This window comes from Mesorhizobium sp. W016, assembly GCF_054719485.1.
This window is the reverse complement of the sequence record NZ_JBTTIF010000002.1, coordinates 4,326,900-4,440,538: the sequence shown is the minus strand read 5'-3', so window position 1 is coordinate 4,440,538 and position 113,639 is coordinate 4,326,900. Positions and strand designations below refer to the sequence as shown.

General features: G+C 61.9%; 105 protein-coding genes, 2 tRNA genes and 1 riboswitch (1 of these 108 only partly in view). Of the genes, 59 read left to right on the top strand and 48 right to left on the bottom strand.

The genetic code is table 11. The features are described from left to right. From ACYG9V_RS22135 to ACYG9V_RS22125, 3 genes are all read right to left on the bottom strand, one after another. Positions 1-619: the 5' portion of a PIN domain-containing protein gene (locus tag ACYG9V_RS22135; RefSeq protein WP_352763681.1), read on the bottom strand. 65 nt of this gene lie to the left of the window's left edge; only the first 619 of its 684 coding nucleotides appear in the window; its start codon is at positions 617-619; the stop codon falls past the left edge of the window. A gap of 5 nt (positions 620-624) precedes the next feature. After that, positions 625-1,281, bottom strand: coding sequence for a hypothetical protein (locus tag ACYG9V_RS22130; RefSeq protein WP_352763684.1), 657 nt, complete (start codon positions 1,279-1,281; stop codon positions 625-627). 164 nt (positions 1,282-1,445) lie between these two features. Then, the gene (locus ACYG9V_RS22125) at positions 1,446-1,697 is read right to left on the bottom strand and encodes a helix-turn-helix domain-containing protein (protein WP_352763687.1); all 252 of its coding nucleotides are present in this window, start codon (positions 1,695-1,697) and stop codon (positions 1,446-1,448) included. A gap of 249 nt (positions 1,698-1,946) precedes the next feature. On the opposite strand from ACYG9V_RS22125, the gene ACYG9V_RS22120 reads away from it, so the two are divergent. After that, positions 1,947-2,381 (top strand): hypothetical protein, encoded by a 435-nt coding sequence (locus tag ACYG9V_RS22120; protein WP_352763689.1) that lies wholly within the window; start codon positions 1,947-1,949, stop codon positions 2,379-2,381. 70 nt (positions 2,382-2,451) lie between these two features. Here the strand turns inward: ACYG9V_RS22120 and ACYG9V_RS22115 are convergent. The 4 genes from ACYG9V_RS22115 to map form a co-directional block, all read right to left on the bottom strand. Then, positions 2,452-2,521 (bottom strand) — tRNA-Ser (locus ACYG9V_RS22115). Positions 2,522-2,560: 39 nt separating this feature from the next. Beyond that, positions 2,561-3,814 (bottom strand): tyrosine-type recombinase/integrase, encoded by a 1,254-nt coding sequence (locus ACYG9V_RS22110; protein ID WP_352763691.1) that lies wholly within the window; start codon positions 3,812-3,814, stop codon positions 2,561-2,563. A gap of 147 nt (positions 3,815-3,961) precedes the next feature. After that, positions 3,962-4,627 (bottom strand): JAB domain-containing protein, encoded by a 666-nt coding sequence (locus tag ACYG9V_RS22105; RefSeq protein ID WP_352763693.1) that lies wholly within the window; start codon positions 4,625-4,627, stop codon positions 3,962-3,964. Between the two features lie 113 nt (positions 4,628-4,740). Then, positions 4,741-5,574, bottom strand: a complete 834-nt coding sequence (gene map / locus ACYG9V_RS22100; protein WP_023681623.1) for a type I methionyl aminopeptidase — start codon at positions 5,572-5,574, stop codon at positions 4,741-4,743. Positions 5,575-5,853: 279 nt separating this feature from the next. On the opposite strand from map, the gene ACYG9V_RS22095 reads away from it, so the two are divergent. Both ACYG9V_RS22095 and ACYG9V_RS22090 read left to right on the top strand, forming a co-directional pair. After that, the gene (locus ACYG9V_RS22095; protein ID WP_023688240.1) at positions 5,854-6,150 is read left to right on the top strand and encodes a DUF982 domain-containing protein; all 297 of its coding nucleotides are present in this window, start codon (positions 5,854-5,856) and stop codon (positions 6,148-6,150) included. Between the two features lie 146 nt (positions 6,151-6,296). Then, positions 6,297-6,572 carry a DUF6074 family protein gene (locus ACYG9V_RS22090; RefSeq protein WP_023691124.1) on the top strand — a complete coding sequence of 92 codons (276 nt, stop codon included), beginning with the start codon at positions 6,297-6,299 and terminating at the stop codon, positions 6,570-6,572. 34 nt (positions 6,573-6,606) lie between these two features. Here the strand turns inward: ACYG9V_RS22090 and ACYG9V_RS22085 are convergent, their stop codons facing one another. Further along, complete coding sequence (locus ACYG9V_RS22085; protein WP_352763696.1) at positions 6,607-6,747, bottom strand: hypothetical protein; 141 nt, start codon at positions 6,745-6,747, stop codon at positions 6,607-6,609. A gap of 159 nt (positions 6,748-6,906) precedes the next feature. Between ACYG9V_RS22085 and ACYG9V_RS22080 the strand changes: the two genes are divergently transcribed. From ACYG9V_RS22080 to ACYG9V_RS22035, 10 genes are all read left to right on the top strand, one after another. Then, a complete protein-coding gene (locus tag ACYG9V_RS22080; RefSeq protein ID WP_023688243.1) occupies positions 6,907-7,575 on the top strand; it encodes a DUF2161 domain-containing phosphodiesterase in 669 nt (222 codons plus the stop codon). Between the two features lie 338 nt (positions 7,576-7,913). Next, positions 7,914-9,293: an integrase gene (locus tag ACYG9V_RS22075; RefSeq protein ID WP_352497786.1), complete on the top strand. Its 1,380-nt coding sequence runs from the start codon at positions 7,914-7,916 to the stop codon at positions 9,291-9,293. Between the two features lie 224 nt (positions 9,294-9,517). Next, positions 9,518-9,784: a hypothetical protein gene (locus tag ACYG9V_RS22070; RefSeq protein WP_352497785.1), complete on the top strand. Its 267-nt coding sequence runs from the start codon at positions 9,518-9,520 to the stop codon at positions 9,782-9,784. After that, complete coding sequence (locus ACYG9V_RS22065; RefSeq protein WP_352497784.1) at positions 9,785-9,985, top strand: hypothetical protein; 201 nt, start codon at positions 9,785-9,787, stop codon at positions 9,983-9,985. Then, the gene (locus ACYG9V_RS22060) at positions 9,969-11,144 is read left to right on the top strand and encodes a bifunctional DNA primase/polymerase (protein WP_352763699.1); all 1,176 of its coding nucleotides are present in this window, start codon (positions 9,969-9,971) and stop codon (positions 11,142-11,144) included. Before ACYG9V_RS22065 ends, ACYG9V_RS22060 begins: the two co-directional genes overlap by 17 nt. After that, entirely contained in the window at positions 11,141-11,341 is a 201-nt protein-coding gene (locus ACYG9V_RS22055; RefSeq protein WP_352763701.1) for a hypothetical protein, read from the top strand. Before ACYG9V_RS22060 ends, ACYG9V_RS22055 begins: the two co-directional genes overlap by 4 nt. A 65-nt stretch (positions 11,342-11,406) precedes the next feature. Continuing rightward, entirely contained in the window at positions 11,407-12,117 is a 711-nt protein-coding gene (locus ACYG9V_RS22050; protein WP_352497781.1) for a hypothetical protein, read from the top strand. Next, positions 12,114-12,320 carry a hypothetical protein gene (locus ACYG9V_RS22045; protein WP_352497780.1) on the top strand — a complete coding sequence of 69 codons (207 nt, stop codon included), beginning with the start codon at positions 12,114-12,116 and terminating at the stop codon, positions 12,318-12,320. The genes ACYG9V_RS22050 and ACYG9V_RS22045 overlap by 4 nt, the downstream gene beginning before the upstream one ends. 204 nt (positions 12,321-12,524) lie before the next feature. After that, positions 12,525-12,836, top strand: coding sequence for a hypothetical protein (locus ACYG9V_RS22040; RefSeq protein ID WP_352497779.1), 312 nt, complete (start codon positions 12,525-12,527; stop codon positions 12,834-12,836). 102 nt (positions 12,837-12,938) lie between these two features. Beyond that, positions 12,939-13,259: a hypothetical protein gene (locus ACYG9V_RS22035; RefSeq protein WP_352497778.1), complete on the top strand. Its 321-nt coding sequence runs from the start codon at positions 12,939-12,941 to the stop codon at positions 13,257-13,259. 1,011 nt (positions 13,260-14,270) lie between these two features. Here ACYG9V_RS22035 and ACYG9V_RS22030 read toward each other — a convergent pair. Together ACYG9V_RS22030 and ACYG9V_RS22025 are read right to left on the bottom strand one after the other, a co-directional pair. Continuing rightward, positions 14,271-14,510, bottom strand: coding sequence for a sunset domain-containing protein (locus ACYG9V_RS22030; RefSeq protein WP_460222013.1), 240 nt, complete (start codon positions 14,508-14,510; stop codon positions 14,271-14,273). Positions 14,511-14,814: 304 nt separating this feature from the next. Beyond that, positions 14,815-15,060: a hypothetical protein gene (locus tag ACYG9V_RS22025; RefSeq protein WP_352763705.1), complete on the bottom strand. Its 246-nt coding sequence runs from the start codon at positions 15,058-15,060 to the stop codon at positions 14,815-14,817. A gap of 529 nt (positions 15,061-15,589) precedes the next feature. On the opposite strand from ACYG9V_RS22025, the gene ACYG9V_RS22020 reads away from it, so the two are divergent. Both ACYG9V_RS22020 and ACYG9V_RS22015 read left to right on the top strand, forming a co-directional pair. Then, a complete protein-coding gene (locus ACYG9V_RS22020) occupies positions 15,590-16,171 on the top strand; it encodes a hypothetical protein (RefSeq protein WP_352497776.1) in 582 nt (193 codons plus the stop codon). A gap of 1,843 nt (positions 16,172-18,014) precedes the next feature. After that, entirely contained in the window at positions 18,015-18,626 is a 612-nt protein-coding gene (locus ACYG9V_RS22015) for a class I SAM-dependent methyltransferase (protein WP_352497775.1), read from the top strand. Between the two features lie 54 nt (positions 18,627-18,680). Here ACYG9V_RS22015 and ACYG9V_RS22010 read toward each other — a convergent pair whose 3' ends face one another. Then, a complete protein-coding gene (locus ACYG9V_RS22010) occupies positions 18,681-18,965 on the bottom strand; it encodes a hypothetical protein (RefSeq protein ID WP_352497774.1) in 285 nt (94 codons plus the stop codon). A gap of 313 nt (positions 18,966-19,278) precedes the next feature. Between ACYG9V_RS22010 and ACYG9V_RS22005 the strand changes: the two genes are divergently transcribed. Further along, positions 19,279-19,503: a hypothetical protein gene (locus ACYG9V_RS22005; protein ID WP_352497773.1), complete on the top strand. Its 225-nt coding sequence runs from the start codon at positions 19,279-19,281 to the stop codon at positions 19,501-19,503. Between the two features lie 452 nt (positions 19,504-19,955). Here ACYG9V_RS22005 and ACYG9V_RS22000 read toward each other — a convergent pair whose 3' ends face one another. Beyond that, complete coding sequence (locus ACYG9V_RS22000; RefSeq protein WP_352497772.1) at positions 19,956-21,695, bottom strand: DNA methyltransferase; 1,740 nt, start codon at positions 21,693-21,695, stop codon at positions 19,956-19,958. 518 nt (positions 21,696-22,213) lie between these two features. Here ACYG9V_RS22000 and ACYG9V_RS21995 point away from each other — a divergent pair. The 4 genes from ACYG9V_RS21995 to ACYG9V_RS21980 all read left to right on the top strand — a co-directional run bounded on the left by ACYG9V_RS21995 (position 22,214) and on the right by ACYG9V_RS21980 (position 24,944). Continuing rightward, positions 22,214-22,471, top strand: a complete 258-nt coding sequence (locus ACYG9V_RS21995; protein ID WP_023816223.1) for a hypothetical protein — start codon at positions 22,214-22,216, stop codon at positions 22,469-22,471. Positions 22,472-22,660: 189 nt separating this feature from the next. Continuing rightward, positions 22,661-23,488, top strand: a complete 828-nt coding sequence (locus ACYG9V_RS21990; protein WP_155929728.1) for a DUF7946 domain-containing protein — start codon at positions 22,661-22,663, stop codon at positions 23,486-23,488. A gap of 254 nt (positions 23,489-23,742) precedes the next feature. Next, the gene (locus ACYG9V_RS21985; protein ID WP_352497771.1) at positions 23,743-24,708 is read left to right on the top strand and encodes a DUF2971 domain-containing protein; all 966 of its coding nucleotides are present in this window, start codon (positions 23,743-23,745) and stop codon (positions 24,706-24,708) included. A gap of 53 nt (positions 24,709-24,761) precedes the next feature. Continuing rightward, positions 24,762-24,944 carry a hypothetical protein gene (locus ACYG9V_RS21980; protein WP_352497770.1) on the top strand — a complete coding sequence of 61 codons (183 nt, stop codon included), beginning with the start codon at positions 24,762-24,764 and terminating at the stop codon, positions 24,942-24,944. A 20-nt stretch (positions 24,945-24,964) separates the two neighbouring features. On the opposite strand, the gene ACYG9V_RS21975 is transcribed toward ACYG9V_RS21980, so the two are convergent. The 4 genes from ACYG9V_RS21975 to phaC form a co-directional block, all read right to left on the bottom strand. After that, the gene (locus ACYG9V_RS21975; protein WP_352497769.1) at positions 24,965-25,429 is read right to left on the bottom strand and encodes a hypothetical protein; all 465 of its coding nucleotides are present in this window, start codon (positions 25,427-25,429) and stop codon (positions 24,965-24,967) included. A 140-nt stretch (positions 25,430-25,569) separates the two neighbouring features. Further along, positions 25,570-25,644, bottom strand: a tRNA-Glu gene (locus tag ACYG9V_RS21970). A gap of 323 nt (positions 25,645-25,967) precedes the next feature. Continuing rightward, positions 25,968-27,089: a D-Ala-D-Ala carboxypeptidase family metallohydrolase gene (locus ACYG9V_RS21965; protein ID WP_245261858.1), complete on the bottom strand. Its 1,122-nt coding sequence runs from the start codon at positions 27,087-27,089 to the stop codon at positions 25,968-25,970. Between the two features lie 360 nt (positions 27,090-27,449). Next, complete coding sequence (phaC, locus tag ACYG9V_RS21960; RefSeq protein ID WP_352765285.1) at positions 27,450-29,285, bottom strand: class I poly(R)-hydroxyalkanoic acid synthase; 1,836 nt, start codon at positions 29,283-29,285, stop codon at positions 27,450-27,452. 97 nt (positions 29,286-29,382) lie between these two features. Here phaC and ACYG9V_RS21955 point away from each other — a divergent pair, with 97 nt between their 5' ends. The 4 genes from ACYG9V_RS21955 to recJ all read left to right on the top strand — a co-directional run bounded on the left by ACYG9V_RS21955 (position 29,383) and on the right by recJ (position 34,497). Continuing rightward, entirely contained in the window at positions 29,383-29,793 is a 411-nt protein-coding gene (locus tag ACYG9V_RS21955; RefSeq protein WP_352765286.1) for a hypothetical protein, read from the top strand. A gap of 90 nt (positions 29,794-29,883) precedes the next feature. Then, the gene (locus tag ACYG9V_RS21950) at positions 29,884-31,101 is read left to right on the top strand and encodes an LL-diaminopimelate aminotransferase (RefSeq protein WP_023681615.1); all 1,218 of its coding nucleotides are present in this window, start codon (positions 29,884-29,886) and stop codon (positions 31,099-31,101) included. Between the two features lie 50 nt (positions 31,102-31,151). Continuing rightward, positions 31,152-32,465: a homoserine dehydrogenase gene (locus ACYG9V_RS21945; protein WP_352765287.1), complete on the top strand. Its 1,314-nt coding sequence runs from the start codon at positions 31,152-31,154 to the stop codon at positions 32,463-32,465. A gap of 247 nt (positions 32,466-32,712) precedes the next feature. Continuing rightward, entirely contained in the window at positions 32,713-34,497 is a 1,785-nt protein-coding gene (gene recJ / locus ACYG9V_RS21940) for a single-stranded-DNA-specific exonuclease RecJ (protein ID WP_352765288.1), read from the top strand. 15 nt (positions 34,498-34,512) lie between these two features. On the opposite strand, the gene ACYG9V_RS21935 is transcribed toward recJ, so the two are convergent. The 3 genes from ACYG9V_RS21935 to folE all read right to left on the bottom strand — a co-directional run bounded on the left by ACYG9V_RS21935 (position 34,513) and on the right by folE (position 36,698). After that, entirely contained in the window at positions 34,513-35,484 is a 972-nt protein-coding gene (locus tag ACYG9V_RS21935; RefSeq protein WP_023667624.1) for a patatin family protein, read from the bottom strand. A gap of 84 nt (positions 35,485-35,568) precedes the next feature. Next, positions 35,569-36,027, bottom strand: coding sequence for a phosphoribosyl-AMP cyclohydrolase (gene hisI, locus ACYG9V_RS21930; RefSeq protein ID WP_023695458.1), 459 nt, complete (start codon positions 36,025-36,027; stop codon positions 35,569-35,571). Positions 36,028-36,062: 35 nt separating this feature from the next. Further along, positions 36,063-36,698, bottom strand: coding sequence for a GTP cyclohydrolase I FolE (gene folE / locus ACYG9V_RS21925; protein WP_023710658.1), 636 nt, complete (start codon positions 36,696-36,698; stop codon positions 36,063-36,065). Positions 36,699-36,939: 241 nt separating this feature from the next. Between folE and ACYG9V_RS21920 the strand changes: the two genes are divergently transcribed. Continuing rightward, a complete protein-coding gene (locus ACYG9V_RS21920) occupies positions 36,940-37,386 on the top strand; it encodes an iron-sulfur cluster assembly scaffold protein (protein WP_352765289.1) in 447 nt (148 codons plus the stop codon). 87 nt (positions 37,387-37,473) lie between these two features. On the opposite strand, the gene ACYG9V_RS21915 is transcribed toward ACYG9V_RS21920, so the two are convergent. Beyond that, positions 37,474-38,391: a LysR substrate-binding domain-containing protein gene (locus ACYG9V_RS21915; RefSeq protein ID WP_352765290.1), complete on the bottom strand. Its 918-nt coding sequence runs from the start codon at positions 38,389-38,391 to the stop codon at positions 37,474-37,476. Positions 38,392-38,483: 92 nt separating this feature from the next. Between ACYG9V_RS21915 and ACYG9V_RS21910 the strand changes: the two genes are divergently transcribed. The 3 genes from ACYG9V_RS21910 to blaOXA all read left to right on the top strand — a co-directional run bounded on the left by ACYG9V_RS21910 (position 38,484) and on the right by blaOXA (position 40,106). Further along, positions 38,484-38,642 carry a hypothetical protein gene (locus ACYG9V_RS21910; protein WP_352765291.1) on the top strand — a complete coding sequence of 53 codons (159 nt, stop codon included), beginning with the start codon at positions 38,484-38,486 and terminating at the stop codon, positions 38,640-38,642. Positions 38,643-38,764: 122 nt separating this feature from the next. Continuing rightward, positions 38,765-39,133, top strand: coding sequence for a membrane protein insertion efficiency factor YidD (yidD, locus tag ACYG9V_RS21905; RefSeq protein ID WP_023667617.1), 369 nt, complete (start codon positions 38,765-38,767; stop codon positions 39,131-39,133). A gap of 157 nt (positions 39,134-39,290) precedes the next feature. Then, complete coding sequence (gene blaOXA, locus ACYG9V_RS21900) at positions 39,291-40,106, top strand: class D beta-lactamase (protein WP_352765292.1); 816 nt, start codon at positions 39,291-39,293, stop codon at positions 40,104-40,106. Between the two features lie 13 nt (positions 40,107-40,119). On the opposite strand, the gene ACYG9V_RS21895 is transcribed toward blaOXA, so the two are convergent. Beyond that, on the bottom strand, positions 40,120-40,956 hold the full coding sequence (locus ACYG9V_RS21895) for an SAM-dependent methyltransferase (RefSeq protein WP_023729878.1): 837 nt from the start codon (positions 40,954-40,956) through the stop codon (positions 40,120-40,122). Between the two features lie 207 nt (positions 40,957-41,163). Here ACYG9V_RS21895 and thrS point away from each other — a divergent pair, with 207 nt between their 5' ends. Next, positions 41,164-43,137 (top strand): threonine--tRNA ligase, encoded by a 1,974-nt coding sequence (gene thrS / locus ACYG9V_RS21890; RefSeq protein WP_352765293.1) that lies wholly within the window; start codon positions 41,164-41,166, stop codon positions 43,135-43,137. 85 nt (positions 43,138-43,222) lie between these two features. Next, positions 43,223-44,161 (top strand): lysophospholipid acyltransferase family protein, encoded by a 939-nt coding sequence (locus ACYG9V_RS21885; RefSeq protein WP_352765294.1) that lies wholly within the window; start codon positions 43,223-43,225, stop codon positions 44,159-44,161. Between the two features lie 59 nt (positions 44,162-44,220). Here the strand turns inward: ACYG9V_RS21885 and ACYG9V_RS21880 are convergent, their stop codons facing one another. Next, positions 44,221-45,183 (bottom strand): hypothetical protein, encoded by a 963-nt coding sequence (locus ACYG9V_RS21880; RefSeq protein WP_023822991.1) that lies wholly within the window; start codon positions 45,181-45,183, stop codon positions 44,221-44,223. 165 nt (positions 45,184-45,348) lie between these two features. On the opposite strand from ACYG9V_RS21880, the gene ACYG9V_RS21875 reads away from it, so the two are divergent. Together ACYG9V_RS21875 and ACYG9V_RS21870 are read left to right on the top strand one after the other, a co-directional pair. Continuing rightward, entirely contained in the window at positions 45,349-45,933 is a 585-nt protein-coding gene (locus tag ACYG9V_RS21875; RefSeq protein ID WP_023735303.1) for a nitroreductase family protein, read from the top strand. A 106-nt stretch (positions 45,934-46,039) separates the two neighbouring features. Next, on the top strand, positions 46,040-47,941 hold the full coding sequence (locus ACYG9V_RS21870; protein WP_460222012.1) for a CASTOR/POLLUX-related putative ion channel: 1,902 nt from the start codon (positions 46,040-46,042) through the stop codon (positions 47,939-47,941). On the opposite strand, the gene ACYG9V_RS21865 is transcribed toward ACYG9V_RS21870, so the two are convergent. Continuing rightward, positions 47,938-48,813, bottom strand: coding sequence for an HpcH/HpaI aldolase/citrate lyase family protein (locus ACYG9V_RS21865; protein WP_023805319.1), 876 nt, complete (start codon positions 48,811-48,813; stop codon positions 47,938-47,940). The two genes, ACYG9V_RS21870 and ACYG9V_RS21865, sit on opposite strands and share 4 nt — an antisense overlap. Then, a complete protein-coding gene (locus tag ACYG9V_RS21860) occupies positions 48,813-49,325 on the bottom strand; it encodes a MaoC family dehydratase (RefSeq protein ID WP_460221791.1) in 513 nt (170 codons plus the stop codon). The genes ACYG9V_RS21865 and ACYG9V_RS21860 overlap by 1 nt, the downstream gene beginning before the upstream one ends. A 91-nt stretch (positions 49,326-49,416) precedes the next feature. On the opposite strand from ACYG9V_RS21860, the gene ACYG9V_RS21855 reads away from it, so the two are divergent. Beyond that, a complete protein-coding gene (locus ACYG9V_RS21855; RefSeq protein ID WP_023681604.1) occupies positions 49,417-50,538 on the top strand; it encodes a DUF2336 domain-containing protein in 1,122 nt (373 codons plus the stop codon). Between the two features lie 4 nt (positions 50,539-50,542). Here the strand turns inward: ACYG9V_RS21855 and ACYG9V_RS21850 are convergent, their stop codons facing one another. Beyond that, entirely contained in the window at positions 50,543-52,612 is a 2,070-nt protein-coding gene (locus tag ACYG9V_RS21850) for an FUSC family protein (protein WP_352765295.1), read from the bottom strand. Between the two features lie 101 nt (positions 52,613-52,713). Continuing rightward, complete coding sequence (parE, locus tag ACYG9V_RS21845) at positions 52,714-54,768, bottom strand: DNA topoisomerase IV subunit B (RefSeq protein WP_023688288.1); 2,055 nt, start codon at positions 54,766-54,768, stop codon at positions 52,714-52,716. Positions 54,769-55,023: 255 nt separating this feature from the next. Here parE and cpaB point away from each other — a divergent pair, with 255 nt between their 5' ends. The 10 genes from cpaB to ACYG9V_RS21795 all read left to right on the top strand — a co-directional run bounded on the left by cpaB (position 55,024) and on the right by ACYG9V_RS21795 (position 65,205). Next, positions 55,024-55,929: a Flp pilus assembly protein CpaB gene (gene cpaB / locus ACYG9V_RS21840; RefSeq protein ID WP_023688289.1), complete on the top strand. Its 906-nt coding sequence runs from the start codon at positions 55,024-55,026 to the stop codon at positions 55,927-55,929. Between the two features lie 78 nt (positions 55,930-56,007). Further along, on the top strand, positions 56,008-57,408 hold the full coding sequence (locus ACYG9V_RS21835) for a type II and III secretion system protein family protein (protein WP_031199029.1): 1,401 nt from the start codon (positions 56,008-56,010) through the stop codon (positions 57,406-57,408). A 4-nt stretch (positions 57,409-57,412) separates the two neighbouring features. Then, entirely contained in the window at positions 57,413-57,679 is a 267-nt protein-coding gene (locus ACYG9V_RS21830) for a hypothetical protein (RefSeq protein ID WP_023667602.1), read from the top strand. 44 nt (positions 57,680-57,723) lie between these two features. Continuing rightward, positions 57,724-58,938, top strand: coding sequence for an AAA family ATPase (locus ACYG9V_RS21825; RefSeq protein ID WP_023667601.1), 1,215 nt, complete (start codon positions 57,724-57,726; stop codon positions 58,936-58,938). Next, positions 58,935-60,356 carry a CpaF family protein gene (locus ACYG9V_RS21820; protein ID WP_023667600.1) on the top strand — a complete coding sequence of 474 codons (1,422 nt, stop codon included), beginning with the start codon at positions 58,935-58,937 and terminating at the stop codon, positions 60,354-60,356. Before ACYG9V_RS21825 ends, ACYG9V_RS21820 begins: the two co-directional genes overlap by 4 nt. 4 nt (positions 60,357-60,360) lie before the next feature. Then, entirely contained in the window at positions 60,361-61,326 is a 966-nt protein-coding gene (locus ACYG9V_RS21815; protein WP_023688292.1) for a type II secretion system F family protein, read from the top strand. 1 nt (position 61,327) lies between these two features. After that, positions 61,328-62,293, top strand: coding sequence for a type II secretion system F family protein (locus ACYG9V_RS21810; protein ID WP_023725707.1), 966 nt, complete (start codon positions 61,328-61,330; stop codon positions 62,291-62,293). Next, the gene (locus ACYG9V_RS21805; protein WP_352497758.1) at positions 62,224-63,276 is read left to right on the top strand and encodes a PA3715 family protein; all 1,053 of its coding nucleotides are present in this window, start codon (positions 62,224-62,226) and stop codon (positions 63,274-63,276) included. The genes ACYG9V_RS21810 and ACYG9V_RS21805 overlap by 70 nt, the downstream gene beginning before the upstream one ends. Positions 63,277-63,409: 133 nt before the next feature. Beyond that, the gene (locus ACYG9V_RS21800; protein WP_023667596.1) at positions 63,410-63,880 is read left to right on the top strand and encodes a hypothetical protein; all 471 of its coding nucleotides are present in this window, start codon (positions 63,410-63,412) and stop codon (positions 63,878-63,880) included. Between the two features lie 161 nt (positions 63,881-64,041). Continuing rightward, complete coding sequence (locus ACYG9V_RS21795) at positions 64,042-65,205, top strand: GGDEF domain-containing protein (RefSeq protein ID WP_352765296.1); 1,164 nt, start codon at positions 64,042-64,044, stop codon at positions 65,203-65,205. 12 nt (positions 65,206-65,217) lie between these two features. Here ACYG9V_RS21795 and gcvP read toward each other — a convergent pair whose 3' ends face one another. Genes gcvP through gcvT form a run of 3 tightly spaced genes read right to left on the bottom strand, consistent with a single transcriptional unit; the run spans position 65,218 to position 69,520 of the window. Next, positions 65,218-68,028 (bottom strand): aminomethyl-transferring glycine dehydrogenase, encoded by a 2,811-nt coding sequence (gene gcvP / locus ACYG9V_RS21790; protein WP_352765297.1) that lies wholly within the window; start codon positions 68,026-68,028, stop codon positions 65,218-65,220. Between the two features lie 17 nt (positions 68,029-68,045). Then, positions 68,046-68,414 carry a glycine cleavage system protein GcvH gene (gcvH, locus tag ACYG9V_RS21785; RefSeq protein ID WP_023688297.1) on the bottom strand — a complete coding sequence of 123 codons (369 nt, stop codon included), beginning with the start codon at positions 68,412-68,414 and terminating at the stop codon, positions 68,046-68,048. Positions 68,415-68,419: 5 nt separating this feature from the next. Next, positions 68,420-69,520: a glycine cleavage system aminomethyltransferase GcvT gene (gene gcvT, locus ACYG9V_RS21780; protein WP_023695441.1), complete on the bottom strand. Its 1,101-nt coding sequence runs from the start codon at positions 69,518-69,520 to the stop codon at positions 68,420-68,422. Positions 69,521-69,669: 149 nt separating this feature from the next. After that, positions 69,670-69,756: riboswitch (glycine riboswitch) on the bottom strand. 199 nt (positions 69,757-69,955) lie between these two features. Between gcvT and ACYG9V_RS21775 the strand changes: the two genes are divergently transcribed. Beyond that, positions 69,956-70,957: a hypothetical protein gene (locus ACYG9V_RS21775; RefSeq protein ID WP_023735311.1), complete on the top strand. Its 1,002-nt coding sequence runs from the start codon at positions 69,956-69,958 to the stop codon at positions 70,955-70,957. 151 nt (positions 70,958-71,108) lie between these two features. On the opposite strand, the gene ACYG9V_RS21770 is transcribed toward ACYG9V_RS21775, so the two are convergent. From ACYG9V_RS21770 to ACYG9V_RS21745, 6 genes are all read right to left on the bottom strand, one after another. Continuing rightward, entirely contained in the window at positions 71,109-71,900 is a 792-nt protein-coding gene (locus ACYG9V_RS21770) for a molybdopterin-binding protein (RefSeq protein ID WP_023822981.1), read from the bottom strand. A gap of 1 nt (position 71,901) precedes the next feature. Further along, positions 71,902-72,777 (bottom strand): cytochrome b/b6 domain-containing protein, encoded by an 876-nt coding sequence (locus ACYG9V_RS21765; protein WP_023822980.1) that lies wholly within the window; start codon positions 72,775-72,777, stop codon positions 71,902-71,904. Positions 72,778-72,913: 136 nt separating this feature from the next. Next, the gene (locus tag ACYG9V_RS21760) at positions 72,914-73,606 is read right to left on the bottom strand and encodes a DUF1345 domain-containing protein (RefSeq protein WP_023688301.1); all 693 of its coding nucleotides are present in this window, start codon (positions 73,604-73,606) and stop codon (positions 72,914-72,916) included. A 21-nt stretch (positions 73,607-73,627) separates the two neighbouring features. Beyond that, a complete protein-coding gene (locus tag ACYG9V_RS21755; protein ID WP_023691149.1) occupies positions 73,628-74,101 on the bottom strand; it encodes a YaiI/YqxD family protein in 474 nt (157 codons plus the stop codon). A gap of 64 nt (positions 74,102-74,165) precedes the next feature. Continuing rightward, positions 74,166-74,735 carry an S-(hydroxymethyl)glutathione synthase gene (gene gfa / locus ACYG9V_RS21750; RefSeq protein ID WP_023691150.1) on the bottom strand — a complete coding sequence of 190 codons (570 nt, stop codon included), beginning with the start codon at positions 74,733-74,735 and terminating at the stop codon, positions 74,166-74,168. Positions 74,736-74,802: 67 nt separating this feature from the next. Further along, positions 74,803-75,930, bottom strand: coding sequence for an S-(hydroxymethyl)glutathione dehydrogenase/class III alcohol dehydrogenase (locus ACYG9V_RS21745; protein WP_023695437.1), 1,128 nt, complete (start codon positions 75,928-75,930; stop codon positions 74,803-74,805). A 237-nt stretch (positions 75,931-76,167) separates the two neighbouring features. On the opposite strand from ACYG9V_RS21745, the gene ACYG9V_RS21740 reads away from it, so the two are divergent. From ACYG9V_RS21740 to ACYG9V_RS21725, 4 genes are all read left to right on the top strand, one after another. After that, positions 76,168-78,180 carry an acetyl/propionyl/methylcrotonyl-CoA carboxylase subunit alpha gene (locus tag ACYG9V_RS21740; protein WP_352765298.1) on the top strand — a complete coding sequence of 671 codons (2,013 nt, stop codon included), beginning with the start codon at positions 76,168-76,170 and terminating at the stop codon, positions 78,178-78,180. 260 nt (positions 78,181-78,440) lie between these two features. Continuing rightward, entirely contained in the window at positions 78,441-81,968 is a 3,528-nt protein-coding gene (dnaE, locus tag ACYG9V_RS21735; RefSeq protein WP_352765299.1) for a DNA polymerase III subunit alpha, read from the top strand. A 169-nt stretch (positions 81,969-82,137) separates the two neighbouring features. Beyond that, positions 82,138-82,536: a nuclear transport factor 2 family protein gene (locus ACYG9V_RS21730; protein WP_023667583.1), complete on the top strand. Its 399-nt coding sequence runs from the start codon at positions 82,138-82,140 to the stop codon at positions 82,534-82,536. Between the two features lie 149 nt (positions 82,537-82,685). Then, positions 82,686-83,489, top strand: a complete 804-nt coding sequence (locus ACYG9V_RS21725) for a potassium channel family protein (protein WP_023714244.1) — start codon at positions 82,686-82,688, stop codon at positions 83,487-83,489. A gap of 7 nt (positions 83,490-83,496) precedes the next feature. Here ACYG9V_RS21725 and ACYG9V_RS21720 read toward each other — a convergent pair whose 3' ends face one another. Further along, positions 83,497-84,378, bottom strand: coding sequence for a DMT family transporter (locus tag ACYG9V_RS21720; protein ID WP_023681579.1), 882 nt, complete (start codon positions 84,376-84,378; stop codon positions 83,497-83,499). A gap of 183 nt (positions 84,379-84,561) precedes the next feature. On the opposite strand from ACYG9V_RS21720, the gene ACYG9V_RS21715 reads away from it, so the two are divergent. Further along, complete coding sequence (locus ACYG9V_RS21715) at positions 84,562-85,068, top strand: hypothetical protein (protein WP_023681578.1); 507 nt, start codon at positions 84,562-84,564, stop codon at positions 85,066-85,068. Between the two features lie 6 nt (positions 85,069-85,074). Here ACYG9V_RS21715 and ACYG9V_RS21710 read toward each other — a convergent pair whose 3' ends face one another. After that, the gene (locus tag ACYG9V_RS21710) at positions 85,075-86,403 is read right to left on the bottom strand and encodes a DNA polymerase IV (protein ID WP_023681577.1); all 1,329 of its coding nucleotides are present in this window, start codon (positions 86,401-86,403) and stop codon (positions 85,075-85,077) included. Between the two features lie 67 nt (positions 86,404-86,470). Here ACYG9V_RS21710 and ACYG9V_RS21705 point away from each other — a divergent pair, with 67 nt between their 5' ends. Further along, entirely contained in the window at positions 86,471-87,046 is a 576-nt protein-coding gene (locus ACYG9V_RS21705; RefSeq protein WP_023681576.1) for a GNAT family N-acetyltransferase, read from the top strand. Positions 87,047-87,145: 99 nt separating this feature from the next. Then, complete coding sequence (locus ACYG9V_RS21700; RefSeq protein ID WP_023681575.1) at positions 87,146-88,633, top strand: hypothetical protein; 1,488 nt, start codon at positions 87,146-87,148, stop codon at positions 88,631-88,633. A gap of 24 nt (positions 88,634-88,657) precedes the next feature. Here the strand turns inward: ACYG9V_RS21700 and ACYG9V_RS21695 are convergent, their stop codons facing one another. Next, on the bottom strand, positions 88,658-89,311 hold the full coding sequence (locus ACYG9V_RS21695) for a hypothetical protein (protein ID WP_023681574.1): 654 nt from the start codon (positions 89,309-89,311) through the stop codon (positions 88,658-88,660). Next, positions 89,308-89,607 (bottom strand): DUF3572 domain-containing protein, encoded by a 300-nt coding sequence (locus ACYG9V_RS21690; RefSeq protein ID WP_023681573.1) that lies wholly within the window; start codon positions 89,605-89,607, stop codon positions 89,308-89,310. Before ACYG9V_RS21690 ends, ACYG9V_RS21695 begins: the two co-directional genes overlap by 4 nt. Positions 89,608-89,846: 239 nt before the next feature. On the opposite strand from ACYG9V_RS21690, the gene ACYG9V_RS21685 reads away from it, so the two are divergent. Together ACYG9V_RS21685 and ACYG9V_RS21680 are read left to right on the top strand one after the other, a co-directional pair. After that, positions 89,847-90,218 (top strand): response regulator, encoded by a 372-nt coding sequence (locus tag ACYG9V_RS21685; RefSeq protein WP_023667574.1) that lies wholly within the window; start codon positions 89,847-89,849, stop codon positions 90,216-90,218. A 24-nt stretch (positions 90,219-90,242) separates the two neighbouring features. Further along, entirely contained in the window at positions 90,243-91,616 is a 1,374-nt protein-coding gene (locus ACYG9V_RS21680) for a PleD family two-component system response regulator (protein WP_023681572.1), read from the top strand. A gap of 409 nt (positions 91,617-92,025) precedes the next feature. Here ACYG9V_RS21680 and rpmG read toward each other — a convergent pair whose 3' ends face one another. The 8 genes from rpmG to ACYG9V_RS21640 form a co-directional block, all read right to left on the bottom strand. Continuing rightward, positions 92,026-92,193, bottom strand: a complete 168-nt coding sequence (gene rpmG / locus ACYG9V_RS21675) for a 50S ribosomal protein L33 (protein ID WP_006201775.1) — start codon at positions 92,191-92,193, stop codon at positions 92,026-92,028. Between the two features lie 417 nt (positions 92,194-92,610). Beyond that, the gene (locus tag ACYG9V_RS21670) at positions 92,611-93,066 is read right to left on the bottom strand and encodes a YqfO family protein (RefSeq protein ID WP_023695428.1); all 456 of its coding nucleotides are present in this window, start codon (positions 93,064-93,066) and stop codon (positions 92,611-92,613) included. 116 nt (positions 93,067-93,182) lie between these two features. After that, a complete protein-coding gene (locus ACYG9V_RS21665) occupies positions 93,183-94,358 on the bottom strand; it encodes an MFS transporter (protein WP_352761565.1) in 1,176 nt (391 codons plus the stop codon). Between the two features lie 79 nt (positions 94,359-94,437). Next, entirely contained in the window at positions 94,438-95,178 is a 741-nt protein-coding gene (locus ACYG9V_RS21660) for an NUDIX hydrolase (RefSeq protein WP_352765300.1), read from the bottom strand. A gap of 87 nt (positions 95,179-95,265) precedes the next feature. After that, the gene (locus tag ACYG9V_RS21655) at positions 95,266-95,718 is read right to left on the bottom strand and encodes a DUF983 domain-containing protein (protein ID WP_027050375.1); all 453 of its coding nucleotides are present in this window, start codon (positions 95,716-95,718) and stop codon (positions 95,266-95,268) included. After that, entirely contained in the window at positions 95,718-98,024 is a 2,307-nt protein-coding gene (gene rnr / locus ACYG9V_RS21650; RefSeq protein WP_352765301.1) for a ribonuclease R, read from the bottom strand. The genes ACYG9V_RS21655 and rnr overlap by 1 nt, the downstream gene beginning before the upstream one ends. Positions 98,025-98,028: 4 nt before the next feature. Continuing rightward, positions 98,029-100,692: a type I DNA topoisomerase gene (gene topA, locus ACYG9V_RS21645; RefSeq protein WP_352765303.1), complete on the bottom strand. Its 2,664-nt coding sequence runs from the start codon at positions 100,690-100,692 to the stop codon at positions 98,029-98,031. Between the two features lie 316 nt (positions 100,693-101,008). Beyond that, positions 101,009-101,386 carry a COG4315 family predicted lipoprotein gene (locus ACYG9V_RS21640; RefSeq protein WP_023691167.1) on the bottom strand — a complete coding sequence of 126 codons (378 nt, stop codon included), beginning with the start codon at positions 101,384-101,386 and terminating at the stop codon, positions 101,009-101,011. 218 nt (positions 101,387-101,604) lie between these two features. On the opposite strand from ACYG9V_RS21640, the gene ACYG9V_RS21635 reads away from it, so the two are divergent. The 4 genes from ACYG9V_RS21635 (at position 101,605) to ACYG9V_RS21620 (ending at position 107,388) form a co-directional block, all read left to right on the top strand. Next, positions 101,605-102,354, top strand: a complete 750-nt coding sequence (locus tag ACYG9V_RS21635; protein ID WP_023688319.1) for a cytochrome c biogenesis CcdA family protein — start codon at positions 101,605-101,607, stop codon at positions 102,352-102,354. A gap of 791 nt (positions 102,355-103,145) precedes the next feature. Beyond that, positions 103,146-104,519: a bifunctional UDP-N-acetylglucosamine diphosphorylase/glucosamine-1-phosphate N-acetyltransferase GlmU gene (gene glmU / locus ACYG9V_RS21630; RefSeq protein ID WP_352765304.1), complete on the top strand. Its 1,374-nt coding sequence runs from the start codon at positions 103,146-103,148 to the stop codon at positions 104,517-104,519. A gap of 194 nt (positions 104,520-104,713) precedes the next feature. Then, positions 104,714-106,537, top strand: coding sequence for a glutamine--fructose-6-phosphate transaminase (isomerizing) (gene glmS, locus ACYG9V_RS21625; protein ID WP_023818156.1), 1,824 nt, complete (start codon positions 104,714-104,716; stop codon positions 106,535-106,537). A 92-nt stretch (positions 106,538-106,629) separates the two neighbouring features. Continuing rightward, complete coding sequence (locus ACYG9V_RS21620; protein WP_027050381.1) at positions 106,630-107,388, top strand: DUF502 domain-containing protein; 759 nt, start codon at positions 106,630-106,632, stop codon at positions 107,386-107,388. Here the strand turns inward: ACYG9V_RS21620 and recG are convergent. Further along, the gene (gene recG, locus ACYG9V_RS21615) at positions 107,340-109,448 is read right to left on the bottom strand and encodes an ATP-dependent DNA helicase RecG (RefSeq protein ID WP_027050382.1); all 2,109 of its coding nucleotides are present in this window, start codon (positions 109,446-109,448) and stop codon (positions 107,340-107,342) included. The two genes, ACYG9V_RS21620 and recG, sit on opposite strands and share 49 nt — an antisense overlap. Positions 109,449-109,762: 314 nt before the next feature. On the opposite strand from recG, the gene ACYG9V_RS21610 reads away from it, so the two are divergent. Beyond that, positions 109,763-110,050, top strand: a complete 288-nt coding sequence (locus tag ACYG9V_RS21610; RefSeq protein WP_023681561.1) for an FAD assembly factor SdhE — start codon at positions 109,763-109,765, stop codon at positions 110,048-110,050. Positions 110,051-110,060: 10 nt separating this feature from the next. Further along, complete coding sequence (gene mfd / locus ACYG9V_RS21605; RefSeq protein ID WP_027050383.1) at positions 110,061-113,558, top strand: transcription-repair coupling factor; 3,498 nt, start codon at positions 110,061-110,063, stop codon at positions 113,556-113,558. Positions 113,559-113,639: the final 81 nt, after the last annotated feature.

Sequence of the window (113,639 nt, the reverse complement as noted above, 5' to 3'; positions counted from 1 at the left end):
ACTCCGCCGCGATGTCAGGCTTCAAAACCCTGGCCTCGGTCAAATACTCATTGGTGTTCGATGATAGGAACACGATCGGCGTCGTCACCCCGGCGCCGCGCAAAGCCGACACGGCCTCAACATAGGTTTCATAGACCAGGCAATCTTTGGAAGACTCCTTGCCGCGTCTCGCAGGAGCGATACCAGCGTTGACCCGCGCAAATGCTTTGGCGGGGATTATAGGGCTGGGAGTGACCTTGCCGAGCCTGGCGAGCCAACGTCCGACGACCGTCCTTGCACGCCCGACATGATCGTCAAAATGCGCAAGGTTGACGTTGCCTGGTGCGCCAAAGACGGCAGAAAGCTTGTTGATGCGATCGACCTGCTCCCGAACCCTCTTGAGATTGCGTACGGCCTCATCCTGAACAGGCTGGTCATGATCGGAAAACTCGATCGCTACCTGTTCCGCCATAAGGCATATGAGACGCCCCGATTCCGCCGCCGCTACGAGATCAATGGCTGCCTGGCTATCGTGCGGTTTTGCCGTCTCGCGTGTAGGATCACGCATGATGTCCAGAATAGAGCATGTATCGATGCACAGCACCGGAACGCTCGCTAATGCAATCGCCTGTGCGTCCATCCGGCTCAGTGCTCTTCGTAGTAGGCAAGAAGAGCAATCGCGGTCTCAAAATCGCCTGCAAGATTGTGGGCGGAGTCCTCGTCCCAACCGTCCACTTCATGCAGCCAGCGAGCCAACCTGTCGGTGCCGGGTTTGTCGCCGCTGCGATGTACGGCGACGAGAAATTCGAACCATCGACGTTGATCCGATGGGTGGCTCGCTCCCGTTGACTTGTTGGCGGCGCCGGAAAAGCGTTTGAGCTTCAGCGCAGCGTCGGGAGACAACCAGTCGTCGAGTGTTTGCCGAGGTTCCGTCGTCGAGATCGTGAAACCGTGTCGGGCTGTGACTGGCGCAGCGATGCGCGCGATAAAATCCGTGAGCACGGCATTGTATTGGGCAAAGGTGAGGCTTCCCGTCTCCAAGGGAACGATGTTTGGGACATAATAACCGTCCTCGGTTCCCCATAAAGTCAGTCCGGCCGCCGGATGGTCTTGGCTGGCATCCCGACGAAAAAGGACGACATCCTCCGAGGCCGCTGCGCTACGCGCAACCTCCGCCGACCTTTCCAGATCCACGCGCCAAGGTTCAATAGCCGCCGCTATGAGCGCTTCGCGCAACTCGGGCCGTTTCGCTACAGGACCACGGATGGCCATGTCTTGGAAAACTTCGAGCTTGGCTGTCATATCGTTTCTTTCAACACTCACCTAACCGCTTTCGCGCTAACGGCAATGACAGCTTATAGGGTATTTTATAAGAACGGGGGATGTGAGGCGCAAAGCCGCCGCTCGCTCGCTACGGCGCTATCGAGTGTCGCGCTCGCGAGCGGCTCGGGCGGTCTTCGCTAGAGTCAGTTTGGTTCTGTTGCCAATCTCTTGATGGCTGCAGAAGGGTCGAACCCCAGGATTTCCGCCAGATCGATGAATTCGACTACGTCGACGCGGCGTTGGCCGCTTTCGAGTCGAGCGACAAACGACTGATATTCGCCTAGCTTTTCCGCGAGCTCGGTCTGTGTCAGCCCGCTAGCCTCACGCTTTTGAATCAGCATCGTGATCAATGACTTGTGGCGCAGCGTTCCGAGCGTTTTCACCACCGGCCTCATCCAGTTCCAGATGAGGGCTTCAATTATATCTGATTTCCAGTTATCTTAAATTCAGATACGACCTAGCCATGTCGAATTGGAGGAATCCAAGATGACGCCATCAGCAGCAATGAAACATGACCCAGCTCTCGCCCTTGGGCCGCATGGCATCGTGCCCAACATACGTCTCTGGTGCTTTGCAGGGTCCAGCAGCGGTTGGAGACGAGAATTATCAGCAATACCGGAATTCAGGCATTGACCAGAGGCGAAATGAAAGAGCAGCCCATGCCGGTGATCGCGCCGGACGCCGTTCAGTACGCTGTTGCTCGGGAGGCCGAAGTCTTAGCCGTGACCGAAGCGCTCAAACTTCAGGATGCGCTTCCAGAGGTTTCAGCTTTGTCCTTAGATGGCATCTTGGCCAAGTTGGAGGTGATCGTCGGAGCGGACCGCGATATAGGCGATCCGACCGATTTCCCTTGGCCACACATCGCTTCCGTATTGCGCGATCTGAAAGCTATCGCGGGCGATTTGCAGCCATGCCAGTTGGACCGCTTCACCACCCGCGCTGATATAAAGAGGCATCTGCAGCAAGCAGCCCAACTCGTAGACTCTGTGGAGGCGGAAGAGGCTGCGGAACATGTACGCCAAACTGCGAAATCGTTCGCGGAAACATCCGTTTTTCCAAAACGGCTGAAAACCAGCTGAATTTTAGAAATCAAGCCGGCACCGTCCGTCTCAAATGCTAAAAGGCTGAGAGAAATCGATTGGGATGAAATGGCGCACCCGAAGAGATTCGAACTCCTGCGCCCCAGATTCGTAGCCTGGTTCCTGCAGTGAAGCTTTGCCTCCGCCGCTGATGGCGGTGAGGAGAAGCAATCGCTAGCTCAGGCAGCTGCCTTGAGCCCGGCTTTACGCTTCTTCCTCGTCAGGAACTCGCTGACAAACTTGTCCCACCGGGCCATGGCAGCACGCTTTTCCGGCATGTAATTCCAGCGATCGTAGCTCTTGGAACTGACGTCCTGCAGAGTGTGGTTTTGCAATCGGTCTCGGATCTCTTTCGAGAGACCTGCCTTGCCGGCAAGCGTCTTCCAGGTTCGCCGGAGATCGCGGTTTGTCACGACGGGGATGACCTCGCGATCGCGCTGGCGCCACATGAACGAATAGAGTGTTCCATGACTGACAGGCTTGGACGGGTCAGTTGCCGATGGGAAAAACCAACCAAATTCATTCGGCTTGATCGACCCAATAAGCTCGGCCGCAATCTTGGGTACGGGGATGGCGTGAGGCTTTCCATTCTTGGTCTTGGACCAGTCGATGATGCGCTCGGCCGCATCCCATTGATCGACGTGCAGCCGAGCGATCTCCTCGACGCGCTGTCCGGTCAACATAAGAATTCTTACGGCACGCGTGTAAGGGGGATGGACCGGCGCATCAGGAGATTCGAGCCAGCGATAGAGACGGATGAATTCCTCCTCGTCCAACCAGCGCGTTCCAACTTTTTTCGGTTCGGTTGGAATGCCCGCAGCTGGATTGTAGACGAGACGAAAGCGACGGACCGAGGTTGTTCGGTAGTCATGCTCGGATTTCAGCCCCCAACTGTATGCCGATCGAATATAGCTGCGAACATGATCGGCCATTGACCGTTTGCCTCGCTGATAGATCGGGCGAATGAGGTCCCTGATCTCGTCAGGCTCGATGTCGCGGGCAGGGCGGTTGCGACCCAGCGAATCGGCGATCTTGTTCAAGCCCTTTTCGGCCTCCTTCCAAGACGGTTTTCCATCGGCCTTAAGTGACGCGACGTAAGCCTCGAACAGATCGGCGACCGTGCCGGGGCGCGTATCGCCGGCTATCTTGATGCTGCGTCCCTTTTGGATCATGTCGGCGAAGTCGCGTCTGAAAATCTCGCGAGCCTGGCTGAGGCTCATTGACGGATACGACCCGAGCTTTTTCTTGAGACGCTTTTGGTCTCGCCACTGCTGGGCCATCCAGTCCGCCGTTATGCGGGTCGGCATTGGCTTTATCACTAGAACGAGGCGGCCTGTTCCATGACCCTCGCCATCGACAAGGTTCTGCTGCTTACTGGTCTCCTCGACCTGCTTCAAAGCGTGGCGAATCTCTCCATCGGTAAGGCTTGGCACTGGGGTCTCCCGTAGGCTTTCGAGTGGGATCGGCTGACGGGTAGTAGGGGTCTGTGGTTGGGTTCAAAACGGGCTTCGATCCCCCTAAAACCGACCCCAATATGCCACAATGTCCGACTCTACGACAAGTCGAAAAAGATATATGTATCAACGTGCTAAAGCGTGATCGTGCGTGATTGAAAAGGGACGAGTGGGATGATTATGCACCAGGATGACGGCGCTGGCCGATAGTTCCAGCGCGCGCTTGACCACTTCGCGCGGATAGACCGGCGTGTGGTCCACGGTGCCGACCTGCTGTACCTCGTCGGCGATCAGCACGTTCTTCTTGTCGAGAAACAGGATGCGGAACTGTTCGCGGTTCTCGAACGCCATCGCCGAGCGGCAGTACGCGAGAAGCTGCGTCCAGTTGGACAGCACCTCGCGGTCGCGAACCTCGGTCCGCGCCATGCGCTGCGCGGCAGCGGCAATCACCTTCAGGTCGACCGCCACGGCGGGGCCGATGCCCTTCACCTCCTGCAGCAGCGCCACCGGTGCGCCAAGCACTTCGCCAAAAGTGCCGAAGCGCGCCAAGAGCGCCTTGGCGATCGGCTTGGTGTCGACGCGCGGGATCAGGCGAAACAGCAGCAGTTCGAGAAGTTCGTAGTCGGGCAGGGCGTCCGCGCCGCCGGCAACGAAGCGCTCGCGCAAACGGTCGCGATGGCCGTGATAGTGTGGCTTCTCCGCCGATTTGTCTCTTGGTGCCTTGTCCTTCGCCGGTGGTTCAAGCCACCGCTCGGAGAAGAACCCCCGTTCGTCGTCACCGCTGTTCCCCATCCATCCCCCACACTCCCCGAAGGCTTCGACGGCAGATTAGAGCGGTAAGCAGCGCGCGGTCGAGTTTTTTCGGCGACGGCGCCTCAAAGCTGCGGCTTGAGGCGATCTTGTTTTCAGCTGACCGGCGGCAGGCCGGGGCGGTCGAGCTTGTTTGGCGACAGGGTGAAAATCTCGCAGCCGGTTTCGGTGACGCCGATCGTGTGTTCGTACTGCGCCGACAGCGAGCGGTCGCGCGTCACCGCCGTCCAGCCGTCCGACAGCACTTTCACATGCGGCCGGCCAAGATTGATCATGGGCTCGATGGTGAAGATCATGCCCGGCCGCATCTCGACGCCTTCCGAGGCGGTGCCATAGTGCAGGATGTTGGGTGCGTCGTGGAACAGCTGGCCAACGCCGTGGCCGCAGAAATCGCGCACCACCGAGCAGCGCTCTGCCTCGGCATAGGTCTGGATGGCGGCGCCGATGGCGCCGGTGCGGGCGCCGGGCCGGACCGCCGCGATTCCGCGCATCAGGCACTCATGAGTGACTTCAAGCAGGCGTTCGGCGGCGCGCTTGATGGTGCCGACGGGATACATGCGCGAGGAATCGCCGTGCCAGCCGTCGAGGATGTAGGTGACGTCGATGTTGACGATGTCGCCATCCTTCAACGGCTTGTTGTCTGGAATGCCGTGGCAGACGACGTGGTTGATCGAGGTGCAGGACGATTTGGTGTAGCCGCGGTAGTTGAGCGTCGCCGGTAGCGCGCCTTGGTCCATGCCGAATTCGAAGACGAAACGGTCGATGGTCTCGGTGGTGACACCCGGCTGGACCATCGGCACCAGTTCATCAAGGCAGCGCGCGGTGAGATCGCAGGCCTTGCGCATGCCGGCAAATCCTTCTTCGCCGTAGAGGCGGATCTGGCCGGTGTTCCTGAGGGGTGCCGTGGCGGCGTCGAGATAGGTGACCATAGTGTCCGTTTGCCTGTAAGCGGGCGGCGCATATCAGCCCGTTAGAAAATTTCCCCAGATTTGGCACTGCAAGCCGCAAGGTTCAAGGAAGAACTGCCGGCAATGGACTGATACTGGCGATATTCCTGGCTTGCGCGGCCGCTCAGATGACATCCAGGTGCGCGATCTCCTCCGGATGCCGAGATCGCACTGACGACACATTTTCGCGCAAAAGCAGCCAAAGCAACTTTTGACGACGAACGGCGTTGCTGTGGTCGATGCCAGTTCGGGAGATATAGAATGGACAGATTGCAATTCGAGGTGCCGGTGCGCATCGCGCCCGCGCCCGGGCTGCCGGTAGAGGAAATATACAGCGTCGAACAGGCGCTGGATATCCTGCATGACTGGCCAAAGAAGCGACAGGGCAAGGTCTATGAAGCGGCGTTCAACGCCTGTTTCGGGGCCACGGTGGATGTGGTCAGGACTGAGGACGCATGGCGCGCCTTCATGGCGTTTTGCCGGGTCAGTGGCCTGCTGGCCAGGGACATGATGGTTACGGCCAAGCGCGCCGGCGAGGCGAGGGGCCTGAGGGTCTAGAGTTCTGCTTGGCCTGGAGGCCGGCCAACCGACTCGTTCCAATCGGCGCGGACTCCTCGGCGTTAAGGTTCCGTTTCCGACTTCACAGCTAGGCATGAGCCATAGAGCAGCGTCTGATTCGTTGCGTCGGTTTCATGGTGCAGAACATGTCTTCAGCCAATGTGCGTACCTTCCCGCTAGATCGGCAGACCGTGCTGGTGCGCGAGGTCGCCGCAAGGCTGGGCAGACTGCACGGCGACACGGCCACGTCGTTCTGGAAGGCCACGGCGCGCGAACTCCTCGACAAGGCGGTCGCGGCCGGCTGCGATGCGGCTTCGGCGGCCAACGATGTCCGCCGGTTTTTTGCCGCGGTCCAGGACGAGATGCATTTCAAGGCGGACGATGCCGCACCAGGGCAGCGCCGGACGCGCACCCGCCTCTAGCTTCGTACAGAGCACCGACACGCGCTCACTGTGGCTAACCGTGGACCGGTCTTGGCGTCGACGATCTCGGGCCTTGCGCTGTCGATCGTGCCGTCCCAGCCACGGCGAGCGCCTTGTTGAACGCGAGACAGGCGATGAAATACTGGTCGCGCTCGGCCCTGGCGACGTCGGTCATCGCCAAGGAATCGTCGAGCGCTATGGCGGGACCATCACGCCGGAGAACCTGCCTGACGGATGGCTTTTGCAGATGGTGGGATCGACGCGGTTTAGCGCAAGGCGTCGGCCTCTCGGCGATCCCTGTGCCGACCCGATCCGAATCGGCTATGCCTGCGCGATGCAGGAAACGTCTCTCTACATCCCGGTGAAGCGGTTTCTCGAGAGCCTGGAGTTCACGGTGAAGGGCGAAGTCGGCCACTGCGATATCGTGGCGGTGCGCGACGGCGAGCCGCCTGTGCTGGTCATCTGCGAACTGAAATTGCAGTTCAACCTCGAACTGGTGCTGCAAGGTGTCGATCGCGCGGCGGCATGCGACGAAGTGTGGCTGGCCGCGCGCATGTCGGCGCGTGGCAAAGGCCGCGAGCACGACCGCCGTTTTCGCGCGCTGTGCCGGCGGCTCGGCTTCGGGCTTCTGGCTGTCAGCGGCAAGGGGGAGGTCGAATTGCTGCTCAGCCCGGCCGCTCTGCCGCCGCGTCGCGATCCAAAGCGGCGCTCGCGGCTGATGGAGGAACACCGGCGCCGGCGCGGCGATCCGGTGGTCGGCGGTGGCTCGCGAGCCCCGATCATGACGGCCTACCGGCAGGATGCGCTGGCCTGCGCCGCAGCCATGACCGACGGGCCGAAACGCCCGCGCGATCTGAAAGCGATTTCGCCGCGCGCGGCCAGCATCCTATTGGACAATGTCTATGGCTGGTTCGCCAGGGCCGAGCGCGGCGTCTACGCGCTGACCGAGGGTGGCCACGCGGCGTTACAGCGCTGGCCGCAGGTAGCGCACGACCAAGGGTGAGTGGCCGGAGATTGCCGCGAGCAGGCGCCGAGGGAAACCTCGGCACGGCAGCCGCTGTTCGCCGTTTCAACCGATGCGCCGCGCCACCCTTCCAGCCGCTGCTGGTTCGGCGGCTGCCGCGAGGCTTCCTGTTTTCCTGAAAGATCTGGTACGCCCAAGGGGAATCGAACCCCTGTTACCGCCGTGAAAGGGACGATATAATACACGAAAGTTGTTCGCCCCTGTTCGCTGGTGTCCATAAATATCAATATCTTGCTGGATTTCTGTTCGCGCTTGTTCGTTGGCATTCGCCCATGTATATTTGACGTATATTTGACGGTTTGGCAAGCGGGGGCGACATGTCGAAGACGGTGGCGAGTTCTCTGTTCACTACGAGGGAGGCGAGAAAAATCCTCGAGCTGGGTGTTCACTGGCGCGCCATCGATCCGGACACGCACCTTGGATATCGCAAGGGAAAACGGGCTGGGAAACGGGCAGGTGTGTGGCTTGTCCGGTGGCGAGTCGGCAAAGGATATAAACAGGCGCCCCTTGGAGCGGCTGATGACATCATCACTAAGGGAACACTGGATTATAAGGCGGCCGATAGTGCTGCACGCACACTGGTAGAAAAGGAACGGACCAGAGAAAAGGTCATAGCGGCGGGCCCCGTACTGACCGTTGGGGACATTGTAGAGCAATATGTCTCCGGCCGAGACCAAAGGCTTTTGAACCGGGTCGGTCGACAGATGCGCTCTGATGCCGGCCAACGCCTTCGACGGTATCTTCTCGGCCAAGATGGACGTGGCAAACAAGATGCCATCCCGGCTGCCGCGATATCGAAGATTGAATTCCACGAACTGAGTGAGGACGATCTTTTTGGATGGCGCGACGGCTTGCCGCGCAGTCTGAAAGGAACAACCGTGCGGCGGCTCGTCAATGACCTCAAGGCGGGTTTGAATCGCGGTTACACCTTGAACAAGAAGCGGTTGCCCGCAACAGTCCCGGCAGTCATCAAAGGCGGCCTTGCGACGCCCAACGCCGATGACGACCAAGCCGAACCGGTGGCACGCGAAAATCAGATCCTCAGTGATGCTGAAGTTGATCGACTGATCATAGCTGCGAAGCAGATAGATGCAGAGGATGGGTGGGATGGGGACCTGTTCAGGCTGATCGTGGTGTTGGCTAGAACCGGTGCAAGATTTTCGCAGGTTGTCCGCATAAGGGTAAGGGACTGCCAGGCTCTCCCAAAGCCGCGCATACTGATACCCGCAAGCCGTAAGGGGCGCGGGGGACACGCCGGCGCAACTCTGTTCCCTGTGGACGCCGATATCATCAGCATGCTTCTGCCCGCGACCACCGCACGAGATCCAGACGCCATACTATTGGAGCGCTGGCGGAGCCGGCAGGTTCCCGGTGCGATACGCTGGGAGAAGTCCGAGCGTGGCCCTTGGACGGCCTCAGCCGAATTCGCGCGGCCTTGGAAATTGATTGTGGAAAGGGCAGGGCTGCCGGGAACCATTCCCTACGGCTTGAGGCATAGCAGCATCGTAAAATGCATAAGGGAAAACCTGCCTATTCGTCTTGTCGCCGCCAATCACAACACGAGCATTGTGATGATCGAAAAACACTACAGCGCCTGGATTTCGGACGGCCTTGAAGACATGACCAGAGCGGCGATTGTGCGGCCGCTTCCTCAGGAAGGAGACTCGAATGTGGTGCGGCTTCCCGCCGCGCGGTGACGCGTCGAAGCCGCCGTCGAGTTGTTCGCTGGTGTACGCGCATCGTTGACAGTAAATCCATCAACCCATATTGGAAACTGACACAGGCGAGCCTTCGGAGTTCGCTGCCGGGTCGAAACAGGAGCACCCGGTGAATCGCCTTCAGGGCATAGCCCGCAACCAAAAACAGTTTGTTTTAGGGGTTGCGGGTGTTCGTTTTCCGCCACCTCTTTTGGAGGTTGGTGGTGAAGACGAGAAATCAAATCCCGAATGTCAAGATTGATCTTGAACAGGTCGCTCCCGTTTTTCGGAAGCCGGCCTATTCGGTTCTGGAATTCCTGAAAATCCATCCAATAAAGAGGACCGCGTTTTATCACGAGGTTGCCGCCGGCCGCTTGGTAGTCCGCAAGCAAGGCTCCAGGACAATCGTGACGGACAGCGATTACCAAGCGTTCCTTGACGCGCTTCCGAGGGTCGATCCGAAAGACGTCGATCTAGAGGAGGGCGAGTAAATGCCCCGCGTCGATTTCGAATTGGTCGAGCGCGTTGCCGATCTTGTGGCCAAGAACTTTCATTCCTTCGACCGACCGCTGGTGCCAAGCATCTGTCGCCGGCTTGGCGTCGAGAATGTCGTCGCCATCTACGCCATCCGCCGCGCCGCAGAGATCCGCGCCGAGCAGGCCAAGGGGGCGGGGCATGGCGGCAGCAAATAACCGCCGACCAGGGGCGCAATCCCGGTCGGCGAAGTCATTTCAGGAAAATGCTGGATCGCAGGAATCTTATTCAGAAGGCGATCTCGATGCAATCCCCGCGGAGACTCTGGCCGAAATGGTCCGGCTTTATCGAGCCGGATTTTCCCTTTTGCCGCTCGGCGGTGAAGACGGGAAAGCGGCGACCTTTACCTTCAAGGATCGCGCACGGGCGCCCTTGCTCAGTGTCCAAAACAGAATGCTTGCAAGCAAATCCAAAGCCTTCGGTATTAGGCTTGATGGCATGCTGGTTGTCGATGTCGACACCGACACTCCCGAGTCAACCGATTATGTGCGCAAGCACTTCGGCCTCTCTCCGGTCCAGACCAAAACCAGGCGGGGCCGGCACTACTTTTTCCAATATACAGGCAAGCCGCTTCCTTCGGTTGAACTCCCCGGTATCAGGATCGATTTCAAAGCGGGTGGAAACGAATATGTCGTCGGTCCGGAATCGATACGCGTCGATGGGGTCAAATACGCCCCGGTCAAACGGCTTATATCTATCGCCGCACTGCCGTCATTTGTGGATCAACGCGGCGCCGAGCGTCACGAGGCCGGGACTGGGACCGGGACCGGTAAAATTCCTGTTGGGAAGCGCAACAAGACGCTGTTCAACAAGGCGCTGGAATACGCTCGCTATATCGAAACCTATGATGATCTGCTGGCCGACCTTCTGGCATTGCGCACAATCATTTTGGAAATGCCCTCCGATTTTCCAGATTCCGAAGTCAAGAAAATCGCGAGGTCGGTCTGGAAATACAAGATCACCGGAAACCTTTGGGAAGGGCGGAATTCGGTCATGTTAATCCGTCGTAAAATTATGGAGCGACTTCACCGGTGGGATCATGGCTGTGAAGCCTTTTCCCTCTTTTCCGTGTTGCAAAGCAATCATGGCCACATCCCTGGGAAGCTATTCGGCATTGTCCCCGATGCCATGGCCAGGGCTAGGCTGATCCCGCTGGGCCGGAACAGTGTGATCAGGGCGAGGGACATCCTGATCGAGGAAGGCTTGCTGGCACGGGCGGGCAAGAAAGGGATGATGATCCTGTACCGGCTAACTGAGGAGGGAGAGTGTAATGATTATATTGAATCCCTATCCGGGACGATAGGAGATGCGGCATGAAATCCCGTCAACTCGACCTCTTCGCCTGGGCGGAAAATAGGCCGACCGCGAAAATCATTTCCATATTTCCGAGGCTTGCCGCGAAAATTCGGGGCGAGCTTTACAGCGGCAAATTCGAAAATCCCATAATTAAATCGCCGGCCGGCGGAAATGTTGAAAGCCTGCGCCGCCATGGCAATGGAGGCGCCAACCGATAAGCCAAGACCGAAAAATCAAAAACCCAAAAATCAACAAAACAAAAGGAGCGGAACGGAAATGAAAAATGAGCACGAAAAAGACTGGGAAAAATACGAAATCGGCGGCGCCGGATAAATCCAAGGTCTCCACCGCCAAGACCGCGAAGCAGCGGAAAGAGGAATGGAAAGCGCGACAGGAAAGAGGCGAGGCCGTATTCCCCCTGACCCTCAAAGTCGGAGAGGCCCGAGATGCATTCCTGACTGCTGGCGTATTGCCTGAATGGGACTCCGAGGATCCGAAGGAAATTGGCGAGATCGCATCTCGCATCGTGAAAGCTGTAATCAGGTTCGTGAGCGGCCATGGTAAATTGCCCTTAGATCTAGACACAGTCGGTATCAGGACACTTGTGGGGTTGCCATCCGACCTGTTCGCCAACTGTCACCGCGAGCGGTCGCGGAACGCGTTCCAGGTCACCGATCTACGGTCTGCTACGTTCAAGCCTCGTCCTACCGGAGGCTTAATCGTGAACGCATTGACGAGTCATCTCAATCGCCAAGACCTTGATGCCGTCCTCAGACTGGCAAGAGCTTTGACCAAGGCTGAGAACAACGTTGGTTCTGCTCACATCGATGATCCCGAATTCTTGCAAGACGTCGCCGATGTGATCAAGGCAACCGTCGAAAAAGAGACCAAGTCACTGGCAAACCGCGTTCGTTTGCTCGAACTTGCGACCGGCCCGCAAAACGATGCCAAGCGGGGCGTTGCGAAGGCCCGCGCCACCAAGGTGAAGTTATGACCCCGTCGCAGGCAGTTGCATTCGCCACTGAGGCGCTTGGCAAGGTTCGCGATAAAGTTCTTGTCGACTACGAAGCCACCCTCAAGAAGCAGGACATCAACGAACGCGAAATCAGCGTACGTCTCGCCACCTATCGACGGCAGATGGAGACCTGGTTCCAGCGTTCGATTGAAGGGATCAAGAAGCGTTACCCAATTCATTGAAAACTGTCGTTGGCCTGGGCGTTTCCCCTTCCTCTCAGGCCCACTGCCGCCGCGCTGTGGCGCCAGCGTGGCGGCGCCCGGGGGCGATAAAATGTCAGAAGCCGAAGACGAATGTAGACCGGACGAAGAGTCATACATAGGTTTTATTTCCTAGACCATTTATTTTCCGATCCCGGGCCCCGATCCACAATTTCGATGGACGCCATGACCGACAAAACCCCTGATTTTCCACCACCTCGCTGGCTGACCCGCGCCGAAAAGGCCGAATTCGCGAAGCTTATCGCGGTCCGAAAAGCCGTCTCAAATCAAGTTACGGCAACAGATGCGATGCTGGTCTGTGATCTGGTGACGGCGAGGTCGCGCCTCATCGCCATGCGAGCCCTATTCAAGCGCGCTGTCGCCGATTGCGGCGACTCCGATTTTCTTTCGCCGCAGCGGCATCTCCTGTCGATCGCCAGCGGCATTGACCGGACGACGGCGGCCACACAAAAGATGGCCGTGCAATTGGGCGTCTAAGCCGTTCCTCGCCTTCTCTTCGGGGAGTTCTTTCCGGCTGTAAACTTGCGCGGCGCCATGGTTGCGGCATCTATGGGTGAGACGTCAGGGGGATTGGCGAAAATGATCGCCATGGCGAAAATTGGAATACTCTCAGTTGCTATCTGTGCGATCTGCTTGGTTGTCGGGATTTTTGCCTCGAGGCAGGTTGCTGCACCAACTATCTTTCCTCCACTTTGGGCTCTGGGGCTGTCGAGTATCCTGTCTGGAGCTGTGCTGTATTGCGTCGGTGAGATAGCCGACAAGCTCAACGTGGCCGTTGATCATCTAGCGTTCCTGCGTAGAAATGCGGAGGCTGCGGCTCCCAAATCGAACGTTTCGCCATCCAGGCAACAAACGCTTGCTGATCTCGAAGGCGTAAAAGGTGTCTTTCAAGATCGTTGAAATGGTGTTCTCGGCGAAGGCTAGGAAGCTTCGCCCACAAAAACATGTGCCGACGGAGTAGGATGAAGAATCAGCTGCCGCTCGAACTGCGGTGGCCCTGATTTGCCGTCCGGCCGCCGCTGATCAGGAAACCTCCCACCGCAACGCCGGCCCATTTTGTATTCGCAGAAATCGTAAAGCGCCTCTTGCAGGGGTGTGGCTTTTGCCGTTCAGTGCCCATCCGGGGAATAATGTTATGCGCAAGCGCTATATAATCGTGATCCTTGCTGTTGCGGGGTGCCAGACGGCGCCGGCTTACATCGTCTACAAACCGGGCGTTGATCTAAACGCAACTCAGACTGCTAAGGACCAGTGTCAGATTGCGTCGCTCAGAGAAATACCGCAGTCGATGGCAACCGATTACCATCCTGGCTACAACAACCCCGGGACAGTGCAATGCAATACGATCGGAACAGTCGTCTCCTGCAACACCATCGGGGCGGTAAACATTCCGGGGTCAACGACGACCTACGATGTGAACCAAGACCTTAGAGACCGATATATGGTTCGCTGCCTGGAGGGCCAAGGATTCGGCGTCAAGCTTGCAAGGGCCTGCGCGTCCGAAGCCGAGAACTCGAAAGCTCTGGCAGATCGGGAGGCAGGTCGGTTTCCGACATGCGCTGTGAAGCTGTAGCCTCAGAATGGTAACAGCCGATTGGGCGTTCGTACTAGCTTTTCGGTGACGCTGGCACCCGCTTTTGTATGGAAAGTATGGTCGAAGTTCATGTTCCCAAAACGGGGCGCGATCGCTCTTTGCGTGGCATCCTTCATGGGCTGCGCTCATGCCCAAGAAGCCTGCGACCCAAACTACTCAGGGGCCTGTGTTCCGATTGCGAGTGATGTCGATTGTTCCTCTGGAAAGGGCAACGGCCCCGCATATGTGCGCGGGCCGGTCACTGTCATAGGCACGGATATCTATGATCTCGACCGAGACGGCGACGGGATAGGCTGCGAGAACGGCTAGAGCCGACGCTAGCGCATAGCCTTCCGCCACCCAGCGGCGCGCGCTGCATCTTCCGAACAGAACCACCGCTCGCCCTTCGAAAGGCTGATGCGGGTTTCGGAATAATGTTCCTGCCCGGGAACGTGATAGATGCGCTCGCCAGTGTTGTAGCTGATATTGCCCTTGATGCCGCAGCCAACAGCAGGGGGACCGATTTCAAAGGCAGCAGGCCAGCCACAACCGCACCGAAGGCCCCGATCTTTAGCCATAACGGCGCGTCGCGCGAACGATCGCGCCTGCCATACCTTCGGCGGTTGTATTCATTGTCCGCGTAGTAGCGACGTTTGCCCACGCCCCTCACTCCCCGATGGGAGAATGCGACGCCTAGGGCTTGGAGTCCAGATGGGCGGCTTTTGGTGGCTCTGTCCCGTTCCACTGGATGAACGTTACTTCCTCCCCGGTGACGTCCCGCACCCCTGCAACAGCACGTCATGCAGGACGCGCGTCTGCCGGCAGTGGTCGCAGTGCGGGGATATAGACGGCTTGATGATACTCAAGTGCAGCGGCCATCGCCTATCCCCGGAAACGTTCGGTATGCCAGACGATCTTGCCGTCGACCTTCATGGGCTTGTGGATCATCAGCCGCTTAGGCAGGTGTTCGGGATGCACCTCCAGCAAGGTGATTTTGATCTGCGGCTTACACCGGTTGCAGTCGAACTTGAGCTTCAAGGGATCGACGCCGCCGCCATAGACCATCATCAGGTCTACGGACCGGCAGTAGCGGACATTGCCGCAGTTGCACTCTGCCTTCACAAGCATGTTGTGCCGGGTCGCCTTGCCCGGGCCGAGCTCAGGCTAAATCGCGAGCTCCGCGACAAAAGCCGTCCCGACTGGGGTACAACTAGTAGACAGTAGTGGTGGCAGGTGGTGCGAGTGAACGCCCACCGAAAGATATCGTTCTCAGAAAAGCCGGAGCGTGATAGGATCACTGGTGGAGGAGGATGAGTTGTGGGGACCGCACGTAGCAGCTTTTGCTCGACCGCGTTGCTTTTTGCAGCTGTGACCTCAGCTTCGTCATCGTTCGCGCAAAATATCCAGTTTCTCTACAACGATCCCCTGCAAGGGCCAATATGTGCAGGTGATTTTGGCCCCGCCCCTTGCCGGGTCATTACCCAATATCAATACCCAAATCCGCCGCAACAGTCTCAACAATATCAACTTGCACCATCGCCTCAACTACCGATCTTCGGCGGTAACAACTCTTTTCATGATGTTCCGAGCTACAATCGGCCGTTAATAGAAGAGCGCCCTTGGGGATTTTGCCCGCCGCCGTGCAGAGTGAATTAGAGTGCCGATATCTGTCGACACACTTACAGAAATATACAACCTCCTTTGCCGAAGTGCGCTGAATAAAGAGTACTACGGACGATCGTTAGCAACAACTCAACGATTCAATGATGTGCTGGAAATTTTAATTGCGCTAGGTACAACAGGCAGCGGCATTTCTGCCTTAACCATCTGGTCATTGAAGCCATTTGGGCCGTGGATTTGGGGCGCATTAGCGACCATTTCGGCCTTGCTCGCCGTGGCAAAACCTATAATTCAATTAAACAAGCGAGTGGAAAGACTTACTCGGTTGTATGTCGGCCACTCTGACAATTACGCCAATATGATCATCTTAGTGAGCAGAATTCGTCGCCACGGAGACATCGACAAGGAGTCAAATAGCGACTTTGAAGCTGCAGAGGCACGGTTCCGTGAGCTTTCCAAAGAAGACGATCCTCGGCCGAATGTGAAGCTGCTAAAAAGATGCGAGGCAATGGTTCGAATGCGTCATCCGCCCGAGGCTGCGTGGTATCCCATCGGAAATTCAACGAACCCCACAGTCGGCACTTTAGCCACCAAGACAGATAATAGCCCTTCACGGTGAAAGCGGTTGCTCGGACGGGCTCCGCGCTTAATCCGCCTCTTGAAATCTTGCAGCGAGGCATGTCGCAAATCCTCCTCCCCGCGAAGATGCTTCACACGGCCGATGATGCCCGGGCTGAACCCATTGCGTCGCCGCCCGCTTCATGCCCTTCGGCGCCGGCCCGGCGCGCGTCCGCGACGCTATTGTCGTGGCGATGACGTTGACCGAAGGCGCTTCAGCAGTTCGCGTGAGGCTTGGATCGCCCTGCGCGATTGATCCATGTTCTGGCGAAACGTGCCGGGTTCCGCCATGGACTTCTGCCACCTCAGCAAGGTGGCCGTCGTAGTCGCAGCGGCCGCGCGAGCGATATCTATGGGCGTTGTAACCATCACATCCTCCCAAAAAGGCAATGGTAAACGCCACATTAATAAGCCGGCCGAAGCCCTCGCTGCAATAAAGAATGTTATACGAGTTTTACTCAATGGCGAGGCACATTGCCATGCGACAGCCTCATCGCCGCCCCCTTCCACACCTCAAACAAAAAACTCGCTGATCGAAGTCAGCTAAAGCCGCACAACCGTGTCGAGATGCAGGCGTATCCGCTGGCCTTTCGCGAAGGACAGGGCGAACGATTCCAGCCAAATGATCGTGTAATTTCCTGGTCAGTTTCAATGATGCGAACGACCCATTCGCCACTGGCTCGGACAACTTCCACGCGAGGCAACGCCTTTCGGATTGGCACCACGTTGTCCACCGCATCCTCCCTACAAACAGCAATGGCAAGCCGATTTAAGACCTTGGTAGTTGGGATTTCAATAAACAGATGCTTTCGGATCGGACGAACCATCTTGGATGGGCAGTACGAAGGCTGGCGAATGGCTATCTTGTCATGCCACCTCAGTCAGGCGAGCCCTCCGGGGGAACCTCCCGATAGCCTCTGCTACAGGTCGTTGGCATTCAGGATGGCCGCCAGCTCTTCGGCATACTCCATGTCGGGAAGGTCGACAGATGGGTGGCCCGCTAAAATAGCCGGCAGCCCGGTGAACACGTCGAACACCGTCCATGTCCCATCCGGTTCCCGCCTTACGCCGTACCGCAGAGTTGCCATGAGGGATGCTAATGGAAGTCGGGAATAGATGGTACGAAAATGCGAGCGGGCGATCGGACAACAGGCACGCCTTTCCGGAAACTCTTTGCCGCTGCGGCGGGTTCGGTCGGGCATGACCAGAATGGCCGACCTCGGACCGCCCATTTCCGGCAAGCCACATGACCCTGACTGGGAGAAGGAGCATTTCTATGCGCGCCACACTGCGCGCAACGGGGAGACCGTCCCGAGCACCAGCCGCTGGAATTCGACGCCTAAGAGCGCAGCACAACCCAACTGGGCATCGGCTATCGAACCAGCGTTTGCGCGCGGCCGCTTCTAGGCGCATGGTGCCTGGATGACTCCAATCGAACGGAAGCTGGCCGAATTGAACGACATTCGGGACACCTTGACTGAGCAGGCTACAATCCTGCGCTATCGCTGCGAGAGTTCGCGCCAAGACGCGAGAGAGCTATGCGAAGAGCTCCGCCAAATGGTAGGTGTGGCCCGCAGCAGCAACAAATTCGCGTCCATCATCACCGGCTCGCGCAAAGGCTAGGCGACGCGGCCCGCACCCCAGGAAGGAAAGCACGGGCCGACCGTTGCTGTCTTCAGCCTTCGAAAGGCGGAACCGATAGGCGTCATCGGGAGAATTGGCGCCAATCCAAGCACGACTTGATAAGCTCGGGATTCTCGTCGGATAATGAGGTGCAATACAGGCGGCTGATCCGGTCTGCGCGAGTTGCCACCGACGAGCGCCTTATGAACAGGTGGGATCGGATGGCGCCACGGTTTATAGCGAAACAACTGTCCTGGCCGACCGGAATCGGCGGCTGGCTGGTCCGGGCTGGCATGAACCGGGGGAATGCTCGGCTCAATGGCTACGCTCTCAATGAATTGCGACTGGTCCCGGAAGATCGTGCCGTGGAGGTCGGTTTCGGCGGCGCAGTTTTACTGCCGCAACTTCTCCGTGGGGCAGCATTCGTTTGCGGTGTGGATCGCTCGCAGGATGTCGTGAACGCTGCCTGCCGCCGGTTCGCCGATGCAGTGCGCGCCGGACGAGCCGAGTTCCGAGTCGGGCTAGTCGAGGACTTGCCCTTGCCGGATAGCACATTCGACAAGGCTCTCAGCGTCCACACAGTGTACTTCTGGCAAAGCCTTAGAGCTGGATCCGCAGAGCTCGCTCGCGTCCTCAAACCAGGCGGTCGCGTCGTGCTGGGCTTCCTCCCGAAGGCGCATATGGATCGGATGAACATGCCGGCCGATATTTTTACACCTCGCGAGCCGGATGAGGTCATTGCTGCCTTGCGAGATGCAGGGTTCAGCGACCCTGAAGTGCGGAGACCGAGCACGGAAACCGCATGGCTCGTTGTGACAGGCATGCGAAGATAAGTTTCGGCGCCAGATGCAAAAAACCCGCCGACCAAGGCCAGCGGGCTCACTGGCCTATTTTCCCATCATCATCGCAGCTTTGCAGAAATTTTCATGGGCCTTCGCAATATCTGCGTCAGCGCAGTCCTTCATCACCGCGTCCTTGTCCTCCTGAGACATAGCCGACCAAGCGGTTTTCGCTTCGGCCTCAGACTTCATGGTCTTCATGCTGCTGTCCGTGAAGAAAGGAGACATTTTTGCAGGATCGTCGAGCGCAGACGTGCCAGTGGAACTGCCGGCAAAGGCCGATCCGGTCATAAGGGCAAATGTCGCGCCGAGAATGATCATTTTGGAATTCATCGAAATTCCTCCTAGGACAAACTGCTTGAATGCAGCCGTGCTAATTCAACGCTGGCGGGTAGAAAGGGTTTCCAGCCAAATTGAAAATTGTAAAAATTGCTACCGATAGTCCGTCGTCAACCTAGGAGGAATTGGCCCGCAAGTTCGGTCAGGGCGGCCGGCGGCCACCATCGATGCTGCAATTGCCCTGGCCGGTTGCCATTGCCTGCTAACGAGCGCACACTGTTGCGGTCGCCTCGAAAAACCAAAAACAAACAGGCACGAGGCGCTTGGGAGCGATCATCAGGCTTTCGCCCGACCAGGGAGAAGGCCCATGCCGACACCGGCAGAAATCCGGCTCATTTATTTGATGGGCCAACTCGCTCACAACCAGAGCATCGTTTCCAAGCAAGATATAGTCGTTGGTTTGCTGAATCACGAAGGCAGTCCAACGATCGACGCCATTAGCCTTTTGGCGAGCATGCACCACACTCTGCAACGGACCCGCCAGAGCTTACACGAGGCGGAAGCGGCATATCGAGTCAGAAATGCGGAGTAGTGAAAAAGCCCAACGCGCGTACACAGCCGCAGAGTTCGCCGAGAAACACGGTTTGACCGTGAAGGCAGCCGAAATCATCCTGTCCGTGAACGGCTCCTCACGTGTCGCTTGCGATGCAGCAGCACGCGCATTCAAAGAAGCGGTAGCGCACCGACAACACAGCAGTGACGTGGAACGATGAAAAGCCCGCCGACGGGGGTTAGCGGGCTTGTGCAGGAATGGCCCGCGCCTGCTTCCGAGGCTGCGCGGGCCGACCATGACGAGTGGAGAGGACATCTTGGTCACCGGCAGGAATCGCTGAAGAACGAGCCGGGTGCGACCGAACAGCCTCGGAGCGGGAATGTTCCCGGCTCACGCAAAAAGCCCGCCAGCATCGCCGGCGGGCAATTGGTCTGGAGTGCGCCGGGATCGCCCCGGCATAGGTCAACGAGTGGCGGAGGTCTTGGGGGCAGTTAGGCCTTCGCCTTTCTGTTGTCCGAGCGGGTCACCTCGACCTCAACAGCTCTGATCGGGCGGTTCTTTGATAATCGGCTAGATGGCTCGCTAGCTTGCTTGCCATCAATCGGGAACAACATTTCTGTCTGCCCTTCAGCCCTTTTGCGCGATTTCTTCGGCGCTGCAGATACTGATTGGCGTCCAGCCTCAGGCATGTCGATCATGCCGGGCAAATCAACAGGATTGGTTCGAAAGAGCATGTCAACGGTAAGAATTTGCAACTTTGCAACCCGTTTAGAAGCGGGACCGACATCTCGTTCCGAAGCGGCTTCCTTCACCATCGCCGGAGTTGGAGGATCAAGACATACCAGAACGCCAATCTCTGCGCCTTCGCGCTGCACGACAGACTTAAGCTTATGAATTGCATCGACGCCGACATGCAACCCACCCTTCACGGAGACAACAGCTCGATTTGGCTGCTCAATCCCGACACGGTGATACCGGATGATTCCGTCAATCCCACCGTCTGCACCGGGGCGATCCTTAGGAATGCCGCCGAGTGAGAAAACGGCCCACTTCTGAAACTCCAACCAATCTCGACCGGCCAGCGCTCTCGCGTCATTTGCATCCCTTGGTCGTCCAAAGATTTTGTACCTGTCTTTGATCCTAGCGCCGAATGATTTAACGAGCCGACCTTCGATGACGTGAATTGCTAAATAGGTAACATCTATTCCAATCCATTTTCTTCCTAACGTCTCTGAGGCCTCGATCGCGGTCCCACACCCACAAAACGGATCCAAAACAACGTCGCCTTTATTGGAGGAAGCCAGAATAATGCGCTCCAGCAGCGCTAGCGGCTTTTGTGTCGAGTAGCCCAGACGTTCATTGCCGGCAGGGTTGATCTTATCAATGTCATCCCAAATGTCGCTGACGGCCAACCCCTTCAACTCATCGCGATATCTCTTGATCTGCGGCCAGCCGCCACCGGGCGGCCAATAGAGTTTGCTCGCAGCGTCAAGAGCCTCAAGATTCTCGGTCGTAAACTTCCAATGCGCACCCTTGGCGGCCGGGTCATACCCGCGCCATGCTTGACCAGACGAGCCTTGGCGCGTGCCGGCGGCGGTCAGGCTATTGCGCCAATACAAGCGGCCATCCCCGTCCTGATATTTATAGTATTTATCGAGGTAGTCCTCGGCATAGTCGGTGCGAGGGTTCGTCCACGTAAAGAGGCCGCTTTTGCTATAGAAAAACAGCACATCGTGAACCGGTCCGTAGCGTTTTGCGCTGTTGTGCGCGCTGTGTCTCTTCCAGATAATCTCGTTCTGGAATCGGTCTGGTCCAAAAATCGCATCTAGAATCAATTTCAAATAGTGGCTCGCTGTCGGGTCACAGTGCAAATATAGCGAACCCGTCGAATTCAGCACGCGACGCATCTCGATCAATCGCACGGTCATCATGGCCAGATACGCCATCATGTTGCTGTTTCCAAAAACCTTTTGGAACGCGTCTAGGAGAGACCCCGCTTCAAGATGTCTCTCGGCTGTCTCATCAATTGCGCGCTGCGCATCGCGTCCCCATTTCCATGTGTCTTCGAACGCATGGGACTGAGCTTGGGAAGGACCGCCCCGCTTCGTTCCATAAAGAACATTATAATTTGCGTTGGAATTGAAAGGTGGATCCAGGTAGATCAAATCAATTGACTCTGCTGACATACCTCGCAGCACGTCAAGATTATCGCCGAAGTGAAGCTCATTCATAGCTTGCGTCCCCGGCAACAGATTTGCACACGATCGTTAAATATTTGAGAAGTTGGAGTGCATCGACTATTGCTGGAGCGCCACCCCGCTCCACTCCCCCTGCAGCGCGGCTTTCGCTCATCCGCCCCGCAGCACGCGCCAGATCAGACCGGCTCTTGCAACAAAGCCAACTGGTATTTGCAGAATTGTTCTTTGGCGCGAAAGCTGGATTGTCACAAGGATGGTAAACCTTGTGAGCTTTAGGCTGAACCTTGCGGCTCGCCAGTTCGAACAACGCACCAAAAGGCAGCTATCGCCTTGCCATTGGCAGAGGCGTCAACGACCTCTATAACGCTATTGAGCGAACGCTCAGGGCGTGAGAACCCCGTCAGGTGGCGGCACCAGTGCTGCCGATATCCGCACTCTCCGACCAAGGTCGGGGAGGCATACGTGTATGTCCAGGGCGAAAGCCTAAAGGCGTATGCGGCCTTCCACCTGAAGGCTTCTCAACTCCCCGATCTGGTCAAAGGGGAGACCACATGAAAAATCTCGTTTTCGCATTAGTTGGCCTCGCGGCCGCAATTTTCGTCGCCGAGTTCGTCTGGACATCAGCGTCAGGTGCCTACCGAAGTTCGGTATCTGAAAAGCAGGCTAAAAAGGATGAGTTTGATCACATCGTGCTGGAACGGACGATCCTACTCTGCAAACAGTCAGGATACGATCCGGCAGCGTCTTTCTGCCAATCTGCGAGGGCTACGTGCCTTAAGGACGCGGCGCGGTTTCCCGATCTCTGTTAATTGCTGTCTGCGCTCAGATATGGCCGTGTGGATATTGTCGATCCGCGAGCTCGCCGACAAACTTCGGGCGACACCGCGCTGATCGTTACTGCCCGAGAATCGAAGGGCTCACCGGCTTCTGGCGTTCCCTACTTTTCCTGTGACACTCCGCAGGTCGATGTGGCATAAGGCGACATTGGGGGGCTGCGGATGTCTTTGGAACTACGGTACAAGTTGATTTTTGAGGGTGGAGATGCCGACAACAATCGCTTGCCGGCGCATGAGGGGTCTTCTTCTTTAGAAGGGGTGTCCTGGTCAGTTTCGTTGCTCGCACATTACGTCGCCACTGGTGCAATCCGCACAAGAGGGGAACTCTCGCCAAAGGTTCGAGTTTTTATATCTCCCGCACGGCAGGGCAGTTTTATCACCGATCTATGGGTGGTTGCCACGGAGCCAAATAACCTCTGGATGACGACTATCCTTGGCTCTTATGCTGTCGGGACGATCGGCCAGATGGCGAACTCGCTAATAGTGACCAGTGTCAAGGAAGTATGCGGCATCATAAACCGCGTTACAACGAAGGAAGAGCGTTGGCTCAACGGTTTGCCGTCTGGCGATCGAGAAGCTCTCGTGGACAAAATAGAACCTTCGATGAAGCGAGCTCACGCGGTGATAGGCGAAGGCGCTGAAACGCTTGTGATCCGCAAGGGTTACACTCCGTTAGTCACCCTAGATCATCTGACTAAGGCATATGTGAATGCTGACTTGTTCGGCGAGGAGCTGACCAAGACAGTCAGCATTGGAGCATTCAACGCCAATTCTGGAAACGGACGGCTATATCTTCCTGAAGTGGGGAAGACGGTCCCGTTCTTCGTTGAGAAGGGGTTGGATCAAGGCACTTATGCCGCCTTGAGCCATAGCTTAGATTCCTACGTCAACAACGTCCCCAGCATGGTTGATATCGTGGCAACCGAGGTGCTTGCCAACGATGGCCGGATAAAACGTCTCTTGATCAAAAGGGCCTACAAGCGGCCATAAGCCCTATTTCTCGGACGAGCAATCTGACTCTGTTCAACGGGTTCTCAGCGATTCAACGTTGAAGGATGCGAACGGGCGGGTTCTCAACGATTTCGAGCAACGCTGCCATGTCAGGCGCAGCCCCATAGTGCGTCAGCAAGATCCCGCATTGTCTCTGATTGAAGCGCCGTGCGGACGCCGAGAGATTTATCTGATTTGATTCGACCATCTCAAAAGGCCGGCGCGATTCGGGCCGGCATTCTAGGAGGCGAGAAATGATAGGACTCGACCCGGACGCAATTCGAGAAGCGATGATTTTCTTCCCTTATGCGAGTGAAAAGACGATAGCGGCGATCGAATGCGGGCAGGAATTTGTCCATTACTGCGACGGCAATGCTGGCCTGTCCATGATCCAGAACAAAGAGGTCTGGCTTAGGAATACCACATGGATGAATGACCTCTCAGAAATCCGCTACGGAACGGCACTTCTTGTAGGCGCCTACAATGGGGATAGAGGGAAGGATTTGAGAGAGGCGTTGAACGCTGAATGGCCTGGGTTCACAGAAGAGTTTGAACGCATTTTCTCGTCCTGGATCGACCATTGGCAGCAAGAGACATATATCGCCTGTCTAACGGAGAAACTGCCAAAGGAAGACAAAATTGGAAGGCTTTCAATGTGGAGGGCCTACGGGAAAGGAAGTTCACCCATTGCGTTCGTGATAAACGGTGGACCGCTCTTGAGGCCCTCCGATGCCGTGGGAGCTTATTCCAGCCCGGTGGCATACCTGGATCAGGACGATTTTAACAACGAGTTCAGCAAGATGGTCGCGAACATAATCGGCAATCTGGATTTCTTAAGGGGGAAAGGCAGAGACCGCGTTTTCAACCACCTTTTCGCGGCATTCAGATACGCGATTATATGCACCAAGCACCCTTCATTCTATGAGGAGCGAGAGTGGCGGGTCGTCTACCAGCCAACCTTTGAACCTTCGGAACGAATGGTTGAGGATACGAAGGTCATCAGCGGTGCGCCTCAACGGATATTCAAGATACCAATGAGGGATTACCCCGATGAGGGATTCTTCGGCGCGACACTTCCGGACCTTTTGGTTCGAATAATAATTGGACCTGGCCCTGATGCGGCTAGTCTTCAACGCGAGTTCGTACATTTTTTGCAAAAGGAAAGTGTTCCGGACCCGCTGCAAAAAGTCGTAATTTCGAACGTGCCATTGAGGACCTAAACTAGTATTTTGAGCGGCGCTTTTGGCAGTCACCAATTGAAGGGACCGAACGAATGACATTTATCGACGCTGTGCGCCAGATCAGGAGGCGGTTTCCGGAATCTGTCGTTCAAGGTGATGATCGATCGACTGTCGCCAAAACGCCTGATGGCGGCGTCCTACTGGCAACCATTGACCATCCGGAAGGATGGCACAATGACGTGACGCTTCGCCTTGGAGCAGCAAACTCAAAATAGGGAAGAGTTTTGGCTGCAGCTCATATTCTGGCTACGCGCAACGCCGCTTTCTGGTCTACGGTGAAGCCGCTACGCCGCCGGCGAAAGTCCTTGAAGGTGTCGTCGACCATGGCGGCCTCGGCCTCGTAAAGGATGTGGCTATACGATAGCCCCGCTATCATCCCCATAAGTTCGCGGGCATGCTCTGGGTTATCCCGAAGGCAGCGCTCTACTGCGGAGTCCAAGATGGGTTTCCAATTCTGGATATCGATGGCGACGGCGTCGCTGGCCTCGCGGCGAAGCCGGGCGAAGATCGTCCGGATATCGAGTTCGCGCATCGAATCCGAATAGGTGAGGCCGCGCCGGCCGGCATCCATCATGAAACGTTCGAAGGGCGCTTGATCATCGCCGGTGATGGCGTCGATTATGTCGGGCAGCTTCGAAAGGATCATGCCGACGCCGCCTAGGATCACGGGCGAGAAAAACAGGAGATCGCTCAGAACCATGGCACGGTCCTTTCCATTTTCACGGTTTGGTGGGTGAGGGGAGCCGGATTCGGCCGAATCTGTTCGCCGCTGTTCGCAGGCGTATATTCGACGGATATTTGATGTATCCGAACAAAACCACAGTAAGTGATTGATTTTGCTGGTACGCCCAAGGGGAATCGAACCCCTGTTACCGCCGTGAAAGGGCGGTGTCCTAACCGCTAGACGATGGGCGCGCTCAGACGAAGCGGCTTATAATTGCGTTGTTGCCAACCGGCAACCCATCAGCCGCCAGATGCGGAAACTTTTTTCAAGAGGGGCAAGAAAAGCCAGTTTGGTGAGCCAGCGCAGGTTTCTGGCCTCGCGTCGTTGCACATCTTTGGATGAACGCGCCGCGCAGTCGTCATCCTATGGTCTGCGCTGCGTCGCTGCGCTCCTTGCTTCGCCATAGGATGACGAAGTCGCGGGTGCCTCGGCTAATCTCGAACGTCGCTGATAGCTAATCGGAAAAAACGGCGGGCTGCTAACAGCCCCTCGGCCCGTTTGCCGAATGGGGATGCTACCCCCGCCGGCGGCAGCGCCAATTCCAGTCGCGCTCGGGGCCGACGTCGACGTGAACGGATTCGGTATGGCAGTAGGTGCCGACGCCGCCGCGGCCGGGCATGGTTCGGATGTAGCTCGCCAGTTCCCATTTGGAGACGCCGGGAACCTGGATGTCGGCGGCGGCGCAATACATGTGCAGCGAATTCTTGGCGCCGTTGGCGCGCCGGTTGCGGGCCGGGTCGCGGTAGCCTGATGTAACCATCATCTTGCGGCCGTAATGGCCTTCGATGGTCTTCAGCACACGCACCAGCGACGGCTTCAGGCAGGCGACGTCGACGCTCTCGTTTTGCTTCAACAGGCCATTGGGCGCCAGCCGGGCGAGGCCGGCGGCGGAAGCCACCTGATAGGCGCCGCCCGAACCCTCGTCCTCGTTCAGGTCGACGTCGCTTTCATCGTCGAGGCCGGATTTGCGCTTGATCTCGAACAGCGCCGTCTGGCGCACGCCGGGCAAGGCATCGCTGCCGGTGATGTGGTTGCTCTCGTTGCCAAGCGAGGCAAGCTGCAAGGGCTTGTCGGCGGAATTGGCTGACGCTAGCGTGATGATCGGCTTTGCCGGGACGGCCTTCTGGGAAGCAACCGCAGGCTGTTCGCCCGAGCGCGAGTTGACCAGCGGAGCAGGTGCCGCCGAGGTTGGCGTGGTGCTGAACAGTGAGGCCAGGAAGCCCTTCTTCGGCGTGTCGATCTGCTGGGGCGCGGCGGTCACGTAGACCTCGTTGGTCGCGGGTGCCGCTGCCGTCGCTTTCGGTGCGGTCACGCCGGCATCGGCGGCGGCGATCTTCTGCGCCACGGCGTCCGTTGCGGCCGCGGTCTGTGCTGACTGCTGCAGCGACTGCGGCGTCTGGCCGACAATGGTTTCGGAGCCGGCGGGAACATTGACCGGGAAGCCGGTGCCGGGCTTGGCCACCGGCACATAGGCGACCTGCTCGGGCAGTGTCGCATCGCCCGCTGCCGTCATCATCATCTGCGGCCCGGTGGATGTGACCTGCACGGTCGAATCGCCCGGCGCCGCAGGGCTGGCGCCGGAAGCCGCGGCGATGTCAGAAGCGGTCGCGTTGTAGCCAGGCATGCCGGCGGACATTGTGGGGTCGCCAGCGGAGGTGCAGGACGCCAGAAGCACGGAGAAAAGCGCTGCCGCTATAGTGCGACCTTCTCTCCCCGCGAGACGCGATCCTACTGATTTCAAAACTAAATTCCCCCTCGGTGTCCGGTCGGCCTGCTATTGGTGCGGCGTCGAAACGTTCACATCCAATAACCTTGTGTTCCCAAACCGGAAACGAGACTTGTGTCAATTCTGCAAGCCTCTGAATTATTTGCTCGTTGGAGGCCAATTGAGGCTTCTTGAAGGTTGACGACACCATTTCGCCCCGTTTTGCCGGCCCGTCAACTCACCAGACATTACATTCCGTTACACACAGGCACCTGCAAAAGGTGCCGGCCGTTACACGCGGACCTTCACATAGGTGCCGGGGGCATCACCCAGGGTTTTCATATGCTTGCCCGGTTTGCGGGCCGGAACGAGGGTGTCGTCCTGGGTTTCGATCCAGTGCTGCCAGTGCGTCCACCAGGAGCCGGGATGCTCCACCGCCGAGGCGAGCCACTGGTCAAAATCGCCTGTCGGTTTGCCGCCGGTCCAGTACTGGTATTTCTTGGCTGCCGGCGGGTTGACGACACCGGCAATGTGGCCGGAACCAGCCATCACAAACTCGACGTCGCCGCCGAAATATTGCGAGCCGAGAAACACCGAAAGGGCCGGCGCGATGTGATCTTCCTTCGACGCCAGGTTGTAAACCGGGATGGTGACGTCGGCCAGCGACAAAGTGCGGCCGGCGAGTTCCATCACGCCACGCGTCAGATTGTTCTCGAGATAACAGTTGCGCAGGTAGAAGGAGTGGTTGGCGGCCGCCATGCGGGTGGAATCGGCGTTCCAGTAGAGCAGGTCGAAGGGAAGGGGATCCTTGCCGCGCATGTAATTGTTGATGACATAAGGCCAGATCAGGTCGCCCGAGCGCAGCATGTTGAAGGCGGTCGCCATCTTGGTGCCGTCGAGGTAGCCCTTTTCGTTCATCGATTTCTCGACCGCTGCCACCTGGTCCTCGTCGACGAAGACTTTCAGGTCGCCGGCATGGGTGAAGTCGACCTGCGTGGTGAAGAAGGTCGCCGATTTGACGCGGTTGTCGCCTTCCTGTGCCAGCAGTGCGAGTGCGGCCGCCAGCAGCGTGCCGCCGACGCAATAGCCGATGGCGTTGACCTCTTTCTCGCCGGTCGCCTTCTCGATCGTGTCGAGGCCGTATTGCAGGCCCTCCCGTATGTAAGCTTCCCAGCCCTTGGCGCCGTGCCGCTCGTCGGGATTGATCCAGGAGATGACGAACACGGTATGGCCTTGCTCGATCGCCCAGCGGATGAAGGACTTTTGCGGGTTGAGATCGAGGATGTAGAACTTGTTGATCCAGGGCGGGCAGATCAGCAGCGGGCGCTTGAGCACCGTCTCCGTCGTCGGATCGTACTGGATGATTTCGGCGACATCGCTGCGGCCGACCACCTTGCCGGGAGATGTCGCGACGTTCTTGCCGATCTCGAAGGGCGAATAGTCAGCTTGTCTCAGCTTCAGGTCGCCCTTGCCGGCGGCGATGTCTTCGGCCAGCATCTTCATGCCGCGCACCAGGTTTTCTCCATTCGAGGCGACGGTTTCTCGAAACAGCTCCGGATTGGTCAGGATGAAGTTCGACGGCGAGATGGCATTGGACACCTGCTTGACGTAGAAGCTCGCCTTGTGGCGGGTGTGGTCGTCGAGGCCTTCGGCGTGCTCGACCAGGTCGGCCGCCCAGCGCGAGGTGACGAGATAGGCCTGTTTGAGGAAATCGAAGAAAGCGTTGCGACCCCATTCGGGGTCTTGAAAACGCTTGTCGCCGCGCTCGGGCTTGACCGCATCGTCCGGCGCTTCGGCATTCGGGCTAACCTTCTGGATGGCGTTGCCCCAGACCGTCATGTAGCCGGCGAACAGTCGCGTCTGCGCTTCCAGCGCGCGTTGCGGGTCGGCCAGCCAATATTCGCTGAGCTTGGAAAAGGTTTTGACCATGTCGACCACGGGTTCGGCGACATGATCGCGCACCTCGCCTTTTTCGCGCGGCTCGGCCCAGGCCGAGGCGGCTTTGCCGGCCTGTTCGACCATACGCGCCATGTTCAACGCGAAGCGTTCCGGGTCTTTCACCAGATATTGCTCGACGGTCGAAGATTGATCATCTTCCGCTTTGCTCCAATCAGGTGTTTTGGACATGGCTCGCGGGGTTCCTCCCGAGGCGTTTTCTTGACATATTATCATGGGACATCTGACCGGGTCCAATGCGCTGTACCCCGGCTGCCAGGAAAACAATATGACGATTAACACCGGCGAGACCATTTTTTCGGGGGCAGGCCGCTTTTGCCGCGTCGCGGTTGCAATCGCCTGTCTGACGCCAGGGCTGCTGGCGGCAAGTGGCTGCACGAGCGCCAACACCGGCAACGGGATGAATGTCGGCCTGACCCAGGGCGCGCAGGACACCGGCTCTTATCCCAATCTCAACATCCCACCGCAGGTGGCGGCAAAGCAGCTCACCCCTGAGGAGACGCAGGCCAAGCTTGCCCAGTTGAAGGGCGAACAGCAGGGGCAAGTGGCCAAGGGCGGCGGCGGTGCCCCGTCCACCAGCCCGGCGGCGCTGAATTCGCTGGCGAAGAACCATGGCAATGACACGCTGGAGCAGATCGAAGCCAAATGCGATCCCGCCCTCGACCCTACCTGCAAATAAGGCTATATCGCGCGCCGAAAGCGGTCTTTGCCAAGGGCGCCTAGCCAAGCCAACTGTGCTGAAGCCAATCTTAAATCGTCTGGAACTGACATGGAAGAATTTCACAAGGTCCGCCGGCTTCCGCCCTACGTGTTCGAGCAGGTCAACCGGCTGAAGGCCAGCGCCCGTTCGCGCGGCGCTGACATTATCGACCTTGGCATGGGCAATCCCGACCTGCCGACTCCGAAGGCGATCGTCGACAAATTGTGCGAAGTGGTGCGCGATCCGCGCACGCATCGCTATTCCTCCTCGCGCGGCATCCCAGGTCTGCGCCGCGCCCAGGCCGCCTATTATCAGCGCCGTTTCGGCGTGAAGCTCAATCCCGACACGCAGGTGGTGGCGACGCTCGGTTCGAAGGAAGGCTTCGCCAATATGGCGCAGGCGATCACCGCGCCGGGCGACGTGATCCTGTGCCCCAACCCGACCTATCCGATCCATGCTTTCGGCTTCATCATGTCGGGCGGCGTCATCCGTTCGCTGCAGGTCGAGCCGGATGACGGCTTCATCCCGGCGCTCGAGCGCGGTGTCCGTCATTCGATCCCGAAGCCACTGGCATTGATCCTCAACTATCCGTCGAACCCGACGGCGCTGGTCGCCTCGCTCGATTTCTACAAGGACGTGGTCGCCTTCGCCAAGAAGAACGACATCATCATCCTGTCGGACCTTGCCTATTCGGAGATCTATTTCGACGGCAATCCGCCGCCTTCGGTGCTGCAAGTGCCGGGCGCCATCGATGTCTGCGTCGAGTTCACCTCGATGTCGAAGACCTTCTCCATGCCCGGCTGGCGCATGGGCTTTGCCGTCGGCAATGAGCGGCTGATCTCGGCGTTGACGCGGGTGAAGTCCTATCTCGACTACGGCGCCTTCACGCCGATCCAGGTGGCGGCGGCGCATGCGCTGAATGGCGACGGCGCCGACATCGCCGAAGTGCGCGAGGTCTATTTGAAGCGCCGCGACGTCATGGTCGACGCCTTCAGCCGCGCCGGCTGGACCATTCCGGCACCGGCTGCCTCGATGTTCGCCTGGGCGCCGATCCCGGAGCCGTTCAAGCATCTCGGCTCGCTTGAGTTTTCCAAGCTCCTGATCGAGCACGCCGACGTGGCGGTGGCGCCGGGCATCGGCTTTGGCGAGCATGGCGACGATCATGTCCGCATCGCGCTGGTCGAGAACGAGCACCGGATCCGGCAGGCGGCGCGCAACATCAAGCGCTTCCTGGCGTCCAGCGCCAAGCAGCCGAACAATGTGGTGCCGCTCGCCGCGCATCGCTAAAGTCGCCGCACATCTTATTCGAGCAGATTTTTTGAGGGGCGTAGCCGGGCATGGCTGAAGCGTTGCGTGTTGGAATTGCGGGTCTGGGTACGGTTGGCGCCTCGGTGGCGCGCGTGCTGCGCGACAAGGCAGCGGAGCTGACGCGCCAGTGCGGACGCGATGTCATCGTCACGGCCGTTTCCGCGCGCGATCCCAAGCGCGACCGTGGCGTCGACCTCAGCGCCGCCAAATGGTTCGACGATCCGATCAACATGGCTCAGGCCGCCGATATCGACGTCTTCGTCGAACTGATCGGCGGCGACGAAGGGGCAGCGCGCGCGTCGGTCAAGGCAGCACTTGAAGCCGGACGTCATGTCGTCACCGCCAATAAGGCGCTGTTGGCCAAGCACGGCGTGGCGCTTGCCGAAATCGCCGAGAAGAAGGGCGTGCTGCTCAACTACGAGGCGGCAGTTGCCGGCGGCATCCCGGTCATCAAGACGATGCGCGAGGCGATGGCCGGCAATTCGGTCACCCGCGTCTTCGGCATCCTCAACGGCACCTGTAACTACATCCTGACCCGCATGGAGGCCGAGGGCATTTCCTTCGACGAGTGCCTGAAGGACGCGCAACGGCTCGGCTATGCCGAGGCCGACCCAACCTTCGATATCGAGGGCCATGACACGGCGCACAAACTGTCGATCCTGACCAGCCTGGCCTTCGGCACCAGGATCGCCGCCAACGACATCTACATGGAAGGCATTTCCAATATCAGCCAGGCCGATATCCGCGCCGCGGGCGACCTTGGCTACCGGATAAAATTGCTCGGCGTCGCGCAGCGCACCGACAGCGGCATCGAGCAGCGAGTGCACCCGACCATGGTGCCGACCGCGTCGGTGATCGCACAGGTGCATGGCGTCACCAATGCGGTGGCCATCGAAACCGACATTCTGGGCGAGCTGCTGCTCTCCGGCCCCGGTGCCGGCGGCAACGCCACCGCGTCCGCCGTGGTCGGCGATATCGCCGACATTGCCAAGAGCCGGCCGGGCTTCCAGCACGGTCCGGTGTTCGGCCTGCCGGCCAAGGAACTGCGGCCCTACAAGAAGGCGCAGATGCGCAGCCATGCCGGCGGCTATTTCATCCGACTGACCGTGCACGACCGCATCGGCGTCTTCGCCGCGATCGCCAAGCGCATGGCCGACAACGACATTTCGCTGGAATCGATCGTCCAGCATGCCGTCAGCGGCGAGACGGACGCGCAAAAGACGGTGATCCTGGTTACCCACGAGACCACGGAAGCGGCCGTGCGCAAGGCTGTCGACGGCATCACCAAGGACGGCCACCTCACAGACAAGCCGCAGGTTATCCGCATTGAACGCGCTGGTTAGGTCAAGTCATTTTTCTCCTTAACCGATTGATATTCCTGTTGAAAAGTGGTTCGGACGCCATAATGTTCTATCTCTTTGATTTGGAGCCGGATTGAGATTTCAGGTCGAACCCACTAGTCATCATCGGGCTCTGGCGGAGGCATGAGCCGCGAGGTCAAGGCGCTTCTCCAGGATGTGGAAAAGTTGAGACTTTCCTGTTTAGCCGTCGCATATTGCCGGAAATGACAATCTATAGATTACGCCTCCTATGACGGGCGACAAACGCCTCTTCCTCGATGTCAGGCAGTCGGCGACCGGTGTTTCCTGGGAACACCGTTTGAGCGATCGGCAGGACATGACCGCGGTGGCCATAGCGCAGGGCCACGGCGTGCCCGACATTGTGGCGCGCGTGCTCGCCGGGCGCGGCGTCACCGCCGACCAGGCCGAGCGCTTCCTCGATCCGACGATCCGCAATCTGTTGCCGGATCCGGCTTCGCTGACCGACATGGGCAAGGCTGCGGCCCGCATCGCCGAAGCGGTCATGGCCAAGGAGAAGGTGGCAATCTTCGGCGACTACGATGTCGACGGCGCCGCCTCTTCGGCGTCGCTCAAGCGCTTCCTGACCCATTTCTCGGTGCCTTCGGAGATCTACATTCCCGACCGCATCTTCGAGGGCTACGGCCCCAATCCGGAGGCTATGCGCGAACTGGTCTCGCGCGGCGCGACGCTGATCGTCACCGTCGATTGCGGCACCAACAGCGCTGTCTCCATCGATGCCGCCAAGGCCGCAGGCGCCGATGTGGTGGTGCTCGACCACCATCAGGTCGGCGGCCCGCTGCCGGAGGCGACCGCGGTCGTCAATCCCAATCGCGAGGACGACCTTTCCGGGCAAGGCCATCTGTGCGCCGCCGGTGTCGTCTTCCTCACTCTGGTGCAGACGGCGAGGGTCCTGCGCAGTCGATTGCCCGACGCAGCGCCACCGGACCTGTTGTCGTTGCTCGACTTGGCGGCGCTGGCCACGGTTTGCGATGTGGTGCCGCTCATCGGCGTGAACCGCGCTTTCGTCGTCAAGGGACTGCAGATGGCGCGGCAGCAGAAGAATGAGGGGCTCGCCGCACTTGCGCGGGTGTCCCGCATCGGTGAGCCGATAAGCACCTTTCATCTCGCCTATCTGATTGGGCCGCGCATCAATGCCGGCGGCCGCATCGGCGATGCAGCACTTGGCAGCCGGCTGCTCGCCACCGACGATCCGGTTGAGGCCGGGACCATTGCCGAGACACTCGACCGGCTCAACCAGGAACGCCAGCAGATGGAGCTGGAGATGCTGGCAGCGGCGCGCGCCGAGGCTGACGCCGAACTTGCCGGCGGCAACGGGCCGGCCATCATCGTCACCGCCAGCACCAATTGGCATCCCGGCATTGTCGGCTTGATCGCCTCGCGGCTGAAGGACCATGCGCGGCGGCCGGCCTTCGCCATCGCCTTCAACGCCAATGGCATCGGCACCGGCTCTGGCCGTTCGGTGTCGGGCTTCGATCTCGGACGGCTGGTGCGCGCAGCCGCCGATGCCGGGCTGATCGTCAAGGGCGGCGGCCACGGCATGGCCGCCGGCATCACGGTGGAACGCGCCAAGCTCGGCGAACTCCGTGCTTTCTTCGAGGAGCGCGCGGCGACCGAAGTGTTCCGGCTGCAGGACGAAGAAAGTCTGGCCGTCGACGGCGCGCTCGCCGCCGAGGGCGCGACGATTGCTTTGCTCGATGCATTGGAAAAGGCCGGGCCTTTCGGCGCCGGCCATGTCGCGCCGGTGTTCGCGCTGCCGCGCCATCGGCTGGCCGACGCGCGGGCCGTCGGCACCAACCACATCCGGGCTGATCTGCAGTCGGAAAGCGGCGGCCGCATCCAGGGCATCGCCTTTCGATCCGTCGATACCGCGCTGGGCGAATTCCTGTTCAAGAACAGGGGCAACACGATCCATGTAGCCGGCTCGCTGTCGGGGAATTATTGGAACGGCAACCGCACGGTGCAGTTCCGCATCACCGATGCGGCCAAAGCCTGACATTGCCTAATTGGTTTAAGCGAGGACCGTCTGCAGCCGCTTCAACTCGCTGATCTGCGCCATCGTCGCCTGGTAACCGACGCTGATCGCCTCATCCGCGCGGTGGAATTCGGTCAAGCCGATATGGCTGAGTTTCGGTTGCAGCGACATGTCGGGCGGATCGCCCGCCAGCCTCGCGCGTGAAATCCGGTCCTGGATGATGTTGAAGGCTTCGACCATGACGCCGGTGATGCCGAGACGGCTCTGGTGCGGCTGGTGGTCGGGGCTGGCCTGGCCTGGCCGGGGCGCGTCCTTCTCGATGAGCAGTTCGCCGGCGCTGTGCTTGATGACGGCGGCGCGGCCGAACAGATCGTAGTGAAGGTTGACCGCGACGACCAGCGGCTGCTCGTAGGCGCGGCAGACCGAAACCGGAACCGGGTTGACCAGCGCGCCGTCGACCAGAATGCGGCCGTTGCAATTCACCGGTTCGAACACGCCGGGCAGCGCATAGGAAGCCCGCATCGCGGTGATCAGCGAACCGCTGGACAGCCAGATCTCATGGCCGGTGCGAATTTCGGCGCCAACGGCGACGAAGGGTTTCGTCAGATCCTCGAAGCGGATGCCTGCCATGTGCTCGCGCAGCCTGACGTCCAGTTTCATGCCGCCGAACAGGCCGCTGCCGCGCAGATTGAGATCGAGCAGGCCGAAGATGCGCCGCTTGGTCAGGCTGCGGGCGAACTCCTCGAGTTCGTCCAGCTTGCCGGCGAGATAGCAGCCGCCAACCAGCGCGCCGATCGAGGTGCCGGCGATCATTGAGACTTCGATGCCGGCTTCGTCGAGCGCGCGCAGCACGCCAATGTGCGCCCAGCCGCGTGCGCAGCCGCCGCCCAGCGCGAGCGAAATGCCTGTCTTGCCCGCGGGTTGCGGGTCAGGCACGCCGCCGGACGATGAGGGGCCATTGGCCTCCCGCACGTCCGGTCTGCTACGCAATGACGCCCACTCGAGCATCATGATCTCCCTTGTCCCGCGTCCGTTCTACAGGAAGGACGTTTGAGAATAGTGAATATGAGTGGTTTGCGACTGTTGAATGGTTCACGCGGGCTTCCGATAGGTTTTTTCCGCATCGAACAGCGGCGTGCTGCCATCGTCGGCAAGCGTTGCCTTGCCGCCGATTAGCCCCACCGTCCGATAAAAACATGAACGCCGGCCGGTGTGACAAGTTGCGTCGTGGCCCAACACTTTGACGCGCAACCATATGGCGTCCTGGTCACAATCCGTGAGCATCTCGACGACGGTCTGAAAATTGCCTGATGTTTCGCCCTTCTTCCACAGCGTGCTGCGCGAGCGCGACCAGTAGTGCGCGATGCCGGTTTCGAGCGTCAGCGCCAGCGCCTCGGCATTCATATGCGCGACCATCAGCAGCATACCGTCAGCGGCGTCAGTGACGACGACGGTGACCAGCCCGGCAGCATCGAAACGCGGGGAAAACACCGCGCCTTCTTCGAGGGCCTTCTTGTCTGATGGAGCCTTGGGAAATGTTAGTGCCGACATCGCCGGTCCTTGATCTAGCGATGCCGGCGAGGGGCTTACGCCCCGAGGCCGCGCACCATGGTGACGAAACGGACCTGTTCCTCGGGCGTGTCCTTGAACACGCCGGTGAAGGTCGAGGTCAGCGTGGTGGAGCCCTGCTTGCGGATGCCGCGCATGGCCATGCACATATGCTCAGCCTCGATCATGACGGCGACACCGCGCGGATTGAGCACGTCCTGGATGACGCCGGCGATCTGTGCGGTCATGGCCTCCTGAGTCTGCAGGCGATGGGCGAAGATATCGACCACACGGGCAATCTTGGACAGGCCGACGACCTTGCCGTCCGGGAGGTAGCCGACATGCGCCTTGCCGATGATCGGCACCATGTGGTGCTCGCAATGCGAGTGGAACTGGATATCCCTGACGATGACGAGATCGTCATAGCCGGCGACTTCCTCGAAGGTGCGGCCGAGCTCTTCGGCCGGGCACATGTCATAGCCGTTGAACATTTCGAGAAAGGCCTTGGTGACGCGCTTGGGCGTGTCGATCAGGCCCTCGCGGTCCGGATTGTCGCCGGTCCAGCGCAACAGCGTGCGCACGGCGGCCTCGACCTCGGCTTCGCTCGGCCTGTCGGTGACCGGCCTGTCCAGATAGTCGGAAGGGGGCATGATTTTCTTGATGACGGCATCCATAAAGGCGTCTCCCGTAGTTCCTCTCTCAGGAGGAACGAGTTGAACGGACCACGACCTTTCGGGTGCTGAAAACTCGCCCGGTTTCCAGCCCGCAAGCGGCGTGAACGAAATGGGCAAGGACGATGGCTTTGCGTTGCCTTGTCGATACCCGACTGCCACCATTATATATGGTCGTACGCAGCGAATGAAAGACGGTACAACGGCAATCGCTGTTCGCTTGGCGGCGACGGATTGGAAAAATATGATTGACGACGTCTACAATGCGAAAATTCTGGGTTTTGCCGGAAACATAGCACGCATCGGCCGGCTCGATCATCCGGATGCGAGTGCCAAGGCCCATTCCAAATTGTGCGGCTCGACGGTGACCATCGACCTCAAGATGGACAATGGCGTCGTCACCGATTTCGCGCATGACGTGAAGGCCTGCGCGCTCGGCCAGGCCTCGTCCTCGATCATGGCTCAACATGTCATCGGCGCCAGCGCCGACGAATTGCGGGCGGTGCGCGACACCATGCTGAAGATGCTCAAGGAAAACGGCGCGCCGCCGCAAGGCCGCTTTGCCGATCTGAGATATCTGGAGCCGGTGCGCGACTACAAGGCGCGCCATGCCTCGACCATGCTGACCTTCGATGCGGTCGTCGATGCCATCGGTCAAATCGAGAAGAAACGCGCAGAAGAAGCAGCGTGATGTTGGTACATGACGGCTCCTCCAACAGCCGGTGAATTGTCAAAATTGGGCGCTGAACACGTCGAGGAGCTTCTCACGTAACCGGGCTCATCCCTTGGTTTGCTGCGCCCGTCTGCTTTCGGCAAATTCGCTCCTCACCCAGTCGGCAAATGCCTTGGCCGGTTCGGGCAAATCCTTCAAACTCCTGGCCACCAGCCAGTAGGCGCCGGATGCGACGTCGATGTCGAACGGCTTGATCAGCGCGCCGGACGCAATCTCCTCGCCGATCTGCAAGAGGTCGCCCAGCGCCACGCCGTGGCCGAGCAGGGCCGCCTGCTTCGACAGCGACACATCCGCCAGCATAGGGCCGCGCGCCGGAATGGCGTCGGCAGCGACGCCGGCGGCCTCGAACCAGCGCGCCCAGCCCTGGCGGTTTTCCTCGTGCAGCAGCGTGTAGCGGGCAAGGTCGAGCGGCTTTTCGAGGGCAGGGCCCGATGCCAGCAAGGTGGGCGACAGGACCGGTGAATCGACGGTCGAGGCTAGCCATTCGGCCTCGCTGCGCGGCCATGAGGTGGCGCGCGCGCTGAAGCGCAAGGCGAGTTCGGGCTGATCGCTGCGGAACTCGATCGGCCTTGGGTCGACTTCGAGGGAAACGTCGATATCGGGCCGCAACTGGCTGAAGCGGTTGAGCCGCGGCAACAGCCATACCGAGGCCAGCGACGGCTCGACGCTGACGCGAACCACCGACTGCGCCGGGGCCGCCACCAGGTCCGAAAGCAGCCTGTCGATGTCGTCGAAACTCCTGACCAACTGATCGAGCAGGCGCTGGCCGGCTTCGCTCAGCTCGACGCGACGGTGATGACGGTGGAACAAGGGCTGGCGCAGGAACTGCTCGAGTTCGCGGATCTGCCGGCTGATGGCGGCCTGGGAGACGAACAGCTCCTCGGCGGCCCGGCTAAAGCTCAATTGCCGGCCGGCTGCCTCGAAACTTCGCAATGCCGTCAGGGGCAGCCGTCCGCGCTTCATTTCGCATAACCCGAAGTTATCTGAACCGGAAATTATACTCGTTTGAAGGCGAAGGCCAGCGGGCGTCTAATCGTCTCAAAGGAGATGCGGCCATGATCCAGTTACTGGAAATCTTTTGCGATGTGATGCGGATCGCGACATTTCAGTGGCATGGCGACAGGCAGCATCATGTGCAGCGCACCGAGCAAAGGCCGGCCACCCGCTGGGCGGCTCCATCGGAGCGGCATCCCTTTCGCCGCTCGCGACCCTGAGCCGACAAAGAGGCGAGTGAGTGAAGAGGATTGCGTTTGCCGGCCGAAGCTCACATCTATCGGTTTGGAAACGCAAGCTGACCCGGAAGCCGGTTTCGGGTCGCGTTCGGAAAGAGACTGCGGTGGGCGACCAGCATCGGCATGTGCATGCCGCCGGACGGACCCGGCGCGGGCGCAACTGGCCCGGTCCCTGGCGCAAAACACCCGGCCGCATTTTCGGCACGTCGCTGGTGCGCCTCTATCAACTGACGCTGTCCGGATTTGTCGGCAATTCCTGCCGGCATCTGCCGACCTGTTCCGAATACGCGCATGAGGCGATCGCCCGCCATGGTCTGTGGGCCGGCGGCTTCATGGGGCTGTTCCGCGTGCTGCGCTGCGGCCCTTTCGGTTCGCATGGCATCGATCGCGTGCCGGAGGTACTCGATCAGCGCTATGTCTGGTTCATGCCATGGCGTTATTGGCAGATCGGCAGGAAGCGCGGCGAGGCCTGACGGCGGGCGCGCTGGTCCCTGATCCAGATCGCCAGCGCGGCATTTCTTTACAATCCGGTAAGGTTAACAACGGGCTGCACAAAGACTGCGCATTTGAGTCAAAATCGAGCCAAGACACTTGGCTAAGCGCCTCCTGTTCATTCCCAGGAGAGCCCACATGCGTCGGATCGAAACCCATCCCTTCATCATTGCCGCGGTCCTCTTCCTGCTGGCCTGGTTTCTGGGATTTCCGATGCGGGCGCAATCGGCTCCGCTTGGCGATGTCGCCTGCACGCTTATCCAGGACGCGGCGAGCGGCGAGACGCTCTATCAAAGCGGCGTCTGCGACCAACGCGTCAGCCCGGCGTCGACCTTCAAGGTGCCGCTGGCGCTGATCGGCTACGACAGCGGTATCCTGAGCGATGCGCATACGCCGACCTGGGACTACAAGCCTGAATTCAGGGCCGTGAGCCGCGACCACAAAGCCGTCGACCCGACGATCTGGGAGCGCGACTCGATCGTATGGTATTCGCGCGAGATCGTGCGCCGGCTCGGCGCAAAAAGCTTTGCCGGCTACGTCTCGAAATTCGGCTACGGCAACATGGATGTCTCGGGCGATGCCGACAAGGACAACGGGCTCACGCAATCCTGGATAAATTCCTCGCTTGAGATATCGCCGGTCGAACAGACAGCCTTCCTGCGCCAGCTGCTCGCCGGCAAGATGCCGGTTTCTGCCAAGGCGCATGAGATGACCCGAGCCATCCTGCCGACTTTCCAGGCCGGCGGCTGGACGGTGCGGGGCAAGACCGGCAGCACCAGGCTGGGAAACAGCAAGGACAAGCGCGCGCTGGGCTGGTTCGTCGGCTGGGCCGAAAAGGGCGGCCGCCGGATCGTCTTCGCCCGGCTGGTCGTCGACACCAAGCCGATCGACACGCCGAAAGGCCCGGCGACACGCGCGGCGTTACTGAGGGAGTTGCCGCAACTGGTGAAGTGAACTTGCTTTAGCTTCAAGTGCTCCGGCGGGCACGAAGGATGTGGCCGCCGGAATTCCTTGTCTCCGCCTTTGGCGTCCTGGAGAAGCGGGCGGCGATGTCGCTGCTTTCCAGATCTTCGATCTCATCGAAGCCGAGCTCGCGCAGCGATTGCGCCAGTGCCGCGGGCACGAAGAAGCTGATCCAGGGCTCTCCGGCAGCGGCGACGCGCGCCGCATGGAAAGAGAGGGCAGCCTGTCCAGCCGCATCGCGGTTCTCGGCCGGCTCGCTGTAGTCGAAGACGACCTCCGAACCGGGCATGCCGGCAATCCAGGACAGGGTGCTGAAGATTGCGTCCTGGCTCAGATACGGAACGACACCCAGCCAGATGAAGAAACTGGGCTCGGTCTGCCGCAAACCGGCCGATGCCAGTTCATCCGCGGGGCGCTGGCGCTCGAAGTTGACCGGCACGAACATGGTGGCCCGCGGTTCGGCAAGACCAGCATCGGCGATGCATTTCCGTTTCCAGGCCTGTGTCGCCGGGTGATCGACTTCGAACACCGCGACATCAGGGTACGGATTGCGCAGCGAGAAAGTGTCGAGGCCGGCGCCGAGCACCACCACTTGCTGGACGCCCCGGCGCACCGCCGCAGCCAGCCAGTCCTCGGCGAGGCGGGCGCGCGCTGCCACGAACAGGCGCATGCGCCGGCTGCGCTCACCTTCCTGCTCGAGCTCCTGCACCGTCGGTGCGGCATCGCCCAGTATCGCACTCGCATATGGGTCGCGAAACAGCGCCGCCTGCTGCGAGAACTGGTGGAGGGCCCGCATCCGCGCGACGCCCAAGGCGGTTCGGCTGGGTTTTGCGTCTTCCATGCCGGGGATTCCAACCTCGTGTCGGGGAAATTCGCAAGCCTGTGCGACTGGCCTGCGACATCTGTCGCGCCATTTCCTGACAGCTGCGCCAACGACGGCTCTTTACCTGATGCCGCGTGGCCTCTAAAACCCGCCCGCTGCCGGATGCCTCCGGCTTCACACCACGACCACCCGCGCTCGTTTGCGGGACTGGATAGGAGATACCCGATGCTGAATTCCGTTTCCCTGACATTTCCCGATGGCTCCGTCCGCGACTATGACGCGGCGATGACCGGTGCGGGCCTCGCCGAATCGATCTCGAAGTCGCTGGCCAAGAAGGCTGTCGCCTATGCCATCGACGGCACCGTTCGCGATCTTTCCGACCCGCTTGGCAAGTCCGGCAAGGTCGAGATCATCACCCGCAGCGATCCGCGCGCGCTGGAGCTCATCCGTCATGATGCAGCACACGTGCTGGCGGAGGCCGTGCAGGAACTGTGGCCGGGAACGCAAGTGACCATCGGGCCGGTGATCGAGAACGGATTCTATTACGACTTCGCCCGCAACGAGCCGTTCACGCCTGACGATTTCCCGGTGATCGAAAAGAAGATGCGCGAGATCATTGCGCGCAACAAGCCGTTCACCAAGGAAGTCTGGTCGCGCGAGAAGGCGAAAAAGGTCTTTGCCGAGAAGGGCGAGCGCTACAAGCTCGAGCTGATCGACGCCATTCCCGAAGACCAGGATCTCAAGATCTATTCCCAGGGTGACTGGTTCGACCTCTGCCGCGGCCCACACATGGCCTCCACCGGGCAGATCGGCAACGCCTTCAAGCTGATGAAGGTGGCCGGCGCCTATTGGCGTGGCGATTCGAACAACCCCATGCTGACCCGCATCTACGGCACGGCCTGGGCCGAGCAAGCTGAACTCGACGCCTACCAGACGATGCTGGAAGAGGCAGAGAAGCGCGACCACCGCAAACTCGGCCGCGAGATGGACCTGTTCCATTTCCAGGAAGAGGGGCCGGGCGTCGTCTTCTGGCACGCCAAGGGCTGGAAGATGTTCCAGAATCTGGTCAACTACATGCGCCGCCGCCTCGACGAGCAGGGCTACCAGGAGGTCAACGCACCGCAGGTTCTCGACAAGAGCCTGTGGGAGACGTCGGGCCACTGGGGCTGGTATCGCGATGCCATGTTCAAGGTGACGGTGGCCGGCGACGACACCGACGACGACCGCGTGTTCGCGCTGAAGCCGATGAATTGTCCGGGCCACGTGCAGATATTCAAGCATGGGTTGAAATCCTATCGCGATCTGCCCGTAAAGCTTGCGGAATTCGGCAATGTGCATCGTTACGAACCGTCCGGCGCCTTGCACGGGCTGATGCGCGTGCGCGGCTTCACGCAGGACGATGCGCACATCTTCTGCACCGAGGAACAGCTGGCCGCGGAGTGCCTGCGCATCAACGATCTAATCCTGTCGACCTACGCCGATTTCGGCTTCGACGATGTCAGCGTGAAGCTGTCGACGCGGCCGGATAAGCGCGTCGGCACCGACGAGGCCTGGGATCATGCCGAGGCGATCATGGGCAACGTGCTGGATACAATCAGGACGCGCTCGGGAAACCGCATCAAGACCTCGATCAATCCGGGCGAGGGCGCTTTCTACGGGCCGAAATTCGAATATGTGCTGAAGGACGCCATCGGCCGCGAATGGCAGTGCGGCACCACGCAGGTCGACTTCAATCTGCCGGAACGCTTTGGCGCCTTCTACATCGGTTCGGATTCGGAAAAGAAGCAGCCGGTGATGGTGCATCGCGCCATCTGCGGTTCGATGGAACGCTTTCTCGGCATCCTGATCGAGCATTATTCCGGTCATTTCCCGCTGTGGTTCGCGCCGCTGCAGGTGGTTGTGGCGACGATCACCTCGGATGCTGACGACTATGCGCGAAAGGTCGTCGCACAGTTGAAGGCGGCAGGACTTTTGGCCGAACCGGATCTGCGCAACGAGAAGATCAACTACAAGGTGCGTGAGCATTCGCTGGCCAAGGTTCCTGTGATCCTCGTATGCGGCAAGCGCGAGGCGGAAGAGGAGACGGTCAACATCCGCCGGCTCGGCTCGCGCGATCAGGAATCGCTCAAGCTGGCCGACGCGCTGAAGCTGCTTTCCGACGAGGCTGTTTCGCCCGACCGAAGGCGCAGCGCGGCCTGAGCAATCAATATTTCGGAGAAATGGCGGTGGAGCGATCCACCGCCATTTTCACATGCCTGTCACGCCAACCTTGTAACGAGCCCCCATGCTCAAGCTGAAGATACGGGAAAGGCCGTTTCCCGAACTCTCCTACGCCAATGCGAGCCAGCCGGCGCTGACGCGCTGGTTCATCCATTCCATTGAAGGTCTGTCGGGGCGCGACCGGTATGCCGCGCTCTATGATTTCTGGCGCCGCCAGGTGGCGCCGACCGGCGAGCGCGTGTTCAGCCGCATGCTGGAGCTGATCGACGTCAAGGTGCGCAGCACCGATCGGTGGCCGCCGGCGGGGCTGCCGGACACGCCGCTGGTGATCGTAGCCAACCACCCGTTCGGCATTGGCGACGGCATTGCCGTGCTGTCGCTCGTCGAGCAGCTCGGGCGTCCGTTCCGCGTCATGATCCACAAGGATCTGCTGAAGATCCGCGAGATGGAACCGTATTCGCTGCCGATCGACTTTTCCGAGACCAAGGACGCGGTGAAGAACAACTTGGCGGTACGCCACGAGGCGGTGCGGCTGCTCAGGGAGGGCGTCACCATCGTGGTATTTCCGGCCGGCGGCGTCGCCACCGCGCCGAAAGGCTTTGGCCGGGCGCGCGACCTGCCGTGGAAGATGTTTCCGGCGCGCCTCGTGCAGGACGCCAAGGCGTCGGTGGTGCCGATGCATTTTTCAGGTCAGAACGGCCGGCTGTTCCATCTGGTCAGCGGTCCGATGAACATGGCCGAGCGCGAAGGAAGGCTGGCGAAATTCGTCGGCAAGGCGTCGCTGACGTTGCGCCTTTCAATGCTCATCCGCGAATTTGCGCGGCTGTCCGGCAAGGCGATCGACGTGCGCGTCGGCGATGTGCTGAGCTGGGATGAGTTGGAGCCATTGCGCGACCGCGAGACGCTGCTCGACCGTCTTCATCGCGGTGTCTTCGACCTAGCGCCCGACGCGCCGCGCGGCCGGGTCCACTTCCTGAAGCGCCGCCTGTGCAAGGCCGCCTGACGTAGCCCTGAACTACCACTTCAACTGAGCAGCCAAACCGATGCCAATGGGCGCGCCGGTCAGTCGGCGCCTTCCTCCGGATCGATCGCAGAGGCATCAGTGGCCAGCACCTCGATCTCCTGGTTCTGCCCAGCGACCACGGTGAAATCCTTCTGGTAGATGCGGTCGCGGTTCTTGGCGATGATGGTGTATTGGCCTTCGGCCAGCACCATCGAGGCGAAGGCGCCGACGGCCTCCTTGATCGGATCGCCGGATTCGTTGAGCAGCGACCAGGATGTATCGGCGATAGCCTCGCCGCCGGTCTCGCGCACCAGCTTCATGGTCTCCTCCGCCGCGCGATGCTCGACGGTGGCTTCGGTCAGCTTGCCGGCTTCGACACGGATGTCGGAGCGAATGACGGCATTGACCGCGCCATAGGTGGAGACGACATGATAAACGCCGGCGTTGAGCCGCACGACGCTGTTGGGCTCCACATCGGGAATGATCAAAGCGCGGTCGCCATTGGCCTCGGCGGTGCCCTCGTAAATGGAGAAGCGCAGTTTTTTCGGCGGAATACGCACGCCGCCCGACAGCACCGCGTCGAGCTTGAGGCCGCCGGCATCGAGCACCAGGCTTTCGCGCCTGGCGTCCTTGCCGACGGTGATGCGCTTGGTGGCGCCGGCGCGTCCGTAGGAGGCGTGGACCAGATAGCTGCCGGGCTCGAGCTGGAACACAGCGCTGCCGCCATGCGCGGAAGCCACCATCGGCAGCTTGCCGTCGCCGGCGGCCTCGGGCTTGAAGACGCGCCAGACGATGCCGCGCGTGATGTCGGCGCCCTTGTCGGTCAACTGCGCCGACAGCGTTATGGCGCCGCCGCCACTGAGCGCCAGCGGCGTCTCGCCCTTGGGCGTCGCATAGCTCGAAATATCGGGAAGTTTCAGATTGCCGATGCCGTCGGCATTCTGCGCCATGGCCATTGACGCCGGCGCAAACAGCGCTACGGCGAGCCAAATCAGGAAAAGGCGCGATGTCCCCTCAAACATGCCTTGCGTTGAAGCCCAAGGCGGTGGCAATTTCAAGGCTTAAGAGTCCGACCGCCTTGGCAACAGGTTCTTTCGTCCGGCGCGCCCGCGCCAATGCCCGAGCCGCCCCGATCCGCAATGGCGCGCTTCAGCTCAAAATCGAGTGCTTTAGGAGACCTGGCCCCCATGGCGTCGCCGATCATCGACTTCCTGCTGACCCGAAACTCCGCACCGATTCCTGAATTGAAGGAACCGGCGCCCAGCGATGGCGATATCGCGACCATGATCGCGGCTGCAAGCCGGGTGCCCGATCACGGCCGGCTGGAGCCGTGGCGCTTCATCCTTTATCGCGGCGAGGCGCGCGTCGAGATCGGCAGGAAGCTGGCGGCGCTCGCCGAACAGCGCGAAGGACCGCTGCCGGAAAACCGCCGCAACCAGGAGCTTGCGCGGTTTTCCCGCGCGCCGCTGGTGATCGGCGTGGTGTCGGTTCCGAAGGACAATCCAAAAATCCCGCAATGGGAAATGTTCCTGTCCGGCGGCATGGCGGCGCTGAACCTGATGATCGCGGCCAACGCGCTGGGCTATGGCACCAACATGATCAGCAACTGGTATTCCGACGTCGCGGAGGGCAGGGCGATCCTGGGGCTGGCGCCGCAGGAGCGCGTCGTCGGCTTCATCCATGTCGGCTCCTACCAGGGCCCGGCGCCGGAACGGCCGCGGCCCGATCCGGCAAAGCTCTATGCCGATTATACTGGGCCGTGGAACGGCTGACACCCGAAAGCGATTCCCCTTTATTTAAACACAGGCTAAGACAGCGGCTTCGGCGATGCGTTGGGGGTTGGCGCATCGACCATGGGGATTGGGGGTCGCTGGCGACATGAACAAACGAGACTCGCTGCGAACCCGGCTGCGCTATGGGTTCGACAAGAGCATGGCCGCCGGCCCGATCGCGCTGATCGGCTGGCTCGCCGTTGCTTCGCTGCTGATCATCATTGCCTCCGCGGCTTTCCTTGCGGTGACCCGCATCGCGCCGGAGGGCGGCGAACCGCTGAACTTCTTCGAAGCGTTCTGGGAATCGCTGATGCGCACGCTCGATTCCGGCACGATGGGCGGCGACACCGGCTGGGCCTTTCGTCTCGTCATGCTGTTTGTCACGCTTGCCGGCATCTTCGTTGTGTCGGCCCTCATCGGCGTGCTCAGCGCCGGCGTCGACAGCAAGCTCGATGAATTGCGCAAGGGTCGTTCGCGGGTGCTGGAGAGCGACCACACCATCATCCTCAACTGGTCGCCGTCGGTCTTCGACGTCATCTCCGAACTCGTCATTGCCAATGCCAGCCGCCGCCATCCGCGCATTGTCGTCATGGCCAACATAGACAAGGTCACGATGGAGGACGAGATCGCCGCCAAGGTCGGCAGGTTGGGCAACACACGCATCATCTGCCGCAGCGGCGACCCGACCGACCTCTACGATCTGGCCATCGTCAACCCGCAGACCTCGCGCTCCATCATCGTGCTGTCGCCGGACGGCGACGATCCGGATTCGCAGGTCATCAAGACGGTGCTGGCGCTGGCCAACGACCCGAACCGGCGCACCGCGCCCTATAACATCGCCGCCGAGATCCGCGACGGAAAGAACGCCGAGGTCGCCCGCGTCGTCGGCGGGGCCGAGGTACAGCTTGTCCTGGCCGACCAGCTGATCTCGCGCATCGTCGTGCATTCGAGCCGGCAGTCGGGTCTCAGCGGCGTTTATTCGGAGCTGCTCGATTTCGACGGCTGCGAAATCTACACGACCGAGCAGCCTGATCTCACCGGCAAGACCTTCGGCGAGGCAGTGATGGCGTATGAGCATTGCACGCTGATCGGGCTCTGCGACCAGCAGGGGCGCGTCAATCTCAACCCGCCGTCGGAGCTGGTAATCGGCAAGGACATGCGCGCCATCATCATTGCCGAGGACGATGCCGCCATCAAGCTGGGAAGCGCCGGAGCCAAGATCGATGCCGCGGCGATTCTTCGCCATCAGCCCATCGAGGCGAAGCCGGAGCGCACGCTGATCCTTGGCTGGAACCGGCGCGGTCCGATCATAACCTATGAACTGTCGCGCTATGTCGCGCCTGGTTCGATCCTGACCATCGCCGCCGATACGCCAGGCCTCGAGCAGGAAGTTGCCGGGCTGCCGGTCGTCGGCGACAATCTGTCGGTTTCCTGCCGGATCACCGACACGTCGAGCAGCACAGCACTGGCAAGCCTGGACGTGCCTTCCTACGACCACGTGCTCGTCCTCGGCTACAGCGAGACCATGGCAGCGCAGCCCGCCGATACGCGCACGCTGGTGACGCTGTTGCATCTGCGCAAAATCGCAGACGATGCCGGCACGCATATCTCGATTGTCAGCGAAATGATCGACGTGCGCAACCGCGAGTTGGCGGCGGTGACCAAGGCCGATGACTTCGTCGTCAGCAACCGGCTGGTCAGCCTGATGCTGGCGCAGGCATCGGAGAACCAGCATCTCGCCGCGATCTTCGATGACCTGCTCGACGAGGAGGGCTCCGAAATTTACATGCGTCCGGTCGGCGACTATGTCGCCATCGACCAGCCGGTGACGTTCTGGACGATCGCGGAATTGGCGCGGTTGCGCGGAGAGATCGCCATCGGGCACCGGCGCGTTCGCGCCGCGCAGAGTGATGAGCGGGCGCTGGGCGGCGTCACCGTCAACCCGTTGAAGTCGCAAGCGCTGGCCTACCTGCCTGAGGACCGGGTCATCGTGCTGGCGCGGGACTAAACCCCGACTGCCTTGGCGCGAGCCAGAAGCCGTTCGGCGAGCCTGAGATGCGGCCGGTCATACATCTTGCCGTCAATGCCGACCACGCCGGGATTTCCGGCCGCCTCGAAGGCGGAGACGATGGCCTGCGAGCGTTGCACTGCCTGCGCCGATGGCGTGAAGGCGGCGTTGATGACCGGCACTTGCGCCGGATGGATCGCCATCTTGCCGGCAAAGCCGTCACGCTCGGCCTCCGTGCATTCGGCTTCGAAGGTGGCCATGTCGCGAAAGCCGGGGAAGACTGTGTCGATCGCCGCGACTTCGGCTGCGCCGGCGGCAAGGATGGTCATCGTGCGGGCGAAGCGGAAGACATCGGTGTAGCGGCCGTTCTCGTCGCGCGACGCGCGCGCGCCGATCGCCGCCGACAGATCCTCAGCGCCCCAGGTGAGGCCGGCAAGCCGGGCGCTTGCCCCGGTGTAGGTCGCGGCCGCCAGCACGCCGGCAGCGGTCTCGGTGATGATCGGCAGGATTTTTATGCCGCCATCCGGCAATCCGTTTTCGGCCTCATGTACGCGGAGCTTTACGGATAGCTGCTGGACATCCTGGCCGCTGTTCGACTTCGGCAGCATGATGCCGTCGGGTTTGACCGGAACCAGGGCGGCCAGATCATCGTCGGTCAACCCGGTCGATAGGCCGTTGACTCTGATATAGATGGCGGAGCTTGTCTGCTGCCGGTTGCCGCCGATAAAGCGTGCCGCGATGTCGCGTGCCGACGCCTTGTTTTGTGGCGCCACGGAATCCTCGAGATCGACGATGACCACGTCGGCGCCGGCGCCAAAGCCTTTGTCCAGCTTCTTTTCGGAATCGCCGGGCACAAACAGCAGCGAGCGCATCAGGCCGCCTTTTTCATCATCATCGCCTGGCGCGTGCATTTGGCGACGAGCACATCATTCTGATTGTAGGCGCGATGCTCGAACTCGACGATGCCGCGGTCCGGCTTGGATTTCGATTCCCTGACCGAGATCACAGTCGTTTCGACACGGATGGTGTCGCCATGGAAGACCGGGTGCGGAAACACCGTCTCCCTCATGCCGAGATTGGCAATTGTGGTGCCGACGGTGATGTCATTGACGGAAATGCCGATCATCAGGCCGAGCGTGAACAGCGAATTGACCAGCGGTCTGCCCCATTCGCTCTTGGCGGCGAAGTCGAAGTCGATGTGCAGCGGCTGCGGGTTCAGCGTCATCACCGAGAACAGCATGTTATCGCTTTCGGTGACGGTCTTGCGCAGCGTGTGCCGAAAGACATGTCCGACGACGAACTCTTCGAGATAAAGCCCGGGCATCGTTTTTCTCCTCCGCTGCCTGACGGTTGATAGGCGCTGCCCATGCCACCCGCAAGCCAGTTAATAAACATGGTGAACCGTTCGTAAACCATTTCTGCCTAGGGTCATTCCTGGGGCCGGAAGCTTTCCGGCAAGGGGCGTAGCAGGCAGTATGGTTGTCTCGCATTTTCTCAAATGGATCTACACCGCGAGAGTTTCGGAGCGCGCCGCGGCGGCGAGCGCGCTGGCCCGCGCCTACGTCAATTCCGACCTGCCTTTCGAAGACCGTTGCGCGGCCGAAGCGGCGCTGACGCTGCTGCTCGACGACGCCTCGTCGAAGGTGCGGCTGGCTATGGCCGAAGCGCTGTCGATGAGCCATCACGCGCCGCTGCAGATCATCAGCGCGCTTGCCTCCGATCAGCCGGAAGTGGCAGCCCTGGTGCTGGCGCGCTCCCCGCTGCTGACGGACGCCGACCTGATCGACCGCGTCGCGGCCGGTCACAAGGCGACGCAAAAACTGATCGCCGACCGGCCGGTCGTTTCGATGGCGGTTGCCGCGGCAATCGCCGAGATCGGCGAACCGGAAGCGTGTGCGGCGCTGCTCGCCAATGACGGCGCCGATATCGCGTCGCTCAGCTTCCGCCGCATGGCCGAGCGGCATGGCCATATCGCTCATTTGCGCGAGGCAATGGTCACGGATGTGCGGCTGCCGGCCGACTGCCGGCACATGCTACTGGTCAAGCTCGGCGAAACGCTGAAGGCTTCGCCGCTGGTGATGGCGCTGATGGGGGCGGCCAGAGCCGAGCGCGTCACGCGCGATGCTTGCGTCAAGGCTTCGGTGCGGCTGGTCGAAGGCACGCGCGCGGAGGAACATGCGGCACTCATCGAACATCTGCGCCTGCGCGGCGACCTGACCGCAAGTTTCATCATCCGTGCCATTGCCCACGGCAAGGTCGACTTTTTCGGCTCGGCCCTGGTCGCGCTCAGCCAGCAGTCGGAGCAGCGGGTGCGGGCCTTGCTCGCCGGCGGGCAGGACGTTGCGTTGCAGGCGCTGTTCCGCAGCGCCGGCCTTGCCGCTTCCACCCATGGCATCATCCTGCGCGCGCTCAAGATCTGGCGCGAAGTCGCCAACGGCAAGCGCCTCGCCGGCGTGCAGGAAGTCAGCTGGCTGATGCTGAAGGAACTCGGAGGTCAATCCACTGAGGGCGATCTCGCCGGCCTGGTCAAGTCGATCCATCTCGACGCGCTGCGGGAAAACGCGCGCGGGCATGCGCTGGCGATAGCCGCGGCCTGACGCCCTAGCCACGGTCCCTGGTGAAGAAATCCGGGAAATCCTCGATCGCGGCGGCGATGATGCGCAGCGAGGCTGCGATCTGCAGCGTGTCGGCACTACCGCTGCGCTCTGAGAGGCCGGCTGCATATTGCCGGGCCACAGTGATGGTCGCCGTCTGGGGCTCGCCTGGTGCGCGAAAGAGCAGTTCACGCGCCAAGCCGCGCAGGAAATTGGCGATCGAGAGCGCGGTGTCGGAAGGAGTGGACGGGCTCTGCTGCGCGGCGCGCAGACGCAGAATTTCAAGGCCGACGGTAACGGCGGCGACCCCGCCGCCCAGAATCGCATCGCCTTTCCTGCCGGCATTTTGCAAGAGCGGCATCAGCTGGTTGATGCGGTCATAGGCCAGACTCTCGAAGGCCGAACGCCGCGGCACCCGCTCATGCAGGCATAGCCGCGCCAGATCCTCGCGCATGGCGCGCACGATGCGGTTGGCCGCGCGCCATGGATCCACCGGCAGCACCACGATGAAGACGCAGATAGCCAGCAGGATGCCGACCAGCACCGACGCCGAGCCGGCGAAGAACGGGCCTGGGGCATAGGTCATCGCCTGATGCGGGCTGAGGAAGGCGAGGAAATTGATTGCAAAGGCCGTCGCCACGCCGACGGTGCGCGGATTGGCCATGCCCAGCGCCGTCGGTACCAGGATCGGCACGACAAACAGCGTGAACCAGCCGAAGCCGGGCAAAGCAGGCAGCGCGACCTGGCCAACAAGGAAGGCAAAGGGCAAAGCCAGCAGCGTACCCTTGAAGAAGCCCCAGGACACCCGCACCGGGTCAGGCCGCGCGGCGAAAAGACTGGAGACGACCGCAACGAGGATAACGGTGCCGGCCGCGTCGGACCATTTCGTCGTCAGCCAGAAGGCGGCGACCGCCAGCGTGGCAAGGGCGGCGCGTATGGCATTGCGCGAAGCCCCGGGATAATCGCGATGCACCACCAGCGCAGGCAGCTGCATGTTGCTCCGGCTCGGGCGCGTCACCGGTGCGCGCAGGGCGTCGAGGCCGCGCAGCACCTGCTTGAAGGCTTCGGCGAAATCGGCGGCGATGGTGAGGCGCGTGATGGTGCCGACCCTGTCGTCGCCCTGATCGGTCGAGGCGTCGGGCATTTGCCGGGCCTTGCCGGCAATCGCGTCGAGCCGCGTCACCCAGGGCGACGTGTCCTCCAGCGCCTCGGGCGTGGCTGCCAGTTCGCTGACCAGCGACTGCAGTTCCGAGCGCACCGGAATGAGCGCTGCGTTTTTCGGCGCGGCGTGAGAATGCAGCGCGCGTGCCGCCGACAGCGCCGACAGAAGCTGACCGATGGTGAGGCGGACCGGATGGGCGCGGGTGGCGAAGCTCGGGGCTTCGAGCCGGGCATAGGTGCGCATCTCGGCCAGCATCTGGGCGTCCGTGATCAGCTTGCCGTGCAGGCCGGCCAGTCTCGCCGGGTCGCCGCCGGAAAAAGCGCCGCCCGCATAGTTTGCAAGGTCGAGGATGCTGCGCTTCAGCCTGGAGATGATGGCGTCAGCGGCCAGCTTGGGCAGGATCAGCCGGCTGGTCAGGCCGGCGCAGACGATGCCGAGCACGATCTCGGCGCAGCGCGCGACAGCGAGATCGACGATCACATGCGGCTGGCCGAAAGCCGGCAGCCCAATGATCATCGCGGTATAGCCGGCAAGTGCGGCGCCATAGGCTTCCGGATTGCGCAGCAGCGACGAAACCAGCGTGCACAGCCCAATCCAGACGGATAGCGCCGTGACCAGCAGCCAGGGATTGGTGCCGAAAACCGAGGTGATGCCGATCGCCGCAAGTCCACCGGCCAGCGTGCCGAGCAGCCGGTAAAAACCTTTCGCCAGCACCATGCCGGCGACCGGCTGGGCGACGATGAAGACCGTCATCATCGCCCATTGCGGGTGGTCGAGTTTTAGCGCGTAAGCAGCGAGAAGCGCGATCAGACCGGCCGAAACCGTGCGCAGGGCGAAAATCCAATCCGAGCGCGTCGGCTGCGTCAGGCCCGCCAAACTAGTTTCGAAGTAGCTCTTCAGCCGCGCCCAGATCACAAGCTGGTCTCCGTATCGGAAGCGCAGGCTAGAGCAGTTCCAGGAAAAGTGTGAAACGGTTTTCCGCCCGGAACTGCGTCAAACGAAGAGTTGGCCGGCGCTCAGATATCCAGCACTTCCGTCGCGGCGAATTCGGCGCGTTCCTGGATGAAGCGGAAGCGGGCTTCCGGCTTGGTGCCCATCAGCGCGTCGACAGCATCCTTGGTCGCGGCCACGGCGTCGATAACATCGACCCTGAGCAGCGTGCGCTTCCTCGGGTCCATGGTGGTTTCCTTGAGCTGCGCGGCCATCATCTCGCCCAGGCCCTTGAAGCGGCCGATCTCGACCTTGGCGCGGCCGGTGAATTCGGTGCGCAACAGCTCGTCCTTATGCGCATCGTCCCTGGCATAGGCAACCTTGCCGCCTTGCCGGATCGAATAGAGCGGCGGCACCGCCAGATAGAGATGGCCGCCATTCACCAGGTTCGGCATTTCCTGGTAGAAGAAGGTGATCAGCAGCGAGGCTATGTGAGCGCCGTCGACGTCGGCGTCGGTCATGATGATCACGCGGTCGTAGCGCAAATCCTCGTCGCGGTATTTCGAGCGCGTGCCGCAACCGAGCGCCTGAATCAGGTCCGATATCTGCTGGTTGGCGGCGAGCTTGTCGTTGCCGGCGCTGGCGACGTTGAGGATTTTTCCGCGCAGCGGCAGCACCGCCTGGCTCGCACGGTCGCGCGCCTGCTTGGCCGAGCCGCCGGCCGAGTCGCCTTCGACGATGAACAGTTCGGCGCCCGCGGCGGCGTTCTGCGTGCAGTCGGCGAGCTTGCCGGGAAGGCGCAGCTTGCGCACCGCGCTCTTGCGCGACACTTCCTTTTCCTGGCGCCGGCGCACCCGCTCGTCGGCGCGCGCAATCACCCATTCCAGCAGCTTGGAGGCTTCCTGCGGATTGTCGGCCAGCCAGTGGTCGAAGGGATCGCGGATGGCGGTCTCGACAATGCGAATGGCTTCGATCGTTGCCAGCCTGTCCTTGGTCTGGCCGACGAATTCCGGCTCGCGGATGAAAACCGACAGCATGCCGGCCGCCGAGATCATAACGTCTTCGGAGGTGACGATCGAGGCGCGCTTGTTGCCGACCAAGTCGGCATAGGCCCGAAGCCCGCGCGTCAGCACATTGCGAAAGCCGGCCTCATGCGTGCCGCCTTCGCCGGTCGGGATGGTGTTGCAGTAGGAGTTGACGAAGCCGTCACCGCCGAACCAGGTCACCGCCCATTCCAGCGAGCCGTGGCCGCCCTGTTTTTCGCTCTTGCCGGCGAAGATCTCGCGGGTCACCTGGAAGTCGTCGCCAAGCGATGCCTTGAGATAGTCCTTCAAGCCGCCGGGGAAATGGAACTCCGCCTTGGCGGGCGTCTGGTCCTTTTCCTTGATCAGCGATGGGTCGCAGCTCCAGCGGATCTCGACGCCGCCGAACAGATAGGCTTTCGAGCGGGTCATGCGATAGAGCCGCGCCGGCTCGAAGGCGGCGCCCTTGCCGAAAATCTGCTCGTCGGGATGGAAGCGGATTTTGGTGCCGCGCCGGTTGTGCACTTCGCCGAGCTGCTCCAGCCCGCTCACCGGAACGCCGCGCGAGAACCTTTGGCGGTAAAGCTGGCGACCGCGCGCGACTTCGACTTCGAGATGGTCCGACAGCGCATTGACGACCGAGACGCCGACACCGTGCAGACCGCCGGAGGTCTCATAGACCTTGCTATCGAACTTGCCGCCCGAATGCAGCGTCGTCATGATGACTTCGAGCGCCGGTTTCTTGAATTTCGGATGCGGATCGACCGGAATGCCGCGGCCATTGTCGGTGACGGTCAGAAATCCGTCGGCCGACAGCTCGACATCGATGAAGGTGGCATGGCCGGCGACCGCCTCGTCCATCGAATTATCGATGACCTCGGCAAACAGATGGTGCATCGCCTTGTCGTCGGTGCCGCCAATATACATGCCGGGACGGCGCCGCACCGGCTCCAGCCCCTCCAGCACCTCGATGTCGGCGGCGCTATAGCCCTCGCTGCCGTCCTTGGTCGCGGCAGGACGCTTCGTGGCCTGCACCAGCGGGTCGGCCGGGCGCGAAGGTGTCCGAGCCAGTTGGGGCTGCTTTTCCAGATTGCCGAAAAGATCGTTGTTGTCGTCCATGCCTACCATAGAATCCGTGCCGCGAATCACCCGTCGATACTGCCACGCTTTTCGGCGCCAAGCGACGGAAGTTCCTGTTACGTTCGGGGATTAAACCCTTCTTATCCTAAAACCTTTCGATAACCAAGCCGGCGGAATAGGTCCGTGCGGAGCGGCCGCGATTCCTGAATCTTTAACAAAGCGGCCTAGCGTCGCTCCAACAAAACAAAAGACCACGAATGTCAGGGGTTGGTTGTGAGGGGCAAGGCCATAACGATGATTGGCATCGCTGCCGTCTTCGGCGCGATTTCAATCTTTGCCGCGGATTTCTGGGTGAAAAGCCAGGCCAAGGCCGATGCCGAAGAGAAAACGGCGTCGATCCCGGCGCCCGCCGTCCCCAAGGTCGTCTTCAAGACCATAGTGGTGGCCAACGCGCCGCTGCGTTACGGCATGGAGCTTGACCGGGCGCAGCTCAGCGAAATCCCATGGTCCGAGGATTCGGTGCCGCAGGGCGCGTTCACCACAGTCAATGCATTGCTCGCCGAAGGCAGCCGCGTGGTATTGTCGCCGATCGAGGTCAACGAGCCGGTGCTGATCAGCAAATTGTCGGGGCCGAACGGCCGCGCGACGCTATCAAACATGATGACGCCCGGCATGCGGGCGGTGACAATCCGCACCGACGAGATCGCCGGTGTCGGCGGCTTCGTCATGCCGGGCGACCGGGTCGACGTGGTGCTGACACGCGATGCGGGCGAAATCCAGGAAGTGGCCAAGAACGCGCAGGGCGCTGCCGGATCGACCGTTACCTCCGAGATCGTCGTCTCCGACGCCAAGGTGCTGACCGTGGGGCAGGGCGCCGACGAGCGCCAGACCACACCGCAGATCGCCAATTCCGTCACCATCGAGGTGACGACCGAAGGCGCGCAGAAAGTGGCGCTTGCCCGCACCGTCGGCACCTTGTCGCTGTCGCTCCGCTCGGCCGCAGACGGAGGGGCCGCCAAGGACGGCGTCACCACCATCTCGTCCTTCGGCGGATCGGTCGCCTCCGGCGTCCAGGCCGCTGCCGGCGCGCTGTTCACTGCCGCGACCAAGGAGCCTGAGAAGCCGAAATTCAAGACGATCATCGTGACGCGCGGCACGCAGGTCGAAGAATACCAGGTTCCTGCGCGGGACCAGCAATAACTGCCGGTGGGGACCGGGCGAGGGACGGGACAGATGTCGGGACTTCATGCATTTCGAACGACGAAAGGGCTGCGCCCAATGCGGGCGCTTGCGGTGGGGGCTTGCCTGGCCGCGGCCGCAATGCTCGGCCTCAGTGCGCCAGCCAAGGCCGACAACGATATCGTCCATGTCTCGTCGACAACGAATGCGTCGATCAAGGTAGCCAAGGGCAAGCCGAAGACGGTCATGACCAATGCCGCCTTCTACCAGATCGTCATCGGCGATCCGGAGATCGCCAACGTCAATCCGCTGACCGACAAATCCTTCTATGTGCTGGGCAACAATCTCGGCACCACCGGCATCGCGCTGTTCGACGAGAACAAGCAGTTGGTCGGCACCGTCGACATCGAGGTGACGCTGGACACCGACCAGCTGGCCAGCACCATTCGCGCCAGCGTGCCGGACGCCAAGATCAAGGTCGGCTCGGCCAATGGCCGCGTCGTGCTGTCGGGCGAGGCCGATGACGCGGTCGCCGCCGAGAAGGCAAGCAAGATCGCCAGCCGCTTCTCCGGCAATGAAGAAGTGATCAATTCGGTCAACATCTCGTCCTCGCAGCAGGTTCAGCTCAACGTCCGCTTCGTCGAGATCAATCGCCAGGCCGGACAGGATCTCGGCGCCAAATACAGCGCCAATTTCGCTTACGGCATTGGCGGGCGCGACGTCACCCTCGAGCCGGGCTCGGTGCCGGGAGCCGGCAATGGCGAGATCATCGGCCGGCTGCTGTCCAACGGCCTGTCGATCGACGTCGCCATCAAGGCGCTGGAGGAACGTGGTCTCGCCAGGCGGCTGGCCGAGCCGAACCTGATCGCCCGCTCGGGCCAGACGGCAAGCTTCCTCGCCGGCGGCGAGTTCCCGATCCCGGTCTCCGAGGACAATGGCAAGATTTCCGTCAGCTACAAGAAATACGGCGTCAGCCTCGACTTCACGCCGACGGTTCTCAAGGACGGGCTGGTGAGCCTCGACATCGCGCCGGAAGTGTCCTCGATCGACGCTTCGGCCTCCTACAATATCGGCAATATCTCGGTCCCGGGCTTTATCGTGCGCCGCGCCAAAACATCCGTCGACCTGAAGAATGGCCAGAGCTTCATGATCGCCGGCCTGCTGCAGTCACAGAACGACATTACCACATCGCGTCTTCCCGGCCTCGGCAAGCTGCCGGTGCTCGGCTCGCTGTTCTCCTCCAAATCCTATCAGCGGCGCGAGACCGATCTGGTGATCATCGTCACCCCCTATCTGGTCAAGCCGGTTGATCCGTCGAAGAAGCTGCTCGAGCCGACCGACGGCACGCAGCCGGCCAGCAATGTCGACTATTTCCTCAACAACACCGAGGAAGTGAAATCGTCCGAAGCCAATCGTGCAGTGGCAATGGCCAGCGGCAGTACGGCACAGCCGGCCGCGGTCACCACCGTCGGGCATTTCCTCGACCTGCCGAAGGATTGAAGCCATGCGCGTGGAATCATGCATCGCCCTGCTGATCGCCGGCCTCGCCGGCGGCTGCACCAGCGACGACTATGTCCGCTCCGAGGGACCGACGATTGCCGCCGGCAACGCACAGGCCGCCAATACGGCCATGCAGATGGTCGATCCCTGGAAATACGGCGTCCAGAACACCAGGCTGCTGGTGCCGGCGCAGCGCAGTGAGGCGGCAGTCAACGCCGCCGACCAGGCTGCTGCTGCCAAGGCCGTGCAACCGACAGCGACAACCGATTGATTTGCCCGGTGATTTGACCAGGAATGACCTGACAGGCTGACAAAATGGCAAGCGGCATCAAGACCAAGAAGATCCTGCTGGTGTCCAGCGACCGGACCTTTGCGCAGGATACGCGCACCGCGTTCGCGGCCTCGGAGGTGATCCAGCTTTCGACCGTCGAGAAGAACATTACCGAACTGCGCGGCGAGGTCCAGGAAGCCGATTTCGGCGCGCTCATCGTCGACATGGATGCGGCAAAGCTGGAAGAGATCGAGTCGCTGCAGCGCATCATGCGCCGGCTTGAAGGCCGCGTTCCGGTGGTCGTCGTCACCCAGGAATTCAACGCAGCCGCAGTGCGGATCCTGGTGCAGCTCCAGGTCGCCGATTTCCTGGTCAAGCCGATCACCACCGCCGATCTGGTGCGGTCGGTCGTGCGCGCGCTGCAAGGGCCGGGGCGCGAGGAAAACACCGAGTCGCAGATCTATACCTTCATGCCGGCCGCCGGCGGCGTCGGCACCACGACGCTGGCGCTGCAGACCGCCTTCCAGCTGCATCATTCGGTGACGCGCGGCGCGTCGACCTGCGTGGTCGACCTCAATTTCCAGCAAGGCGCCTGCGCCGAATATCTCGACCTCGAGCCGCGCTTCGACATCACCGAAATCGAGAACCAGCCCGAGCGCCTCGACCGTCAGCTGCTGGATGTGATGCTGTCCAAGCATGCGAGCGGGCTCTGCGTGCTGGCGGCGCCAACGCATCCGTCGGAAATGCGCTCGTTCAAGACCGATGTCGTGGTGCGCATGCTCGATCTCGTCTCGGCCTATTTCGATAACGTCGTTATCGACATGCCGCGCACCTGGTTTCCGTGGACGGAGACGGTGCTGCTCGGCTCCAACAAGCTCTACATCGTCGCCGAAATGACGGTGCCATGCCTGCGCCACACGCAGCGGCTGATCCAGGCGGTCTACGAGACGGCCGGCAAGGAAGTGAAGCCGAACGTCATCGTCAATCGTTTCGAGCAGAAGATGTTCGACAACGGCATCAAGCAGGCGGATGTCCAGGAAATCCTGGGCGAGCATTTCGTCGGCGGCATCTCCAACAATTACCGGCTTGTGCGTGAAGCGGTCGACCGCGGCGTGCCGCTGCATGAGATCGACCCGAACGCCAATGTCGTCAACGATCTGAAGAGGATCATCCTGCCGGAAGAAGCCGTGGTGACGCCGGAGAAATCGCGCTCGCTGTTCGGCATCGGCAGGGGCCTCCTGAAGAGGAAAGCCGGATGACCAGCCGCTTCTCGACCCTGCAGAACCGTGACGTCCGCGCGCTGAAGCCGGCCGAGGCGGCGCCGGTCGCGCATCACGCCGTGGTCATCCCGACGAACCGCAAGGCCTTGCCGCCGAAGCCGGAGACAACACCGGGAAAAAGCGCCAACAAGGTGCTCGATGCCCGCGTGCGCATCCACCGGCTGCTGCTGGAGGAGATCAACCTGGTCGCGCTGGAGCGCCTGCCCAAGGATGAGATGCGCCGGCAGGTGCAGGAGTTCGTGTCGGAAAAGACCCGCCAGGAGCGTATGGCGATCAACACCGTCGAACTTGAAGCACTGGTCGACGACATCGTCGATGAGATGGTCGGCCTCGGGCCGCTGGAACCGCTGCTCAAGGATCCCGACATCAACGATATCCTGATCAACGGCCACCAGAACTGCTTCGTCGAAAAGCGGGGCAAGCTGCAGCAGGTCCATATCCCGTTCAAGGACGAGGCGCATCTGTTGCGCATCGTCAACAAGATCGTCGCCGCCGTCGGCCGCCGGGTCGACGAATCGCAACCGATGGTCGACGCCCGCATGCTCGACGGCTCGCGCTTCAACGCCGCCATTCGCCCGGTCGCCGTCGACGGGCCGCTGGTGTCGATCCGCAAGTTTTCAAAGAACAAGCTCGGCCTGCACAAGCTGGTCGAGTTCGGCGCCATCACCCAGAACATGGCCGAGGTGCTGGCGGCTGCAGTCCACGCCCGCAAAACGACCATCATCTCGGGCGGTACCGGCACCGGCAAGACGACGATGCTCAACGCATTGTCAGCCTTCATTCCGGAAGACGAACGGTTGATCACCATCGAGGACGCGGCCGAACTGCAGCTGCAGCAGCCGCATGTCGCGCGCATGGAAACGCGCCCCGCCAACATCGAAGGTCATGGCGAGCTGAAGCAGCGCGACCTGGTCAAGAACGCGCTGCGCATGCGCCCTGACCGCGTCATCCTCGGCGAGTGCCGCGGCGAGGAGGCCTTCGACATGCTGCAGGCGATGAACACCGGCCATGAAGGCTCGATGGCGACCATCCACGCCAACACGCCGCGCGACGCCATTTCGCGCCTCGAGCAGATGCTGGGCATGACCGGCATGCCGATGACGGTGCAGTCGATCCGCAGCCAGATCGCCAGCGCGCTCGACCTTATCGTCCAGCTGACGCGACTGTCGGACGGCAAGCGCAAGGTGACCAGCGTCGCCGAGGTGACCGGCATGGAAGGCGACGTCATCCAGATGCAGGAGATATTCCGCTTCGTGCGCACCGGCATGGAAGCCGACGGCAAGATCCTCGGTCACTACGAGGCGACCGGCATTCGCCCGCGTTTCCTCGAGGACCTGCGCAATATGGGCATTGAATTCCCCGGCAAATATTTCGAACCCGGCCGGCCGCAGGAGTAGCCGGGTGTTCGAGAATTTCAGCCCGATCTATGTCGTCTATGCCGCGGCAGCGCTGACCGGCATCATGATCGCCGAAGGCTGCTATCTGCTCTATGCCGGCCGCAGCGACAAGCGCCTGGCTATCAACCGGCGCATGAAGCTGCAGGAAAACAAGATCAGCCAGGAACAGGTGCTGATCCAGCTGCGCAAGGAACGCGGCCTCGATTCCGGCACGTCATTCTTCTCGCCCGACCGTTTTCGCGCGCTGCGCACGCAGTCTGGCATGGTGATGCCCTTGCCGAAATTCCTGACGATGACGACGGGCGTGGCGCTGGCGATGATGCTCGTCGCGCTCTGGTACGGCCTGCCGCTGTTGCTCGCCATTTTGCTGTTTGTGGTGCTGACAGCGCTGCTGCCGGTAATTGTGCTGCGTTCCAAGCGTGCCCGGCGGGTGAAGCGTTTCGGCGTGCAGTTGCCGGAGGCGCTGGAATTGATCACGCGCGGCTTGAAGGCCGGGCATCCGGTTCCGGTGGCGATCTCCATGGTGTCGCGCGAGATGCCCGATCCGATCGGCACCGAATTCGGCGTTATCTCCGACGAGGTGACTTATGGTTCCGACCTGGTTTCGGCGTTGAATTCACTGTTTGATCGCGTCGGCCAGGAGGATCTGCCGCTGTTCGTCACCGCGGTTTCCATCCAGACGAGTTCGGGCGGCAATCTGCGCGAGATCCTCGACGGGCTGTCGACGACGATCCGCGAACGCGGCAAGCTGCGCCGCAAGGTGCGCGCCATTTCGACCGAGGGTCGTATGTCGGCCTATATCCTGACGGCGGTGCCGGCGCTGCTGTTCGCCGCCATCATGGTGATGATGCCGCAATTTTATCAAAGCGTCTGGGATGTGCCGAAGACCTGGTATCTGCTGGGCGGTTCGGTGACATGGCTGATGCTGGGCAACATCATCATGTTCAAGATGTCGAACTTCCGGTTCTGAGATGGAGCAGGTGATCCAGTTTCTTGCCTCGCTGGCGCCGACGTCGCTGATGCCGGTAGCCGCGATGCTGCTGGCGTTGGGCGGCAGCGCGGTGGCATGGCCGCTGGTGGTGGCCAAAGGCGACCGCAACGATCTCAAGCGCCGGCTCAAGATCGACGACAGCAAGACTCCCCAACAGGCCGAGGTGGCGCCGAAGAAGAACCAGAGCGTCGTGCGCGAGAAGGCGGTGAAGCGGGCGCAGGAATTCTACGCCAAGAGCGATCCGGAAAATGTCGCCCGGCTGCGTATGAAGCTGATCCAGGCGGGCTATATGGAGCCGCGCGCGGTCGGCACATTCTTCCTGATCCGCTTCGCCTGCCTGGTGGGCGCAGCGATCGGCGCGTTCCTGGTCAACCATTGGATGGGCAGCGCCGATTCCACCGCGACCAGCCGCTGGACCTTCATCATCCTGTCGGGAGCCGCCGGCTATTTCGTGCCCGGCCTGGTGCTCAGCCAGAAGGTGCGGGAAAAGATGCGCGAATACCGCAACGGCTTTCCCGACTTCATGGATTTGATGATCGTCTGCTCCGATGCCGGCATGAGCATGGAGGCCGGCATCGAGCGCGTCTCGAAGGAACTGGCCAAGACCTATCCGTCGCTGAGCCAGAATCTGCAGCTGGTGTCGCTGGAACTCAGGGCCGGCCGCAGCCTCGACGATGCATTGAAGGCGCTCGCCGACCGCCTCAGCCTGGACGAGGTGCGCTCCTTCGCCACGCTCTTGCAGCAGTCGAAGGAACTCGGCACCAGCCTCGCCGGGGCGCTGCGCGTGTTCTCTGACGAAATGCGCCACAAGCGCATGTCGTTGGCCGAGGAGAAGGCACATGCCTTGCCGGCCAAGATGTCGGTGCCGGTGGTGGTGTGCATCCTGCCGGTGGTGCTGATGATCGCCGTCATCCCGATCATCGTCAAAATGACGGCGGTTCAGTAGATACCAAGGCAGTAGATACCAAGTGGCCGCCCGGCGGCTTTCTGCGGTTACTCACTTCAACTACGCTTCGCCTGGATGTCATATCCGGCCGGTTTGGCCGCTCTCCTTCGGCAAAATCCGAAAAAAGCAAAATGAGTGAGCCGTCCATGCGAATAGTCTTGTGCACCGCCTTCCTCGGCCTCGCCGCGGCCAGTCTGTCGCCGGCCTCGGCCGCGGCCGACGATTGCGGCGACGCTGCCGCTCTGGTGCAGCAGGCATATCCCAAGGCCCAAAAGAGTGCCGATGGCGCCTCCTTCACGCTCGAACCTCATACCAGCATCGCCCAGACGCTTTGGGATGGCGATGCGCCATTCGGCGTGGTCTGCAAGATCTGGCCCGCCCATGACGACCTGTTGTTGGTCGCCGTGCCGCTGATCGACAGCTCCCAATCCAGCGACGACGGGCATGTCGGCGATGTCGAGCTTCTGGTCGTCGACAGGAAGACCCGGCAGGTGCGCCAGCGCCTGCTCCAACCCGGGCTGATGACCGATGATGCCGTCGGCATCCGCGGGATCGACTTCGATACCGGGCGCTACAGATTGGCGCCCGATGTCGGCGCCTTCGGCCTGCGCATCGACATGGCAAACCATTCGCAGCCGAATCCTTTCAGTGAAACCGACCTGCGGCTCTATGCCCTTGACGGCGGTGCTCTGCGCCTGGTGCTCGACGGCATCATCGTGGCCGGCTTTGGCGGCGAAGGCGACACCAATTGCGCAGGATCCTTTCAATCCAGCCGGGTCAGCCTGGCGATGAGCCCGGCGAGACATCACGGCTATCACGACATCACAGTGTTCGAGCGGTTGGACACCGACAATCCGTCTGTCGACAAGAATGGCGAGTGCCAGTCCCATCCCGGCAGGTCCATGAAACGAACCTACCGGCTGCGCTACGACGGCAGGCGCTATCAGTTTCCGGCGGGGCTCAAGGCGCTGGAGCCGGAATAGGCTTCGGTTGGTTAATGGCTTCTGTGCCCGAAACCAAATTTTAGGCGCGTTTCCGCACTGAAGTTTAATCGCCCTGTTGTAGTCTGCTTCCTCAGAGAACGACCCGGTAAATCGGGCGATTGGGGCCAGGGGCATGCGTCACAGAAGTTTCACGGCAATGGCCGCGCTAGCGGCGGTCTTGATGGTCGGCGGCTGCACGACCGACAACGTCGACAAAACCAAGACCACATCGATCCAACCGGTGGCAAAAGACGTCAGCACCTCCGACCTTGCGCAAGGCAAGGCGCAGTTCCGCGAGGCCAATTACGGCCTTGCCGAACAGCATTTCCGCAAGGCCGTGGAACTGAAGGCCGACAGTGCCGAGGGATGGATGGGGCTTGCCGCCTCCTATGACGAACTCGGCCGCTTCGACTTCGCCGACCGCGCCTACGACCAGCTTTTGAAGGTTGCCGGGCGCAAGCCGCAGATTGTCAACAATATGGGCTATTCGCAGCTGCTGCGCGGCAACAAGAAGAAGGCGAGAGCGCTGCTCATGGAAGCAAGGGCCGGCATGGCCGACCCGAGCGTGATCAACGCCAATCTGGCGCTGCTCAACAAGGGCTGAGACTAGGGACACTCGCGTGCCGAGCTTTGCGGGACGGCAGTCGACGCTTTGTAAACCCTGTCGGCAGGTTGCTTTGAAAACCGGCCGAAAACGGTGTCTCCGGCCGGTTGCATGCCTATGATGCGCCACAAATCGAAGATCCCAAAGGTTGCCGCTCATCCATGCTGGATTTCAGTTCGCTATTGCTGGCGGCTGCGCTGTCGGGCACATGCCTGAGCGTCACCATGTTTGTGATCTGGTTCACGGCGCCGCGTGCACGCTTCGTGCTGACGGTTGCGTGCGGCATTCTCGTCCTTGTCGCCCACGTCATCGTCTTCTGGCGCTACACGAGGGAGCCCAGTCCGTTGCTTTGTCAGGCAGCGTTGGCGCTGCTCAGCCTCGGTTTCCTGGCGCTTTCACTTTCGGCCATGCAATATCTTGGTGTGCGCAATTACAGCCGCGCTGTCCTGCCGGCCATGCTCGCGATCGCTGTCTGCGCCGGTGTGACCTATCTCGGTTTCGATGGTGTCGGCTTCATCCTCACCTATACGACGGTAACAGTGTTGCTCGCCTCGACCGGGGTGATGTTCTGGATCAAGGGCGGTCATGATCGCGGCATTCTGCTGGTCGTTTCGGCGCTAAGCGGCGTCTGCGGCGTATCCTTCGGGCTCTGCGGCGCTGTGCTTCTGGTCAAGGGCCAGTGGGTGCTCGGCGTCGCGCCCGACAATTGGGCCGAGCGGTTGAATTCGGTCGTGGCAGTCGCCTGCATGACGGCGCTCGGCGCGCTGACGCTCTCGCTGCATCATCTGCAGGCACAGATCGAACTGAAGGCCGAGACCTTGACCGACCCGTTGACCGGTCTCATGAACCGGCGGGCTTTGAACTCGCTTTATGGCGAGCGCGTCTTCGGCCCGTTCATGTCGGTCGCCATGTTCGACCTCGACCACTTCAAGCGGACCAACGACATCTATGGCCATCCCGTCGGCGACCGGGTGCTCTGCCGTTTCGCCGCAGTCATCAAGAAGTATGACAGGGTTGGCGTCGACGCCTTCCGGCTGGGCGGCGAGGAGTTCGCGTTGGTCATGTCTCGGATGACCGAAGACAAGGCCTACGATCTCGCCAGCAGGATCGGCGTCGCCTTCGGCACAGAAGTGGTGCCGACGCCGCGCGGGCCGTTGCGCAGCAGCGTCAGCGGCGGCATTGGCTTTGGCAAGGAAGACGGCAGCAGCCTGGATGAAGTGCTGGCCGAGGCCGACCGGGCGCTCTACGCGGCCAAGAACGACGGGCGAAATCGCGTGCTTGTCCTCAACGGCAAGGCCGATGGGCCGGCCTTGCGTTCAGCCTGACAGGCCAGAGTGTTATTCGGCGGCGCCGAGATATTCCGACAACGGCGGGCAGGAGCAGACGAGGTTGCGGTCGCCGGCGACATTGTCGATGCGCGAGACCGGCGGCCAGTATTTGGCCGCTGTATCGACATCGCCGGCGGGGTAGGCCGCTTCCAGCCTCGAATAGGGGTGAGTCCACTGGCCGGCAAGGGTTTCGGCCGCCGTGTGCGGGGCATTGACCAGCGGGTTGTCCTCGAGCGGCCATTCGCCCTTCGCCACTTTCGCTGCCTCGCCGGCGATGGCAATCATCGCCTCGCAGAACCGGTCGAGTTCGCGCTTGGGCTCGGACTCTGTGGGCTCGACCATCAGCGTGCCGGCGACAGGGAACGACATGGTCGGCGCGTGAAAGCCGTAGTCGATCAGCCGCTTGGCGATATCATCGACGCTGATGCCGGCGCTCTCCTTGAGGACGCGCGTGTCGAGGATGCATTCATGCGCGATGCGATCGTGCCTGCCCTTGTAGAGAAGCGGGAAGTGCGGCGCGAGCCGCGTCGCCACATAGTTGGCCGAGATGATCGCCGTCTCCGTCGCCTGCTTCAGGCCGGCGGCGCCCATCATGCGGATGTACATCCAGGTGATGGGCAGGATGGAAGCGCTGCCGAACGGTGCGGCCGACACGGCATGCGCCGAGCCTTCGGTGACATGACCAGGCAGATAGGGTTTCAGATGCGCCCTGACGCCAATTGGACCGACGCCCGGACCGCCGCCGCCATGCGGGATGCAGAAGGTCTTGTGCAGGTTCATGTGGCAGACATCGGCGCCGATATCGGCGGGCCGCGCCAGCGCGACCAGCGCGTTAAGGTTGGCGCCGTCGAAATAGACCTGGCCGCCATGTTCGTGGATGAGAGCGCACAGGTGGCGCGCGCCTTCCTCGTAGACGCCGTGCGTCGAGGGATAGGTGAACATCAGAGCTGCGAGATTCTTGGAATGCTCGTTGGCCTTGGCTCGCATATCGTCCATGTCGATATTGCCGTCCTCCAGGCAACGCACGACGACGACGCTCATGCCGGCCATCGCCGCACTCGCCGGATTGGTGCCATGCGCGGACTGGGGGATCAGGCAGATGGTGCGATGGCCTTCACCGCGCGCGCGGTGATAGGCGCGGATGGCGAGCAGGCCGGCATATTCGCCTTGGCTGCCGGCATTGGGCTGCAGGCTGACGGCGTCGAAGCCGGTGATCTCCGCCAGCCAGCCTTCCAGCTCGCCGACCATGGCGCGATAGCCGGCCGAATGGCTGGCCGGCGCGAAGGGATGGAGGTTGGCGACAACAGGCCAGCTGACCGGCATCATTTCGGCCGCCGCGTTGAGCTTCATGGTGCAGGAGCCCAACGGGATCATGGTGCGGTCGAGCGCCAAATCCTTGTCGGCTAGCCTGCGCAGCAGGCGCATCATGTCGGTCTCGGAGTGGTTTTCGCGGAAAACCGGCTGGGTCAGAAACTCCTTGCCGCGCGGCTTGCCGGGCATCGCGCCGGCCTCAGTAGCGCCGGACTTGGCGCCGAACAGGGCGGCGATAGCCTCGAGATCCGCCTCGGTCGAGGTTTCGTCGAAGGCGATGCTGATGCGGTCGGCATCGATGACGCGCAGCAGCCGGCCACCTTTTTCAGCGGCAGCGGCGATCGAAGCTGCCTTGCCCTTCACTTCGGCCGTCACCGTGTCGAAACGGCTTGAGCCGAGCACGGAAACACCAGCGGTTTTCAGGCCTGCTGCGAGGCCGTTGGCGAGCTCATGAATTCGGGCTGCGATCGCCTGCAAACCAGTAGGCCCGTGCCAGATCGCGTATGCGGTCGCCATGTTGGCAAGCAGCGCCTGCGCGGTGCAGATGTTGGAGGTCGCCTTGTCGCGGCGGATATGCTGTTCGCGCGTCTGCAGGGCGAGGCGATAGCCGGGACGACCCTTGCTGTCGATCGACTGGCCGACGAGGCGGCCGGGCATCAGCCGGGTCAGCTTGTCGGAGACGGCGCAATAGGCGGCGTGCGGGCCGCCAAAGCCCATCGGCACGCCAAAGCGCTGCATCGGGCCGACGGCGATGTCGGCGCCAAGCCTGGCCGGCGCTTCGGTCAGCGTGAGCGCAAGCGGATCGGCGATGAAGACGACCACGGCGCCGGTGGCGCGAGCCTTCTCGATCGCCGCCTTGTGGTCGCCATAAACGCCAAACGTGTCCGGCCAGGAGACCAGCAGGGCGGCGGTGTTGTCGTCGATGGTCTCGCCATCGATCTCGATGCCGAGCGGCTCGGCGCGGGTGCGCACGACGTCCAGCGTCTGCGGATGCGGCGTGCCGGCCAGCGCCACCTTGGTGCGCTTGTCGCGGTGATGGCGCAGCGCGATGCCGACCGCTTCGGCCACCGCCGTCGCTTCGTCGAGCAGGGAGGCCGAAGCCACCGGCAGGCCGGTCAATTCGGTGACCAAGGTCTGGAAGTTGAACAGCATTTCCAGGCGGCCCTGGCTGATCTCGGCCTGGTAGGGCGTATAGGCGGTGTACCAGGCCGGGTTCTCGAACAGGTTGCGCTGGATGACCGGCGGCACATGGACGCCGTGATAGCCGGCGCCGATGAAGCTCTTCAGCACCCTGTTTTTTGCCATGGTCGCAGCCAATTCGGCCAGCGCTTCGGCTTCGCTCGCCGGCGCGGGAAGGGCTAGCGGCAGATCGAGGCGGATCGACTGCGGCACGGCCTGGCTGATCAGCGTCTCGACGGAGGGAACGCCGATCACGGCAAGCATGGCTCTGACGTCGTTTACATCAGGACCGATGTGGCGGGCCGAGAAGGGGGTAAGTGCTGCGCTCATGGCAATAGGTCCTGATGTCAACCGATATGGGCTTTGTAGGCGGCCTCATCCATGAGGCCTGCGAGTTGGCCTTCGTCGGCGAGCTTCATCTTCCACAGCCAGCCGTCGCCGGTCGCAGCGGAGTTGACCAGCGACGGGTCCGAGGACAGCGCGCCGTTGGCGTCGGTGATCTCGCCATCAACCGGCGCATAAACATCGGATGCCGCCTTGACGGATTCGACGACCACGGCGGTGTCGCCCTTGCTGAGTTTGGTGCCGATTTGAGGCAGTTCGACGAAGACGAGATCGCCAAGCTGTTCCTGCGCATAGTCGGTTATCCCGACGGTGGCGATGCCTCCCTCGACGCTCAGCCATTCGTGATCTTGTGTGAAATAGGTTTTTGCCATCGGAATTATCCTTTGCGGTAGCGATGAGGAGTGAAGGGCAAGGAACTGATATCGACCGGGATTTTCGTCCCGCGAACGTCGGCGAACAGTTTCGTGCCCGGCTTGGCCAAGGCCGTTGACACATAGCCCATGGCGACGGGATGGCCGGCCGACGGGCCGAAGCCGCCTGATGTCACGTAGCCGGCCGGATCGCCGTCGGCATCGAACAAAGCAGCGCCGGCGCGCACCGGCTGGCGGCCGTCCGGCTTCAGGCCGACGCGCTTTTGCGACGGCCCGCGCTCCAGGATGGACCGCAGCGCATCGGCGCCGATGAAGGACCCGCCGGCGCGGAGATCTTTGGGGATCGCCCACATCAGGCCGGCACTCGCCGGATCGATCTCCGGCGTGATGTCCTGGCCGTGCAGGCACAGGCCGGCCTCCAACCGCAGCGAGTCGCGGGCAGCAAGGCCGATCCACAACACACGCTCGTCCTCGAGCAGTTTCGCGGCCAGAGCGCGCGCATCCGCCTCCGGCAGGCCGATCTCGAAGCCGTCCTCGCCGGTGTAGCCGGAGCGGCTCATGAACCAGTTTTGCTTCGGCTCGATGCCATGCATGAACAAGAGCGAGCCGGTCTCGATGCCGGCGCGGGACAAGGCAGCCCAGGCTTCCGGCCCCTGGATCGCCAGGAAGACGCGGTCGAGCGCATCGACTTTGACGTCGAAGTCCGCGGCCAGCGCACGCAAATGCTTCTCGTCCTCGACCGCATTCCCGGCGTTGGCGACCACCATGAAGCGCTCGGCGCCGAGCCGGGTGACGATCAGATCGTCGATGATCCCGGCGGCCTCGTTGAGGAAGAAACTATATTTGGACTGTGAAATCTCAAGCGCGCCGGCATCGAGCGGACTGGCGCGGTTGAGCAGTGCCGCAGCGCCCCGTCCGCTGATCTCGAACAGCTTCATATGCGAAATGTCGAACAGGCCGGCATGTTCGCGGGTGTGAAGGTGCTCCTTCATCACGCCGGCCGGATAGGTCAGCGGCATCGACCAGCCCGCAAAGGCGCCAAAGCGTGCGCCGGCGGCGGTGTGCAGATCTTCGAGAGGAAGGTGTTTGGTGTCGTCGCCCGTCATGTCATCTCCAGAGTCGCACGCAATCGGCCGCTGCTGGCGACCAGTCCGTGCCCCTCTGTCTGAAGCCTGAGAGACTCGCGCAACCGGAACTCTGTCGGCGACGCTTACACCTTCGGCGCGGGGGCAAGCCCCGACTTTCCAGAGTGTCTTTCCCGTCTACGGTTCTTTTGCCTGAGAGATTTCGGGCGATTTCCCCTTCGGCGGCAGCTCGCGCTGCTCTCTCCCGCAAACAGGTAGGACTCAAAACTTAAGCCCTCGACGCGCCATCCATAGCTTGTCGGCGACACCTTGTCACCTGCCAGCGACACGTAAAGCGCGTCGTCTTTACAGTCTTCGCTAACCACGCCGTTTGCCGGTTTTTCAAGACAATGGCGATATTCTGGGCTGACGGTTTGGCCGGCAATTGCGTTGGGCACGGCGGATGGGGATTGACAGATGGGCGAACGGATCGGGAGCGCGCCGGTGGCGGGGCTGGCCTCGAAGGACCGCATCACGGCGGAAGATGTCGTCATGCTGCGTCGCGAAGTGTTCGCTGACGGCGTGGTGACGCGCGGCGAGGCTGAAGCACTGTTCGCGCTCGATGCGACAGCGACGGACAAATGCCCGCAATGGCCTGAATTCTTCGTCGAGGCCGTTACCGACTACATCGTCCACCAGGAAAAGCCGGCAGGCTATATCTCTGAAGACAATGCCGGTTGGCTGATCCAGACCATCTCGCGCGACGGAATGGTCGACAGTGTGACCGAACTGGAGCTCCTGGTGCATGTGCTGGAAAGGGCGAAATCATCGCCCGGCCGGCTCTCCGCCTACGCGCTCGAGCAGGTCGCCAACGCGGTGGTCGACGGCAAGGGACCACTGATGCTCGGCGGCGCGCTGGTTCCCGGGCTGGTCGCCAAGGCAGAGGTCGATCTGTTGCGCCGCATTCTCCACGCCTATGGCGGCGACGGTAACATTGCCATCACACGGGTTGAGGCCGAGGTGCTGTTCCAGATCAACGAGCAGACCGCAGCGGCCCACAACGACCCGTCCTGGAACGACCTGTTCGTCAAGGCGCTCGCCAATTTCGTCATGTGTTCGGCCGGCTACGAAGCGCCGACGCGCGATGTGGCGCTGCGTCGTGACAGTTTCTTGGACCAGGCCGAGCCCGAAATTGGTGGCTTCTTCAGCCGCATGGTGTCGGGCGGACTGGCCGGCATCATGGAAGCCTATCGTTCGCCCGGCGATATCGAGGCCGAATGGGAGTCGAAGAACCGTGCCGCCGAGGCACTCGCGCGCCGCGCCGAGACGATCGACGCCAGCGAGGCGAAATGGCTGGCCGATCGCATCGGCACCGACCGCCCGCTGCGTGACAATGAACGCGCGCTGCTGACGCTGATCAAACTCGCCTCGCCGGAGATACATCCGGCGCTCAAGCCACTGCTCGACAAGGTTGCTTAAGCCGCGCCGTTTTCTGCGACCGTTTTGCAGAGGACGATATTGGAGTGTCTTCAGGCCAATCGCCAAGTTCGGCCACGCGCTCGAAACCGGCTTCCTCAGGCAAGCTCGGTTCGGTCGGAGTCAGATCGTGCTCGGTCAGAATGCGAGGCCATCAAATCCCGCCATACCAGTCATAGCCATTGTCTTCCCAATAGCCGCCGCGGCCGCCGCCAATATTGGCAAAACTGTCGACGAGCTCGATCTTGTAGAGATACTTCGGCATCTTGTAGCCGAGCTGTCGTTCGACGCGCACGCGCAGCGGCGCGCCGTTTTCGACCGGCAGCGGCTTGCCGTTGAGGCCGTAGGCCAGGATCGTCTGCGGGTGGCGGGCATCGATCAGGTCGATGGTGCCGTAATATTTGATTTCCCCGGAGAGGCTGCGATCGATCGTATCGAGGCAGTGGAACATGACATAGCGGGCCTGCGGCTTGACCACAGCCTGGTCGAGCACCAGCGACAGCGGGGTGCCGGTCCATTTGGCGATGCAGCTCCAGCCTTCGACACAGTCGTGGCGGGTGATCTGCGTGCGGCTCGGCATGTTCTCCAACTGCTCGCGGCTGAGCGACAGCGGCTTTTCGACCAGGCCCGTTACCTCCAGCCGCCAGTCGGCGAAATTGTTGGCGAGCAGGCCCTTGTAGGTGTCATCGTCGGGCGCGGTGACGCCGTTCGGCCGCTGCGGCTGGCGGATGTCGGCCTCGGTGAATTCCGGCGCCAGAGCATCGCGGCCGGCAAGCCAGCGTTGCGCGCGGTAGGTCAGGCCATTGGCGTTTTCGAGGAAACTGCGCAGGCCATCGCCCATGCCGAGCTGGCTGTCGAAGGCATCGCAGCCCGACAACATGATGCCGGAAACGCCGAGGCCGGCACCCGTCAGGAACTTTCGGCGGCTGATCGGGAATTTGGCCATCTCACGCACTCCTCTCGCTGTCGCCATGCGTTGGCGGATCCGTGCGGTACCAGCCGGTGATGATCGAGCGCAGTTCGTTGATCGGGCCGGCAGCGAGGATCATCATCATATGGACGATGAAAAAGCCGACCAGCAGCACCATCACCGTGAAATGGATGGTGCGCGCCGTCTGCCGGCCGCCGAGCACTTCGTTTAACCAGGGCAGCACCGAGTTCATGCTCGGTGACATGGCGAGGCCGGTGATGATCATGAGTGGCAACAGCACGAACAGCACGCCGCCATAGGCTATTTTCTGCAGCGTGTTGTATTCGCGTGTGTGGTGGAACCTGAGCTTGGCGTGCTCGATGATGTCCTGCGGCAGCCGCTTGAGATCGTCAAGGCGCGGCGCCAGATCGCGGCGCAGATGGCCGTTGACAAGGCTGGCGACCAGCCAGACGACCAGGGTGGTGGTCAGTATCCAGGCGAAGAAGAAATGCACGACGCGGGCGGTGCCGAGATCGTAATAGGACGGGATCGTCGCCCAGGAGGGGAAGGCGCGCGAGGTTTGCTGACCGGCCGGGCCCGACCAGCCGAGCACGCCGGTGGTGTCGAAGCGATGGCCGAAGATTTCGGTATAGCCGCGCGGGCCGGTGGCGGTGTTTTCGGCGCCGATGGCAAAGACGGTGTTGTTGTACTCGAAGCCGGATTGCTTGCCGATGTAGAGCTGCGGCCGGGCATTGAAGATCTGCAGGCCGGACAAAAGCATGAAGAACAGCGAGATCGCCCACAGCCAGTGCGTCAGGCGGGTCCAGCGCGATTGCCGGTAGATCAGCGTCGCATCCTTCGTTGAGGCGGCATCGACGCCTGCGCCGGGCTGACTCACGGTAATGGTTTCCATCTTTTCCTCGCCTCCGGCTGCGCGATCCTGGGATGGCCGCGCTCGTCCTTGTCCTCCCAATACGTCGCTATCGAAAGCGATGTTTCATGCGGTCACGTTTTTATTACGGGCACGGGTTTATCGCGGGCACGGATACTCAATTGCCGAGGCTCACCGCGAGATTGACGACGGCGGCGACGATGACGGCGTTGAAGAAGAACGACAGGATCGAATGGACAAGCACCACGCGGCGCATATGCGAGGTCGTGATCGCGGTGTCGGCGGTCTGCGCGGTCATGCCGATCACCGTCGCGAAATAGAGAAAGTCCCAACCGTCCGGCCGTTTGCTGCCGGGAAAATCGAGGCCGCCGACCGGTATCTTCTTCTTGGTTTCGGCATCGATCGCGTCGCCGTCCATCCAGTAGACATGCGCATAGTGGAGGGCGGCCATGGCATGGATGGTGAACCAGCCAAGCGGGATCGACAGCATGGCGAAGCCGAGTTCGATGGGGTCGCGATCCTTGTGATTGATCAAAAGGAACAGCAGGACAATGGCCATGGCGACGATGCCGAGCGTGATGGCAAAGATGCCCAGCACTGGGAGGTCCAGTTCGCGCGCGTTCTTGCTGAGATAGCGGCCGGACAGCAGCGGCATCTTGGCGATGACGAGCGCGATGAAGACGACGAAGAAGGAATCGGCGGCAATCGAGATCGAATAGGCAAGCCGCGTGGAGACGGGGAGCGATCCAATCAAAGGCAATACCGCGGCAAATACGACCAGACCGACGGCTAGCGACACAAAGAACTGCTTGTGCCGCTGCAAGGGGTTATTCGGCGATGTGTCGGCCATAGCCCGACCTCGGATGATGCTTCACGTCTGGTCGGGTGTGACGGATTTCAGAGCCCGCCGCAAGATACGGTCGAGCTCACCCAGGAAACGCGAGCGATCCTGTGGCGCAAAGCTGGCATTGTAGCCCTTGCTCTCGCCGGTTTCGCGCAGATGCTGCTTCAAATCGCGCATTGCAACCGCCATGCCGATGGTCTCCGGCGTGAACGGCCGGCCGGTTGGCCCAAGCACATGCGCGCCGAGCCCCACGGTGCGAGCGGCAAGCGGGATGTCGGCGGTGATCACGATGTCGTTGGGTTTTGCGTTCTCGACGATCCAATCGTCAGCGGCATCGGCGCTTTTAGAGACGACGACGTTGCGAATCATCGGATCGCGCGACGGACGCAGCCCGCCATTGGAGACGTAGGTGACGACCACGCCATGGCGCTCGGCGACCTTCTCGACCTCGGCTTTCACCGGGCAGGCGTCGGCGTCGACGTAGATGGCGGGTGCGGGCATTATCTCTCCAAAACGGACATGGGGCCGGCATGTTACCCGGCCCCATGCCAGAAATCTCGTACCGTCAGGCCGGCAGCGCGCCCGACTTCTTCGCCGTCCAGGTGGCTATGTAATCCATCAGGCCGGGGTTGAGACAGTCATAGGGTTCGAGGCCGATCGATTTCAACTGGCCGCGAATGCCGTCCATGCGCTTGGGGTCGACACCGGATTCGATGATCGACGAGACGAAAGCGGTGAAGCCCGGCGGTGACCAGCCGTCTTCCTCGAAGCGCTCGGGATGGATGAAGGACAGACCCTTGAACGGATGATCGCGCTCGACCGGGCCGTGCATGTGGACGCCGCAACCGGTGCAGGCATGGCGCTGGATCAATGCTGCCGGATCGACCACCTTCAGCTTGTCGCCATTCTCGGTGACGGTGACGTCGCCAGTGCCGGCGACCGCCACGACCGAGAACACCGCGCCGTCCGGTTTCCAGCATTTGGTGCAGCCGCAGGCATGGTTGTGGGCGATCTGGCCCTTGACCGTCACCTTCACCGGCTTGCTGGTGCAGGCACAGACCAGCGTGCCGCCGGCAAAGCTTGCGCTTTCCTTCGGCAGGCCATTGTCGATTTTCGGATGCAGTTTCTCAGGCATTATCTTCCTCCCTTGTTGAACCCATGCAACTACAGTCGCTGGCCCTTCGGTCGGCGGCTTCTTCTCCTCAATAAACGACGACGCTCCTGATCGACTTGCCCTCATGCATGAGGTCGAAGCCCTTGTTGATGTCTTCCAGCTTCAGCAAATGGGTGATCATCGGGTCGATCTGGATCTTGCCGTCCATGTACCAGTCGACGATTTTTGGCACGTCGGTGCGGCCGCGTGCGCCGCCAAAGGCGGTGCCCATCCAGGTGCGGCCGGTGACCAGCTGGAATGGCCTGGTCGAAATCTCCTGGCCGGCGCCGGCCACGCCGATGACGACCGACTTGCCCCAGCCGCGATGCGAGGCTTCCAGCGCCTGGCGCATCACCTTGGTGTTGCCGGTGCAGTCGAATGTGTAGTCGGCGCCGCCGATCTGGTCGGCGCCGCGCTTGGTCAAGTTGACGAGGTGAGGAACGATGTCGCCGTCGATCTCCTTCGGATTGACGAAATGCGTCATGCCGAAGCGCTCGCCCCATGCCTTCTTGTCGTTGTTGAGGTCGACACCGATGATCATGTCAGCGCCGGCGAGCTTCAGGCCCTGGATGACGTTGAGGCCGATGCCACCGAGACCAAAGACGACAGCAGTCGCGCCTTGCTCGACCTTGGCGGTGTTGATGACCGCGCCGATGCCGGTGGTGACGCCGCAACCAATGTAGCAGATTTTGTCGAAGGGCGCCTCGGGGTTGACCTTGGCCACCGCGATCTCGGGCAAAACGGTGAAATTGGAGAAGGTCGAGCAGCCCATATAGTGGAAGATCTTGTCCTTGCCGATCGAGAAGCGCGAGGAGCCATCGGGCATCAAGCCTTGGCCCTGCGTGGCGCGGATGGCGGTGCACAAATTGGTCTTGCGCGACAGGCAGGATGGGCACTGCCGGCATTCCGGCGTGTAGAGCGGGATGACGTGGTCGCCCTTCTTGACCGAGGTGACGCCCTTGCCGACATCGACGACAACGCCAGCGCCTTCATGGCCGAGGATTGCCGGAAACAGGCCTTCGGGATCGGCGCCCGACAGGGTGAACTCGTCGGTGTGGCAGATGCCGGTCGCCTTGATCTCGACCAGCACCTCGCCTTCGCGCGGTCCGTCGAGGTCGACCTCCATGATTACCAACGGCTTTCCGGCGGCGACAGCGACAGCGGCGCGGGTTTTCATCAGGCAATTCCTCCCAAGGCGATTGGTCTTCAGGCTTTCAGGGTTTTTATACTGTTTCAACCCGATTTGGCGACCAAATATGGCGCAAATCTTGGCCCAGTCGTCGGCGAGCCCAACCTTCGCCCCTCGGCACGGGCCTGGCGGGCCGGGAGTGTCTTGATGGGTGCGCTGCCGGCGGTGCTTGAGCCCGGCTGCCGAAGCCCATAAGAAGGACGAAAGACCGAGGAAACGCCTTCGATGTTCACGAAAATCCTGATCGCCAATCGCGGCGAGATTGCTTGCCGCGTCATCAAGACGGCGCGCAGGATGGGGATTGCCACCGTAGCGGTCTATTCCGACGCCGATCGCGACGCCGTGCACGTCGAAATGGCCGACGAAGCCGTGCATATCGGGCCATCGCCTGCCGCGCAAAGCTATCTTCTGCCTGAAAAGATCATCGCTGCCTGCAAGGAGACGGGCGCGCAGGCCGTGCATCCCGGCTACGGTTTTCTGTCGGAGCGGGCCGCCTTCTGCGAAGCGCTTGAGGCTGAGGGCATTGTCTTCATCGGTCCGAAACCCAAGGCTATCAAGGCGATGGGCGACAAGATCGAATCGAAGAAGTTCGCCAAGGCCGCTGAGGTGTCGACGGTTCCCGGCTGGCTTGGTGTCATCGAAAATGCCGACCATGCCGAAAAGATCGCCGGCGAGATCGGTTATCCCGTGATGATCAAGGCCTCGGCCGGCGGCGGCGGTAAGGGCATGCGCATTGCCTGGAGCCAGTCGGAAGTGCGCGACGGCTTCGACCGGGCGCGCTCGGAGGCGAAAAGCTCGTTCGGCGACGACCGAATCTTCATCGAAAAGTTCGTCGTCGATCCGCGTCATATCGAAATCCAGGTGCTGGCCGACGCGCATGGCACCGCCCTCTATCTCGGCGAGCGCGAATGCTCGATCCAGCGCCGGAACCAGAAGGTTGCGGAAGAGGCGCCGTCGCCATTCCTCGATGCCAGGACGCGCAAGGCCATGGGCGAGCAGGCCGTGGCGCTGGCCAAGGCGGTCGACTACCAGAGCGCCGGCACCGTCGAGTTCATCGTCGATGCTGAAAAGAACTTCTATTTCCTTGAAATGAATACACGATTGCAGGTCGAGCATCCGGTGACGGAGCTTGTTACCGGCATCGACCTGGTCGAGCAGATGATCCGTGTCGCCGCCGGCGAGAAGCTGGCGATCGAGCAGAGCGACGTCAAGCTGAACGGCTGGGCGGTGGAAAGCCGGCTCTATGCCGAGGATCCCTATCGCAATTTCCTGCCCTCGATCGGCCGGTTGACGCGCTACCGGCCGCCGGAGGAGGGCACGTTCGGCGATGTCTTCATCCGCAACGACACCGGCGTCACCGAAGGCTCCGAGATTTCGATGTTCTATGATCCGATGGTGGCAAAACTCTGCACCTGGGCGCCCACGCGTATCGAGGCCATCGATGCCATGTCGGAAGCGCTGGACAGTTTCGTCGTCGACGGCATCGAGCACAACATCCCGTTCCTGGCGGCGCTGATGCAGCATCCGCGCTGGCGCGAGGGGCGGATATCGACGGGCTTCATCGCCGAGGAATATCCTGACGGCTTCGCGCCGATCGTGCCCAATGGCGATGAAAAGGCAGTGCTGGCGGCGATCGCCACCGCGGTCGAGCTTCTGCGCCGCGATCGGCTTGACCGGCTGGGCGGGCGGCTGGCGCCGCATTCGGGCGCACTCAAGCGCGATTGGGTGGTGAAGCTCGGCGACGACTATCTCCAGGCTTCGATCATCGAGGGCATGATCTCCATTCCGATGGAAATCGATCTGTCGGTCGATGGCGGCAAAGCGCTGACCGTGGCGTCCGACTGGCGGCCGGGCGACCTCATCTGGCGCGGCACTGTCGGTGCCCGCAAGGTCACGGCGCAGATCAGGCCGGCGCCGAACGGCCTGCGCATTGCCTGGAAAGGCATGTCGGTGACGGCGCGCGCCATGCTGCCGCGCACGGCGGAGCTGGAAAGGCTGATGCCGGAGAAGGTGGCGCCGGACACGTCCAAGATGCTGCTTTGCCCAATGCCGGGCCTGGTCGTGTCGATCGCGGTTGCCGAGGGGCAGGAGGTCAAGGCGGGCGAGACGCTGGCCGTGGTCGAGGCGATGAAGATGGAAAACGTGCTGCGCGCCGACCGCGATCTTGTCGTGTCGAAGCTCAACGCCAAGCCGGGTGACAGCCTGGCTGTCGATGCGGTGATCATGGAGTTCGCCTAGAGATTGTTTGGAAATTCTACTCCGGCGGCCATCTGAAGGTGGTTTCTGCGCTTCCCGTGCTCACGGACCAATGGCCGCTGCGCTCCGGTTCTCGAAACCACCATCATATGACTCGCCAGAGCGAATTTCGAACAATCTCTGAGCCGTGCGGCTGGGTACGGAAGCCTGTGGTCGGTGGTCATTTGTGCTGGACTGGCATCGCCCGGTCCGGGACAATACATCTCCATCGACTCAAAGCCCTTCGAGCAATTTGAAACATCATGGCGGATGACAAACTTCCACGCGATCCCCTGAGGCGCGAAGCAGCGCTCGCTGCTGCGCGCCCGGAGGCGCCGGCGCGGCCGTTCATCCATCTGCGCGTGCATTCGGCGTATTCGCTGCTCGAGGGCGCCTTGCAGGTCGCCGCCGTTGTCGGTCATGCAGTCAAGGACGAGTGCCCGGCAATCGCAGTCACCGACACAAACAATCTGTTCGGCGCGCTGGAATTTGCCCAGAAAGCGGTGAAAGAGGGCATCCAGCCGATCATCGGCTGCCAGATCGATCTCGCCTTTTCAGGCGAGACCAGTGACGCACAGCGCGACCGCCGCCGCCACGGGCCGGAGATGAACGCCGTGGTGCTGCTCGCCGCCACCGAGGTTGGCTATAGCAACCTGGTCAGGCTGGTCAGCCAGGTCTATCTGGAGACGCCGCCGGGCGAGCCCGTGCATCTGACGTCAGCAATGCTGGAAGGCCATAGCGATGGCCTGATCTGCCTCAGCGGCGGGCCGCGCGGCCCGATCGGCCGGGCGCTGAAGGAGGATCGCCGAGATCTTGCCGAGACGCGGCTTTTGGCACTCAAGGCGCTGTTCGGCGACCGGCTCTATGTCGAATTGGACCGTGTTTCCGGTTATGACCGCGCTATCGAGAAATCATCGGTCGACCTTGCCTATATCCATGATCTGCCGCTGGTCGCCACCAATGAGGCGTTCTTCGCCGCCCGCGACGACTATGAAGCGCATGACGCGCTGATCGCCATTGCCGAAGGGTCCGTCGTTGCCGCCGACAACCGCCGCCGCCTGACATCGGACAATTTCCTGCGCAGCCAGGCCGATATGGCGCGGCTGTTCGCCGACCTGCCGGAAGCGATCGACAACACCGTCGAGATCGCGCTGCGCTGTTCCTATTATCCCAAGACCCGCAATCCGATCCTGCCACGCTTTACCGGCGGCGATGTCGCCGACAATGAGGTGGCGCTGAAAGCGGAGGCCGATGAACTGCGCCGGCAGGCCCATGAAGGTCTCGACGCCCGGCTGGCGGCGCATGGACCCACCGCCGGCTACACGGTCGAACAATACCGCGAGCGGCTCGATTTCGAGCTCTCCATCATCGAGAAGATGAAATTTCCCGGTTACTTCCTGATCGTGGCCGACTTCATCAAATGGGCGAAGGCGCAAGGCATTCCGGTCGGGCCGGGCCGTGGTTCGGGCGCCGGATCGCTGGTCGCTTATTCCACCACCATCACCGATATCGATCCGCTGCGCTTCTCGCTGCTGTTCGAGCGCTTCCTCAATCCGGACCGCGTGTCGATGCCCGACTTCGACATCGACTTCTGCCAGGATCGGCGCGAAGAGGTCATCCGCTACGTCCAGCAGAAATATGGCCGCGACCAGGTTGGGCAGATCATCACCTTCGGTACGCTGCAGGCGCGCGCGGTGCTGCGCGACGTCGGCCGCGTGCTGCAAATGCCTTACGGCCAAGTCGACAAGCTCTCCAAAATGGTGCCGCAGAACCCCGCCAATCCGGTCAAGCTGGCGGATGCCATCGCCAACGAGCCGCGCTTTGCCGAGGAGGCCGAGAAGGAGCCAATCGTGCAGACGCTGCTCGATATGGCGCAAAAGCTGGAAGGGCTCTACCGCCACGCTTCGACGCACGCCGCCGGCATCGTCATCGGCGACCGGCCCTTGTCGGAACTGGTGCCGATGTACCGCGATCCGCGCTCCGACATGCCGGTCACCCAGTTTAACATGAAATATGTCGAGCAGGCCGGGCTGGTGAAGTTCGACTTCCTCGGCCTGAAGACGCTGACGGTGCTGGAGACGGCGGTGAAGCTGATCCGCCGGCGCGGCATCGAGATCGACCTGGCGACGATCCCGCTCGACGATCCTGAAACCTACGCCATGCTGTCGCGCGGCGAAGTGGTCGGTGTGTTCCAGGTGGAAAGTGCCGGCATGCGCAAGGCGCTGATCGGCATGCGGCCCGACTGCATCGAGGACATCATCGCGCTGGTGGCGCTCTACCGTCCCGGCCCGATGGAGAACATCCCGACCTACAACGCCAGAAAGCATGGCGAGGAGGAGATGGCATCGATCCATCCCAAGATCGACCATCTGGTGAAGGAGACGCAAGGCGTCATCGTCTACCAGGAACAGGTGATGCAGATCGCGCAGGAACTGTCGGGCTATTCGCTCGGCGAAGCCGATCTGCTGCGCCGCGCGATGGGCAAGAAGATCCGCGCCGAAATGGACAAGCAGCGCGAGCGCTTCGTCACCGGCGCGGTCGAACGCGGCGTCGGCAAGCCGCAGGCCGACTTCATCTTCGACCTTCTGGCCAAGTTCGCCGACTACGGCTTCAACAAATCGCACGCGGCCGCCTACGCCGTCGTGTCCTACCAGACCGCTTATCTCAAGGCGCATTACCCCGTCGAGTTCCTGGCGGCGTCGATGACGCTCGACATGGGCAACACCGACAAGCTCGCCGATTTCCGCCAGGATGCGCTGCGTCTCGGCATCGAGGTGGTGGCGCCGTCGGTGATGACCAGCTTCCGCAATTTCGAGGTCGGCGAGAACCGCATCTATTATTCGCTGGCGGCACTCAAGGGCGTTGGCGACGCGGCGGTCGAGCACATCGTCGCCATGCGCGGCGAAAAGCCGTTCAAGAATCTCGCCGATTTCTGTGAAAGGGTCGATCCCAAGATCGTCGGCAAGCGCGTCTTCGAAAGCCTGATCATGGCCGGCGCGCTCGACTGCTTCGGCCACGACCGCGCCCAGATGATGGCCGGTGTCGAACGGATGATGGGGCTGGCTTCGCTGGCGCAGCAGAATGCCATTTCGGGCCAGCACGACATTTTCGGCGCGTCGCTCGGCGCGCAGCAGCAGGCGCTCAATTTACCGGTAACCGACCCCTGGCTTGCCGCCGACCGGCTGCACCGCGAATTCCAGGTCGTCGGCTTCTATCTCTCGGCGCATCCGCTCGACGAGTACAAGGCGGCCCTGCAGAAGATGCGGGTGCAGAACTGGGGAGAGTTCTCGGCCGCGGTCAAGCGTGGCGCCGCCGCCGGCCGGCTGGCCGGCACGGTCACCACCAAGCAGGAACGCAAGACCCGCACCGGCAACAAGATGGGCGTCATCGCCTTTTCCGACACTTCTGGCCAGTATGAAGCCGTGCTGTTTTCGGAAGGGTTGGCGCAGTATCGCGATCTGCTCGAGCCTGGACGTTCGGTGGTGATCACCGTTTCGGCCGAGGATAGGCCCGAAGGGGTCAATCTGCGCATCCAGACGGTGCAGTCGCTGGAGGATGAGGCCAGCCGCATCCAGAAGGCGCTGCGCATCTTCGTGCGCGATGCGGCTCCGATCGGCATGCTGGCCGGCCAGCTTGCGGTGAAGGGCGAGGGCCAGGTCAGCTTCGTGCTGATCAAGGAGGCCGGGCAAGGTGAGATCGAGATCGAATTGCCCAATCGCTACCGCATCTCGCCGCAGATCGCGTCGGCCATGCGCGCGGTGCCGGGTGTGGTCGAAGTCGAGCTCGTCTAGGCTGCGCTGATATACACGGCAATCGCATCGACGTCGGCCAGTGCATCACGGCCTAAAGATGCTCTGGGCCTGACATTGCAGCCGATAGGGCCAGCGTGCGGGGCGTGGTTGACCTGACCTTCCTTTGAACCACATGCGTTGAGCAGAAACTTCACAGGAACGCACAATCATGCCCAGCCGCGAACGCGTCGAAGCCTTCCTCAAGGAGGTGGTCGAAGGCAGCCACGTCAAAGCGATCGCCGACTTCTACCATGACGATGCCACCATGCAGGAAAATCTCGGCGTCCCGCGGCGCGGCAAGGAAACACTGATGGCGCATGAGCAGGCAGCACTCGACCGGATCGAGAAGATGCACACCCATCCTGTCCAGACATTCCTGGTCGATGGCGACAATGTCGCCATCCGCTGGACCTTCGACCGTGTCGACAAGGCCGGCACCGTGCGCCGGCTGGAAGAGGTGGCCCTGCAGCGCTGGCGTGGTGACCGGATTGCGGAGGAGCGGTTCGTCTACGACACCGCCTCGGCCTGGCGCCTCGTCGGGCCGGACGGCAAGGTGGTGGAGGGGTGACGATCACCGGGTCAGATCATGATGAGATTTGGTTGAAATCTCATCATGATCTAACCCTTTGTTGGAGCATGATCTTTTCCAAAAACCGGCACCCACTTTTTGGGATCATGCTCTAGACGGCCCCGGCTGGGACAGTTACGCACTTGGTGATGAAAGCAGCCGAGAAGGACGGATTGCAGCAAAGCTCAGCGATGGCGCGGCTGCGTGACCGGCTGCGCAAGCTCTATCACGGACGCACGCCGGCGGCGTTCCGGTTTCAGCTGGTGGCGGTCATCATCGACCTCGCCATCATCGCCTTCTTCGTTGCCACGCCGGTGCTCCAGGACAAGCCGTCATTCCTGTGGCTCGACTATACCGTCGCCGCATTGGTCGCCGCCGACCTGATTGCCCGGCTGTTAGCCTCCAACGACATGCTGCGGCTGATGAAACAGCCGACATCCTGGGTCGATGTCTTCATCCTTTTGACGCTGCTGATGCCGACGGCGCTGGCAAATCTGGCGTTCCTGCGCATCCTGCGGCTGTGGTCGCTGTCGCGCAGCGGTTCGCTGTGGCAGCATTTCGAAATGCGTGGCTTAAGGCCCTGGCGCGAGGCGAGCCACGCGGTCATCAACCTGTTGACGTTCCTGTTCGTCATCACCGGCTTCGTCTACACCTTCTTCTTCCGCACCGGCGCCGGCCTCGAAAACTACATTGATGCGCTGTATTTCACCGTTGCCACGGTGACGACGACCGGTTTCGGCGACATCGTGCTGCCGGGGATCGCCGGCAAGCTGACCGCGATCGCCACCATGATCATCGGCATCTCGCTGTTCGTCAGACTGGCGACGGCGATTTTTCGACCCGCCAAGGTGTTCTTTCCCTGTCCGCAGTGCGGACTGCAACGGCACGAGCCGGACGCCGTGCACTGCAAGGCCTGCGGGCATCTTCTCAACATACCAGATGAGGGGAATTGACCGACCGCTACGAGGCCGCGACCTCGGCCGGCTTTGGCGCCTTGCGCTGCAGGTTGAGCAGGTTGCCCATCAGGATCAGCAGGGCGCCGCCGGCTGTAAAGATGTCGATCTGTTCGCTGTAGAGCAGCCAGCCGATCAGCGCCGACAGTGGCACGCGCAGGAAATCCATCGGTGAAATCACCGTAGCGTCGGCATAGGTGAGGGCACGCGCCATGCAGAAATGCGACGACATGCCGGTGAAGGCAATCAGCAGAATCCATGGCCAGAGTTCGAGCGGTGGGTTGCGCCATTCATAAAGCGCCGGGATCAGGCCGACCACCGACTGGATGATCAGCATCCAGAAGATGATGCGCACGACGCTGTCCGTGCGGGTCAGCGACTTGACCAACACCACCGATACGCCAAAGCACACGGCCGCGCCGAGAACGACGAGGTGACCCGGATCCATGGAGCCGACGCCGGGGCGAACGATGACCACCACGCCGATCAGGCCAAGCACGACCGCCGCAATTTTCGGGCGGGAGAGCCTTTCGCCAAGAAACGCCACCGCCAGGATCGCGGTCCAGATCGGCGTGGTGAATTCGACCGATATGAGCACCGCAAGCGGGATCAGCGTCAGCGCATAGAGCCATGCGGCCTGGCCCGTATAGTGGATGACATTGCGAGCGATATGGGCCAACGGGCGCTGCGTGCGCATTGCAGCGAATCCGCCGCTCATCATCACCAGCGGCAACAGGATGAAGAAGCCGATCACCGAGCGCAGTTCCAGCACCTGGAAGACGTTGAGCTCGGCGGTGGTTGCGCGGCCGGCGACTGACATCGCCAGAAACGAGGCGATCGACAGCGCCATCCAGAACGCGGCTTTGGGGATCGATGGGGAAGGTGCCATAGGCGCTATGTCGCAAGCCGGGACTTCTATCGCAACCGTTAGGCGACGCATTCGACTGGGCCAGACCGTTGCGAAAACAGCCATGCTGGAAGTGGAACCTGACGAAACGGCAGGCGTTGGTTCCCGGTATTGGCCAATTGCTGGACGCATCGTTTCTTCAACATCAACGGGGAAGAGATTCCGATGAAATCATTCGCGCGGTTTCTGCTAGCCGGCTGCCTGCTAACTGCAAGCGCCGCGGCCCATGCCGACGAGGCGAATTTTCTCAGCTCCTTGCAAGGGAATTTCTCCGGCAAGGGGACAGTCAAGGTCACCACCGACGCACCGACGGTGAATGTGTCCTGCACCTTCAATTCCGACGCGACCTCGAGCTCATTGTCGCTTGACGGCAATTGCCGTGGTCTTGTCGTGGTGACGCGCGCCATCAGCGCCAATCTGAAGGCCCGCGGGGCGAAGTATACAGGCGTCTATGTCGGGTCGCGCACCGGGCCGGCACAGCTCGCCGGCAGCCGTTCCGGCAACGCGATCAGTCTCGGCATTCGCTGGGCGGCGGAGGTCAATGGCGATCGCAAGGCGCGGTTGACGGTCGAGAAAACCAGCGGCGACGGAATGCGGTTGACCGTTACCGACGTCGATCCGAAAACCGGCAAGAACGTGGTGACGAGCCGCATCGATCTCAAGCGTATCTAAGCCGTCTCACTCCTCGATCGGCTCCGGCGGGTTGGCGTTGCGTCCTTTACCGAAGGTGTAGCCGGTTTCCACCGCCTTCTTGCCGAACTTGTCGCGCAGCGTATCGATGGCGCTTTCGGCCATGGCGCGCTTGCGCGAGCCGACGTCGACGAGATCGGGCGGATCGGCCTTCTCGTCATCCGAGAGATCGCTGACACCGATGCCAAGCAGCCGGTACTTTGTCCCGTCCGCCTCCTTGCGCAACAGCTCGAGCCCGGTCTGGAAAATGCGGTCGGCCAGCCGGGTCGGGTCGCCGAGCTGGCGGTTGCGGGTACGCAGCTTGAAATCCTGCGTCTTCAGCTTCAGCACCACGGTGCGCCCGGCAATGCCTGACTTCTTCAGCCGCGCCGAGACCTTTTCCGACAATCCCCTCAGCACTGGAACCAGTTCGCCCATTTCAGCTATGTCGGTGTCGAAAGTGGTTTCGGCCGACACACTTTTCGCATCCTGGTCGGGATCGACACGGCGGTCGTCCTGGCCGCGCGAGAGATGGTAGAGCCGGGTGCCCATCACGCCATAGCGGCGCATAAGATCGGCGCGCTCCATGCGCTGCAACTGGGCGATGCTGCGGATGCCGTCGCGTTCGAGCGTTGCGGCAAAAGCCTTGCCGACGCCCCAGATCAGCGTCACCGGCTGTTCGGCCAGGAAACCCAGCGCCTCGGCTTCGCCGATCACCGAAAAGCCGCGCGGCTTGCGGAAATCGGAGGCAACCTTGGCCAGGAACTTGCAGTAGGAAAGGCCGGCCGAAACGGTGATGCCGATTTCCTTTTCGACGGTCTGCGCAAAGCGCGCCAGCACCACCGCCGGCGGCATGCCGTGCAGGCGCTCGGTGCCGGCAAGGTCGAGAAACGCCTCATCGATGGAGAGCGGTTCGACCAGCGGCGTGAGCGCCTGCATCAAGGCGCGGACATCGCGGCCGACGCGGACGTATTTCTCCATATTGGGCGGGATGACGACCGCTTCCGGACAGGCTTCGAGCGCCTTGAACATCGGCATTGCCGAGCGCACCCCCTGGATGCGGGCGATGTAGCAGGCGGTGGAAACGACGCCGCGCTTGCCGCCGCCGATGATCAGCGGCTTGTCCTTCAGCGCCGGATTGTCGCGCTTTTCGATCGCCGCATAGAAGGCGTCGCAATCGATATGCGCCAGATGCAGCTGGTAGAGCTCGGGATGGCGGGTGAGTCGAGGGCTGCCGCAACGCTCACAGCGCCTGGTATCGCTGCGCTGAAAGGTCAGGCAGTCGCGGCAAAAACCGTGCTCGGGATTGTTGACAGGGGCCGCCATCGCTGCGAACATAAAGAGAACAGATGCAATGGTACGTCAGGACGGAAGCCGCCACAAGCGGTTAGCCGGGAGAGAACTCATGAGCACCACCATAGCGCCGCTGGCGCCTGACCTATGGGCGGATTTCGAGGATCTTTTCGGCAAGCAGGGCGCCTGTTACGGCTGCTGGTGCACGCATTTCCGGATGGCGCCGGCGGTCCGACGGGCCAGCGACAAGCAGCGCAACAAGGATCATATCAAGGCGCGTATCGAGGCCGGGCCGCCGCCGGGGCTTTTGGCCTTCGAGGACGGCCAGGCGGTCGGCTGGATGCAGATCGGTCCACGCGCCGACGTGCCCGAATGGAACAATCGGGGCCGGGGCTCGGCGCCGGTCGATCCAACCGACGCCGTAGATCCCGGCGTCTGGGCCATCTCCTGCTTCTTCATCCGCGCCAGCGCGCGCGGCCGGGGCGTCAGCCACCGCCTGGTCGAGGGCGGCATCGCTTTTGCCCGCCAGAACAAGGCGCGGCTGGTCGAGGCGTGTCCGATCGACGTGTCGCGCGATTCGCGTTCGATCGGGCTGTTCGTCGGCTCGTCGCGTGTGTTTGAAAAGGCCGGCTTCGAGCGGCTTGTCGAACGCAAGGCCGGACGGCCGCTGATGCGGCTGGTGTTGTAGTCAATTACCCGTCGGCGTTTGTTGATGTCCTGTGGAAGCTGTAGGTTGGTGTCATAGCAGACGAACGAAGCGTTCCTTTTTGGTCAAATGGAGAATTTTGTGAACCGTGTCTTGCCGCTTGCTTTCCTTCTCGCCCTCAGCGCTCCTGCCTTTGGCCAGGCTGTCGATGCCCAAGGTGCCAAGCAACTTTCCGATGAGCTCTCTCGCTATGTCGGCAAACAGGCGCTCAATGAAGGCATTTTGAAGATCTCAGCCGAGGAGGGTGCCTACAAGATCACCTTCGATGTGAAGGCGCTTGTGGCGAAGATGCCGAAGCAGGATCTGAAGCGGTTCGATTTCCCGCCCGTCACGCTGCGGGTCAAACCGCGCAGCGACGGAGGCTGGGATGTCGCCTCGGATTTCTCTACGACTGGGTCCATCGAGGTAAATGGCCCAAATGGCCTGAACACCGGGCAAATCGTTGTCAAGGATGGCAAGTTCACGGGCGTCTATGACCCGGAACTGGCGGCATTTACCAGCGGCACCAGTTCGATTGCGGGCATGACGATGACGTCGCGCCAAGTCAGTCAATTGACCGATTTGAGCGTGGGGCTGGGCTCTTCCAAAATTGACGCCAGGAAGTCGGCCAACGGCGGCGTCGATCTTAATTTCACACAGGCGATGGCGGACTTCGTCGAAACGGTCAAAATCGATGACCGGTCAATCGCAGCGCTCCGGGCACCGGAGCTCGCTGTGAACGTGACCGCTAAGGCCATTCAGACCAAGCCGCTTCTGGATCTTTTGGCGTTCGCCGTCGCCCATGAGGACGAGGCCCGGCTGAAGGCCGATCAAGCAGAGTTCAAAACGCTTCTGCTCGGTGCGCTGCCGCTATGGGAACGGATCGATGGGACCTACGCATTCAAAAACCTTGCCATTGAAACATATGCCGGCAATTTCGGCGCGGCGCAGCTGAACACCGTTGTCGGCATGGACGGCATCAGCAAGGACGGCAAGATCAGCTACGCATTCAAGGTTTCCGGCCTGACAATACCGCAGCAGATGCTGCCCAGTTGGACCGTTGCGTTGCTGCCGACGGATCTCGACCTGAATTTCGGCGGCGCCAACATCGATCTCGACAGTATGGCCAGGAAAACCATCGACACCCTCGATTTCAGCAAGGATCCACCGCTGCCGCCAGATTTCGGCGACGAGATTTCCGCCAATTTCCTGGCCAAGATACCAAAATTCGTTCTCGGGCACAGCACGGTGAAGAACGGCGACATCGAGGTCGCCATGGAGGGCGAAATGACGTTCCCCGGCAAGAAGCCGGATGCGAGCGTGACCGTCAACGTAACCGGCTACGACAAGATCGTTGAAACCTTGCAGGCGGCGGCTAAATCTGACCCGGAGGCCTCGCAGGCTTTCACAGGGGCGCTTGCGATTAAGGGATTCGCCAAGACGCTGCCGGACGGCCGTATCGAATGGGTGATCAACGCCAGGCATGATGGGTCGGTGACGGTCAACGGCGCGATGCTGAAGGGGCCTGATCCGGTCGGGGAAGACAACGCCGATCCGGATGCGATCCCTGGGACAGCAACGAAGCCTTGAGCACTGACCTCGGGGGCGGCTAACTCAGAGTCCCAGCGCGCTAGCAATCTTTGGCGCGGCCTCGTGCCAGTCCTCGACGGAGATGATGTCGTCCGGCACCGGCGGCAGGAAGGCGCGCAGCGAATTGTCGGCCATCAGGTGGAAGAGATGGGCGTCGGCAACCGAGTTGCGTGCCGAGATGAGGTTGGCGGGCTGGTCGTCGACAAAGGCTACCGGCCGGCCTCTGCTACCACGCAATTTGGCCACCGCTGGTCCCTTGGCCATTTCGGTGGTCAATAGCGGATAGGGCAGACCGAGCGCATCGAGATGGGCGCGGCGGGCGGCGCGATGCCGGTGCGGCATGGCGGTCAAAAGGACGATCTCGACGCGGTCGCTGAGGCTGGCAAGCGCTTGTTCGGCACCGTCGGTAACGCTCTGCCAGTCGGCCTGCGTATCGAAGAAATCTCCGAGAAGTGCCGTCACCTCCGGCTGTTCGATCAGCCGGCCGCTCGCCGTTTCGGCAATGTTGCCGGTGAGACGGAAGGAGGCCAGGGTCAGGCCGAAGCCGCGCGATTTCAGGAAATGCGGAAACGGCCGGATGAATTCGAGCACGACATCGTCGACATCGAGGATCAGCAGAGGCCGGTCGTCGGCTGCAAGTTCGGCGATCTGGCGTGCCGTCTCGGGATCGTCGCTCATATCGAATGCTCATGGTCGTCGCCGCCAAGAGGCAGCGCCCGCAACGCCTTGCCGATGGCGGCCGGGGGCGTGTCGGTTTCCTCGGCAAAGCGCAGCAAGGTCGGCTCGTGGGCAAGCATGAACTGCAGCACGCCGGCAAGGAATCCCGGTTCGGCCGCGGCGCGGCGGATGGCGGACGCCTCGATGCCGGTGAGGGCCAGGAAGCGCGGCAGGAGTTCGGGGTCGGCGGCGACGAAGCCCAGTGCCTTCACGGCAATGGTTTCCGCTTCCTCGCGCATTGACGCTGCGTTTGCCATCACTACTTTCTCGTTGCGGAAATGAGTCTCTTTTCCGCAGTAATCGCAAGCGTCGCCTGCGGCAAGCCACAGCCCCGATCCAATGTGGTTTTCGAGGTGGAATCCGAATGGCTTTTGCCGCTTCGGGTTTCCGTTTCGTCAATCATATTGCCTTAAGAGTGGGCGAGGGTTTGGTGTGCTTCGACAAGGGCGCATAGCGGCAGGGCTTCGGGCAGAAGCCTGGCCGGGACGGGAAATCGATGCCTAAGAAGGTCATGATCGTCGAGGACAACGAGCTCAATATGAAGCTCTTTCGCGACCTCATCGAAGCCAGCGGTTATGAAACGGTGCGCACGCGCAACGGGCTCGAGGCGCTCGATCTGGCGCGCCAGCACAGGCCCGACCTGATCCTGATGGACATCCAGCTGCCCGAAGTGTCGGGGCTGGAAGTGACGAAATGGCTGAAGGAGGACGACGACCTCCATTCCATTCCGGTCATCGCCGTCACCGCCTTCGCCATGAAGGGCGACGAGGAACGCATTCGCCAGGGCGGTTGCGAGGCCTACATCTCCAAGCCGATCTCGGTGCCGCGTTTCATCGAGACCATCAAATCCTATCTCGGTGATGCCTGATGCCTTCAGCCGGAGCCTTGTGACATGACCGCGCGGATCCTCGTCGTCGACGACATCCCTGCCAATGTCAAACTTCTCGAGGTTCGGCTGCTGGCCGAATATTTCGAGGTGTTGACGGCCTCCAACGGGCCGGACGCGATCGAGACCTGCGAAAACGGCAAGGTCGATGTCGTGCTGCTCGACGTGATGATGCCCGGCATGGACGGGTTCGAGGTCTGCAAGCGGCTGAAAAGCGATCCGGCGACCGCGCATATACCGGTGGTCATGGTGACCGCGCTGGGCCATGTTGCCGACCGGGTGCGCGGCCTCGAGGCAGGCGCCGACGACTTTCTCACCAAGCCGGTCAACGATCTGCAACTGATGACGCGGGTGAAGAGCCTGGTCAGGCTGAAGTCGCTGACCGACGAACTGCGGCTGCGCGCATCGACCACCCGCAACATCGGCATCGAGGCGCTGTTGAGCCGCAGCTTCGCGTCGGAGGACGCCACGCCGAAGGTGCTGTTGATCGACGAGCGCAAATCGTCGGTTGAGCGCATCCAGAACATGCTGCGCGGCAGCGCCGAGCTCGACATTGCCACCGATCCGCATGCCGGCTTCTTCCAGGCCGCCGAGGCGCCCTATGAGTGCGTGCTGATCTCGACCGGTTTTACCGATTTCGATCCGCTGCGGTTGTGTTCGCAATTGCGTTCGCTCGACCGCACCCGCTTCCTGCCGATCATCCTGATTGCTGACGAAGGCGAGGAGGGCCGCATCATCAGAGGCCTCGAACTCGGCATCAACGACTATCTGATGCGGCCGATCGACCAGCAGGAGCTGACGGCGCGGCTGCGTACCCAAGTGCGGCGCAAGCGCTATAACGATCAGCTGCGCGCCAGCGTCGCCCAGACCATCGAGATGGCGGTGACCGACGCATTGACCGGGCTGCACAACCGCCGCTACCTCGACAGTCATCTGCAGACGCTGTTCGACCGCGCCGTGGCGCGGCGGCGGCCTCTGTCGGTGATGATCACCGATCTCGACCGCTTCAAGACCGTCAATGACTCGCATGGCCATGATGGCGGCGACGATGTGCTGCGCGAGTTCGCAAGGCGGCTGCGCAAGAACGTCAGGGGCATCGACCTTGCCTGCCGCTTCGGCGGCGAGGAATTCGTCGTTGTGATGCCGGACACGGACGGCGCGGTGGCGGAGAAGGTTGCCGAGCGGATTCGCGCCGAAATCGCCCAGCTGCCGTTTGCCATCGGCCCTGAAGGCAAGGCGATCGAAGTCACGGTCAGCGTCGGCGTGTCATCGGTTCTGAAGGGCGCGGACACGGTCGCGGCTTTGATGAAACGTGCCGACGTGGCGCTCTACGAAGCCAAAAGTGGCGGCCGCAACCGGGTCGTCGCCAAGGCAGCGTAGGCTAGAACACCGATTATGCAGTCAATCGGACAGGGTTAGGAATTTACCTTAATCCAAGCGATTCGGCAGGCTTGGTTAAGAAACTATTGATTTTCAAACATTGTTGCGCAAATGTGCGGTGCAAGAACAAGGGCGATGCGGGCACGAGGGTAGACAGCCGCATCGCTTCGCCGAATACCCCATGATGCTCAGGTCCGCCGCATCTCCTGGGTCCGTGGGGTCGGCCGGCCGGCGCTGGCACATAGTGGCCTCCTCGTACCGCTGCCATACGCCGACCGGCCCCCTTTTTTGCCAAAAAATGAGATGAGCACTTCGCGCCAAACAGCGGAGGGGTCTGGCTTTTCGGGGCCTTGAATCAAAAACGCCGCCCGAAGGGGCGGCGCTTTTGACAGAGCGTATGAAAACCAGATTACTTGATCTTGGTTTCCTTGAACTCGACATGCTTCTTGGCGACCGGGTCGTATTTGCGGAACGACAGCTTGTCGGTCTTGGTACGGCTGTTCTTACTGGTCACGTAGAAGAAACCGGTGTCGGCGGTCGACAGAAGCTTGATCTTGATGTTTGCGGCTTTGGCCATTGTATCAGTCCGTTATGTTCGTGGGGTTTTGGCCGCTGGAGCGGGGGAAAACACCCGGACGCGGGAAACTTGGCGCGACACATAAAGAACGTGCCCGGAAAGTCAAGCCCGACGCCTTGCCTGTGTCGTAAGCACATGAGTTGTCCGGATTAGGAGCACATGAGTTGTCCGGTTTTATCATCGGCCCGATGGAGGCTGAGGATGAGACGGACAGCATGGCTATAGGCCGGCGAATGCCGGGACGCTGCGAAGCGGCGGGGTTCGGCAGGGTGGATTGGTCACCCCGACCAACTCTTCGCAGGCTCAGGGCGTTCGAATCTCGAAAACCAAGCAATTGGCTTTTCGTCCGCTTCGGACCGCTTCTCACCTCACAACGGAGAAGGTAAAGCCGCTGCTTCCCCTCAGCGGGCCGGATTTCTAGGCTTCTTCCTTAACTGGAAGCGCTTTCTTCCAGTCCCCAGTGGTGTTCCACCAGCGATTCGGATTGGCGCGGTCGTCCAGGCCCTTGGAGCGGCTGGCGAGGATCGGCTGGATGCGGATCACCGGCTCCTGGTAGGAATGCGCCTGGAAAATCGCCTCGACGACGCGGGCGGCGAGCGACTGGTCGTCGGGCAACTCGAACGAGACCTCGACGGTGCCGGGGCGGCGGCGCAGTTCGGTTTCGACGCCGGCGGCTGCACCTTCCAGCGGTCGGTAGCGTTCGATGCCGTGCGCCGTTTGATAGGCGTTGCGGTCGTATTTGCCCATTGCCAGCGGCGCGATCGCGACCACGGCGTCCATGATGCGGTCGACATCGGCTGCCGGGGCCTGGAAGCTGACAAGCAGCAGAAGCGTCATGCGCAGAGATGTGGTTTCAAAGCCGCTGTCGATCATCGCCGTATCCTCAAACTCGGGTTTTTTGGGACACCCTTTTAGCTGAGGTCTCCTGACACGGTTCTGTCAGCAGCGGCGACATCCCGTCAGGATTGCGCAGGCTGGCGACGGACAGGCTACCAGATCTTGCGGACCAGCCTGGCGCTGACCAAGGCGATATAGGCGGCAAAGAACAGGCCGAGCGACCAGCCGAAGCCGGAGGGCCCGAAGGCATCCATGCCGATGCCGATCGCCTGCGGGCCAAGCACCATGCCGACGCCGTAGCAGAGCACGAAGGCGGCGTTGGCCGAGGCCAGTTCATGGCCGGAGAGCTGCGAGCCCAGATGGGCAAGGCCGATCGTGTACATGGCGGCCACCACGCCGCCCCAGACGAACAGAAGCGCCGCCATCAGGTGCCAATTGCCGGCGAAGAACGGCATGAAGATGGTGCCGGCAAGTCCGACGGTGGCACAGGCCAACAGCAGATAGCGGCGGTCTGAGACGCGGTCGCTGATCATGCCGATAGGGATCTGCATCAGCACGTTGCCGAGGCCGATCATGGTGAGCAGGAGGGCTGCATCCGCCTCGGAATAGCCGATGCGGTTGCCATAGACGGGGAACAGCGCAAAGCCGCCGGTCTCGACGGCGCCGAACACCAGCACGGCGGCGGTCGCTGTCGGCACCAGCCAGATATAGCGCAGGAAGTTGCTGGTTTCGCCGTCAACCACGATTGTGGGACTTTCATTCCGTGCGGCCAGCACCGGGATTGCGGCCAGCGCGACCAGGACGATGATGACGCCGAACGGCAAGAAGCCGGTGCTGCCGATATGGGCGAAGATCCATGGCCCGGCGGCGAAGCCGAGCGACAGCACGGTGGCGTAGATGCCGAGCACCAGGCCGCGCCGGCGCGGCGGCGCCGAGGTGCTGATCCAGAATTCCGACAGGATGAACAGCACCGTCAGCGCGATGTGCAGCACGATGCGTAGTGGGAACCACATCCAGAAGTCCGGCGCGAAGTGGAAGCCGACAAAGGCGAGCGCGCCGGCGGCGATCATGGCGATCATCGTCCAGGCGACGCCGAAGCGCATCGCCAGCGGCGTGGCCAGCGGGGCGCCGGCGATCGAGGCGAGGCCGGCGACCGCGGTGTTGAGGCCGATCATCGATGCCGAGTGGCCGCGGCTCTCGAGAATAACGCTGAGCAGCGGCATGCCGAGGCCTATGGCGATGCCGACGACGCTGATCGACGAGATCGCGGCGATCATCGGTAGCCAATGTACGCGCTCGTCGCCCTCTTGCTGGGTATCGACCGTCATGTGATGCCTGAATACTCTGTCTGTTTGATATTGCGTAATTCCGGACGGAAAACCGCGTCACACTTTTCCTGGAATTGCTCTAAAGAATTTCGCGAACGAAGCGGTTGCGGACAAGCCGGTAGAACGGCACGGACCCACCGGGTCGCAGGCGCGGATCGCCGGCAAGCCGCGTCTCCAGCTCCTGCAAGATCGTTCGGGTGATGTCGGGGATATCGGCCTCTCTGGCCTTGGCGAGCGGCAGCCAGACCAGTTCTTCCAGCTCATTGGTCGGGACGCCACCCGGCAGTTCCACGGCGACATCGCTGCGCCAGGCGCTGAAGAAGCGGGTGTCGAAACGACGCACGCGATTGGGCGGGGTGATGGCGCGGGCAATGAAGCGCAGCGGCGCCAGCGAAGGCTGGACGCCGTGCTCGACAAAGCCCTGCCAGTCGCGTTTGTCGGTTGCGAACGAGCCTTTGCGGCCGATGAGCAGGCCGGCTTCCTCATAAGTCTCGCGGATGGCCGAGAGCGCGATGGCACGGGCCCGCGACGGGCTGATGCGGCCGACGCCGGCGGTCAGCCTGGCTTCTTCCTCCGGAAGCAATGGGGTGGCAACGGCAATGCGGCTGTCGGCCGAATCGGTGCGGCCGCCGGGAAAGACGAACTTGCCGGGCATGAAGGCGTGGCCTGCATGGCGCCGGCCCATCAGCACCAGAATCTCGTCGCCCTCGCGGTCGAGCAGGATCAGGGTGGCGGCATCGCGCGGGCGTATGGGCAGGCCGCTGTGGGCGGCTGCGCCACGGTCCATCCTGCTGACTTCCGCCTTGGTCATACCTTCCATGCGCAGGACCTAGCGGAAACTTCTGGCAAACGAAAGTGGCCTTTCACGGTCGGCATGTTGCGCCAGGCGACATTGCCCTGAAGCAAACTAGGTTCCGGGATGCGGCTCGGTGCCGTCTTTTTCGCCGCCGAAGCCGTGCATATAGAGCGCCCATTGCAGTCCGATGACGGCGCCCTTGACCGGTTGCAGCAGAGCGACCGACAGCACGATGGTCAACGGCACCCAAATGGCGATGTGCTGCCACATGGAGAGCGTCGACGTCGCCTCGACGCCCATGAAGGCGCCGAGAACGATGTGGCCGACGATGACGATGACGAGATAAGCGGGCAGGTCGTCGGCGCGGTGGTGGTGGAACTCCTCACCGCACGCGGCGCATTTGTCGACGCTTTTGGTGAAGCCGGCGAATAACCTGCCTTCGCCGCAATGCGGGCAGCGGCCAAGGGCGCCGCGCTTCATCGCCGTCCACAGCGGGCGGGCGACTCGGCCCGAATGATGTTCGCCGCCGAAAACCTGCTTCTGGATTCCCATTTCGCTTGCCATTATCGTCTCCTGCCGCGCGACCCCGGGCGCGATTGCGACGCGCGGGCGCGGCCTTTTGCCTTGTGAAACGACCGTTTGGAGCCGCGCAGGGGCTTCGGGTCGGTCAGCATCTCGAAACGCATCGCGCCGGCCATAGGCGCCACCTCGATCAGGCGAACCTCGACGCGGTCGGCAAGCTGATAGCCCTTGCCGGTGCGTTCTCCGAACAGCGATCGCGCGGTTTCGTCATATATATAGTAATCGCCATCCAGACTTGACACCGGGATGAAGCCATCTGCGCCAAACTGCGGCAATTGGACAAATAGTCCCGATTTGGTGACGCCCGAAATGCGGGCGTCGAAGCGGTCGTCGATGCGCTCGGCGAGGTAGGCAGCGATCAGCCGGTCGACGGTGTCGCGCTCGGCCGCCATGGCGCGGCGCTCGGTGCCCGAGATCAGCACCGCGACGTCTTCCAGCCGCGTCTCTTCGTCCTGCGTCAGCCCGCCGGGGCCGAGCCCAAGTGCGGCAATCAGCCCGCGATGCACGATCAGATCGGCATAGCGGCGGATCGGCGAGGTGAAATGCGCGTAGCGCTTCAGGTTGAGGCCGAAATGGCCGATGTTCTTGGGCGAATATTCGGCCTGACTCTGCGAGCGCAGCACCACTTCGTTGACCAGCCCCTCATTGTCGGCGCCACGCACGCGCTCGAGAATGCCGTTGAACTGGGCGGGCCGCATCTGCGCGCCACGCGCCAGCGACAGGCCGAGCGTCTGCAGGAACTCGCGCAGCGATTCCTGCTTGGCCAGCGACGGCGCATCGTGGACGCGGTAGACCAGCGCCTGCTTCTTCGCTTCCAGCGTTTCGGCGGCGGCGACATTGGCCTGGATCATGAATTCTTCGATCAGCTTGTGGGCGTCGAGCCGCTCCGGGACGATGACGCGGTCGACGGTGCCGTCCGGCTTGAGCAGGATCTTGCGCTCCGGCAGATCAAGCTCGAGCGGCTGGCGGCCATCGCGGCCGCGCTTGAGGATGGCGTAGGCGTCCCACAGCGGCTTCAGCACCGTATCGAGGATCGGGCCGGTCTTGTCGTCAGGAAGGCCGTCTATCGCGGCCTGGGCCTGCGGATAGGCGAGCTTTGCCGCCGATTTCATCATGACGCGGTGGAAGGTGTGACGCAGCTTGCGGCCATCGGCGGCAAAAATCATGCGCACGGCAAGCGCGGGACGGTCCTGGCCTTCGCGCAGCGAGCACAGGTCGTTGGAGATGCGCTCTGGCAGCATCGGCACGACGCGGTCGGGGAAATAGACAGAATTGCCGCGTTTCAGCGCCTCGCGATCGAGTGCGGTGCCATAGCGGACATAGGCCGCAACATCGGCGATCGCCACTGTGGCGATCACGCCGCCGGGGTTCTTCTCATCGAGGTCGGGCGTGGCGAAGACGGCGTCGTCATGGTCCTTGGCGTCGGCCGGGTCGATGGTCACCAGCGGCAGGTCGCGCCAGTCCTCGCGGTGAGCAAGCGTCGCCGGCTTTACCGCCTCGGATTCGGCGATGACGTCGGCCGGGAAGATATGCGGAATGTCGTGCGCGTGGATGGCGATCATCGAGACCGCCTTTTCGCTGGTCAGCGAGCCCAGCACCGCCAGCACTCTTGCGCGCGGCAAACCATACCGGGAGGCCCGCGCGGGCTCGACCTCGACAAGGTCGCCGTTCCTGGCGCCGTTCTGGAATTCCTTGTCGACGATCAGTTCGGGCTGGCGACGTTCCACCGGCTCGATGCGGAAGGTGCCGTCCTGAAGGATACGGAAGACGCCCAGCACGGCATCTGTCCGCTTCTCGAAAATCTTCATTACGCGGCCGGTATAGGCAGGCCCGGTCGCCTCGTCGGTCGGGAAGGTCTTGGCCAGCACACGGTCGCCGATGCCCGGCTGCGGGCCATTGCCGCCGCGCGAGACGCGGATCGAGACGACGGGCGGTTCGCCGGTGCCTACGGGCTCGGCAGGATGCGCCAGCAGAATACCGTCGCCGTCGCGGCCGAAAATGTCGAGCACGGCGACATGGGGCAGGGCGCCGACACGGGCCAGCCGCTTGCGCTCCTTGGTCAGGATGCCTTCGTCCTGCAGGTCGCGCAGAATGTCCTTCAGCCAGATGCGGTCGTCGCCGCGCAAGGCAAACGCCTTGGCGATGTCGCGTTTTCCCGCGCGGTCGGGGTTCTCGGCGATGTAGCGCAGGATTTCGTCACGCGAAGGCCTGTAGTCGTCCTTGACCTTGGCCCTCGTGTCGGCGGTGCGCGGATCGCCGTGGCTTCTACCGGTGATCCTGCGCGCCACGCTGCTATCCCTTTTTCTTCGCCGCCGGCTTCTTGGTCGCCGATTTCTTGGCTGTGGTTTTCTTGCCAGTGGTTGTCTTGCCAGTGGTTTTCTTGGCTGTGGGGGCCTTGGCGGCTGCCGCCTTGCGGAACGGCTTCTTGCCGCCGCCCTTGGCTTCCTTCTCGGCAATCAGCGCCACCGCGTCCTCGACGGTCACCGACTGCGGATCCTTGCCCTTGGGCAGTGTCGCGTTGACCTTGCCGTAGTTGACATAGGGCCCGTATTTGCCATCGCGCACGACGATCTTGCCGCCGCCATCGGGATGGTCGCCGAGTTCCTTCAGCGCCGCCGCGGTGCCGCCATTGCGGCCGCCCTTGCCCTTCAGCTGCTTCTCGGCGATCACGGTGACAGCGCGGTTGAGGCCGATCGAGAACACATCCTCTACGCTATCGACATTGGCATAGGTGCCATCATGCAAAACGAATGGACCATAGCGGCCAAGCCCGGCGGAGATCATCTTGCCGGATTCAGGATGCTTGCCGATATCGCGCGGCAGCGACAGCAGCGCCAAGGCCTTTTCATGGTCGATCGAGTCGGGCGTCCAGCCCTTGGGCAGGCTGGAGCGCTTGGCTTCCTTGCCGTCGCCGCGCTGGATATAAGGACCGAAGCGGCCTGAGCGCAGCGTGATTTCCTCTGCCGTGTAGGGATCGTTGCCGAGCACCTTGGTGCCGTCCTCGCCGCCGCCATTCTCGCCATTCGGGTTGGCGGCATCGCCGAGTTGGCGGGTAAAGGAACATTCCGGATAGTTGGAGCAGCCGACGAAGGCGCCGAACTTGCCGAGTTTCAGCGACAGATTGCCGGAGCCGCATTTCGGGCAGATGCGGGGATTCGAGCCATCCTCCCGCGCGGGGAACACCAGCGGCGCCAGTTCCTCGTTCAGCGCATCGAGCACGTCGGTGACGCGCAGTTCCTTGATGTCGGCGACGGCGCCGGAAAAATCTTTCCAGAAGTCGCGCAGCACGTCCTTCCAGGCGAGCTTGCCGTCGGAAATCTCGTCAAGTTTTTCCTCGAGTGAGGCCGTGAAGTCATATTCGACATAGCGCTCGAAGAAGCTTTCGAGGAAAGCCGACAGCAGCCGGCCCTTGGCCTGCGGCACCAGCCGGCGCTTGTCGATGGTGACGTAGTCGCGGTCTTCCAACGTCTTCAGGATCGCGGTGTAGGTCGATGGACGGCCGATGCCGAGCTCTTCCAGCTTCTTGATCAGCGACGCCTCGGAGTAGCGCGGCGGCGGCTCGGTGGTGTGCTGGGTGGCATTGATCGCCTGACTGGCCAGCTGCTCGCCGGCACGGATCTCGGGCAGACGACGGTTTTCCTCGTCTTCGGCGTCGTCGTCCTTCTGGTCGGTGTAGGCGGCGATGAAGCCGTCGAAGCGAACGACGGAACCGACGGCGCGAAGCTCCGCGGTGCGAGCGCCATTGACCGCCTCGATTTCGACCGTGGTACGCTCGATCTCGGCCGACTGCATCTGGCTGGCGATGGCGCGCTTCCAGATCAATTCGTAAAGCCGCAGCTGGTCGGAATCGAGATACTGCCTGACCGAAGCCGGCGTGCGCATGAAATCGGTCGGGCGGACCGCCTCGTGCGCTTCCTGGGCATTCTTAGCCTTGGCTGTGTACTGGCGCGGCTTTTCCGGGAGGTATCTTGGGCCGAATTCCTTGGCGATGGTGTCGCGGGCGGCGTCGATCGCCTCCGGCGCCATCTGCACGCCGTCGGTTCGCATATAGGTGATCAGGCCGGTGGTCTCGCCGCCGATCTCCATGCCTTCATAGAGGCGCTGCGCCACCTGCATGGTGCGCGTCGCCGAAAAGCCGAGGCCCGACGATGCCGCCTGCTGCAGCGTCGAAGTGGTGAAGGGCGGGCCAGGATTGCGCCTTGTCGGTTTGGCTTCCACCGACAGAGCCTTGAAGGTCGCGCCTTCGAGCATGCCCTTGATATCGTCGGCCTGCGCCTTGCTGGCGATGTCGAGCTTCTGCAGCTTCTTGCGCTCGAACGCGGTCAGCCGCGCCTCGAAGCTGTCGTTACGTGGCGTGCCGAGGAGGGCAGCGATCTGCCAGTATTCCTCGCGGATGAAGCGCTCGATCTCGGATTCGCGGTCGCAGACCAGGCGCAGCGCCACCGACTGGACGCGGCCGGCCGAACGGGCGCCCGGCAATTTGCGCCACAGCACCGGCGACAGCGTGAAGCCGACGAGATAATCGAGTGCGCGGCGAGCCAGATAGGCATCGACCAATGGTGCATCGATCTGGCGCGGATTGGCCATCGCTTCCAGCACCGACGACTTGGTTATGGCATTGAAGACGACGCGGCTGACCGGCTTGTCCTTCAACACGCGCTTCTGCTTGAGCACCTCCAGCACGTGCCAGGAAATGGCTTCGCCCTCGCGATCCGGATCGGTGGCGAGGATCAGGCCATCGGCATCCTTGACCGCGTTGGCGATGTCGGTGAGACGCTTTCCGGACGCGGTGTCGACCGCCCAGGACATGGCGAAATCCTCGTCGGGACGCACCGAACCATCCTTGGCCGGCAGATCGCGGACATGGCCGAACGAGGCCAGAACCTTGAAGTTCTTGCCGAGATACTTGTTGATTGTCTTTGCCTTGGCCGGCGATTCGACGACGACGACGTCCATGAGGTCTCATATCAGCTGTGGGGCGGCAGAAGAATTCCGCTGCGTGACGCATTCAATTGGTCGCTCACATGGCCGCGCTTTTGCGATCGGTCAAGGGCAAGCGGCCAAAATGCGGAGGCGTGTGCCGCAATACACTCTTAGAGTGTATGGAGAAGATCACAAAATTTTTGTCTGGGAGGGTTCGTGTTTCGAGCCACCGGGAAAGGCGCCGCGACCAGTTCGTGCTGCCCGTAAATGCCGAACTGGTCGCCGGGTCGCTTGGAGCCGGCGGCCAGCCGAGTCCCGCCGATGGGGTGCGGGATAGAGGTTCGGACGATCAGTCGGCCTTGACGATGTGCCAGACTTCGCCGACACCGTCGCCGGTGATGTCACCGGCCTTCTTGTCCTTGATGAAGGTGTAGACCGGCTTGCCGTCATAGGCCCACATCTTGGTGCCGTCGGTGCGTTCGACGATGGTCCATTCGTCGTCCGCCTTGGCGCCATCCTCGGCCTTCAGCGGCGGCCAGTTGGTGGCGCATTTGTCATAGCAGTTGGTCTTGCCCTTCTCGTCCTTGTCATAGGTATAGAGCGTCATGCCGTTGGCATCGGTGTAGATCTTGGTGCCAGCGACTTCCGCTTCCTTCCACGCTTCGGCGGCGAAGGATGCGGCGGTGCTGAGCAGAAGGGCGGCCAGGCCGACGGTGATCGTTTTCATGGAAATCTCCTTGGTGATCCGACGAAGCGCGCAGAAACCGCGGCTTCGCTCTGTGAACGTTCGGCGAGGGACATTTCTTCCCCGGCTTGGTCAACTTGGGATTGGCCGACAACAATTCGTCCGGCCGGATCGTATCTGTAGCCAAATTCCACACGATGGTGATTGGCGAACACGATTTTGCGTCGCTATATCGGCGCCAAGGAATCTGGAGTTCTGGAATGCCATTGGACATCGGCTATGTCAGCGCGGTCGGAGCGGGGGCGATCTCGTTCCTGTCGCCTTGCGTGCTGCCGCTGGTGCCGCCCTATCTCTGCTACATGGCCGGCGTGTCGGTCGACGACTTTCGCGGTGGCGGTGCCGGCGTCGCGGCCAAGGCCGGCGCCCGCGGCGCGCTCATCTATTCCTCGCTCGCCTTCGTACTCGGTTTCTCCACGGTATTCGTGGCGCTCGGCGCCGGCGCCTCGACCATCGGCCATTGGCTGCGCGTGTGGCAGGAGCCGCTGGCGATGGCTGCCGGGGTGCTGATCATCCTGATGGGGCTGAATTTCCTCGGCATCCTGCGCATACCACTTTTGTCGCGCGAGGCGCGCTTCCAGTCGCAGGGCAAGCCCGCCAGCATGGTCGCCGCCTATGTCATGGGGCTGGCCTTCGCCTTTGGCTGGACGCCGTGCATCGGCCCGGTGCTGGGGCCGATCCTGACCTTGGCCGGCGGCCGCGAGACGGTGGGCGAGGGGGCGCTGCTGCTCGCCGCCTATTCGCTTGGCCTCGGCATTCCGTTCCTGATCGCTGCCCTGTTCTCCGGCGCCTTCATGCGCTTCCTCGGCAGGTTCCGCGTCCATCTCGGTCGCGTCGAAAAGGCGATCGGCGCGCTGCTGGTCGTCGCCGGGGTGTTCTTTCTCACCGGCGGCGTGCAGACGGTGTCCTACTGGCTGCTAGAGAATTTTCCGGTGCTGGGCCGGCTGGGGTAGGTGCTGGGCTTGACCCTAGGAATATCCGCTTCTGTGCACTTCAAATCGCCGTCCGATCTTCTCCGGAATGACTACCTCCTGGCCATCCGAGTCGATCCACGCACCATTTACAACTAAGCATTCTCCCATTGGGGCGGACGATCCATGTCCGTCCCACCCTGGGATGTTAAGATCGTGTTTGGGTGCGGTAGAGACCAACTCGTATCGCCATATCCTTGCCGATGTTGCGTCGATGGAGTTGTCGATTGACCAATTTTTATGCGCAATCGGTAGCGATTCCTTCTTATAGGCATCAAGCAACTGCAATCTGAGAGCCGCGATCAACACGCAGTTTGCCGCCTGTCCAAGATCAGGATGAACTAGATACTGAGCTCGCAAACCCGTGGGGCTATTAAAGAAAATGTCAAAGGTCGTTGGCTTAACCCGCAAACAAAACCCAGCGCGATGACACCCGAATAATTCGGCTCGGTTCCCGGGCCTCACAGACGCATCTATCTTTCTTGAAGCGGCTTCCTTGCATATTCGCTCTACAATCTCGTCAAAAGCAGGCGAATTCTCCAACTCAAATCGCCGCCGTTTGTCGAAATCGGACCGAAAGGCCCAACTGACAGCTCGCGGGAACGAAATCTGGTATTCATCCCCAAAGCACTTTCTGTCTCCTGCGGATGACCATACTTACCTGACGACCGCCAAGGGTCTTTGTTAGGTTTCTACCGAAATTCAGCCGCATTGGACCGCGATGCCTCCGGTGCTAAGACTGCAACGAATCTCGGTCTTCGGAAACTCCCAACATGCAAACCAGATCCTGCCTGTCCGTTATCCTCGCCGCCGGTGAAGGCACGCGCATGAAGAGCGCGACGCCGAAGGTGCTGCACCAGATCGCCGGACTGCCGATGGTCGCCCATGTGGTGAGGGCGGCAGAGGCCGCCGGCGCCCGCAGCCAGGCGCTGGTGATCGGCCATGGCGCCGAGGATATGCACAAGGCAGCGGCGAAGTTCGCGCCCAAGGCCGAGACGTTCGTGCAGGAGAAGCGGCTCGGCACCGCGCATGCGGTGCTGGCCGCACGCGATGCGATATCAAAGGGTTATGACGATATTCTCGTGATGTTCGGCGACACGCCGCTGATCGACGCTGAAGCCCTGGTGACCGCGCGGCAAAAGCTTGCCGATGGCGCGGCTGTTGTGGTGATCGGCTTCCGCCCGCCCTGCCCGACCGGCTATGGCCGGCTGATCGAAAAGGGCGGCAAGCTCACCGCCATCCGCGAGGAGAAGGACTGCTCCGCCGAGGAAAAGAAGATCGGCTTCTGCAATGCCGGCATGATGGCGGTGGCCGGCGCTCATGCGCTCGAACTGCTCGACAAGGTCGGCAACAAGAACGCCAAGGGCGAGTACTATCTCACCGACATCGTCGAGATCGCCAGTGCGAAAGGGCTCGATGTCGTCGCCACCGAAACGAGCTTCGAGAGCGCGCTCGGCATCAACAACAGGGCCGAGCTTGCGCAGGCGGAAGGCATCTGGCAACAGCGTCGTCGGGACGAGGCGATGCTGTCGGGCGTAACGCTGATTGCGCCGGACACCGTGTATTTCTCGCACGATACCGAAATCGGCGCCGACACCATCGTCGAGCCCAATGTCTGGTTCGGCCCGGGCGTGAAAATCGCCGGCGGCGCCAAGATCCACGCCTTCAGCCACATCGAAGGCGCGACCGTCGCTGCCAATTGCGACGTCGGTCCGTTCGCACGGCTCAGGCCAGGCGCCGATCTCCGCGAGAAAGCCAAGGTCGGCAATTTCTGCGAGGTCAAGCAGGCGGTCATCGAGGAGGGCGCCAAGGTCAATCATCTGACTTATATCGGCGATGCCCGTGTGGGCGCGGGGGCCAATATCGGCGCCGGCACCATTACCTGCAACTATGACGGCTACTCGAAGTTTTTCACCGACATCGGCGAGGGCGCCTTCATCGGTTCGAACTCGTCGCTGGTGGCGCCGGTTACGATCGGCAAGGGCGGCTACATCGCATCGGGTAGCGTCATAACCGAAAGCGTGCCGGACGATGCGCTGGCCTTCGGCCGCGCCCGCCAGAAGACCATTCCCGGCAAGGGCAAGGAATTGCGCGAGCGCTTCGCGTCTGCCGCAGCGGCGAAGAAAAAGGCCGGCACCGGCCATTAACCGCCGAAGCAATTGAACAACCGAGGAATTGCGGTAACCGGATTGCAAGAGCGGTGTGTCATGGTGCATCGGGTTGAGAAGCGTTCCGTTACAGCAGACGAAACGCAAAGTGACTTTCGCGGCGGGCCGGCAATCCCTAGATAGCGCTGGTTTTCCATCGGGACTGGTTTTCCAGGTGAATCGGGGGCAGGCGCATGTGCGGTATCGTCGGAATTGTCGGCCAGAGCCAAGTCGCGCCGCTCATTGTCGATGCTTTGAAGCGGCTTGAATATCGTGGCTATGACTCGGCCGGCGTCGCTACAGTCGAGAAGGGCGCGCTCGGCCGCCGCCGCGCCGAAGGCAAGCTGATCAACCTCGAACGCCTGCTGAAAAACGAGCCGCTCGATGGCACGATCGGCATCGGCCATACGCGCTGGGCCACCCATGGCGTGCCCAACGAGACCAATGCGCATCCGCATTTCTCCGACGGCGTCGCCATCGTCCACAACGGCATCATCGAGAATTTCGCCGAATTGCGCGACGAGCTGATCCGCGACGGCTATGTCTTCTCGTCGCAGACCGACACCGAAGTTGTCGCACATCTGGTGGCGCGGGAACTCGCCAAAGGACTGAAGCCGATCGAGGCAGCGCACCAGGCGCTGAAGCGGCTGGAAGGCGCCTTTGCGCTGGCCATCATGTTCACTGGCGATGAGGATCTCATCGTTGGCGCCCGCAACGGCCCGCCGCTGGCCGTCGGCCATGGCGATGGCGAAATGTTCCTGGGCTCCGACGCCATTGCGCTCGCCCCGTTCACCAACTCGATCACCTATCTCGAAGACGGTGACTGGGCGGTGGTACGCCGCGACGGCGTCACCATCTTCGACATCGACGGCAAGAAGGTCGAGCGCAAGCGCCAGCAATCGCTGTCGACCAGCTTCATGGTCGACAAGGGCAACCGCCGCCACTTCATGGAAAAGGAAATCCATGAGCAGCCGGAAGTGATCTCGCACACGCTGGCGCACTATGTCGATTTCGTCTCCGGCGTGTCGAAGCCGCTGGACCTGCCTTTCGATTTCGCCAAGATCAGCCGGCTGGCGATCTCGGCCTGCGGCACTGCCTATCTCGCCGGGCTGATCAGCAAATACTGGTTCGAGCGCTATGCGCGGCTGCCGGTCGACATCGATGTCGCCTCGGAATTCCGCTACCGCGAAATGCCGCTATCGGCGGATGATGCCGCCTTCTTCATCTCGCAGTCGGGCGAAACTGCCGACACGCTGGCCTCGCTGCGCTATTGCCGCAAGGCCGGCATGAAGATCGGCGCCATCGTCAACGTGCGCGAATCGACCATGGCGCGCGAATCCGACGTCGTGCTGCCGACACTGGCCGGGCCGGAGATCGGCGTCGCCTCGACCAAGGCTTTCACCTGCCAGCTCTCGGTGCTGGCGTCGCTTGCGGTACGCGCCGGCGTGGCGCGCGGTACGATCTCGAAGGACGAGGAAAAGACGCTGGTGCGCGCGCTTTCGGAGGCGCCGCGCTACGCCAACCAGGTGCTGAAGCTTGAAGAGCAGATCGAGCGCATCGCGCGCGAAATCTCGCGCTACAAGGACGTGCTCTATCTCGGCCGCGACACCAATTTCCCGCTGGCCATGGAAGGCGCGCTCAAACTTAAGGAAATCTCCTACATCCATGCCGAGGGCTACGCCGCGGGCGAACTGAAGCACGGGCCGATCGCGCTGATCGACGAGAACATGCCGGTCATCGTCATCGCGCCGCATGACCGCATCTTCGAAAAGACCGTGTCGAACATGCAGGAAGTGGCGGCGCGCGGCGGCAAGATCATCCTGATCACCGACGCCAAGGGCGCGGCGCAGGTCAGCGTCAAGACGATGGAGACGATCATCCTGCCCGACGTGCCGGAAATCATCTCGCCGATCATCTACGCGCTGCCGATCCAGATGCTGGCCTACTACGCCGCCGTCTTTATGGGGACAGACGTCGACCAGCCGCGCAATCTGGCGAAATCGGTGACGGTGGAGTAGTCGGCGCTCATCGGGGGTCTTAAAAACTTCGCAGTTCCAAAGCGCCGTTCGCTTCACTAGTGTGGCGCTGCAACCCGCGTCCCCGGTGAACCATGTCCGATGCTCCCAGAACTTCCGGCATGACCCGGCTGAGGAACTATTTCCTCACAGGCTTTATCGTCTGCGCGCCGCTGGCGATCACCGCCTATATCGCCTGGTCGTTCGTCGGCTGGGTCGATTCCTGGGTGAAGCCGTACATTCCGGCGCGCTACAGCCCCGACACCTATTTGCCGTTTCCGGTGCCCGGCTTCGGCCTGATCGTGGCGCTCGTGCTGATCACGCTGATCGGCTTCATGACCGCCAACATCGTCGGCCGCGCGATCGTCAATTTCGGCGAACGGCTGCTTGGCCGTATGCCGCTGGTGCGCGGCATCTACGGTTCGCTGAAGCAGATATTCCAGACGGTGCTTTCGAACAAGGGTGATATGTTCCGCCAGGTCGGGCTGGTCGAATATCCGCGAAAAGGCGTCTGGTCGCTGGTGTTCGTCGCCAGTGAGAAGGAAACCGAGATCAACCAGAAGCTCGACCATGCAGGCGACCCGATGATCGCCGTGTTCATGCCGTGCACGCCGAACCCTACCACCGGTTTCCTGATGTACGTGCCGAAATCCGACATCGTGCTGCTCGACATGACGATTGAGGACGGCGCCAGGCTGATCGTCTCGGCCGGGCTGGTGGCGCCCGAAGTCAAGCCGAAGATGGTGACGATGAACGGCCAGCCGATCGACGGAGATCTCGCCAACCCGCCGCTTGGTGCTTTGGCTCAGCCGGCACGCAAGAGCCGCACGGCCTCGTCGCGGCCGAACAAATAGAGCAGCAGCCGCAGCGCCTCGCCGCGCTCAGACTGTAGTTCCGGATCACGCGACAGGATCAGCCTTGCATCGTCGCGGGCTGCTTCGAGCAAGTCGGCGTGCACCTCGATGCGCGCCACCTGGAAGCCCGGCGTGCCGGACTGGCGGGTGCCGAGCAATTCGCCTTCGCCGCGCAGCTTCAGATCCTCTTCGGCGATCAGGAACCCGTCCTCGGTCTCGCGCATCACCGACAGCCGGCGCTTTGCCGTCTCGCCGAGCGGGTCCTTGTAAAGCAGCACGCAGGAAGAAGGCTTGTCGCCGCGCCCGACGCGGCCGCGCAGCTGGTGCAGTTGCGCCAGGCCAAAACGCTCGGCATGCTCGATGACCATGATCGTGGCGTCCGGCACGTCGACGCCGACCTCGATAACGGTGGTGGCGATCAGGATGCGGGTTTCGCCGGCCTTGAAGGCGCGCATCGCCTCGTCCTTTTCGGCACCCTTCATGCGGCCGTGGACGAGGCCGATGCGATCGCCGAACAAGGGCTGCAGCGAGGCAAAACGGTCCTCGGCCGACATCAGCTTGATCTCTTCGGATTCCTCGACCAGCGGGCAGATCCAGTAGATCTTCTGGCCGTCGGCAACCGCGTCCAGCATGCGACCGACCAACTCGTCCAGCCGTTCCAGTGGCAGCGTGACGGTGCGGATCGGCTGGCGGCCGATCGGTTTTTCCGTCAGCTTGGAGACGTCCATGTCGCCGAAGGCGGTCAGCACCAGAGTGCGCGGGATCGGCGTCGCCGTCATCACCAGCATGTCGGGGGCGTCGCCCTTGGCGGTGATGGCAAGCCGCTGGTGGACGCCGAAGCGGTGTTGCTCGTCGACCACGGCAAAGACGAGGTCGTGATAGGTCACCGTTTCCTGGAACAGCGCATGGGTGCCGACGACGATGTCGATCTCGCCGCTGGCGAGACCTGATAGCGTTTCAGTGCGTTCGCGGCCCTTTTCGCGGCCGGTCAGGATAGCGACGCGCAGGCCGGCCTGTTCGGCCAAAGGCGTGATCGTCGCCAGATGCTGGCGCGCCAGGATCTCGGTCGGCGCCATCAATGCCGCCTGGCCACCGGCCTCGACTGCGCGCCCCATGGCCAGCAGCGCCACCACCGTCTTGCCGGAGCCGACATCGCCTTGCAGCAGGCGCAGCATGCGCTCGGGGTCGGCCAGATCGGCATTGATTTCGGCAAGCGCGAATTCCTGGCTGCCGGTCAATGAATAGGGCAGGGCTGCGCGCAGTTTCTCAACGATGCGACCGTCGCCGATGAGCGGCCGGCCCGACAGGCGGCGCACTTTTGCCCGCACCAATGCCAGCGAGACCTGGCCGGCGAGAAGCTCGTCATAGGCAAGGCGGCGCCATGCCACCCCCTCGATGGCGACATCGATCGGGTCCGCGGGATAGTGGATGCGGGCGAGCGCGTCGGCGAAGGCGGGGAAAGTCTGCTTGCGCATGAAGGCGCCGTCCTGCCATTCCGACAATTCCGGCAGCCGGCCGAGCGCCTGGCCGATGGCGCGGCGCAGCACCTTGCCCGACAGGCCGGCGGTCAGCGGATAGACCGGTTCGACCAGCGGCAGTGTTTCCGCCTCGCTCACCAGGGCGATATGGTCGGGATGGACCATGGTCGGGCGGCCGTTGAACCACTCCATGCGGCCGGAGACGACGACATGCTCGCCCACCGGCATCGCCTTTTCGAGATAGGCGGCATGGGCGTGGAAGAAGATCAGGCCGATCTCGCCGGTGTCGTCATGGGCATAGACGCGGTAAGGCACCGACCGGTTGCCGCGCGGCGGCGGCTGGTGGCGGTCGATGCGCACGTCGAGCGTGACGATGGCGCCGGCCGGCGCAAGCGCGATGCCGGGACGATTGCGGCGGTCTATGACGGTGTGCGGCAGAACGAACAACAGGTCGCCGGCGCGCGCCGGCCGTTCGCCGAGATCGGCCGCCACCACCTTCTCGATCAGAGCGCCAACCTTGGGGCCGACGCCGGCAAGCGAAGTGATCGGGACGAAGAGAGGGTCGAGGAGGGAGGGGCGCATGGCTTCACTCTCCCCCCTGTGGGGAGGGTCGATCCTCGAAGCGGAGCGGGATGGGGGTAGGTGCGCGGCTAACTTTCGAGGAAGTCGGTAGGTCAGCGCCGCACCCCCACCCCGTCTCACTCGCTTCGCTTTGCGAAGCGTGCTCGCCGACCCTCCCCACAAGGGGGAGGGTGAAGTGCGGGCGGTGTCCGGCACCAGCGTTGTCAGGAGTGTTCTTCACACCAGGGATGTTTAGCCGCCCACCCGTGCGTTGCAAGGCTGACACCGCCCTCTATCCACGCTATATGCGCCGCACCAAGCAAGGATGCGGCACGATGACCGGGACGAAACGATCAAGCGAGGGGCTGGATATCAGGCGCCGCAAGCTGTTGTTCCGCTCCTGGCATCGCGGGATGCGCGAGATGGACCTTATCCTCGGTACGTTTGCCGACAACGAGATCGGCGCCTTGACCGGCGATGAAATCGACCAATATGAAAGGCTCCTCGACATCCCCGACACCGAATTCCTGCCCATGGTCACCGGCGAACGCCCGGTTCCCAGGAATATCGACTGTGCCGTCCTGCAAAAGATCCTGGCATCGCGCCGGACCATGACATTTTAAACGTGCAACCATGAGCCTCATTCCCAAAATCGGTCTGCCGAAAGGCCGTGCCGGCCAGTTCATCGTCGACGGCGTTGCCGATGGCTACGAAGCCTTTGCGCTGGTGCAGGCGATCCATGAGATTGCGCCTGACAAACCGGTGCTGTTCGTGGCGCGCGACGGCCAGCGCCTGCCGTCGATCATCGAGGCGCTGACCTTTGCCGCCCCCGGCCTGCCGGTGCTGGAGTTGCCGGCCTGGGATTGCCTGCCCTATGACCGCGTTTCGCCAGGCTCCGATGCCGCCGCCAAGCGGCTCGACGCCCTGACGGCAATGATCGCGCTGGCAAAAAAGCCGCATCGCGCGGTCATCCTGACCACTGCCAATGCGCTGCTGCAGCGCATTCCGCCGGCCGATCTGGTCGAAGCGCAGACTTTCCACGCAAAGCCCGGCAACCAAATCGACATGAACGCGCTGGTGTCCCGGCTGGAGATTTCCGGCTTCGAGCGAGTGCCGACGGTGCGCGGTATCGGCGAATTCGCCGTGCGCGGCGGCATCCTCGACCTCTACGCACCCGGCTGGACGGAAGCACTGCGGCTCGATTTCTTCGGCGACACGCTGGAATCGATCCGCGTCTTCGACGCCGCCACGCAGCGCACCACCGGCCAGCGCAAGTCGATGGCGCTGCAGGCGATGAGTGAAGTGGCGCTGACCCCCGAAACCATCAGCCGCTTCCGCCGCTCCTATATCGAAGCCTTTGGCGCGCCGCAGCGCGACGACGGCCTTTATGCGGCGGTGAGCGAAGGGCGGCGCTTTGCCGGCATGGAGCACTGGCTGCCGCTGTTCTACGAGCGGCTGGAGACAGTGTTTGATTATCTGCCGGATGCGCCTGTCATCTTCGACCATCTGGCGCACGAAGCGCTGGCTGAGCGTCACACGCTAATCCTCGACCACTACGAAGCGCGCCGCAAACAGGCCGACGCCGCGTTGAAGGACGCCGTGCCCTACAAGCCGGTGGCGCCGGACCTGCTCTATCTCTCACCGGAAAACCTCGTGGCGTCGCTCGGACCGCGCGAAGCCATCGACTTCACCGCCTTCGACGCGCCCGATGTCGGGGCCAAGAAGGTCTTCCATGGCGGCTCGCGCCATGGCCGCAGCTTTGCCGAGGAACGGGCTGACCCAAACATCAACGTCTTCGATGTCGTCGTAAAACACATCGCTGACGAGCGCGCGGCGCGCCGCCGGGTCATCGTCGCCGGCTGGACCGAAGGCTCGCTCGACCGGTTGGGCCAGATCCTGGCCGAGCACCATCTCGGCAATCTCGTGCCGGTGGCGACGCTGGCCGAGGCGGAAAAGCTCGAGCCGGGGCAGGCGGTACTCGCCGTGCTGCCGCTGGAATCCGGCTTCGAGACCGAACAGCTGGTCGTCGTCGCCGAGCAGGACATTCTGGGCGACCGGCTGATCCGCCGCTCGAAGCGCAAGAAGCGCGCGTCGGATTTCATCGCCGAGGCCTCGTCGCTGTCGGCCGGCGACATCGTCGTCCACGCCGATCACGGCATTGGCCGCTTCATCGGCCTGCGCACCATCGAGGCGGTCGGCGCGCCGCATGACTGCCTGGAAATCCACTATGCCGGCGACGACCGGCTGTTCCTGCCGGTGGAAAACATCGAGCTTCTGTCGCGCTACGGCTCTGACACAGCCGAGGCGACGCTGGACAAGCTCGGCGGCGGCGCCTGGCAGTCGCGCAAGGCGCGGCTGAAGAAGCGCCTGCTCGACATGGCCGGACAGTTGATCCGCATTGCCGCCGAGCGCCAGATGCGTACCGCGCCGCCCATGGTGCCGGCGGAAGGGCTTTACGGCGAATTCTCGGCGCGCTTTCCCTATGAGGAGACCGACGACCAGCAGGGCGCGATCGATGCCGTCGTGGACGATCTCGGCGCCGGCAAGCCGATGGACCGGCTGATCTGCGGCGATGTCGGCTTCGGCAAGACCGAAGTGGCGTTGCGCGCCGCCTTCATCGCGGCGATGGAAGGGTTCCAGGTCGCGGTCGTGGTGCCGACGACGCTGTTGTCGCGCCAGCATTTCAAGACTTTTTCGCAGCGCTTCTCCGGCCTGCCGATCCGCGTCGGCCAGGCCTCGCGGCTGGTCGGCGCCAAGGAACTGGCGGAAACCAAGAAAGCCATCGCCGAGGGGCAGGTCGACATCGTCATCGGCACCCATGCACTGCTCGGGTCGGCGATCTCGTTCAAGAATCTCGGCCTGCTGATCATCGACGAGGAGCAGCATTTTGGCGTCAAGCACAAGGAACGGCTGAAGGACCTCAAGACCGACGTCCACGTGCTGACGCTGTCGGCGACGCCGATCCCGCGCACGCTGCAGCTTGCCTTGACCGGCGTGCGCGAACTGTCGCTGATCGCCACGCCGCCGGTCGACCGCATGGCGGTGCGCACCTTCATCTCGCCTTTCGACCCGCTGGTCATCCGCGAGACGCTGCTGCGCGAACGCTACCGCGGCGGCCATTCCTTCTATGTCGTTCCGCGCATCAGCGATCTCGCCGAAATCCATGATTTCCTGCGCGAATCCGTCCCCGAGCTGAAGGTGGCGGTGGCCCATGGCCAGATGCCGCCGGGCGAACTCGACGACATCATGAACGCCTTCTATGACGGCCAGTACGACGTGCTGTTGTCGACCACCATCGTCGAATCCGGGCTCGACATTCCGACCGCCAACACGCTGATCATCCATCGCGCCGATATGTTCGGCCTGTCGCAGCTCTACCAGCTGCGCGGCCGCGTCGGCCGTTCCAAGGTGCGGGCATATGCGTTGTTCACGCTGCCGGCCAATCGCAAGCTCACCGACACCGCCGAGCGCCGGCTGAAGGTGCTGCAATCGCTGGACACGCTTGGCGCCGGCTTCCAGCTCGCCAGCCACGACCTCGACATCAGGGGCGCCGGCAATCTACTCGGCGAAGAACAATCCGGACACATCAAGGAGGTCGGCTTTGAGCTCTACCAGCAGATGCTGGAGGAGGCGGTGGCCGAGGTGAAGGATTCCGGTGAGGTGCAGGATGGCGGCTGGTCGCCGCAGATCGCGGTGGGCACGGCGGTCATGATCCCGGAAAGCTATGTGCCGGACCTGCAGCTCAGGCTGGCGCTCTACCGCCGCCTTGGCGATCTCGAAAGCACCGAGGAGATCGATGCTTTCGGCGCCGAGCTGATCGACCGCTTCGGCCCGCTGCCGGAGGAAGTGAAGCATCTGCTCAAGATCGTCTTCATCAAGGCACTCTGCCGGAGGGCCAATGTCGAAAAGCTCGATGCCGGCCCCAAGGGCGTCGTCATCCACTTCCGCAAGCGCGAGTTTTCGAACCCGGTCGGGCTGGTCAAGTACATCGGCGAACAGGGCTCGCTGGCCAAGATCAGGGCCGACCACAGCGTGGTCTTCATCCGCGACTGGCCGACGGCGGAAAAGCGCCTGGCGGGCTCGGCTGTCGTCATGACGCAGTTGGCGCGGCTGGTGGAGAAGGCCGCATAGCCCGCCGGCTACCATTCGCCAGCGCTTGAATTCCGGTCTAGAATAGGAAATCGGCTTCGTGTATGGAGCCGCCATCCCCAT

Coding starts and splice junctions, on each gene's coding strand:
- ACYG9V_RS22130 (WP_352763684.1), bottom strand. CDS start 1,281: ATGACAGCCAAGCTCGAAGTTTTCCAAGACATGGCCATCCGTGGTCCT.
- ACYG9V_RS22125 (WP_352763687.1), bottom strand. CDS start 1,697: ATGAGGCCGGTGGTGAAAACGCTCGGAACGCTGCGCCACAAGTCATTG.
- ACYG9V_RS22120 (WP_352763689.1), top strand. CDS start 1,947: ATGAAAGAGCAGCCCATGCCGGTGATCGCGCCGGACGCCGTTCAGTAC.
- ACYG9V_RS22105 (WP_352763693.1), bottom strand. CDS start 4,627: ATGGGGAACAGCGGTGACGACGAACGGGGGTTCTTCTCCGAGCGGTGG.
- map (WP_023681623.1), bottom strand. CDS start 5,574: ATGGTCACCTATCTCGACGCCGCCACGGCACCCCTCAGGAACACCGGC.
- ACYG9V_RS22095 (WP_023688240.1), top strand. CDS start 5,854: ATGGACAGATTGCAATTCGAGGTGCCGGTGCGCATCGCGCCCGCGCCC.
- ACYG9V_RS22090 (WP_023691124.1), top strand. CDS start 6,297: ATGTCTTCAGCCAATGTGCGTACCTTCCCGCTAGATCGGCAGACCGTG.
- ACYG9V_RS22085 (WP_352763696.1), bottom strand. CDS start 6,747: ATGACCGACGTCGCCAGGGCCGAGCGCGACCAGTATTTCATCGCCTGT.
- ACYG9V_RS22080 (WP_023688243.1), top strand. CDS start 6,907: ATGCAGGAAACGTCTCTCTACATCCCGGTGAAGCGGTTTCTCGAGAGC.
- ACYG9V_RS22075 (WP_352497786.1), top strand. CDS start 7,914: ATGTCGAAGACGGTGGCGAGTTCTCTGTTCACTACGAGGGAGGCGAGA.
- ACYG9V_RS22065 (WP_352497784.1), top strand. CDS start 9,785: ATGCCCCGCGTCGATTTCGAATTGGTCGAGCGCGTTGCCGATCTTGTG.
- ACYG9V_RS22060 (WP_352763699.1), top strand. CDS start 9,969: ATGGCGGCAGCAAATAACCGCCGACCAGGGGCGCAATCCCGGTCGGCG.
- ACYG9V_RS22055 (WP_352763701.1), top strand. CDS start 11,141: ATGAAATCCCGTCAACTCGACCTCTTCGCCTGGGCGGAAAATAGGCCG.
- ACYG9V_RS22050 (WP_352497781.1), top strand. CDS start 11,407: ATGAGCACGAAAAAGACTGGGAAAAATACGAAATCGGCGGCGCCGGAT.
- ACYG9V_RS22045 (WP_352497780.1), top strand. CDS start 12,114: ATGACCCCGTCGCAGGCAGTTGCATTCGCCACTGAGGCGCTTGGCAAG.
- ACYG9V_RS22040 (WP_352497779.1), top strand. CDS start 12,525: ATGACCGACAAAACCCCTGATTTTCCACCACCTCGCTGGCTGACCCGC.
- ACYG9V_RS22035 (WP_352497778.1), top strand. CDS start 12,939: ATGATCGCCATGGCGAAAATTGGAATACTCTCAGTTGCTATCTGTGCG.
- ACYG9V_RS22030 (WP_460222013.1), bottom strand. CDS start 14,510: ATGGCTAAAGATCGGGGCCTTCGGTGCGGTTGTGGCTGGCCTGCTGCC.
- ACYG9V_RS22025 (WP_352763705.1), bottom strand. CDS start 15,060: ATGCTTGTGAAGGCAGAGTGCAACTGCGGCAATGTCCGCTACTGCCGG.
- ACYG9V_RS22015 (WP_352497775.1), top strand. CDS start 18,015: ATGGCGCCACGGTTTATAGCGAAACAACTGTCCTGGCCGACCGGAATC.
- ACYG9V_RS22010 (WP_352497774.1), bottom strand. CDS start 18,965: ATGAATTCCAAAATGATCATTCTCGGCGCGACATTTGCCCTTATGACC.
- ACYG9V_RS22005 (WP_352497773.1), top strand. CDS start 19,279: ATGCCGACACCGGCAGAAATCCGGCTCATTTATTTGATGGGCCAACTC.
- ACYG9V_RS22000 (WP_352497772.1), bottom strand. CDS start 21,695: ATGAATGAGCTTCACTTCGGCGATAATCTTGACGTGCTGCGAGGTATG.
- ACYG9V_RS21995 (WP_023816223.1), top strand. CDS start 22,214: ATGAAAAATCTCGTTTTCGCATTAGTTGGCCTCGCGGCCGCAATTTTC.
- ACYG9V_RS21990 (WP_155929728.1), top strand. CDS start 22,661: ATGTCTTTGGAACTACGGTACAAGTTGATTTTTGAGGGTGGAGATGCC.
- ACYG9V_RS21985 (WP_352497771.1), top strand. CDS start 23,743: ATGATAGGACTCGACCCGGACGCAATTCGAGAAGCGATGATTTTCTTC.
- ACYG9V_RS21980 (WP_352497770.1), top strand. CDS start 24,762: ATGACATTTATCGACGCTGTGCGCCAGATCAGGAGGCGGTTTCCGGAA.
- ACYG9V_RS21975 (WP_352497769.1), bottom strand. CDS start 25,429: ATGGTTCTGAGCGATCTCCTGTTTTTCTCGCCCGTGATCCTAGGCGGC.
- ACYG9V_RS21965 (WP_245261858.1), bottom strand. CDS start 27,089: ATGTCCGCCGGCATGCCTGGCTACAACGCGACCGCTTCTGACATCGCC.
- phaC (WP_352765285.1), bottom strand. CDS start 29,285: ATGTCCAAAACACCTGATTGGAGCAAAGCGGAAGATGATCAATCTTCG.
- ACYG9V_RS21955 (WP_352765286.1), top strand. CDS start 29,383: ATGACGATTAACACCGGCGAGACCATTTTTTCGGGGGCAGGCCGCTTT.
- ACYG9V_RS21950 (WP_023681615.1), top strand. CDS start 29,884: ATGGAAGAATTTCACAAGGTCCGCCGGCTTCCGCCCTACGTGTTCGAG.
- ACYG9V_RS21945 (WP_352765287.1), top strand. CDS start 31,152: ATGGCTGAAGCGTTGCGTGTTGGAATTGCGGGTCTGGGTACGGTTGGC.
- recJ (WP_352765288.1), top strand. CDS start 32,713: ATGACGGGCGACAAACGCCTCTTCCTCGATGTCAGGCAGTCGGCGACC.
- ACYG9V_RS21935 (WP_023667624.1), bottom strand. CDS start 35,484: ATGCTCGAGTGGGCGTCATTGCGTAGCAGACCGGACGTGCGGGAGGCC.
- hisI (WP_023695458.1), bottom strand. CDS start 36,027: ATGTCGGCACTAACATTTCCCAAGGCTCCATCAGACAAGAAGGCCCTC.
- folE (WP_023710658.1), bottom strand. CDS start 36,698: ATGGATGCCGTCATCAAGAAAATCATGCCCCCTTCCGACTATCTGGAC.
- ACYG9V_RS21920 (WP_352765289.1), top strand. CDS start 36,940: ATGATTGACGACGTCTACAATGCGAAAATTCTGGGTTTTGCCGGAAAC.
- ACYG9V_RS21915 (WP_352765290.1), bottom strand. CDS start 38,391: ATGAAGCGCGGACGGCTGCCCCTGACGGCATTGCGAAGTTTCGAGGCA.
- ACYG9V_RS21910 (WP_352765291.1), top strand. CDS start 38,484: ATGATCCAGTTACTGGAAATCTTTTGCGATGTGATGCGGATCGCGACA.
- blaOXA (WP_352765292.1), top strand. CDS start 39,291: ATGCGTCGGATCGAAACCCATCCCTTCATCATTGCCGCGGTCCTCTTC.
- ACYG9V_RS21895 (WP_023729878.1), bottom strand. CDS start 40,956: ATGGAAGACGCAAAACCCAGCCGAACCGCCTTGGGCGTCGCGCGGATG.
- thrS (WP_352765293.1), top strand. CDS start 41,164: ATGCTGAATTCCGTTTCCCTGACATTTCCCGATGGCTCCGTCCGCGAC.
- ACYG9V_RS21885 (WP_352765294.1), top strand. CDS start 43,223: ATGCTCAAGCTGAAGATACGGGAAAGGCCGTTTCCCGAACTCTCCTAC.
- ACYG9V_RS21880 (WP_023822991.1), bottom strand. CDS start 45,183: ATGTTTGAGGGGACATCGCGCCTTTTCCTGATTTGGCTCGCCGTAGCG.
- ACYG9V_RS21875 (WP_023735303.1), top strand. CDS start 45,349: ATGGCGTCGCCGATCATCGACTTCCTGCTGACCCGAAACTCCGCACCG.
- ACYG9V_RS21870 (WP_460222012.1), top strand. CDS start 46,040: ATGAACAAACGAGACTCGCTGCGAACCCGGCTGCGCTATGGGTTCGAC.
- ACYG9V_RS21865 (WP_023805319.1), bottom strand. CDS start 48,813: ATGCGCTCGCTGCTGTTTGTGCCCGGCGATTCCGAAAAGAAGCTGGAC.
- ACYG9V_RS21855 (WP_023681604.1), top strand. CDS start 49,417: ATGGTTGTCTCGCATTTTCTCAAATGGATCTACACCGCGAGAGTTTCG.
- parE (WP_023688288.1), bottom strand. CDS start 54,768: ATGGACGACAACAACGATCTTTTCGGCAATCTGGAAAAGCAGCCCCAA.
- cpaB (WP_023688289.1), top strand. CDS start 55,024: ATGATTGGCATCGCTGCCGTCTTCGGCGCGATTTCAATCTTTGCCGCG.
- ACYG9V_RS21835 (WP_031199029.1), top strand. CDS start 56,008: ATGCGGGCGCTTGCGGTGGGGGCTTGCCTGGCCGCGGCCGCAATGCTC.
- ACYG9V_RS21830 (WP_023667602.1), top strand. CDS start 57,413: ATGCGCGTGGAATCATGCATCGCCCTGCTGATCGCCGGCCTCGCCGGC.
- ACYG9V_RS21825 (WP_023667601.1), top strand. CDS start 57,724: ATGGCAAGCGGCATCAAGACCAAGAAGATCCTGCTGGTGTCCAGCGAC.
- ACYG9V_RS21820 (WP_023667600.1), top strand. CDS start 58,935: ATGACCAGCCGCTTCTCGACCCTGCAGAACCGTGACGTCCGCGCGCTG.
- ACYG9V_RS21810 (WP_023725707.1), top strand. CDS start 61,328: ATGGAGCAGGTGATCCAGTTTCTTGCCTCGCTGGCGCCGACGTCGCTG.
- ACYG9V_RS21800 (WP_023667596.1), top strand. CDS start 63,410: ATGCGTCACAGAAGTTTCACGGCAATGGCCGCGCTAGCGGCGGTCTTG.
- ACYG9V_RS21795 (WP_352765296.1), top strand. CDS start 64,042: ATGCTGGATTTCAGTTCGCTATTGCTGGCGGCTGCGCTGTCGGGCACA.
- gcvP (WP_352765297.1), bottom strand. CDS start 68,028: ATGAGCGCAGCACTTACCCCCTTCTCGGCCCGCCACATCGGTCCTGAT.
- gcvH (WP_023688297.1), bottom strand. CDS start 68,414: ATGGCAAAAACCTATTTCACACAAGATCACGAATGGCTGAGCGTCGAG.
- gcvT (WP_023695441.1), bottom strand. CDS start 69,520: ATGACGGGCGACGACACCAAACACCTTCCTCTCGAAGATCTGCACACC.
- ACYG9V_RS21775 (WP_023735311.1), top strand. CDS start 69,956: ATGGGCGAACGGATCGGGAGCGCGCCGGTGGCGGGGCTGGCCTCGAAG.
- ACYG9V_RS21770 (WP_023822981.1), bottom strand. CDS start 71,900: ATGGCCAAATTCCCGATCAGCCGCCGAAAGTTCCTGACGGGTGCCGGC.
- ACYG9V_RS21765 (WP_023822980.1), bottom strand. CDS start 72,777: ATGGAAACCATTACCGTGAGTCAGCCCGGCGCAGGCGTCGATGCCGCC.
- ACYG9V_RS21760 (WP_023688301.1), bottom strand. CDS start 73,606: ATGGCCGACACATCGCCGAATAACCCCTTGCAGCGGCACAAGCAGTTC.
- ACYG9V_RS21755 (WP_023691149.1), bottom strand. CDS start 74,101: ATGCCCGCACCCGCCATCTACGTCGACGCCGACGCCTGCCCGGTGAAA.
- gfa (WP_023691150.1), bottom strand. CDS start 74,735: ATGCCTGAGAAACTGCATCCGAAAATCGACAATGGCCTGCCGAAGGAA.
- ACYG9V_RS21745 (WP_023695437.1), bottom strand. CDS start 75,930: ATGAAAACCCGCGCCGCTGTCGCTGTCGCCGCCGGAAAGCCGTTGGTA.
- ACYG9V_RS21740 (WP_352765298.1), top strand. CDS start 76,168: ATGTTCACGAAAATCCTGATCGCCAATCGCGGCGAGATTGCTTGCCGC.
- dnaE (WP_352765299.1), top strand. CDS start 78,441: ATGGCGGATGACAAACTTCCACGCGATCCCCTGAGGCGCGAAGCAGCG.
- ACYG9V_RS21730 (WP_023667583.1), top strand. CDS start 82,138: ATGCCCAGCCGCGAACGCGTCGAAGCCTTCCTCAAGGAGGTGGTCGAA.
- ACYG9V_RS21725 (WP_023714244.1), top strand. CDS start 82,686: ATGAAAGCAGCCGAGAAGGACGGATTGCAGCAAAGCTCAGCGATGGCG.
- ACYG9V_RS21720 (WP_023681579.1), bottom strand. CDS start 84,378: ATGGCACCTTCCCCATCGATCCCCAAAGCCGCGTTCTGGATGGCGCTG.
- ACYG9V_RS21715 (WP_023681578.1), top strand. CDS start 84,562: ATGAAATCATTCGCGCGGTTTCTGCTAGCCGGCTGCCTGCTAACTGCA.
- ACYG9V_RS21710 (WP_023681577.1), bottom strand. CDS start 86,403: ATGTTCGCAGCGATGGCGGCCCCTGTCAACAATCCCGAGCACGGTTTT.
- ACYG9V_RS21705 (WP_023681576.1), top strand. CDS start 86,471: ATGAGCACCACCATAGCGCCGCTGGCGCCTGACCTATGGGCGGATTTC.
- ACYG9V_RS21695 (WP_023681574.1), bottom strand. CDS start 89,311: ATGAGCGACGATCCCGAGACGGCACGCCAGATCGCCGAACTTGCAGCC.
- ACYG9V_RS21690 (WP_023681573.1), bottom strand. CDS start 89,607: ATGGCAAACGCAGCGTCAATGCGCGAGGAAGCGGAAACCATTGCCGTG.
- ACYG9V_RS21685 (WP_023667574.1), top strand. CDS start 89,847: ATGCCTAAGAAGGTCATGATCGTCGAGGACAACGAGCTCAATATGAAG.
- ACYG9V_RS21680 (WP_023681572.1), top strand. CDS start 90,243: ATGACCGCGCGGATCCTCGTCGTCGACGACATCCCTGCCAATGTCAAA.
- rpmG (WP_006201775.1), bottom strand. CDS start 92,193: ATGGCCAAAGCCGCAAACATCAAGATCAAGCTTCTGTCGACCGCCGAC.
- ACYG9V_RS21670 (WP_023695428.1), bottom strand. CDS start 93,066: ATGATCGACAGCGGCTTTGAAACCACATCTCTGCGCATGACGCTTCTG.
- ACYG9V_RS21665 (WP_352761565.1), bottom strand. CDS start 94,358: ATGACGGTCGATACCCAGCAAGAGGGCGACGAGCGCGTACATTGGCTA.
- ACYG9V_RS21660 (WP_352765300.1), bottom strand. CDS start 95,178: ATGGAAGGTATGACCAAGGCGGAAGTCAGCAGGATGGACCGTGGCGCA.
- ACYG9V_RS21655 (WP_027050375.1), bottom strand. CDS start 95,718: ATGGCAAGCGAAATGGGAATCCAGAAGCAGGTTTTCGGCGGCGAACAT.
- topA (WP_352765303.1), bottom strand. CDS start 100,692: ATGGACGTCGTCGTCGTCGAATCGCCGGCCAAGGCAAAGACAATCAAC.
- ACYG9V_RS21640 (WP_023691167.1), bottom strand. CDS start 101,386: ATGAAAACGATCACCGTCGGCCTGGCCGCCCTTCTGCTCAGCACCGCC.
- ACYG9V_RS21635 (WP_023688319.1), top strand. CDS start 101,605: ATGCCATTGGACATCGGCTATGTCAGCGCGGTCGGAGCGGGGGCGATC.
- glmU (WP_352765304.1), top strand. CDS start 103,146: ATGCAAACCAGATCCTGCCTGTCCGTTATCCTCGCCGCCGGTGAAGGC.
- glmS (WP_023818156.1), top strand. CDS start 104,714: ATGTGCGGTATCGTCGGAATTGTCGGCCAGAGCCAAGTCGCGCCGCTC.
- ACYG9V_RS21620 (WP_027050381.1), top strand. CDS start 106,630: ATGTCCGATGCTCCCAGAACTTCCGGCATGACCCGGCTGAGGAACTAT.
- recG (WP_027050382.1), bottom strand. CDS start 109,448: ATGCGCCCCTCCCTCCTCGACCCTCTCTTCGTCCCGATCACTTCGCTT.
- ACYG9V_RS21610 (WP_023681561.1), top strand. CDS start 109,763: ATGACCGGGACGAAACGATCAAGCGAGGGGCTGGATATCAGGCGCCGC.
- mfd (WP_027050383.1), top strand. CDS start 110,061: ATGAGCCTCATTCCCAAAATCGGTCTGCCGAAAGGCCGTGCCGGCCAG.